Origin of the sequence: Pseudoalteromonas sp. NCIMB 1079 (assembly GCF_040567695.1) — a bacterium.
GTDB classification, from domain to species: domain Bacteria; phylum Pseudomonadota; class Gammaproteobacteria; order Enterobacterales; family Alteromonadaceae; genus Pseudoalteromonas; species Pseudoalteromonas distincta.
Genome location: NZ_JBEWZA010000001.1, coordinates 3,171,929 through 3,287,271, shown reverse-complemented (window position 1 = coordinate 3,287,271; position 115,343 = coordinate 3,171,929). Strand labels below are relative to the sequence as shown.

Below are 115,343 nucleotides of genomic sequence, written 5' to 3'. Positions count from 1 at the left end.
ATTGATTGTCGGGAGTAACAATGCTTGAAAATCGTTGATTTAATCGCTCCTTTAACTCTAAACGATTTGGTAAGTCAGTTAGGTGATCATAGTGAGCTTGTCGCCAAATTGTTTCATCGGCTTGTTTTTTCTCAGTGAGGTCTGTAAATATCGCGATTCGACGAATAGGTGCGTTGTTTGTATCATAAACCGTATCGATTGTGAGCCACTCAGAGTAAAGCTGCCCGTTCTTTTTACGGTTAATAACCTCGCCTTGCCAGCGGCCTGTTTGCTGTAATTCAGACCACATTTTATTGTAAAAATTCTTATCATGTTTTCCTGATGAAAGAATTGAAGAGGAGCGCCCAATAACTTCTTCTTTACTATATAAAGTCGTTTTGCAAAACGCAGGGTTTACATCAAATATTATACCCGCTGGATCGGTGATTATCATGCCTTCACTACTGTTGTTATACACTAGCAAGGCAAGGTGGAGTGCTTCTTCATTTATTTTTCGTTGTGTTATATCCCTTAGCACAACAACGTATTCATTTTTACTTTGCATTGCACTAATACGTGCTTCAAAGCTACGTTTAGGATCTGATTTTTCGAGTGTAAATTCTAAATTACTCGAAACATCAAGCTTAGATAACTGCGATAACAAAAGCTGCACATTGTTGTGAGAAAGTATTGATGATAAATGAGGTGCTGCAGTGCTGTTTGGGTTTACTTGAGGCTTAAATTGCCCCGTTATGTTGAGAATATCGCCATGGATGTTAATTCTAACGTAACTGTCGGGTAGAGTATTAAGCAAGCTGGTAAGCTCATCGTGCTTGTTTTTTAAATTAGCCTCGGCTGTTAACCTGGTTTGCGCCATTGATTTAAAGCGCTGATAGAGAGTATTTAGCTCTGGATTATTTGGCTGTATTTTTTGTGACGGCATTTCGCCCTTAGCCAACACGTTTGTTGCATTTGTTAGATTATTAATTGGGTCGATAATGCTGGTTTTAAGCAGCTTACGTGCAATTAAACATAGCACTAGCAGTGATAAAATAAACACACCAATCGCTATAAAAAAATTATTATTTATTTGCTTTAAAGCATGTGTAATAGGAAGTGCAATATGTATATTTAAGCTGTTATTACTCGGATCTTTATAAATAATAGAGTGGTGAAGCATTCGATCTTCACCCTTAATAGATTTTATTTTTGTTGATGCCTCATTATCAATCGAAGAATCAGTTGCTAATAAAGTCTTTGCAATATTATCGCCAAGGGCTGCAGTTGTTGGTGGGTAACGCGCTAAAATTTTTCCATTAGAATCAGCGATTGCAGCAATAGAGCCAGGTGGCAGTTCAATATTATTAAAAGCATTGTTCCACCAGTCAAGCGCAACAACGATAACTACAACGCCCTGAATTACATTTTTTTTATTAATGATAGGTAACGCAAAGCTAAGGGTGTTTTTTTGCAAGTTTCTATCGTGCTGAAAATAACCTACTGACAATTGGTTACTTTTTAAGGCATTTTGAAAATACGCACGATCTGCAATACTTATTGTTTTGGTTAATCCGCTTGTTGTACACATAACAATGCCATTTGGATCTATAATCCCGATATTGGCAATATGGGCATAAATAGCTCTAAATTGATTAAAATAATTAGGGCATGACGTAGCTAGATTTTCTTTCTTACTTTCCTCTTTAGCCAAATAACGCGCTAAACGGTCAATATCATCGACTAAGTGCTTTTGCTGTAAAATTAATTGCTTAGCAATGTTTTCTACTTTTTTTTCACTTTGCTCAATAGAGTGGTGGCGTTCAAGCAGCAGAGTAAAAATAATTACAGCGGTGCCCGGAATACTTAGCAATATAAGCAAACGATAAAGCTGATGTTTGAGAGAATAAGTAAAAATAACCATTCCTTAGTTTCGTATTTTGCAATAACAATTGTAGCCAAATTCACTCCAAATAACCATAGTAATTATAAGGTTGAAAATGTAACCAATGAATCAATGTCGTTCTATTTTATAGAACCTTAAGCTCGATTTAAAGACATAGTTATTTTGTTTAATGAATGATTTAATAGCCTCATAAACTTATTCTTTAGAGTGAATTAAAAAATGAAAATATCAAAAATACTTACAGCTTATGCAACTCAAGATGGCGATGGCGTGAGCATTAGCCGTATACCTGGGTTTGATGGTAAATATTTAGATCCGTTTTTGATGATTGATGAACTTAAGTCAGACGACAAAAAAGATTATATGGGAGGCTTTCCAGAGCATCCGCACCGAGGAATTGAAACGTTTACTTATATTCTAAAAGGTGGCTTTGAACATCGTGACCAAATGGGTAACAAAGAAGCAATTAAAGCAGGCGATGTGCAATGGATGAGCACAGGGCGCGGCGTCATGCACAGTGAAATGCCACTCGCTGATGCTATAGATGGTCTGCATGGCTTTCAAATTTGGATAAACATGCCAAGCGCAGAAAAAATGCGTGATTCACGTTATCAAGATACGACTAAAAACCCAGCTCCTAGTTTTACAAATACGCAAGGCGTGACGTTAAAAGCACTTGCGGGATCGTGGCAGTTCGAAAGTGAAACGCTTGCAAGCGAGCTGCAAAGTTTAGCTGCTAATGCGGCGCTCGCTGATATTACATTACCTGCTGGTAAAAGCACTTATTTAGAGCCTCTTAGCCAACAAAAAGTAATGCTTTATATTCATAGCGGCTCACTAATAATGAGCGACAATCAAGCAATACCAGCGGGTAAGTTACTTATTTTAGAACCAGGCAGTGATATTAATATTAGCTCTGAGCACGGCGCTGGTGTTTTGGTTTTAGCAGGCGATCTACTTAATCAGCCAATTGCTCATATGGGGCCGTTTGTAATGACGACGCAAGCAGAAGTACAGCAAGCAGTACGTGATTATCAAAACGGTGAGTTTGGCAAAATATAACGGTATTTTTAGGAGAGTTTTATGGGATTATTAGTTAACGGCCAATGGCAAGATAAATGGTACGACACAGATTCAAGTAACGGTAAGTTTGAACGCGAAACGGCGCAGTTACGTCACTGGGTAACTGTTGATGGTAGCGCTGGAATAACGGGCGAGGCCGGATTTAAAGCACAAGCGAACAGGTATCATTTATATGTGTCACTTGCGTGTCCTTGGGCGCATCGAACGCTTATATTTAGAGCGTTAAAAGGGTTGCAAGATTTAATTACGGTGTCGGTTGTTAGCCCTGATATGCTTGATAGTGGTTGGGCTTTTGATACGCAAAACCACAGTACTGGTGATGCTTTATTTAATAGTAACTACTTACATCAAGTGTATATAAAAAATAATCCTAAGTATTCCGGGCGAGTTACCGTACCCGTATTGTGGGATAAAAAGCTAAATAAAATTGTCAGTAATGAGTCTGCCGATATTATACGTATGTTCAATAGTGCATTTAATGAATTAACAGGTAATAACGATGATTACTACCCAGAGGCACTACGACCAAAAATTGATGAATTAAATGCGTTGATTTATCAAAATATAAATAATGGTGTTTATCGTACGGGATTCGCAACAACTCAAGATGCATACGAAGAGGCGTTTAACGATTTATTCAAAGCACTCGATAAAGTAGAAGGGATACTGAGCAAGCAGCGTTATTTAACAGGTAATAGGCTCACCGAGGCAGATTGGCGATTATTCACTACACTCATTCGGTTTGATAGTGTGTACGTTGGCCATTTTAAATGTAATTTACGCACAATTGAAAGCTATCCTGCATTAAGTGGATACCTTAGGGAGCTATATCAAGTTAAAGGAGTGGCTGAAACAGTTGATTTTTATCATATTAAGCGTCATTACTATTTTAGTCACACAATGATCAACCCAACACAAGTTGTGCCAAGTGGTCCAAGTATTGATTACTTATCTGATCACGGTAGAAATGTTTAGCGCTTAAGCTATTAAGTTCACTAGCCAGCCGTATTTTCTTACGAAGCTGGTTTCGCTTTTACCCGCTTGTACTGCTGCACCTGCGATAAAGGCACTTGAAAGCCCAACTTTGGTTACGGCAAAACGCTTTAGTCTATATTGGAACGCTGCATGATGTTGGCGTTTCAATTCACTGCGCGTATCCATTTGCTTACTTAGAGCATCAACGTTTTCATTAGGTGCTTTAATTAAGTAGTTAACTAACATACTAATTTCCTTGTAGGTTAAATAGCTGCTTTAAACTTTTAAGCGTTTTACTAAAGCCAATTTTATTGCTTAAGTAAACTGTATTTTTCCAAAGCCATATTAAACAAGCAACTTGTAGCAAAGTAGCTGTTGCAATACTTAGCCATACCGACCCAAAAACATCGTATACACCGTATCCAACAGCACCTAGAAATCCTGCCCACAACAAAACCAAACCACTGGCAAAGCATCCTAAAAATATAGTGATCAATGCAAGCGATCTAAGCGATAACCGCCATTCAGCTTTAGCAAGCTGGTGGGTGATCTTTCCTTGAGTTTGGTAATCATCCTTGAGCTGCTTAGAATACTCTAAAAGCATTGCAACATGATCTTGCCAATCGTCCTTTTGGCTATGTTGCTCAGTAGTTTGGTCTTGCGCATTACCATCCTTGGTTGCTGTTGTTTGTGGGTTATTCATCACTAATTACTTACGACGAAGTAGTGATGTGATTAGCATACCCGCAGCAAAAGCAATACCCGCGGTTGCTAATGGATTTTCAGAAGCAAAAGCACGAGTTTTTGCAGTACATTCGCTTAGTTTTTCACGTGCGATAAGTTGTTTTTCGCTCAATGCATCTGCTGAGCTAGAAGCTCCTTTACGCACACTGCTTTCAGCTGTTGCAGCTTTGCTAGAAAGTGCATCTACAGCATCGTGCGCCGCTGATGTTGCTTTCTCTGTAAGAGGAGACTCAGTATTTGTTAGTTTAACGTCAGGCTTAACATCTGAAGTTGTATTTGGTTTCGTATTCGTTGCAGTAGCCATAATCAATCCTTAATAAGTTAAAAATTTAAATAGTGATTTAGATGATGCAATGATTAAACCAAACTTGTCATTTATTTTAACTGACTGAATTTGATAGGTTTTGTTTGTGGTTTTTAATTTTTGATAATTAGTATTTTAAAATAAACAGTAACTATTACTACACGGCTAGGTAAATTTTACAAAGAGGATAAAAACGCCTTAAAAATTGTAAATATTCATTGGTTATTCAGTAAGCAAAGCATGTAAACAGAAAGTTATAAAAGCAAAGCTGATATTTTTCTTTACCTCAATCCCACTTTTTCCCACGTAATTCAAACGCTTCGCTTGAGCCCTTATTTTTTCTAGCTTTGGGACTCACTAAAGCTGGTCAGCTTACTTGACAAAATGGCTTGTCAAGCCCTAAACTGGAGCACTGTGGTAAAAAGTGGTTTTTAGTGGATCACACTGGATAAAAATAAACAAAAGTTGAATAAAACAATTTTAAAGTAGGTTTTTTATGTTTCGTGGCGCGAGTTCACTGAGTTTGGATGATAAGGGGCGTTTTGCGGTACCGACAAAGTACCGAGAATCTCTGTTGTCTGAAGATCAGGGGACAGTTATTTGTACCGTCGCATTAAATGAACCGTGTTTATGGTTATATCCATTGGCTGAGTGGCTCGAAATAGAAAGCCGTTTAGCGAAAATATCTAATATGAATCCACGAGCTCGACGAATGCAACGTATGTTGCTAGGTAACGCTACAGAGTATCAACTTGATAAAAATGGTCGAATTTTGCTTGCGCCGTCATTACGTGCCCATGCATCTCTTGGCAAAAAAATCATGCTGGTTGGTTTGATGAATAAGTTTGAAATTTGGGACGAGGCGCGTTGGCACGAGCAAATGCAGCAAGATACTGAGCTTGAAAGGCTTGGTGATTTTGAACCTAACCAAGATTTAGATAATTTTACACTCTAACGGCACAAAAAAAGGCACACAATAGCTAATGACAGCGCAATTTGAACACGTATCCGTATTAATGGATGAGACCATCGATGCTCTTGCAATTAAGCCAGACGGTATATACATGGATGGTACATTTGGACGTGGTGGCCACTCTGGGCAAATTTTAGCACGCCTTGGTGATGAAGGTCGCCTGCAAGCAATTGACCAAGATCCACAAGCAATACAATCAGCTGAAAAATTTGCTGATGACCCACGTTTTGCAATTGCACACACTCGCTTTTCAAACTTATACGAAGTAGCACAGCAAAACGATCTAATTGGTAAAGTCGATGGCATTTTATTAGACATTGGTGTCTCGTCGCCACAACTTGATGACGCTGCGCGTGGCTTTAGTTTCATGAAAGATGGGCCACTTGATATGCGCATGGACCCAACAACAGGTCGCAGTGCAGCACAGTGGTTAGCAGAGGCTGAGTTGGATGATATTACCCACGTAATTAAAAAATTGGGCGAAGAAAAGTTTGGTAAACGCATTGCACACAAAGTACTTGAAGTTCGTGAGCACACGCCAATCACAACTACCAAGCAGCTTGCTGACCTTGTTGATGAAGCTGTACCGGTAAAAGATAAGTTTAAACACCCAGCTACCCGTACTTTTCAGGCTATTCGTATTTACATTAATAGTGAGCTTGAAGAAATTCAAACTGCGCTTCAGTCTGCAGTTAAAGTGCTAAAGCCAGGCGGACGTTTAGTGGTGATTTCGTTTCATTCTTTAGAAGACCGTATTGTAAAACAGTTTATTAGAAAACAGAGTAAGGGAGAAGCATTACCCAGAGGTCTGCCTTTAACTGATGCACAAATAAATAAAAATCTGACGTTAAAAGCAGTGGGTAAAGCTATTAAGCCAAGTGCTGCAGAAGTAGAGCGTAATCCACGTTCTCGTAGTTCTGTACTTAGGATTGCACAGAGGTTGGGATGAGTAAAAAAGCGAGCTATCGGCAACCTAATTTATTCTTTGAAATATTAAAAGGCCTAGGAGCTAATAAGCTAACCTCGGCCTTGTTGGTTGTGATATTCGCTTCTAGTTTAGCTGTTGTGCAAACAACCCACTTAGCTCGTGGCCAACTTATACAGCAAGATCAATTATTACAAGAACGCGATGAGCTCGATTTAGAGTGGCGCTACTTACTTGTTGAAGAAGAATTTTATTCGCAACATGCACGCATTGAAGAAGTAGCTACATCACAATTGAAAATGAAAAGACCTACGAGTCAAGATGAGCAGGTAATAATAGTACAATGAGAAATAGAGGCAAAAAACCAGTCACTAATTTAATCACATGGCGCTTTATGCTGGTGTGTGCAGTTGTGTTTATGGTGTTTGTAACACTCGTATCTCGCGCTGCTTATTTACAAGTAATAGAACCTGATAAAGCACGTTCAGAAAGTGACAAACGTACCGTGCGCGTTGAAAAACTACATGTGCAACGCGGGATGATTTTTGACCGTAATGGTAAAGAGTTAGCGGTAAGTGTGCCTGTTGTAAGTGTATATGCTGATCCTAAAGCATTGCACAAGTCGCTAGTCTCTAAAGTAATTAAACAAGCACGTAAAAGCGGCGAAGATCATTTATCTTTAGCTGAAAATACCGCTGAGCTTGATAAGCGTACTGCACTTTATTATAAAAACGATTTACGCTGGCGTGAGCTTGCTGATGTATTGCGCATTGATCCTAAGAAGATTAACTCTCGACTATTAAACGATCCCTCGCGTCGCTTTGTTTATTTAAAGCGCCAAGTTACTCCTGCTGTAGCAAATTATATTGGCGATTTACGCCTACCAGGTATTCATTTACTAGATGAATCTAAACGCTATTACCCCGCCGGTGAGGTTACCGCGCATGTTATTGGTTTTACTAATATAGACGGTAAAGGCATTGAAGGTATTGAAAAGCTATACGAAAACGCTTTAACGGGCGAGGAAGGCCGCCGCACTATACGTAAAGACGCACAAGGGCGTGAAGTAGAAGTGCTTGACGAGCGTGAGCGCGTAGAGCCAGAAAGTATAGAACTAAGTATTGACCAACGAATTCAAGCTATTGCCTACAAAGCTGTAAAATCAGCTGTACTGACTTACAAAGCCACATCGGGCTCAGCTATGGTAGTTGATGTTAAAACCGGTGAAGTGCTGGCAATGGTAAATAGCCCTTCGTTTAATCCAAATAACTTAAGCGATGCTGCACCTCATAAGCGTCGTAATCGCGCAATTACAGATTTGTTTGAACCAGGCTCAACTGTTAAGCCTCTAGCCATTTTGGCTGGGCTAGACTACGGCGCCATTCAGGCAGATGACACGATTGATACCTACCCAGGTTGGATGCGTTTAGGTGGTAGTTTAGTTAGAGATACTCGTAATCATGGCGAACTAACACTGCGCGAAATACTAAAGTACTCCTCAAATATGGGGGTTGCGAAGGTTACTCAGTTAGTGCCTAAAGATTACCTTGTTGGCTTATATCAAAAAGTAGGCTTTGGCAGTGACACCGGTACTGGAATGGTAGGTGAAAGCAGTGGTTTGTTTTATCCAAATCGTCGCTGGTCAGACTTTGAAATTGCAACTTTATCATTTGGTTATGCAATTTCGGTAAGTACTGCGCAAATGGCGCGCTTTTATACCATGTTAGGCGCTGGTGGAGTTAATCGACCACTGACTATTTTAAAGCAAGATAATATACCTGAAGGCGAACGTATTTTTAAACAAAAAGACGTAGAAGCCGTAGTCCACATGATGGAAAGTGTATTTGAAAAAGACGGTACTGCTCGCAACATAAAAGTTGATGGGTATCGTGCTGCCGGTAAAACAGGTACATCTAAAAAAGCCGTAGCAGGTGGTTATGGTGATGAATATGTAGGTTACTTTGCAGGTGTAGCACCTGCAAGTAATCCTCGTTTAGCCGTGGTAGTTATGATTAATGAACCAGGTGGTGATGTGTACTATGGAGGTGCCACCGCTGGCCCTGCATTTGCAGAAATCATCTCTAACGCATTAAGAATATTAAACGTAGCGCCTGACAAGGAAGAGGTTGCGTACGTACAAGGTAAAGATAACGATGCGTGATTTAAAGGATATTTTAAAATACATCGAAATAGATGCGCCCTCGCAACTGGTTAAGCATTTACGCCTTGATAGCCGTGAAGTAACGCCAGGTGATGTATTTGTTGCTATTAAAGGCCATACACTTGATGGCGGACAATTTATTAGTAAAGCAATTGAAAATGGCGCAATAGCTATCATTGCTGACAGATTATGTGAATTTGAAAGCAATTTTGAGCCACTGTATTTAGTCTCAGAGCTTGATAAAAAGCTTCCAGAATTAGCTAGTCGCTTTTATAGCCAACCAAGTCAGACTCTTGATTTAATTGGTGTGACAGGTACAAATGGTAAATCGACCACCACAGCAATGATTGCCCACTTAGCACAATTTTGTAGTACTGAGTCGGCTATTATAGGTACTTTAGGTTATGGCCATCCTGATAACTTAATTCCACTGATAAACACAACGCCTTCAACAGTTGATTTACAGCATATTTTGAGCGATTTAAATTCGCAGCATAAAAAGCTGGTAGCCATGGAAGTATCATCTCATGGGTTAGTGCAACAACGTGTTGCTAAATGTCAGTTTAAAGCGGCTGTGTTTACTAATCTTTCGCGCGATCACTTAGATTACCATTGTGACATGGCAAGTTACGGTGATGCGAAATTAATGCTTTTCCGTGATTTTGAACCGCAAGTTGTAGTGCTCAATCAAGATGACTTTCAAGCTGAGCAATGGCTTGAAAAGTATGATTTTAATAACCTAATTTGTTATGGCCGCAAAAACTTAGCTCCTAAGAATGCCCGATACGTTTATTTTTCTGATGTTGAATATTCAAGTGAAGGTATTTCGGCGCAGTTGTCGACAAGTTGGGGTAATATTTCAATTAAATCGCCTCTGTTTGGCGAATTCAACTTATATAACTTAACGGCAGCGCTCGCTACATTACTAGGGCTAGGTTATCCGCTTGAGCAACTAGTTGCTGGTTGTGCGCAGTTACAGCCAGTAGCTGGGCGAATGCAAGCATTTAGCCAAGCAGGCATGCCGACGTGTGTTGTTGATTACGCCCATACACCCGATGCACTTGCACTTGCATTACAAGCATTGCAGCTGCATGTGCCAGGTGGTGTAAGTTGTGTATTTGGTTGCGGTGGTGACAGAGACAAAGGAAAGCGCGCATTAATGGCGCAAGCTGCTGAGCAAAACGCTAATAAAGTTATTATTACCAGTGATAACCCTCGAACAGAAAATCCTGATGACATTATTGCCGATGTAGCTAGCGGTTTAACCCATCCTGAAAAAGCGCATTTAGAAGCAGATAGAGCCACAGCAATTAGCTACGCCATTGAAAATGCAACGGCAGATGACGTTATTTTGATTGCAGGTAAAGGCCACGAAGATTATCAAATTATAGGCGATAAGCGCATCGACTTTTGCGATCGCCGCTATGTACAAGAACAACTAAAAAAAGCAGTAAGAGGGATAACACAATGATCCCAATGGATTTTGATTGGTTAGCTAATGTGCTAACAACTGATTATCAAGGTGATAATCAACACGTGCTAAATATAAATACTGATACTCGCACAGTGTGCGATGGCGAAGTGTTTTTAGCACTGAAAGGGCCAAATTTTGATGGCCATAAATTTATAGCTGAGGCTAAACAAAAAGGCGCTATAGGCGTTATTGTTCAGCACAAAGTTGATGTAGATATTCCACAATTTATAGTAAGCGATACACGTATTGCACTAGGTACAATTGGCACCGCTGTTATGGCCCAAGTGGCGCCTAAAACAATTGCAATTACAGGGAGTGTAGGCAAAACCACCGTAAAAGAAATGTGTGCGGCAATTTTGTCGGTTCACGGTGATGTATTAGCTACTAAAGGTAATTTTAACAACGATATTGGCGTCCCTCTTACGTTATTGCGCTTAGAGCCTCAACATCGTTTTGCTGTTATTGAGCTAGGTGCAAATCACTTAGGTGAAATTGCTTACACAACGGCAATGACAAAACCAGATGTGGCCGTTGTATGTAATGTTGCAGCAGCTCACTTAGAAGGTTTTGGTAGCTTAATGGGCGTTGCAAAAGCTAAAGGTGAGATTTTTGATGGCCTAAAAGATGACGGCGTTGCCATTGTTAATTGCGATAGTGAATTTAGCCAGTATTGGTTAGATAAACTTGAAGGGCGTAATGTTAAACGCTTTTCTACAACCGAAAAACTAGACATTTGGGCAGAGAACATCACGCTTGATGCCAATGCACGTGCAAGCTTTACGCTTTGCGCTAAAAACAAGCAAGTGCCTGTTACTTTGGCACTACCTGGTAAGCATAATATTAGTAATGCACTTATCGCTGCGGCGCTGACCAGTGAATTTGATGTAACCCTTGAAGAAATAGCCAATGCACTTGCCACAATGGGTGATGTAAAAGGGCGCGTTAATTTAATTGAAGTGTCTGATTTACTTACCGTGGTTGATGACACCTATAATGCCAATGTTAAGTCGGTAAAGGCTGCGATTGACTTGTTAAGTGATATGCAAGGTCACCGCATTTTAGCACTCGGAGATATGGGTGAGCTTGGTGAAGATGCACGTAAGTACCATCAAGAAGTTGGCGAGTATGCACTTGAACAAGGGATTGATGAGTTATTTACATTAGGCGTGTTAAGTAAATACGCAAGTGATGTGTTTGAACTCCCTAATCGTCACTTTTCGAGCCGCGAACAGATGCAGCAAAAAATTCAAGAAAGCATTAATAAAGTGAATAAAAAAACAACAATAGTAGTGAAAGGATCGCGCAGTTCTCGCATGGAATTATTAGTAACCGATTTAGTTAATGGCCAGCAACAAGCCATCAATGGAGTATCATAATGTTAGTTTGGCTGGCAGAGTATTTAACACAGTATTTTAGTGGTTTTCATGTTTTTTCGTATTTAACGCTACGTGCCATTTTAGGTATTTTAACTGCGCTAATTATGTCTCTTTATTTAGGGCCTAAGTTAATTCGTGGTTTGCAGCGTATGCAAATAGGTCAAACAGTTCGCGACGATGGTCCGCAATCGCATTTGTCTAAGTCGGGTACACCGACAATGGGTGGCTTACTTATTTTGGCGGCTATTTTTACAAGCACGCTACTTTGGGCCGATTTATCAAATAAATATGTATGGGCAACACTGTTTGTAATTGGCTCGTTAGGTATTGTCGGCTTTGTTGATGATTACCGTAAAGTTATTCGTAAAGACCCAAAAGGTTTAATTGCTAAGTGGAAGTACTTTTGGCAATCGGTCATTGCATTAGTTGTAGCTACTGCTTTGTACTTTACCAGTGCACAAGCATCTGAGACATCACTTGTTGTTCCATTTTTTAAAGACGTGTTACCGCAATTAGGTTTGTTTTATATCGTGCTTACGTATTTTGCCATAGTAGGTACATCAAACGCGGTAAACCTGACCGATGGCTTAGATGGTTTGGCGATTGTGCCAATTATTTTGGTGGCTGCGGCATTGGCAATTATTGCTTATTTAACAGGTAATATTAACTTTTCGGCTTACTTACATATTCCACATTTACCGCTAGCGAGTGAGCTTGTCGTTGTGTGTACTGCCATTGTGGGCGCAGGGCTTGGCTTTTTATGGTTTAACACTTACCCAGCACAAGTATTTATGGGCGATGTTGGCTCATTAGCACTTGGTGGTGCATTAGGTATTATTGCTGTTTTAGTACGCCAAGAATTACTGCTTATTATTATGGGCGGTGTATTTGTAATGGAAGCACTATCGGTAATATTACAAGTGGGTTCGTATAAATTGCGCGGACAACGCATTTTTAGAATGGCGCCGATTCACCATCATTATGAATTAAAAGGTTGGCCAGAGCCTCGCGTTATTGTGCGCTTTTGGATTATTTCTGTTGTGCTAGTGCTTGCTGGCTTAGCTACTTTAAAGATTCGATAAATGCAGTATTTAAACGAGATAAAAAACAAACAAATAACAGTGCTCGGACTCGGTGTAACCGGTCTGGGCATTGTGCGTTTTCTATTATCTCATGGCCTCGCCCCCAAGGTCGTTGATAGCCGAGCAACCCCACCGGGGATTGATTGGTTAAAAGAGCATGCGCCAAATCTAGATACCCACTTTGGTAATTTAGATGACGCTGAGCTTTGTTCAAGCAATATGATTATTATAAGCCCTGGGCTTAGCTTAAAAATACCAGCTATTGCAAATGCAATTAACGCAGGTGTTGAAGTGATTGGCGACGTTGAGTTATTTGCACGTATTAATACAAAACCGGTTGTTGCTGTTACGGGCTCTAACGGTAAATCAACCGTGGTTACGCTCGCTTATGAAGTATTAAAAGAAGCCGGCTATAAAGTTGCTTTGGGTGGGAATATTGGCACAGCGGTGCTTGATTTACTCAACGATGATTTTGATGTGTATGTACTTGAGTTATCTAGTTTTCAGTTAGATACCACAACGAGTTTAAAACCTGTGAGTGCAACGGTATTAAATGTGTCAGAAGATCACCTTGACCGATACGACAGTTACCAAGCTTATATAGACTCAAAGCTAAGTATTTATGACGGTGCAGAGCTTATTGTTGTCAATGCCGACGATATTCAAACACATCCAGTTGAGCGCGGTACAACCCCCCTAATCAGCTTTGGTGCTCAGCAAGGTGATTACCATTTAGCGCAGCATAATGGCGAAACTCATTTTATGCTTAAAGACGATGCCTTTTTACCTGTTGATACGCTTGCGGTAGTGGGTAAGCACAATTATTTAAATACGCTTGCAGTAATGGCGCTTTTAAGTCCGTTTGAAGTAAGTAAAGATCAATATAAGAACGCGTTAGGTCAATTTAATGGGTTGGCTCATCGCTGCCAATTTGTAGCTGAGCTTAACGGTGTAAAGTATTTTAACGATTCAAAGGCAACGAATGTTGGAGCGACCATTGCTGCAATAGATAGCTTGGCTAGTGATGGTGAAAACCTGATTGTTATTGCAGGTGGCGATGCTAAAGGCGCTGATTTAAACGCACTTAAACCCTACATAGAACAGCATGTAAAAGCATTAATTTGTTTTGGTAAAGATGCAAGTGACTTAGCTGCGATTACCAATAAGAGCTATTTAACTAACAACATGGAAGAAGCCGTTGCTTTGGCCAACGTACTTAGTAGTACAGGCAATATTGTTTTGTTAGCACCTGCATGTGCCAGCATTGATATGTATAACAACTATATGCAACGTGGTGATGACTTTATTCAATGTGTTATGGCAGGGCAACTATGATTGCTTTTGCCGATATAAGAGATGCATTAACACCAAAACCTTCAGGTCAGTTGTATGATGTACCGCTGCTGTACTGCGTAATTATGTTAATTGGTGTTGGTTTTATCATGGTAACCAGCGCTTCAATGCCGACCGCTGAGCGGTTATTTGATGACCCATACCATATTACTATTCGCCACAGCATGTTTTTGGCAATGTCTTTTGTGCTTTTTTGGATAAGTGTTTGTGTGCCAATGGATTGGTGGAAACGATCCAACCCTTATTTATTAATACTAGGCATGGTGCTGTTAATAGCGGTATTGATTGTTGGGCGTGAAGTGAATGGTGCTAAACGATGGATACCTATTGGACCTGTTGGTTTTCAGGTGGCTGAGGCCGCTAAATTATACTTTTTTAGTTATATTGCGGGTTATTTGGTAAGAAAACGCGAAGAAGTACAAGAAAATATTAAAGGCTTTGCAAAGCCAATAGCTGTATTTGCAGTGTATGCGCTGCTTATTTTGCTGCAACCTGATTTAGGCACAGTGGTTGTTATGTTTGTAACAACGGTTGGTTTACTGTTTTTAGCTGGCGCTAAATTATGGCAGTTCTTTGTACTTATTCTAACTGGCGTCGGTTTAGTTGTATTACTGATTATTGTTGAACCATATCGAATGGCGCGTGTTGTTGGCTTTTTAGACCCTTGGGATGATCCTTTTGGTAAAGGTTATCAGTTGGTTCAATCGCTAATGGCTTATAGCCAAGGTGGTTGGTTTGGCCAAGGCTTAGGTAACAGTGTACAAAAACTGCAATATTTACCTGAAGCGCATAACGATTTTATTTTTGCTGTAATAGGTGAAGAACTTGGTTTAATAGGCGTTGTGAGTATTTTAATGGTATTAGCTACTTTAGTATTTAGAGCGTTATTAATAGGCCAACAAGCGCTTAAGTGTGGCAAAGAATACGAAGGCTATTTTTCGTTTGCCATTGGTATTTGGTTTGCATTTCAAACCATGGTGAATGTAGGTGCGAGCGCGGGTATTTTGCCAACTAAGGGTTTAACCCTGCCATTTATTTCTTATGGTGGTTCAAGCTTGTTAATTATGACCATTGCCACGGGCATCTTATTGCGCGTAGATTTTGAAACCAAAATGGCAACCAAGCAAGCCACCTCAGGTGGAGGTAAGCGATGAGTAAAAAATTAGTAGTAGTGGCTGGTGGAACTGGCGGACACATTTTTCCTGGTATTGCAGTGGCTGATTATTTAAAACAGCAGGGCTGGCAAGTTAGCTGGATTGGCACACCAGATCGAATGGAAGCAAGCGTTGTACCTAAGCATAATATAGATATTGATTTTATTAATGTAAAAGGTGTTCGTGGTAACGGATTAAAACGTCTTATTAAAGCCCCATTCATGGTAGTTAATGCAGTATTGCAAGCGCGTAAGGTATTGAAAGAACAGCGCCCTGATGTAGTACTTGCAATGGGCGGTTATGTTACGGGACCCACGGGAATTGCCGCAAAGAGTTTAGGTATTCCGTTAGTTATTCACGAGCAAAACGCTGTAGCGGGTATGAGCAATAAACTGCTAGCTAAGGTGGCTACACGTGTATTAGCAGCATTTCCAAGTGCTTTTGCACAGGGTCAAGCCGAGCTAGTAGGTAACCCAGTTCGCCAAAGCGTTATGAATATAGCCAAACGCGATGTATCAAGTCCTATTAATATTTTAGTGGTAGGGGGCTCGCTCGGTGCACAAGTGCTTAATCAAACATTACCAGAAGCATTTAAAGTACTAAATAATACAGCTCCTATAAGCGTATGGCATCAAACAGGTAAAGGTCATTTATCTACTGTAGAAACAGCTTATAAAATGCATGGCTTTGCGGATGGTAATACAAAAATAGCTGAATTTATTGATGATATGGACGCGGCGTATAGCTGGGCTGATATTGTTGTTTGCCGCGCTGGTGCATTAACTGTTAGCGAAATTGCAGCAGCAGGTAAAATGGCTGTTTTTGTCCCCTTTCCACATGCCGTGGATGACCATCAAACAGCAAACGCACAATATTTAGTGATGGCTAATGGCGCATTATTAATGCCACAAGGGCAGTTTAATAAACAATCAATTGTTGAACTATTAAGCCCATATTTAGCCCAACCTTCATTAATTACTGAAATGGCTACAAATGCAAAAAAACAAGCCATTTTAGATGCCACAGCAAGCGTAGCAACGCACTGTGAGCAAGTAACAAATAAGAGAAAATAAGTGAAAGAAACGTCAGTACAAGAAAAACACACGCGCCCAGCAATGCGCCGAATAGAAACCATTCACTTTATTGGTATTGGTGGAGCCGGTATGGGCGGTATTGCTGAAGTACTCGCTTTTGAAGGCTACCGTATTACAGGTTCTGACATTGCTCATAGCGCTATGACAGATCGCTTAATTAAAGCCGGTGCTGAGGTATTTATTGGCCATCATGAAAATAACGTGAAAGATGCCAATGTAGTGGTTGTTTCAAGCGCGATTGATGAAACAAACCCTGAAATTATTGCAGCTAAGGCCGCAAGAATCCCTGTTGTGCGCCGCGCAGAAATGCTCGCAGAACTAATGCGTTTTCGCCACGGTATAGCAATTGCGGGTACGCATGGTAAAACAACGACAACAAGCCTAATTGCAAGTATTTATGGACAAGCAGGGCTCGATCCAACTTTTATTATTGGTGGCTTGTTAAATAGCGCAGGTAGTAACGCAAAAGTAGGTAAAAGTGATTTTTTAATAGCAGAAGCTGATGAAAGCGATGCGTCGTTTTTACACTTACAGCCAATGGTCTCGGTGATCACAAATATTGAAGAAGATCACATGGATACTTACGGCGGCAGTCTTGAAAAAATGAAAGACACGTATGTCGATTTTATTCATAACTTGCCGTTTTATGGTTTAGCTGTTGTATGTATTGATTCTGAAGTTGCTGCAGAGCTTATCCCTCGCTTTGGTCGCCCAGTTATCACGTATGGCGAATCGAAGGATGCTGATTATCGCATGAGCGACTTTAGCCAATCAGCTAATACGTGCACATTTACAGTAACTAACAAGCAAGGTGAGTGTTTAACTGCCACGTTAAATATGCCAGGTAGACACAATGCACTTAATGCAACCGCTGCGATTGCTGTTGCAAAAGATCAAAACATTGCGAATCATGCAATTTTAGAAGCGCTGCATAAGTTTGAAGGCATTGGTCGTCGTTTTCAGCATTATGGTGAATTTGAAAACGAGCGGGGCAATGTGATGTTAGTTGATGATTACGGGCATCACCCTTCAGAAGTTGCAGCAACAATTGCAGCAGTACGTGAAGGTTGGCCTGATAAGCGTTTAGTAATGGTTTATCAACCTCATAGGTTTTCTCGTACACGCGACTTATACGAAGATTTTGTAAAAGTACTTGCTGATGTAGATCAGTTGCTATTACTTGATGTGTATAGCGCTGGTGAAGATCCTATTGTGGGGGCAGACAGCAAAAGCTTATGTCGTAGCCTTCGCCAACGTGGCAAAGAGCCGCTGCACGTAGCAACAAATGCTGAGCTTGCAGGTGTTTTGGCCGCAAATTTACAAAACAATGATTTAGTATTAACCCAAGGCGCTGGTAATATAGGCCAGTTAGTTAAAACATTAGCTGCAACGGGTATGTCGATAGAAAAACTTAAGCAAGGTGAAGTATGACTCAGGTAAACACACAATTTGGTAAAGTAGCGGTACTGCTAGGTGGTAACTCAGCAGAGCGTGAAGTGTCTTTACGATCGGGTCAGGCTGTTTTAAATGCGCTGCAAAATAGTGGTATTGATGCAATTGCATTTGACCCACAAAGTCGTTCTTTGTGGGAGTTAAAAGAATTAAATGTAGATCGCGTTTTTATTGCTTTGCATGGCCGTGGTGGCGAAGACGGCACAGTGCAGGGAGCACTTGAATTTATGAACTTGCCTTACACGGGCAGTAATGTACTAGGTTCAGCACTTGCTATGGATAAAGTACGTTGTAAGCACTTATTTAAATCAGCGGGTTTAAGCACTGCACCTTATACCGTAGTTGATGCTAAAAAAGGTTTTGATGCTAAAGCCATTATGGATGAATTTAAAAAGGTAATGGTTAAGCCATCGCATGAAGGTTCAAGCATAGGTATGGCGCAAGCAAGTACAACACAAGAGCTTGAAGATGCACTAGCTAATGCATTTAAGTTTGATAACCAAGTACTTGTAGAGCAGTGGATCACTGGTCGTGAGTTTACAATTACGGTGCTTGGCGAGGATGTACAACCAGTCATTGAGATGACGACACCTAATGGCTTTTACGATTACCAAGCTAAGTATCAATCAAATACAACCCAGTATCATTGCCCTGCAGATTTATCAGAGCAAGATACTAAGTACTTACAAGCCATATCGCTAGATGCGTTTGATTTAGTGGGTGCAAGTGGTTGGGGTCGTGTTGATGCTATGCAAGACGAGCAAGGGAATTTTTACCTGCTTGAAGTAAATACAGTACCAGGCATGACTGAAAAGTCACTAGTACCGATGGCTGCAAAAGCGAACGGGGCAACTTTTGAACAATTAGTTGTTCGCATTTTAGAGCAAACGCTTTAATATGCATCCCCTTTTAGAAAAAGCTCAACAACTAAAACAGCAACTTAACTTTAATTGGTCGCTGATTTTTGGAGTGAGTTTTTTTCTGGTTGTGGTTATAGGCTTAGTACAAATAACCACCGGTGTATCTGATTGGTTAGTTGAAAATAAAGATGCTCAAATTAAGCACCTTACAGTGCAAGGGCATCCCAAATACACAGATGAAACGGCAATTATAAAAGCAATTAAAAAAGCCGATTTAAGTAGTTTTTTTGAACTTGATGTTAAGCACGTGCAGCAGCTAGTTCAAGACTTGCCTTGGGTTGCTACCGCTTCGGTACGTAAACAATGGCCTGATACTATACAGGTGTATGTAGTTGAACATGAAGTAGTTGCCCACTGGAATAGCGACTTGTTGCTCAACCAAAGTGGCCAAGCATTTCAAGCCAGCAGCGATAAGTTAGATGATAACTTACCGCAGTTATATGGCCCAGAAGGTAGCGAAGAAGAGGCGTGGGTTGCTTTTAAGCAATTTGATGAAATGCTCAGAGTTAATGGTTTAACATTAACAAGTTTGGCATTATCGGAGCGTTTTTCGTGGCAACTTTGGCTAGATAACGGGATTCGCTTAAATTTAGGACGTAAAGATAAAGCCAAGCGTGTACAACGTTTTATAGACGTTTATCCACGAATGGAACAACGTGCAGATGCACAAGTAGATACAATCGATTTACGGTATGATACCGGCCTTGCAGTAAGCTTTAAGCCAATGCAAGAAGAACAATTACAAAATAAGAGTAAGGCATGACTAAGTCAGCAGAAAGAAACCTAGTAATAGGATTAGACGTTGGCACCTCGAAAGTGGTTGCCACGGTAGGTGAAATCACCGCAGATAACAAGCTCAGCATTGTTGGTGTGGGCAGCCAAGTATCTCATGGTATGGATAAAGGCGGCGTTAACGATTTAAACTTAGTGTCTGAGTCTATTCGACGAGCAATAGACGAGGCCGAGTTAATGGCTGATTGTCGTATAAGCTCTGTGTATTTGGGTATTTCTGGCAAACATATACAGTGTCAAAACGAAAGTGGTGTGGTGGCAATCAATAACACCGAAGTCACTGACGAAGATATTGAAAACGTAATACATATTGCGCGTTCTGTGCCTATTTCAGCAGAGCGTAAAATGCTGCATGCATTGCCGCAAGAATACAGCATTGATATGCAAGAGGGCATTAAAAACCCACTAGGCATGAGCGGCGTTCGTATGGAAGCGCGTGCACATATCATTACGTGCTCAAACGATATGGCAAAAAATATCGAAAAATGTGTAGAACGCTGTGGTCTTGAAGTCGATCAACTTATCTTTACTGCACTTGCGTCATGTTATTCTGTACTAACAGATGACGAAAAAGAGCTAGGTGTTGCAGTACTTGATATTGGTGGCGGTACTATGGATATCACCATTTATATCAATGGCGCACTTCGTCACTCTGCGGTTATACCTGTAGCGGGTAACCAAGTTACTGGTGATATTGCAAAAATATTTCGCACACCTATATCACATGCAGAGTCACTCAAAGTACAATACGCATGTGCTAGTAGCCAAATGGCAAGTAGCGAAGACACAATTGAAGTACCAAGTGTAGGCGGACGACCAGCAAGGTTAATGTCGCGCCATACATTATCTGAGGTGGTAGAGCCTCGTTTTAGAGAATTATTTGAGCTTGCGATGGAAGAAATTCGTCGTTCAGGCTTAGAAGACCAAATTGCGGCAGGTCTCGTTATAACAGGCGGAACTGCTAAAATGACTGGCGCTATGGAAGTGGCAGAAGACATCTTCCAAATGCCAGTAAGAATAGGCAAACCAATCGGGATGGTTGGTTTGACAGACTATGTAGATGATCCTTCGTACGCAACCGCTGTTGGTTTGTTACAATACGGGCGTACCATGCAATCGATGAATGCACAAAAGTCGAAAGCAGAGGATAACAATAATTGGTGGAACCGCATTACTAAATGGTTCCAAGGCGAGTTTTAAGACTCAAGTCGGAGAGTAAACATGTTTGATATAATGGAACAACACAGCGAAGAAGCTGTAATAAAAGTAATCGGCGTGGGCGGTGGTGGCGGTAACGCTGTTGAGCACATGGTAAAACAACAAATAGAAGGCGTGCGTTTTATAGCCGCTAATACGGATGCGCAAGCATTACGTAACTCTGCTGCCGATATTACAGTTCAACTAGGCACACAAATAACCTCTGGGTTGGGTGCGGGCGCAAACCCTGAAGTAGGCCGTAAGTCGGCTGAAGAAGATGCAGATACAATTCGTGCCAGCCTTGAAGGCGCCGATATGGTATTTATTGCAGCCGGTATGGGCGGTGGTACAGGTACTGGTGCTGCACCGGTAGTTGCTAAAATTGCTAAAGAACTCGGTATTTTAACCGTTGCAGTTGTAACACGTCCTTTTGATTTTGAAGGTAAAAAACGTGCAGCAGCCGCTGAACAAGGCATTAATGAATTGTCAGAAATTGTAGATTCACTTATTACAATTCCTAACAATAAATTGCTTAAAGTTTTAGGGAAAGGGACTACACTTCTAGATGCCTTCGCTAAAGCTAATGACGTATTATTTGGTGCGGTACAAGGTATAGCAGAGCTAATTACACGTTCTGGTTTAATTAACGTGGATTTCGCCGATGTTAGAACAGTAATGTCTGCAATGGGTACTGCAATGATGGGAACGGCGTCTGCGTCAGGTCCTGATCGTGCACAAGAAGCTGCAGAAGCCGCTATCTCAAGCCCACTACTAGAAGACGTTGATTTAACAGGTGCTAAAGGTATCTTAGTTAATATTACCGCTGGTATGGACATTGCGATTGAAGAATTTGAAATTGTTGGTAATCACGTTAAAGCACTTGCGTCAGAAAACGCAACGGTTGTTGTTGGTGCGGTAATCGACCCAGAAATGACTGATGAGCTACGTGTAACGGTTGTTGCAACTGGTTTAGGCGGTGATCGTCGTCCACAGTTTGGTATTGTTGATAACGGCTTTAAAAAAGCATCAGGTTCTGATGTTGCAAGCACATCAAACCAAACGAGCAGTATGTACGTACCAAGCTTTGCAAGCCAAGATACAAACACTGAAGAAAATACGACTAAAGAGCAAGCGCAAAGTAAAGAAAAAGCGCCTTCAACGAGTTCAAGCAGTTCAAGTTCTTCAGCGCAAAATAGTAAAAAAGCAGATAAATCAGAAGGTGGTGATTATTTTGATATTCCCGCTTTTTTACGTAAGCAGGCAGATTAACATTTAATAATACTTTTGTTTGAAATATATACAAATGTTGAAAGGCAAAAGGATTTATGTTAAAATCCGCCGTCTAACTGTAACTGATTTAAAAGTGAGCATACCTATGATTAAACAGCGTACGATTGCACAAGTAGTCAAAGCCATAGGAATTGGACTTCATAAAGGTGAGAAGGTCACAATAACTCTCCGACCTGCGAGCGCAAATACTGGGATTGTATTTCGTCGTGTCGACCTTGATCCGGTTGTTGATTTTGAAACAACACCTGAAGCCGTTGGTGATACGCAGTTGTGTACCTGTTTAATTAACAAAGATGGTGTTCGCTTATCAACTACTGAGCATCTTATTGCAGCTGTTGCTGCAATGGGCATTGATAATCTAATTGTAGAATTGGACAGCTCAGAAGTGCCGATTATGGATGGTAGTGCATTACCATTTATATATCTGTTACAAAAAGGCGGAATTGAAGAACAAAACGTTGCTAAACGCTTTATCCGTATTAAAGAAAAAGTACGCATTGAAGAAGATGGCAAGTGGGCTGAAGTTGAACCATATGATGGTTTTCATATCGACTTTGAGATTGCATTTAACCACCCAGCTATCAATGAAAGTCGCCAACGTATTGGGTTGGATATAACAACGCAAAGCTTTATTGAAGAAATTAGCCGTGCGCGTACTTTTGGATTTATGAAAGATATTGAATACATGCATGCAAACAACCTAGCGCTAGGTGGTAGCATGGATAGTGCTGTGGTACTTGATGAATTCAAAGTTTTAAATCCTAATGGCTTACGTTATAGCGATGAGTTTGTTAAGCACAAGATATTAGACTGTGTTGGTGACATGTTTATGACAGGTCATAATCTTTTAGGTAAAGTAACTGCATTTAAATCGGGTCATGATTTAAATAATAAATTACTTCGTAAAATTATGGCTACAGAGTCAGCATGGGAGTGGGCAACATTTGAAACGCCTGTGACGATGCCTGCACCCGGTCTTGAGTTAGCTCCAGCCTAAAAGCAGCAAATGAACAGCTCGCAAACAGTTATAAAAAATGACGCTAATTAGCGTCATTTTTTTTGCGTAAAATTTACTCTATTATAACTCTAAAAGATCTTGTAACTGATTTAAATGAGTTACTGTATAAGTTGGCTTTATTCCTTCGGCTAATTGCTCACCAGGGTGTTGTAACCAGCAAGTATCAATACCTGCATTGTTGCCGCCAAGTATGTCGCTTGCAGCAGTATCACCCACCATAAGTATCTCGCTTTTATCAGGGTTACCCATTAGCTCAAATGTGTGCTCAAAAATCGCTTTATTTGGTTTTGCTATACCCACAAGTTCAGATATTACTAACCATTCAAACATATCTTTTAAGCCAGTATGCTCAAGGCGTACGGTTTGTAAGCGGGCAAATCCGTTAGTAATAATACCTAATCTAGCATTTGGCTTAAGTTTATTTAAAAGCTCAATAGCACCAGGTAATGGCTCGCAAATTTGCGCCATAGAATCTAAAAAAGCATCGTTTAGCTCTTTTGCTGGCACATTAAGTTTTGAAGCCCACTCATTAAAGCGTGTTACTTGTAAGTAATCTGCGCTAATAGTGCCATTTTGATAATCAACCCACAGCTGCTTATTGGTTTTTTGATAATGAATATAATCGTCTTGGCTAAAATCTACGTTGTAAGCTTTAAACATGCGAGTCATGCCCGCTAAAATATCAAACCTAAATAAGGTTTCGTCTGCATCAAACAATACATAGTTGTACTTCATTAAACTTCCTAAATTAATTTGTTTGGCCGTATAGCTCAGGGTGTAAAAAAGGCGCCATAGCTAAAGTGAGTGCTTGTGTATAGGTACTTTCGCGCGTGGCATGATTGTTGGTAAGTAGACCAATAGCGCCACCTTTTTGTTTAACGTTGGTGGTATTAAATGCTTTGTCCATTACATCGCCAAGTTCTTCACCTTTAAGTAATGCATTATAAAGTACTTGGGGTAGAGGAAGGTTGCTGCTACGCCCTACAACTTGATTTAAGGCATTATCAATAACAACGTAAGCAAAGGTTGCTGCACCATAGCTAAATTGCTCTGCACCGCCTTCCATTGCAACGTAATAGTGAGCTTGGTGGTGCTCTTTACAATAATTAACACGGTTTTGTGCGCCAACACGTGTTTCTTCTTCGCCAATAGGTTGATCTGGCACATTGGATGGAGCATCAACACCTTGGCAATCAATTTCATGTTTAGGGAAATACATTGCAAAAATATGTTTAGCCGCGTTAATTTTGACAGGGTTTTTAGAACCCACAATAATTTTTAATGAGTACAACACAATGTCCCTTATTGTTACTAAAATCAGCAGTGTACGTGAGAGAGCTCAATCTTAGAAGAGGAGTTAAATAGGTATATCCAAAGGTGCTAAGTTTTCCAGTGCACGCTTTTTCAAAATAATATCTTTAATAAGTGGAGTAAGAACCAGCTCCATAGCTAAGCCCATTTTGCCCCCTGGTACTACAAGCGTATTAATACGAGACATAAAACTGCCTTCGATCATCCGTAAATAATAAGGAAAATCAACATCATCAATACCCCTAAAGCGAATAACTACAAAGCTTTCATCAAGAGATGGAATATCTTTGGCGCTAAATGGGTTTGATGTATCAACGGTCGGCACGCGTTGAAAATTAATATGGGTACGAGAAAACTGAGGGGTTATATGATTAATATAATCATCCATACTGCGTACAATAGAGCCCATAACCGCTTCGCGAGAGTGGCCTCGTTCGGATGTGTCGCGTATTAATTTTTGAATCCACTCAAGGTTAATAATTGGAACCATGCCTATTAATAAATCGACATGCTTTGCAACGTCTACATCTTGATCAACTACACCACCGTGTAACCCTTCATAAAACAAAATGTCAGTATTATGGTCAAGATCTTGCCAAGGTGTAAATGTACCTGGTAATTGATTATACGGAACGGCTTCATCAAAGGTATGTAAGTAGCGGCGTAACTTTCCTTGACCTGTTTCGCTATAGTTTTCAAACAACGTTTTTAAAGCGCCAAAGTCATTGGCCTCTCGGCCAAAGTAACTAATATGTTTACCTTCTTGTTGTGCTTCTCGAACTTTTTTATCCATTTCGGGGCGAGTGTAACGATGAAAGCTATCTCCTTCGACAAAAGCCGCTTGAATATTAAGGCTACGGAAAATATGTTTAATTGCATTCGTTGTGGTGGTTGTACCCGCACCAGATGAACCCGTAATCGCAATAATAGGATTTTTAGCTGACATGTTAATTCTCTTTTTAGGGCCAGGTTTTATAACCAGACTAAACTTAACATTATTTTAAGTCGTTTGGGTATCTTAAGAGTTGACTGACTTAGCTCAAGTGACGCCATCAGCAAATAACGTTATCATGAGGTGCTTAAAATTAAAACGAGAGAAAGCATGAAACTTATTAAACCATTACTTGGATTATTTTCTATAGCAGCGCTGAGCCCAATAGTGGTGCAGGCTAGCATGCCAAAAAGCCAAGTATTACTTGCTGATTTAAATACACCTTTCGGGGTACAAGTTAGTATAGTGAGCGATAAAAATAGTTATAACAACCAACCGCACTTAACAAGTACAGGTTTATACTTTACTCATGAAGTAATTAATAAAGGGCAAAGCCAAACTGATATTGCTTATTACGATTTAACATCAAAAAAAGTTACCAATATAACTAACTCTCCTGTAAGCGAATATTCGCCAACGGTTATGCCAAGTGGTGATGCGATATCAGCGATTGTTGTAGAAGCTGACGGTAAGCAAAAATTGTGGCATTACCCACTCAAAAATGAAGATGCGCCAAGTCGTATTTTTGATTGGATTGAACCTGTTGGATACCATGCATGGGGTGTCCAAAATGATTTAGTGATGTTTATTTTAGGAAAGCCTCACACTCTTCAATATACTTCTGTTGCACAAGCGAAGGGGGAAATAGCTGCCAGTAATATTGGCCGAACGCTTATTTATAACAACTCAATGGCTGCATTTTTATTTAGTTACACTAAAAACGAGCAACACATTTTAGCGAGTTTTAATCCACAAGATAAACAAGTTGAAGACCTATTAAGGTTACCGGCTCAAGTTCAAGATTTTATTTTAAAGGATAATGCGACCATTGCTTATGCTATTAAAAACCGCGTTTATCAGCGTAAACTTGATGGAAGTGATGAAGTATCGCAATGGCTTAATTTAAGCACCTACTGCGAAACAAATATAACAAGAATGAGTTACAACAATGAAAAACTCGCTTTTGTATGTGATATAACAAAGTAAAGCAGACAAATAAATTCAGATTTTATTGTGTGTATGCGTTAATCTAATACGCAAATTAACTAATAGGGATTACACGTGGCTTATAGTGCAGACGAGCTGACAGAACAGCTCATTAAATTACAGTGCAGAAGTAATTTTAAGATTAAAAATATTGCAGAGTACATGTTAGTAAACTCTAAAGAAGCATTTTATACCCACAGCGAAAGCGGCAAGGGTAAAATAGTAATTCGCCCTGCATTTGAAGTATTTAGTGATGATTTTAATGATATAGATGGCGTAACACGTGCGCAAGGGTACTTCCATAGCAGTGAGATGACACGCTTTCCTACGCGCATTTTTAAAAGCGCTCAACCTATTCACTACGGTGTTGCGTTTAAAATAAACTCTGAGCAAGCAGCCAAAGATTTTATAGCCAAGCTAACTATGATTATTGGCAACTAATTTTATATAAAAAGTAAAAAGCCGCTGAATTTATATTCAGCGGCTTTTGTATTTTTATAGCTCAATAAACCTAATAATTACTTACTTTTTAAAAAGCTATTAACCGATTCAAGTTCACGTGTTTTAAGCGCGATACAATCGTTTGTGCTTTCTTCAAGCTTACTTAATGTACGAGCGTAACCAGCTACATCAGCTACTTTTTCGTTAAAGAAGGTTTTTGTTGTCGCTAAGCTTTCTGCATCACAGCTTGCAGTTGTAAAGTACGGCAAGTTAGGAATAAAGAAAGGCGGTAAGCTTGCTGTTACTTTATCGTAGTTACTGTAAACCCAATCAATAAATAACGCTTGGCGCTCATCTGTGTAACTTTGACCTGACAAAATAGTACGCATGTCAGATGCCGTTACTTCATCCGTTAAGCTATAAGCTAATACCGCTTTTTGTAACTCAGGTTTACCAAAAAAGCCCATAGCTGCAAGCATGTTTGTGCGTACTTGCGGATCTTTAGTCGTTTTAAACGTTGTCATGAATTGATCAAGCAGCGCTTTGTCACCATGAAAAGCAGCAAGAGTTAAGTACGTACCCGCTAAGTATGGGTCTACTTTTTGTGGATCATTTAAATAAACCTGCGTTTGTTCTTTGGCTTTATTGATGACGTTTTGATCTTCACCATCAAAACCTAAGCGTGATACAACGGCTGCACGAAGTTGTGCAATAGCACCATCTTCACCCGCTTTTGCTTCTAAACCATATTTTTTAGCAGCAGGCGTTACTGCACCGCGAATAAATTCAGGCCATAGGTCTTTATTGCTATCGTCTTTAAAAGTGCGCTGTTGCGACACTAAGTAACCTAGTGCGGTATTTGCTACGCGAGGGTGGCTATCGCTTACGAACACTTCAAGTGTTTGCATTAACTTAGCAGCAGATATAACACCAGCATCAAGTAGCGCATCAGTAGCAGATAGTAACGCTAAGCGTTCACGGTCACTCAGTACGCTTGGCGCCTTTTTAACAAGTGCGCTAAATTGTGCATCATCCATTACCCAGCGGTAGTAGCCTAATGCACCTTGGTCAGGATAAATCCACTCTGGTTCAAAGTCTAAATCTAGTGTTTGGCTTTGTTTATTAAGTAATACGTTTGCTGTTTTTACTTTATCGCCAGCACCATATTTAATTGCAACAGGTACATTCCATAGCTGCTCTGGCGCATCAACGCCTGCGTTTACAAAGCGGCTTTGTGAAATAGTTACTTTGCTACCTTGTTGAGTTACTTTAACTAGTGGGAAAGAAGATTGCTCAATAAACGATTTTAAAACACTCGCTACGTCTTTATTTGATGCTTTACCAAGTGCTTCCCATAAGTCGGCCGCTTCTGCATTTTTATATGAAAACTCTTTTAAATAACTTTGAATACCTTTTTGAAATGCATCTTCGCCAATCCAGTTTTCAACCATAGCAAGTACTGAGCTGCCTTTACTGTAAGCAAGACCTAAACCGTCCATAATGTCGGCTTCGGTTTTAATTGGCTTACGAATAGGCTTGGTGCTTAGGCGTGCATCAAGTGCCATTACGTTGTTTTGTGGCAGGTCTAAGTGCGATTCAAACTCAGGGTTAAGCTGCTTAGTAATTTTTGCAGCCATCCAGCTAGCAAACGCTTCGTTTAACCATAAGTCGTTCCACCATTTCATGGTTACTAAATTACCGTACCATTGGTGAGCAAGTTCATGAGCAATAATTGATACATTACGCTGTTTTTTACTGCGTGTTGCTGCAGCTAAATCAACTAATAAAATATCTTCTCGGTAGGTTACTAAGCCTGAGTTTTCCATTGCGCCAAATGGAAACTCTGGTACCGCTACTGAGTCTAATTTTTTGTAAACGTAAGGAATACCAAAATACGCTTCAAGTGCGCCCAGTACTTTTGGCATGTTTTCTTTTGCGTATTGGGCTAAGTGAATTTTACCTTGAGGGGTAATTACACGACCAGGAATTGGCATGCCTTTAATATCTAATTCTTCAAATGGGCCAACAGCCATCGCGACTAAGTATGAAGGAATTGGCGGCGTTTTATCAAAAAAGTGTGTGGTCATATCGCCATCAACCGTTGTTTTTAGTTCTGGCGTATTTGAATATACTTTTTGTGATGTAGGTGCAGTAATCGTTAACTGAAATGGAATTTTGTAACTTGGCTCATCAAAAACAGGAAATGCACGGCGTGCATCACTCATTTCAAATTGAGTAAATAAATAAGGTGTGCCTTGGTCTAACGTTTTGTATAAACCAACGCTTTGACGATTATATGGCGCTGAAAAATCAACTTTAAGGGTATATTTACCTGGTTGGATTTGCTCATCACAGCTAAATTTAACTTTACCTGTTTTAAGCATTTCGTTGTTTAAGTCACAGTTTTCGTCGCCAAGCAGTTGCGCCATTTTAACAGCGTAAGCTACGCCATTTAATTCAATGTATTTTGTTGGTTTTAGTACTTCTAGGGAAATCTCAGTTATCCCTGTGAATGTATCTTGGCTCGGATCGAGTGTTAACGATACCTGTTGAGAACTTGGTTTTGCGAGTTTTTCAATAACGAATTCGTTAGCGTTTGCAGCACCCATTGCCAAAGCAACGCTCACTGTTAAGAGGCTTTTAAGAAACATAGTGATCCCTAGATTGTTGTTGTTAGAAACTACCCTAAATAGGCTTTTTTATGCTCATATTATTAGGGGGTTAGATATCCTAACAGTTTTTTTTAATAGAGTAATTGATTATAACGGTGACTTTAAGGGGAAATAGTAACAAAGTTTGTCAGTGGCTTTCGCGTGTTATAAAACGCTGCCAATGCAGGTGTGAGTTAATTATACGTATTTTTTGGATCACGTTATTTAATAAAAGCACGTCCTTAAATTCATTGTGTGGGTATTCGTTAAATCCCATGAGGTAATTAAAGGCGTCTTTAGAGTTGGCTTGCAGAGCATGGATACGCACTTGTTGCTCAAAGTTAAGACGAAGGCTGCTTATTGCTGTTTTCATACCGAGTTGATCAACGTTTGGTATATCACACTTTTGTAAATAGCCGGCTCGCTCACCTTCACCTGAAAACCAAATACGGACTTTTTCACTGTATCTGCCAGTTTTAGCGGGTAAGTCGAACATTAATCGTTGTTGATTTTGTGATTTCATGAATGCTAAATATTCATTAAACCCGGCATCTATAAGTGCCTGATGCACAGGAACTAAGCGAGGTTTTATCTTACCGTGAGTATGAAAATTAAAACATAAGACATCTTTTTCAAGAGACAGATCATCAAGCGTTAAGTAACCAATCTCATCGCTATAAGCACCGCTATAATATGCAATTAGAGGAAGCCAAAAATGCCAGTGTTTTGGTTGCTCACGTGCAACTTTAAAATCACCGTATATATATCCATTATAAAGAGTGTGCAGTTCCATGGCTGAAAAGGGCCGGCGACCAAGATGGGTTTTCAACGTAATACCTTGAAAATAATGATGTGTTTTATTTTATACCCAACTAGCAGTAGATGCTAGTCGGGTTTTATCCGCTCTTAAAATAAAGCGTATAAAGTATTACTCACTTAAAGCGCGAGCTAAACCAGTAGGTTCAATCTCTGTACATACTTGGTCATCATTCCAGTTAATGCCAACAAGTGCGTTATCTTCATTTAAATCTTCAACCCATGCATCTAAAAATTCATCAAGATTTATTTCTACAGGGCTGTAGTCTTTCCACTCTTCTTTACATTGCGCTTTAGCTGCTTCTTCACTTTCCCAAAGCAGTAGTACGTCAGTTTCGTCAAATTGGTTAGAATCGCACACTACAAAGCCATTATCTTCTGCACCAAGTGCCCAAATTACTTCGCTAACACGTACTTTTTCTACAAAGTTAACTAGTTGTGATTCAATTTCGATATCGCTCATGTGTTTACCTTTTTAAATTAGTGACGAGGATTAGTATCTATTGCTGCTTGACGCTTGCCATATTGCTTATGAAAAGCAACAAGCTCTGAATACTGACTAAAGTCAGTTAATTCACGAAAGCAAATCCAATCAAGCAGGCAGTATAAACTGATGTTGAGGTATTCACAGCTTTTAAATTCTTCATCGCTTAAATGGGTATTTAAAAAGCTTAATGTTTGTTCAATTCGTTCGTTTTGCAAATTAAAAAAGAGTTTATCGCTTTTGGTGTCAAATCCAGAGCGTTCACATAGCAGCATTTCTACTAGCGAATCGTTACAGGCATTTATAGTCGTAAGTAAGTGCTCTTGCGGCCACGTTAGTTTTGGTTGTCCTGTTTTTTCAAGTAAATAGCGCAATATAGAATTAGAGTCACTAAGTGTTAAGTCGCCATCTACCAGAATGGGAATCTTTCGAGCTGGATTTTTACTGGCCATAGTAGGGCGATCTTGCTCAGAAAATATATCAAGACTCACAAGCTCTAGTTTACAGTTGTTTTGTTGTGCCCAAATTCTAATTCGGCGCACGTAAGGTGAAGGTACAGAACCAATTAATTGCATAATTACTCCATAAAAAAGCCGCATAAGCGGCTTTTATAAAACGTTACTTACGATACAGTTAAATTTATTCTGAACGGCTAGTAACTTCAAGTAAATGATAACCAAATTGAGTTTGCACAGGGCCTTGTACTTGGTTAATTGGAGCTGAAAACACAACTTTATCAAACTCTGGAACCATCATACCAGGACCAAACTCACCAAGAGCACCGCCATCTTGACCTGATGGGCAGTTTGAATGCGCTTTGGCTAATTCAGCAAAGTCTTCGCCTTGCTCAATTTTTGTTTTTAAGTCTAAGCATTGTGCTTCACTGTCTACAAGTATATGTCGTGCGCTTGCTACTGTCATAAAATCTCCCGAGTATAGTGTGGTGTTTTTTTAACCGAATTAAAATATCATTCTAGTTAGTTTCAACTAATTGTACCAGTATAAACTTATTTATCAGAAAGCACAGTTTCAATTGCAGCAATCATTTGTTCTGAATCAGGTGCTGCTTTGCTGTTAAACCGTAAAACCGTCTCACGATCAGCAGACACTAAATACTTATAAAAGTTCCAATTTGGAGAGCTAGTTTGCTCATTCAAATATTTAAAAATTGGATTCGCTTTACTACCACGCACTTCGCTTGTAGCAAACATAGGGAAGGTTACACCATAATTTACAAAGCATACTTTTGCAGTTTCTTTTTCACTATCCTCTTCTTGAAAAAAATCATCAGAAGGGAACCCTAATACGACTAAACCTTGTTCTTTGTATCGCTGATATAGCGCTTCAAGGCCTTTAAATTGGGGTGTAAAACCGCAGTTGCTTGCCGTGTTTACTATTAATAAAGGCTTATTTTTAAATTGGCATAAATTAATAGATTCTTTTGAGCGCAGCTTTCGAATATCGACATTGGTAAAATCTTGACAGTCTTGGGTAGAGGTTTGGTTTATAGTTGATGATGTTTCAGCGTGGAGTGGGGCATTAATAAATAAAGCCATTAATCCTATTATAATTTTTTTTAGCATTACATTACCTAAACTTTTCAATTGTTTGATTGGATAATCATACGCTAATATGAAACAAATTGATCAACCTTTGAATGACCTATGACAACCCGTTTAGCAACTATTGATGATCTTAGTGAAATTGTAGCCATTTATAACGAAACCATTGCAGGGCGAATGGTAACTGCAGATACGCAAGAAGTGAGCGTTGACGAAAAGCGTGACTGGTTTAATAGCCATAACGATAAAAGGCCTATTTATGTTTACTGCGAAAATAACCAAGTACTTGCTTGGGTAAGTTATAAATCGTTTTATGGGCGTCCTGCTTACGATGGCACAGTAGAGATGAGCATTTACATTACCCGTAAAGCACAAGGTAAAGGGCTTGGTAAAAAGCTAATGATATTTGCTCAAACACAAGCTAAGCAATTAAATATTAAAGTATTGCTTGGTTTTATTTTTAGTCATAATTTACCCAGTGTTAAATTGTTTAAGCATTTTGATTTTGCAATATGGGGCGAGCTACCAAGCGTTGCCATAATGGATGATAAGGCGTATAGCCTTACTATTTTTGGAAAACATCTGGAATAAATTATTTTTCATAATGTTGTAATATTTTTTTACAAAATAAGACGAAGGGTTTATGCCAATTAAATAAAAATAGACTACGCTGTTGGGATATTAAGTTTATTAATTTAAAGTATGGCTTGATGATTCGAAAAATATTAATTATTGATAGTAGTAGTGTCATCGCGATGCGTGTGAAAGTGCTTTTAGAATTAATAGGGTGTGAGGTCGAATTAATTCATTTCAGCATGCTAGACATGTATACCAATATAGGCGATTACGACTTAGTTGTTGTTGCCCATGGTGTGCCTGTTGATTCTATAAAACCGCTTGTAAGCGAAGTAGCGCAAGAGCGCTTTATGCTGCTTGCGCCAAAAGCACAAAGCGGTGAACAACTAACTGCGTTTAGCGAGCTAAATCATATTGCGCCTGACGCAACCGTGGTCTACCCATTTTTTTCTAATAAAGAAATTACTTCTCTTTTAGAGAGCCTATTAGAATTAGGCTCTAACCATATTTTGCAATTACCTACTATTTTACTTGTCGATCATGTTCCTGAACGTCTCGAAAAAATGAAAAATAGCTTAATCGGTGCTCATATCGAGACTCATACTGCAACAACCTCCGCAGAAGCTTTAGAAATTAGTAAAGAAAAGCAAATAGATATACTGATAAGCGATTTTATTTTAGATGACGGAACAGGTTTAGGAATTTTTTCAAATTTAAAAGTAACCCAACCACATTGCCGTTGCTTATTATTTACCTCACGTCCCGATCAAGTTTCAATGATTGAAGCAATTCGTCAAGGCGTAGAAGATGTACTTATTAAACCTTTAAACGATAGCTCACTATTACAATCAATACATAAATTATGGCAAACAGAGTTATTAAAACGTCATAACGCAGAGCTTGTAGAAAGGCTACAAGATACGGTTGATGCCCTAATTGAAAAAGACAGCCTACTTCAGGTTATTTATAAACATACGCCCGATGCAATTATGTTATTTGAAAAGTGCGGTAGAGTGATAGAAGCTAATGATGCTTGCTTGAGACTATTTAACTTACCGTTTAATGAACTCGAAGGTAAATCAGTATTTGATTTTTTAGATGATGATTCAATTTTAGGTATTAAAGATAAGATTTCGACATTAAATAGTAATCGACAATTTAGCTGCGATTTACGTTTATCTAAAACAGCAGGAGGTTATATACCCTTAGTTGGCTCTTTTAATGAGATAGATCACCATGGCGAAATAGCACTTGCGGTCATATTTAAAAATGTAACCCATCTTAAGCAAAAAGAGGATTTATTACTTGAAGCAAAAGATGTTCTTGAAGAGCAAGTAAGAGCACGTACTTCACAACTCGAGCATGCTAAAAATGTGGCTGAGGCTGCAAACTTAAGTAAATCAGAATTTTTAGCAAACATGTCGCATGAACTTAGAACACCTATGCACTCTATTTTAAGCTTTTCTCGTTTTGGTTTAAGTAAATTAGAAGCTGGAGATTTTGCAAAAGAAAAACTCATTAAGTATTTATCGCGAATAGAGAGTAGTGGTGAGCGTTTACTGTCGTTACTAAATAATTTACTCGACCTATCTAAGCTAGATGTAGGTAAGTTTCCATTTAACCCTCGTCCCTATAATTTAGCTAATATTATTAAAACAAGTATTGATGATGTGTCTGGTACTGCAATGGAAAAAGAAATTGAGATTATATTTACCGCACAGCCATTACCTGTAATTGCACAATGTGATGAAGAGCAAATAAACCAGTTACTTCGAAACGTACTAGGTAACGCACTTAAATTTAGCGAACCTAAAAGTAAAATACGGGTAAATTTAGAGTCAGATAATAAGCTTGCTACTATAGAAGTTACCGATAATGGGGTCGGTATACCAGAAGATGAGTTGGAGCATATTTTTACTAAGTTTGTGCAAAGCAGTAAAACAAATAGTGGTGCTGGTGGCACAGGGTTAGGCCTTGCATTGTGTAGAGAGTTTGTATCTTTACACCAAGGTGAAATCACTGCACGTAACAACGAAAATGGTGGTGCAACTATATCTATACAAGTGCCATTAGAAATAAACTTAGACGAGCATTTAGCTGAAGAACAGTTAATACAACACACTAATTAATTGTTTTTTGGCATACCAAGTAACTTTTTAAAGAGTTTGAATGGATGATAAATTATGGCCTTAACTAAAATACTTGCCGTTGATGACGAACCCTTTAACCTAGAAATTATAGAGGAAATTTTAGAGGAGCTTGATTTTGAATTACAAGTAGCAACAAGTGGTCCTGAGTGTTTAAACATGGTTGAAGGTTATATGCCTCAGGTTATATTACTCGACGTAAGTATGCCGCAAATGAACGGCTATGAAGTATGTAAAGCACTTAAAGCAAATCCAAATACCGCACACATTATTGTTATGTTTGTGTCTGCTCGCGGTACTGTTGAAGAACGCATGGAAGGCTATTCTGTTGGCGCAGAAGATTATATTGTAAAACCTTTTGGCCATGACGAACTTAAATCTAAGCTTAAAAATTTAAATCAAGTACTCGTTGAAAAGCAAAGCCTAGAAAAGCAAGTTGAAGATGCAACATCAACTGCATTTAATGCAATGGCCAATAGCAGTGAAATGGGGCAAATAGTTAACTACGTTGAAAACATAGGCTTTATTAACGATCCTCAAGAGCTAGGTAAAGCGCTTGTAGATTGTCTGCAGTCTTTTGATTTACAAAGCAATGTAGAATTTAGAGAAAATAATGAAATTAGCCACTTTGCGCTAAACGGCGTGTGTTCACCTATTGTGGTGGAGCTATTTGAAATGCTGAAAAACAAAGGGCGCTTACATGAGTTTTCGCACCGAATTTTAGTTAACTATGAATTGATTAGCTTACTCATTTTAAATATGCCCGATCATGACCCTGATAAGCATGGTCGTATACGCGACCACGTATGTTTTATTGTCAGTGTTACCGAGCAGCAGCTACGCGCCATCATGACCAAGAAAATGCTTGAATCACAACGAGCGAAACTTAATGCCGTAGCAAGTACTGTTCATAGTAAGTTTCATAGCTTAATTAGCTTGTTGAATGAAAACCGTCAAAACAACGAAAAAGTGTTTAAACAGTTACAAGAAGAGCTCGAAGAACGTATCCCATCAATGGGACTGGATGAAGATCAGGAGGTGTTTATTTATAAAAAAGTAGATGAAACTATCCAAAACTCAGTAGCAAGAGAAGAGTCTGTTAAACAAGTCAAAGCAGCCTTTACAGAGATAGAACAAGATCTATCGTTACTTTTGAAAAACTAGTTACTTCGCAATATAAAGGTTTACTTAAGCGGTGCTATGCATCCCTTGGTAAGCCTTTTTCTACAATTCTAATTAACCTAGCTGTTTTACGAATTTGTAATCGTTGTTTATCGTTTTGCTGAGCAAGTGCCCATTCAATATGCTCTAAAACAAGTTCGCTGCATATTTGGCTTTTATCTTGTAGGGCATTAATAATAGCGGGGCTGAATTCTGCATTACCTAAACCAACTGCTAAATTACGTAACCAACGTTCGTGACCAATGCGACGAATAGGGCTGCCTTCGGTGTTTTTTAAAAATGTAGGCTCATCCCAAGCAAACAGCTCAAGTAAATCTTTATCTTTTAATTGAGTGCGAGGATGAAAGTCATTTTCGTCAGTTATTTGTCCATAACGATTCCAAGGACATACCAACTGGCAATCATCACAACCATAAACACGATTGCCTAATAAAGTTCGGTACTGCTCTGGTATTGGCCCTTGGTGTTCTATGGTTAAATACGATATACATTTACGTGCATCAACAACGTAGGGCTCTACAATTGCACCTGTTGGGCAAAGAGTAATACAAGCAACGCATTTACCGCAGCCTTCAAAGGTGTTTTCTGCATCAATTGGTAGAGGTAAATCAATAAATAGCTCGCCTAAAAAAAACCACGACCCAGCTTCTTGGTTAATTAATAACGAATGCTTACCACGCCACCCTAAACCGGCTTTTTCGGCAAGTTGACGCTCAAGTACAGGGGCTGAATCTACAAAGGGTCTAAAGCCATACTCGCCAATTTCTTGCTCTATTTTTTGGCCGAGTTTTTTTAAACGATTACGCATTAATTTATGGTAATCACGACCTAATGCATAGCGGCTTATATATGCTTTTTCTTTATTTTTTAAGGTTTTTGCAAAGCCAGCATCGGGAGGCAGATAATTCATTTTTACGGATATAACACGTTGTGTACCAGGCACTAATTCAGCAGGGCGGGCGCGTTTCATACCGTGGGCAGCCATATAATCCATCGAGCCGTGGTAGCCTGCATCAAGCCAACGTTGCAATTGGGCTTCGTGCTTAGATAAGTCAATATCAGTAATGCCCACTTCGCTAAAGCCAAGCTCTTGCCCCCAGGTTTTTATTTGCAGGGCTAATTTTTCATAGTCTGGGGTAGGGTAGCTCACACGCTTTACACACTTAAATTAATAGCTGCGTAATTTACCATATTTCTCTGAGCCCGAAAACGCTTCTTAGTGCACAAAGCGCTTTAACTGTTGTTGGGTTTGTAAGCTTAGCTGTTGAGATTGCTCGCTATCGGCTAATGCCGTATCTATTTGTTGTTTAGCTTGCTCCCCTAAAGTTACGATTTGCTCTACCGATTGGTGAGTCGTACTTTGGGTGCCCTCAAGCAAATGTACAGCACTGGCTATTTGTTGCAGCTGCTGCTGGTTGTGCTCAAACTCACTAAGCATTTTAGTAAAGCCATCACAGGTTGCACTAATTGAACTTTGTGCGTTATTAGAGTGAGTCATTAATTGCTCTGACTCTTTATTTGTCTCGTTTACCAAATCATTCATCTGATTTATAAAGTCGCTAATCTGTCTAGTTGCGCCACTTACCTTTATTGAAAGCGTGCGTACTTCGTCTGCAACTACGGCAAATCCTCTGCCAGCTTCACCCGCTCTAGCTGCTTCTATTGCGGCGTTGAGGGCTAACAAATTAGTTTGATCAGAAAACTCTTCAACCATTTTTAAAATACTACGAATGTTTTCACTGTTCTCTTTTAGTCCCGCAATTGTATTTGAAAAGCTACCTAGCATATTAGTAATAAGTTTTACCTGCTCTACTAAAGCAGCGAGTTCTGACGCAGATAGCTTTACAAAGTTAAGGTGTTCATTATTAACGTTATGTACGCTATCTGTATTATTTACTATGTCTTGTAAGCTTTGGGTTATTTGCATACTGGCATTAATAATACTGTGGCTTAATTGTATTTGTTGCTCACTTGATTGCTCAGTATTTTTCATTGACTGTGTCACTTGTGTATTACTGTGTGCGCTGGCTTGAGCGCTGTTGTATGTTGTGCTGAGTAACTCACTTAAATGGGCAGTAAACATATTGTACTGCGTGCTTAAATCTTTAAATTCGTCATATGAAAAGTGGGGAAGCTTTGCTGCTAAATTTGCATCTTGTTGGTTTATTTTTATCAAAGTATCGCGCATAGCACTAACAGGGCGAACAATTAAAAAACGCATATAAAAAAGAGTAAAAATAAAACCAGATATAATAACAAGCGTAAGCAGCCAAAATAGCCCTGTACTTTGCTGTTGTTCACTTAAGCTCTGATGCAGCCAAAATAACGTAATTGCTTGGAACAATAATACAAAACTTAAATTACCGACTATTTTACGCGTTAACGTAAAAAAGAATGTTTGCTCTATATAGTTATAAATTTTCATAAAAACACTCATTATGCTTAAACCCTACGATTTTTATTTTAGTTAGGGAGATGTAAGTTAGCTTTTTTGTAACGACAACAAGTAAGCTTTGGTTCGCGCTGGGTAATTTGTAAAAATTCCGTCTATGCCATACTCAAGCATTAGCGCTATATCTTGTTCTCTATCGACCGTATAAGCATAAATCTTTAGGCCTCTTTTTTTTGCATCATCTGCAAAAGCCTTATTTATAAAGGTTTTATCTGCATGCACGCTATAAGCGTTTAAGTCACTTGCAAACTTTGCATAGTTAATTGGAATAGAAGAAGTAAGGGCGCCTATTTTAAGCCATGGTAGCCTATTTTTAAGCCACTGTAGTTGATGATGATCAAACGATGATACTAAAATATTGGCTTTCGATATTTTGTTAGCTTTAATGTTTCTCTCAAGTTGAACTGCAAACCTCTCCAGTTCAAACGTATGTTTAAGCTCAATATTCAATAAATATTTATTATTATTCCAATCAAACAACTGTTGAAGAGTAGGAATTTTTTCGCCATTTCCAGCATCAAGTTTAGAGAGTTCATGTGCCGTAAAGTTACTCACCCTACCTTTACCGCTGGTGGTTCTATCGAGCCATGAGTCGTGTATTAACATGTAATCATCTAAGGAACTTTGAATATCTACTTCAATACCATCAACACCTACTTTTAACGCTTCTAAAATAGCGCTTTCGGTGTTTTCAGGAAAATCGCCACTGGCACCACGGTGTGCAAATACTTTCATTGTCGAGCCTTTTTAGTGATTGACCACGTTTCAAAACAAGCGGCACTAACAATAAGTGCTCCACCAACTAACGTCATAACAGTAGGACGTTCATGAATAATTACTATAGCCAGTATGGTGCCATAAAGTGGTTGTAAGCAAGAAATTAACCCAGCGGTTGCCGCTGATAAATGCTTTAAACTTGCTGCAAATAATGAGTGAGGTGTAGCCGTAAAAATAATACCCGCTATAGCAATTAAAATCAGATCATGATCACTAACCTCATACACAGGCACTTCAATAAATGCGCACAGCATAATACTTGCCACTAAGGTTTGATAAAACATCGTTTGCGGCCCGCCATATTGGCTAAAGTAGCGCTTATGAGTAATGTTTCTGATTGAAAAAAACAATGCCGATATTACACCTGTCATTATACCCAGGGTTACATCGTCGCCTAAGTTTGCATTTGGGACTAATAGGTAAATACCTAAAACAACTACCACCGCACTTATTATATCTTTTGCTTTTGGCCTGCTTTTATTAAATAAGGGCTCTAAAAACACTGTCATTACAGGGTAGCTAAAAAACGCCAGCATCCCAATTGTTATACCGGCCATTTGCATACCAGCAAAATAGGTTACCCAGTGAATACCCACCGCAACTCCTAAAAATAATGCAATAAGGTAGTCTTTAGGCTTGTTTAGTTTAATTTGTTTTTTTTGAAAATAAAGCATGGCTAAAATAGCCATTCCTGCAATTGCAGTTCTGTAAACGGTAATATCTAAAGCATTTAAACCAATAAGTTTGGCAAATAGAGCGGTCCCGCCAAAAAGTAATACCGCTATGTGTAAATAAATTAAACTTTGTTGCTGAGGCTGCATTTAGTTTCCTTGTTGTACTTTTTGAATATATTAACATTGCTTAAAAATTCTTAAGATGAATTTTTTACCGCATGACAAAAGTCATTAAAGTTGATGACACTTCACACTCTTATTATTTTTGTACGCGGGCATAGTTACCTTACTCAACAGGAGGTAATTATGAATTCTTTAATTTTAATCAGCTTAACTATTAATGAAGTGCTAGAGGCGTTAAGTTTTACTATTACGTACGCAGATTGCTTTATGCTGGTATGCATTTTTATGTTATTTATATTTATTAATAAAAATAGTGCTATAAGTAAAAATAATATGCCAGAGGTATTAGTATGAGCTCGTTAAGCAGCTTTTCTCAACAAAGCGATAAAGGTTTTTGGAAATATGGACATTTAATTTTTACCGGCTTTTATTTACTCCCGCTAATAATTAATTTTTCGAGCTTTACAGTTAACCAAATTGTTATGTCTTTAGCCTTCTATATTGCTTTTATTCTTTTGTATGTAAAAGCAATAAACTGTAAAAGCGCAGGGGTGACTAAGTTATTTGTAGCCATGCTCTTAATTTGTTTTTGCGCTACTTTTTACACCACAGGTACGCCTACTTTATTTGGTTTCGTAGCCTATATAGCAGGCTACTCTTACAGCTCCCGTCAAAGGATTTATGCTGCGATCGCAATTATATTCACGGTTTTATTAAGCACATATATTGGAGATATAGGTAAGGTTCAATACTTTTTAGGCGTTGCTTTGATTCTATGCGCCACATTATTTAGTTACGGTATTGCAGCAAAAAGAGAAAGCTTATACAAAAAGCGCGAACAAGAAAGCGCTAACCAACTAGAGCAATTAGCAGCTATTGCAGAGCGAGAACGAATAGCTCGCGACTTGCATGATATTTTAGGTCATTCACTTTCATCTATTGCTTTAAAAGCTGAGCTTGCTAATAAATTAAACCAAGGAGAGCGCTACGCTCAAGCAAATAGCGAAATTGCACAAGTGGCCGATTTGGCAAGGCAGTTGCTTAGCGATGTAAGAAGCGCCGTAAGTGATTTAAAACAGCTTAATCTTGTCAGCCAAGTAGCACAGTTAAAGCAAAGGTTAATAGAGCAAGGATTTAACGTTTCATTTAATGTGGTTTTAAATGCTCTGCCCGCTAAAGTAGAGGGTATAGCAGGCCTTATAATTAAAGAGGCAGTTACTAACTTATTACGCCATAGCAACACAAAAAATTGCGAAATAAATATAGAACAAACAGCGCAGCAGTTACTTATAACCGTAATTGACCATGGTCCGTGCAGTACATTGAATTCGGGCAATGGCCTAAATGGTATTAAAGAGCGAGCAGAGCAACTCAATGGCAGTGCAGTATTTGCCTGTGGCGATAATTTTACTTTAAAAGTAGTGCTTCCAATTACAGCTAAGGATTTATAATGATCAGAGTATATTTAGTGGAAGATCAGGCGCTTGTACGCGACGCAGTAGCAGCATTGTTAGGGCTTGATTTTAATATTGAGATTATTGGTCAAGCAAGTAACGGGCAAGATGCACTTAATGCAATTGAGGCGCTTGATAGTGATTTGCATCCCGATATAATTTTAACCGATATAGAAATGCCAACCATGAATGGTATAGAGCTTAGCGAAAAAATAGCCGCTAAATTTCCTGCTATAAAAATGGTTATTATGACTACATTTTCTCGTGCGGGTTATATTAGGCGAGCGCTTACGACTGGCGTAAAAGGTTTTATTTTAAAAGAAGCACCAAGTGAAGAGTTAATAAATGCGCTTAAAAAAGTAATGCAGGGACAAAAGGTAATTGACCCAGAGCTTGCTATTAATGCATTAGACGACGCAGATCCACTTACCGACAAAGAACGTAAAGCCCTTAAACTTGCAAGCGATGGCCTTAAAACAAGCGACATAGCCAAGCAGTTATTTATTAGCGAAGGGACTACGCGTAACTACCTATCGGATGCCATTGCAAAATTAAACGCCACTAACCGCATAGATGCTGCGCGTATAGCTAAACAAAAAGGGTGGCTTTAATTAGCGGGTTTATAAATTATAAGCAAAGTATTACTATGATATATAAAAGTAACGAACAGCGCTTAAAATTAGCTTAAAAAGCGCTAAAAGAGGTTTTAATGGCAAATTTAATAGAACTAACAACTAAAAATAATATCGCTATACTCACCATGAATACCGCTGAAAACCGCCACAACCCAGCGTTTTTGGCTGAGTTTAATTTACACCTAGACCACATTGAAGCAGAACAAAATATTAAGTCAGTTATTTTAACGTCTTCAAGTGATAAAAACTGGTCATTGGGTATCGACCTCCAATGGATGTCTAATCCAAGTATTTTACCTGCAGCAATTTCAGACTTTATGATTCAAATAAGTGACTTATTTAAACGCATAGTTACTTTTCCTATGCCTATTATTGCTGCGTTAAACGGGCATACCTATGGTAATGGTTCTGTACTTGCGTGTGCGTGCGACTTTAGATTTATGAAATCAGACAAAGGCTTTTTTTGTTTTCCTGAAGTGGATGTAATGGTGCCATTTTTTCCGTCGATGTTTCCTATAATTAATAAGGCTATTTCGCAAACCTTCTTTAATCGTCTAGCTATGTCAGGAGAGCGGGTTGGTGCACAGCAGTTGCTAGAGAACAAAGTAGTTGAAGCTGTGTTTGCAAATAACGACGAACTACAAGCGGGTGTACTTGAGTTTGCCCAGCAGTTTAATAAAAATCGTTGGATTTACGCTCAAAATAAAACACAAATGAATAAGCAGATTTTACTTACGATGAAAGAAGAAGACCCAAGCTTTATTGATAATATAAGTAAACTGCTGTGGAAAAACCTACAAAAAAAATAGTATAGGTTTTAGCATTGCTACGAGATGACTAAACACTTTGCAGTTAAGGGATCGTTAAGCCCCATTGCGCTAGATTTTTAAACTATACAGCAAGGTAAACAGCAAGGTAAAAGTGCTTTCTTAAAAGTTTAATAGCTTTTACCTGTCTCATTATAACTATATGGGTTAAAATACCTACATAACCAACTAACAAGATAGTGAATGTCAAACCAAGATCCAAATCTCAGTCGAGAACAAGAAAAGTACGAAAACCCAGTCCCTAGTCGTGAGTTTATACTTACTCACCTTCAAGAGCGTTCAAAGCCTGCTAACTACGCGCAATTATGTGAAGAACTAGCAGTAAACGATGACGAACGCCAAATAGCATTTAAACGCCGCCTTCGCGCTATGGAGCGTGACGGACAGCTGTATTTCAATAAATTTAAATGCTACGCCCTAATTGACGAAGCCGGTTTAACCAAAGGCAAAGTAATAGGCCACAGAGACGGTTTCGGCTTTTTAGAAGTTGAAGGCGAGAGTAAAGATTGGTTTATTGCTAAGCACCAAATGAATATGGTGTTACATGGCGACATTGTACTAGCTAAAGGCACTAAACGTGGTTCTGGCTCAAAATGCGATGCACGTATTATAAAAGTGCTTACTAACGAGCGCGCGCCAATTGTTGGCCGTTACTTTGTTGAGCACGGTGTTGCTGTTGTAGTCGCTGAAGACCCGCGCATAACGCAAGATATAATGATTTTACCAGGCAACGAAAACGGTGCACGCCATAACCAAATGGTGCAGGTTAAAATTACGCAAAATCCAAGCCGTAACATGAACGCGGTAGGTAAAGTTATAGATGTACTTGGTGAGCATTTAGCCCCAGGTATGGAAATTGAAGTTGCACTGCGCAATCACGATATTCCACATGTATGGCCAGAAGAAGTTGAAGCACAAGTTGCTCACCTAGGTGAATTTGTTGAAGAAGCTGACAAACAAGGTCGTGTAGATTTACGTGATTTACCACTTGTAACTATTGATGGCGAAGATGCACGCGACTTTGATGACGCCGTATATTGTGAACCTAAAAAATCAGGTGGCTGGCGCTTATGGGTTGCCATTGCTGATGTATCGCATTACGTAGGAATGAACACGCAGCTTAACAAAGAAGCAATTTTGCGTGGTAACTCAGTGTATTTTCCTGAGCAAGTTATTCCGATGCTACCAAAAGTGCTTTCTAACGGATTATGTTCGCTTAACCCAAAAGTAGATCGCTTATGTATGGTTGCCGAAATGACCGTGTCGAGCGCGGGTAAACTTTCGGGTTATAAGTTTTACGAAGCGATAATGAACTCGCATGCACGTTTAACTTACACCAAAGTAAATGCCATTTTACAAAACGACGAAAAACTACGCGAAGAATACTCAGCCGTTGTGCCACATTTAACTGATTTACAGCAAATGTACATGGCACTTAAAGCTGCACGCCAAGACCGTGGTGCCATAGAGTTTGAAACCCTAGAAACACGTTTTGTATTTAACGCTCAGCGTAAAATAGAATCAATAGTGCCTGTTATTCGTAACGACGCGCACAAACTCATTGAAGAATGTATGATTTTAGCCAACGTATCAGCGGCTAAAATTCTTGAAAAGCATGAAGCAAGCGCGCTTTATCGTGTGCATGACGAACCAGACCAAGAAAAACTAGGTAACTTTACTAAGTTTTTAGGCGAGTTAGGTATTGAAAGCACATTAAGCGACGAGCCAACACCAAAAGAAATAACGCAAGTATTAGCGCGACTAGGTGACCGCCCAGAAGCTGAACTTATTCAAACTATGTTACTGCGTTCAATGAAACAAGCTGTATATCAGCCAGATAACATTGGTCACTTTGGTTTAGCGTTATCGGCTTACGCGCATTTTACATCGCCAATACGCCGTTACCCAGATTTAGTAGTGCATCGTGCTATTAAAGCAGTAATAAAAGCACAAGGTCAGCAAACGTCTGGCGAATATGCTTACACCGACGATGAAGTTGATCAACTAGGTGAGCAGTGTTCTACAACAGAGCGCCGCGCCGATGATGCAACTCGCGAAGTAGCTGATTGGCTTAAATGTGAGTTTATGCAAGACCATGTAGGTGAAGAGTTTGATGGTGTTATTTCATCGGTTACCAATTTTGGTTTGTTTATTCGTTTAGACGATTTACAAATTGATGGGCTTATACACGTTACTAATTTAGGCGACGAGTTTTTTGCGCATGATGCTGCAAAACACACCCTAATAGGTGAGCACTCTCACAAAGTTTATCGCCTTGGCGATAAAGTAACAGTTAAAGTTGCGTCGGTTAGTTTAGACGATCGCCGTATAAACTTAACGCTTAAAGGCGATGTTGCACAAGACAGATACTCACGTCGTCGTGCACCAAAAAAAGGTTCAGGTAAGTCTGAGCATGCGCCAGCAAGTGTGCGTTCGCAATTAAAAGCAGGCAAAGTACCAGGTAAAAAGTCGCACAGCGATGACAAACCAAAAGGTAAAAAAAAGCCAGCAAATAAAGATAAAGGCAAGCCTGCAAATAAGTCTGCAACAAAACCTGCAGATAAAAAAGCAGCAGACTCTGCCGTAAAGAAAAAACCAAAGAAGAAGGCCGTTAAAAAGCCTAAAAGAGCAGGCAAAAATGCCCGCAAACGTACTAGCCCAGGAGCAGACAATACGTGAGTAATGAATTAATTTTTGGCTTTCATTCTGTTGAAGCAATTTTAGAAAGCGAACCAGAGCGCTTTGTAGAAATTTACGCCCTTAAAGGTCGTGACGACAAACGCTCAACTCCGATTATTGATGAAGCACGTAAATTTGGTATTTCAGTACAGTTTATGCAGCGTAAAGCCCTTGATAGCAAATCAAAAGGTGAGCAGCATCAAGGTATTATTGCTAACGTAAAAGCAGCGCCAACGTTTAATGAAAAAGATCTTGATGCGATAATCGCTCGTGAAGACACACCGTTTTTACTTGTGCTTGATGGTATTACCGATCCGCATAACTTAGGCGCATGCCTACGTAGTGCAGACGCGGCAGGTGTTCACGCTGTGATTGTACCTAAAGATAAATCGGCTAAGCTTAACGGTACTGCACGTAAAGTGGCCTGTGGTGCAGCCGAAACAGTACCGCTTATTCAAGTGACTAACCTTGCACGTACGCTTCGCGAAATTAAAGATGCAGGCGTATGGGTTGTAGGAACCGCTGGCGAAACTGATAATCACGTATTTGATGCAAGCTTAACAGGGCCAATGGCTATTGTTATGGGCGCAGAAGGCGAGGGCATGCGACGCTTAACGCGTGAGCATTGCGATATGCTCGTTAAAATCCCAATGGCGGGTACTGTTTCAAGCTTAAACGTATCGGTAGCCACGGGTATTTGTTTGTTTGAAGTATTACGCCAACGTAACGCAAATAACTAATATATAAAACGATAAGTTTTATGTATTAAAAAGCCGAGATTGAAATTCAATCTCGGCTTTTTTGTTTGCCCAGCGAAGCTGGCAAACCCGATAGGCTGAAAGATGCCTTATTACCCTGACTAAGGGGAAGATAATCTGAATGGCAAGGGCGTCACTGGCCAACGGTGGGGTCTGAAGGAAGCCATAAGAAGTTAGAGGTACACAACTAACCGTAACCTGTTTCGGCAGTATTGGTGGGTCAGCGTGCAAAATAGCGCAACGCCCTATACTTAGTCAGACCAATACTGTGCTTGAGGGTGGGATTTCTAACAGGGAGCCAGTGCAGTAACTGGGGAAGCCTGGCATCTAAACTTAGTGTAAATAAGTGGCCTAAACTCAAGGGGAAACCCAAGGTTTAACGTCGGTGTGAGGTGGCAGATGAACCCGTAGTAGTGAGTAAGGCTAGGCCGATGAAAGCCAGTAATGGTGTGGAGGACAAAACCAAGCCGACTATCAACAGAATGTTTGATAGGGTCAATTTTAATCAAAAGTTTTAATTGATTGCGAAGGGGGGAAGTATTCTTTAAGTGTATGAAAATCAGGAGTATCGACGTATAGGCTCACATGTATTTCGACGGAAATAGGCAATAGATGACGGCTAAGCAGGAATGTGGACGCTGAGAACTGAAGGCCGAGCATGGGAGTAATGAGCGACCACTTAGGCAGATTGCCATTCGGCTAGCACACCTAATGTCCTCATGAAGAACACCACTATACATCAATGTGAAACGACAGACATACCGTAAGCAAAGGCAATTGATGACAGTTTACTACAGCTTGTATGGGCAATTATTAGATATTAATAACCTGTACAAGGGATTCAAAAAAGTGAAAGCAGCGAAAGGAGCGGCCGGAATAGATAGGCAGTCCATAGCCGCGTTCGCCTTGAATTTAGAAGAAAACTTGAAACAACTGCAAGGTGAACTGCAAAGCAAGCAGTATCGCGCACAGCCAGTCAAACGGATAGAAATACCGAAAGATGATGGTGGTGTGAGACTGCTGGGAATTCCAACAGTTCGCGACCGCATAGTACAACAAACACTATTGAACATTCTCCAACCGCTCTTCGACATCGACTTTCACCCATCAAGTTATGGGTACAGGCCGAAACGAAGTTGTCATGACGCCATCAGCAAAGCCACGGTATTTATTCGTAAATATCACCGTGAGTGGGTGGTTGATATGGATCTGTCGAAGTGTTTTGACCTACTCGATCACGACTTGATCATAAGCAGCGTCAAACGCAAAGTGACAGACGGTAGCATCTTAAAACTGCTCAAACAGTTTTTAAAAAGCGGAGTAATGATAGGCAATAATTGGGAAGCGAGTGAGCTAGGAAGTCCACAAGGTGGTGTTATCAGTCCACTGTTGGCGAATATCTACCTAGATGCATTTGATCAAGAAATGAAAAAGCGAAATCACAGAATAGTGAGGTACGCCGACGACATATTGATCTTATGCTGCACAGAAAAAGCAGCCAAGAATGCACTCACAGTAGCGACTCAGATACTCGAAAAAGGCTTAAAGTTAACAGTCAACCAAAAGAAAACGCACATAGCGCATAGTAGTGAAGGCGTAAAATTTTTGGGAGTGGAGATAGGCAGTAATTGGACGCGTATCCAAGCCACAAAACTCAAAGGCTTTAAACAAAGAGTTAAACGATTAACAAAGCGAAATAGTGGCATGAACTTAATTGAAGTAATAAAAAGACTCAATCCAGTGGTGCGCGGCTTTGTAAATTATTTCAGTATAGCCAATTGTAAACGAGTGCTAAATTTGTTGGCAAGGTGGGTGAGACGACGATTAAGGGCAATTCAGTTAAGGTTGTGGAAAAACCCAGCGAGGTTGCATAAGCGACTAAAACAATTAGGGAAAAAGCCGCCATTTAAGTTCATCAAAATGAACTCATGGCGAAACTCTCTAAGTCCATTATCGAATGTAGCGATGCCAAACCAATGGTTTGAGGAGCAAGGTTTATATTCAATGGAAAAAGTAAGTACAGGATGGCTTGCTCAATCGGCGTTTAGAAAATAAGCCGAAGGGATAGAAGAATACAGGAGCCGTATACGAGGCCCGTACGTACGGTTCTGTGAGAGGGATGAGGCAAAAGCCTCACCCTACTCGATGTGTCTGTAATTTACGCTTTTAATTTTATATCAATTGATACTCTATTATAGCGATAGGAAAATAACTCTATAGCAAGACAAAAATAACGAAATATAGTTGTTCTTATATGAGTTATTTTTAACGCAGCTAGAGAGCTATTTAACTCGTTAGAATGAGTAAGTGTAGCCCATCTGTACAGTCCTCGGCTTACCTGGTTGAATGCCACCGTTTGAACGGTTAGCAACGTATGTTTTATCAAACAAGTTATCAACGCTTAGGTATACTTTTTGATTTTCATCGATTAAGTATTTAGCAGCTAAATCCCATACTACGCGGCTATCAATTGCGTTTAAGCCCGACTCAGTTAAGTTAGCATGCGCATCAGATACGTAACGTATTTGGCTGTTAACTACAAACGCAGAAAACTCAGCACCTAACGATAACGCTACTTGGTTTTCTGGTACGTAAGGTATTGCATCGCCTTTTTCTACCGCGCCCCAAATTTCTGAATCAAAATCGTTTTTAAACTCAGAGTCTGTGTAGGTGTACGTTAATTTAACTGGGAACATAGCTGTATCAGTTGCAAACGTACGTGCTGCACTAAATTCAAAGCCCGCTACTTCTACTTCACCGTAGTTGTATTGGTCGCCAATGTTGTCGTCGCTACAACCAACCGCTGCAGTACAGTTACCGTGCATGTTGTCGTAGTCTGAGTAAAATGCAATTACTTCACCGCTAAAGCCATCCATATTAAAGCGAGAGCCAAACTCAATGTTTACACTTTCTTCTTCTTCTTGGTCAGCATTACCAGGTGCAGCTGGTGCATAACCTTTTTGAATGCCCGCAAGTAGCGTTACGTTTTCGTTAAGCGTGTATGTAGCACCTAGTGACGGCACTAAAATTTCAGTGTCGTTCGACACATCTTTAGTTAAACCGTTGCTGCGTGTTGGATCTGATTTAGACCACTCTTCACGCGTAATAGTAATGTCTTCATAACGAAGACCAGCACTTACTACTAATGCGTCAATTGTCCACTCGTCTTGAATAAACAAGGTGCTTGCTTCTGCACTATCTACGCGGTTGCTATCAGAGCCCGGAACGCCTTGCTCTGTAAGCGTTAAGCTTAGGTCTTGATTAAGTGTGTATTTGTCTTCCCATTGAAAACGATCCATTTCGTCTTCGTGGTAACGTACGCCAACAGTCACATAGTGATCGCCTGCCGGAATATGTAATTCAGACTGAATACCTTTAGCTTGGTAATCGCGGTTATTAGCTTTAACGCCAATACCTTCAATGCCTTCGCTTGTTGGGTTTGCTTCAAAATCGCTGTACTGCTCAAGAGTACTTAAACCTACGCTGCTGGCTTTATACCAGTTACGGTGAAAATCGTTTAAGTAAGCCGTAGCTAAAAACTCATAGCCATCACCAAAACGGTACGCGTAGTTAAGTTGGTATGCGTTGTGGCGCGTATTCATTTCATCGTTTTGCGATGCAGCATAACGACGGTAAGGACTTTCTTGATAGTCTTCGTCAGTTAAGCCCATGTATGTTTCGTCTGATGTTTCGTCAGAGTACTTAATTTTTAGCTCAAGATTATGCGCATCGTTTTGTCCAAACGTATGGCCAAACTTTAATAGTAAATCTGTTTTTTCAAAGCCGGTGTTGTCATTGCCTACTGGCAGCTCTTTAAAGCCGTCTGCGCCGTAAGTAAATACTTCAATTAAACCTGCTGTGTTATTTTTTTCTTTACCAAAGTAAGCATGGCCTTTGTAGTAACCGTCGCTACCAAGGGCTGCATCTACCATACCTTTTGAGCTATTTGGCTCAGTTGGTAAGCTGCGCGAAAGTAAGTTTAAAACACCACCCGTAGTACGCGGGCCGTACTTAACTGAGGCTGCGCCTTTTAATACTTCAATAGATTCCATACGACCCATAGTAGGGAAGTAGTATGCAGAAGGTGCTGAATATTGTGCTGGTGCAACTAATACACCGTCTTCCATTACTGATATTTTATCGTTACGGCCAGTACCTGTACCGCGCATACCAATATTAGGACGAAGGCCATAACCGTCTTCTTCTTGCACGTAAACGCCCGGAACAGACGCTAAAACGCGAGAAATATCGGTAAACTGGAATTTTTGAAGCTCTTCTTCAGAAATAAACGTAGCTGAACCAGGAATATCGTTAATTGCTTGCTGAGAGCCAATAACAGTGATTTGTTCAAAGCGTTGTTCTTTATTGCTGGTGTCTTTTGCTATTGCAGTAGCACTAAAAGACAAAGCAACCGCAGTTGCCAAAGTAGATACTAAAAACTTAGGGTTCATTGTGTTCCTAATCATGTCAATTATCTTAATTGGCGTAATTTGAACACGTTAACGAATACGAATCAGTGTTAATAACTATTTAATTATTCAGTTTAATGGAACTAAAAACACCTGCTTATGCAACTTTGTTAACTAAATTGTTTCTTTTGTATTAGTTTGTAATTGCTTTACTCGTTATAAAGTTTTGATTAGCTATAACCTAAACGTAGCGCTATAAACTCCGCGAGCTTATCTACTGCATGATCCGACTCACCCGAACTTTTAACCAAACTAATACCAATATTACCAAGAGCCGGTAAATGTTTGGTTTGAACCTGATAGTTAAGCTCACTTGGTACTGTACTTTTGGCAAGTACCGTAATACCTAAGCCTTCTTTTAATGCAGCAATAAGGCCGGTTAAATCGGCGTTGCTATAAACTATTCGGTATTTAATGCCTGCACTTTTTAATGCATCAGTAGCACGGCGACGATAAATACATCCCTCTGGTGCGGTAACTAGTGTAACCACCTCATTATGCGCAAGTGAAAGGTCGCCCACCCACACTAGTTCGTCTTGCATAAAAATAGGAAACTTATCAGAGTTGAGTCGCTCATTTAGCGCAAGTACTAAATCAAACTGATCTTGGCGAGAAGCCGAAAGCAAATGCTTACTTAAACGCGACTTAACCTCTAACGACACCTCAGGGTAGAGCGCCACAAAGTCGCCAATAATAGAAGGTAGTATGCGCGCTGCAAATTCGCTCGGAATACCCAAGCGCACTTTACCTGCAATGTTTTCTGAGGTGAACTGCTGCAAAATAGCATCGTTGTGTTGCATCATTTGTTTTGCCATAGGTAATAATAGCTCGCCGTACTGGTTTAATACTTGGCGCTGCCCTTGTTTTTTAAATAGTTTATAGCCAAGCACGTCTTCTAAGCGCTTTATTTGCAAACTTACAGCAGGTTGCGACAGGCCAAGTAAATCGCCTGCTTTAGCAAAGCCACCTATTTCAACTACCATTACAAAAGTACGTAAACCGTCTGTTGATATGTTTTTCATATTTAAAATTACAATTTATATGGCTATATATATAAGTATTATTTATCAATTGATAAATAATTACAATTTGTTGTTGATAGGCGTGGGCAATATACTTTTGTAATCAAAAATACACAGGTGTTTGTTATGACTTTTAACCCAATAATGTTTGCCCGCCACAGCAACGCAAGTAGTGCGGTTACTAACGCTTTGCAAACTAACAACAATCACGTTGTAATGGATTTTAGCGGCACCGAAACCAGTGTATTTTTAAGCACTATTTTAGGCCTTGATTTAACTAAGCTTACCGCCAGTGGTTTAGGCTTAAAAGGCACGCTTGATGGCGACTATAATTCTGACTACAGTTTTGCTGTTTATTACTTTAGCGAAACCGCCTTTAGATTCGTACTACCACACAACGCAAGCCTTCAACTACAAGCGCTTATAAACGAGCAGCAATTACGTTTTGATATTGATTATGTAGTACGCACCGATCTGGCAAGCTTTATTTTAAGTGGCGACAACGCATTTGATACCCTAGTTAATGCTTTTAAATTAACACCAGGTTTGCGCCTTTCTGACGCGCAACTTTGCTACGGTGCACAAAGCGGTGATGTATTTATTACCGCCATTGATAAAAACGACGAACAACACTTTGTATTAGTAGCTAAACAACAAAAATTACAAAAATGGCAAAGCTACATGCAAGCGCAAGGCTTTGCACTTATGCATAGTGAAGCCGCATAACGAATAAAAACAACAGGCGAGCATTACAATGTTTACCTGTTTTTATATCTATTTAAGCCACGCCCTAAACAGGGTTAATTTAAACGTGAAGGAATGTTATGACTTCTAAAACTGTACTACATGCTAAGCACCTAGAAGCGGGCGCAAAAATGGTTGATTTTCATGGCTGGGAAATGCCAATCAACTACGGCTCACAAATAGAAGAACACAATAGCGTACGTACCGACGCAGGTATGTTTGACGTATCACACATGACTATTGTTGATATTGAAGGGCCTCAAGCAAAAGCATTTTTACGTAAGCTAGTAGCTAACGATGTTGCAAAATTAACCGTACCAGGCAAAGCGCTTTACACAGGCATGCTTAACGAGCAAGGCGGTGTAATAGACGACTTAATTATTTATTTCTTTAGTGAAACGTTTTACCGCCTAATTGTTAACTCAGCAACGCGCGAAAAAGACCTAGCGCATTTAGCTAACGTATCGAGCGACTTTGACGTAACTGTTACAGAGCGCCCAGAGTTTGCAATGATTGCAGTGCAAGGGCCTAACGCTAAAGCAAAAACAGCCACACTTTTAAATGCTGAGCAACAAGCCGCTGTTGAAGGTATGAAGCCGTTTTTTGGCGTTCAAGTAGGTGATTTATTTATTGCCACAACGGGTTATACTGGCGAAGACGGTTACGAAATAGTAGTACCGAACGACCAAGCAGCCGATTTATGGCAACAACTTCTAGATGCAGGTGTTAAGCCTGCTGGTTTAGGTGCACGCGACACGTTACGTTTAGAAGCAGGTATGAACCTTTACGGTCTAGATATGGACGAAAGTGTATCACCACTTGCAGCTAACATGGCATGGACCATTGCATGGGAACCAGAAGATCGCGACTTTATTGGTCGTGACGTACTTGTTAAGCAACGCGCAGAAAAAAGCACTGATAAACTTGTTGGCTTAGTGTTTGAAGAAAAAGGCGTTTTGCGTAGCGGTTCTAAAGTAATTGTTGATGGTGGTGAAGGTATTATTACCTCAGGTACTTTCTCACCAACACTTGGTTTTAGTGTAGCCCTTGCACGTGTACCACGTTCAACAGGCGATACAGCTCAAGTAGAAATGCGTAAAAAATTAGTAAACGTTAAAGTAGTAAAGCCTAGCTTTGTACGTAACGGTAAATCAATAATTTAAATAATTTGGTTATACCAATCACAATCATTATTGTGATTGGTATCCTCCCAATATAAACCAAAGGACAAATAAAATGAGCAACATTCCTAGCGAGTTAAAATACGCACCTTCACACGAGTGGGTTCGTAACGAGGGCGACGGTACATTTACTGTTGGTATTTCTGAGCATGCACAAGAACTTCTTGGCGACATGGTATTTGTTGAATTACCAGAAGTTGGCGACGAAGTAGACGCTGGCGAAGACTGTGCAGTAGCAGAATCGGTTAAAGCAGCATCAGACATTTACGCACCGATCAGTGGCGAAATTGTTGCTATTAATGAAGAACTTGAAGACTCACCTGAAACAGTAAACAACGACGCTTACGGCGACGGTTGGTTATTCCGTATTAAAGCATCTGACGAGTCTGAGCTAGACAACTTATTAGACGCTGAAGGTTACTCGCACACTATCGACGAAGAATAATTATTCTTTGTAGATAACTAAAAGCCCCGCGTGTTTTGTTTAGATATCGGGGCTTTTATGATTTTATAGCTCACTTTCCCATACATAGTAAGCCGTTAAATTATAAAAATTTTAAGTTATTGCTGTTTACCCATCAGCAGTAGCCACACTTTTTAGATCATAGGAATCTGGATTCATGTCAAACGCCAAATCTCTTGAAGAACTAGAGCAAAAGCAAGATTTTATTCGCCGCCATATTGGGCCAAGCCCAGCACAAGTAAGCGATATGCTAAGTGCTTTAGAAGTATCGAGTGTGCAAGAGCTCATTGACCAAACTGTACCTGCTAGCATTCGTTTAGAGCAACCGTTAACAGTTGGACAAAGCCGTACTGAAGTTGAAACACTAAGCTACCTAAAATCAGTAGCAAGCAAAAATAAAGTTTTCAAATCGTACATTGGCCAAGGCTACCACCCAACTAACGTACCGCACGTAATTTTACGTAACGTACTAGAAAATCCAGGTTGGTATACAGCGTACACACCGTATCAGCCAGAGATTGCACAAGGGCGTTTAGAATCATTATTAAACTTCCAAACTATGACCCTAGATTTAACCGGTCTTGATTTAGCAAGCGCATCACTACTTGACGAATCAACAGCGGCTGCAGAGGCTATGGGCCTTGCAAAACGCGTATCAAAAGCTAAAAAAGCCAATGCATTTTTTATTGCCGACGACGTACACACACAAACAATCGACGTAGTAAGCACCCGTGCTGAGCAGTTTGGTTTTGAAGTAATTGTAGGTAAAGCCACCGATGCCGTAAACCACGATATTTTTGGTGCACTGTTCCAATACCCAACTACATCAGGCGAAGTGGTAGATATAACTGACCTAATTGCTGGCGTACAAAGCAAAAAGGCCATTGCCTGTGTTGCTGCCGACATAATGAGTTTATTACTATTAAAAGCACCGGGTAAACTAGGCGCAGACGTAGTACTTGGTTCGGCTCAACGTTTTGGCGTACCTATGGGTTACGGCGGTCCACACGCTGCATTTTTTGCAACACGTGACGCATACAAACGTTCATTACCAGGTCGTATTATTGGTGTATCTAAAGACCGTTTAGGTAACGACGCACTACGTATGGCAATGCAAACGCGCGAACAACACATTCGCCGCGACAAGGCCAACTCAAACATTTGTACAGCACAAGTATTACTTGCCAACATGGCAGCGTTTTACGCGGTGTACCACGGCCCACAAGGCTTAAAAACTATCGCGCAGCGTATACATCGCTTTGCTGATATTTTAGCAAGTGGTCTTAAAGCTAAAGGCATCGCACTTAAGCACAGCACTTGGTTTGATACACTAACAGTAGTAAGCGACAGCAAAGACGACGTAATAGCGCGTGCAATTGCAAAAGGCGTAAACTTTGCAACAAATCACGAAGGCGAGTACTCAATTTCGGTATCAGAGACAACAACACGTGCCGATGTAGCTGAGTTATTCGATATTATTTTAGGCGAAGGCCATGGCCTAAGTGTTGACGCTATTGCAGCCGACGTTGAAGTAAATGGCAGTGAGTCAATTCCTGCAAGTTTAGTACGTGATGACGAAGTACTAACGCATCCAAACTTTAACAGCTACCACAGCGAAACAGACATGCTTCGCTACATTAAGCGACTAGAAAGCAAAGACTTATCGCTTAATCACTCAATGATCTCGTTAGGCTCATGTACCATGAAACTAAACGCGACCGCAGAGATGATCCCAATTACGTGGCCTGAGTTTGCAAACCTTCACCCATTCTGCCCGCTAGATCAAGCAGAAGGTTACCAAATAATGATTGGCGAGCTACACGATTGGCTAGTAAATATTACCGGTTACGATGCAGTATCACTTCAGCCAAACTCTGGCGCACAAGGTGAATACGCAGGCTTAATCGCGATTCGTAAATACCACGAGTCACGAGGGGATGCACACCGTAATGTATGTTTAATCCCAAGCTCTGCGCACGGTACTAACCCTGCATCAGCGCAAATGGCGAGCATGAAAATTGTGGTAGTTAACTGCGACAAAAACGGTAACGTAGACATGGCTGATTTAAAAGCGAAAGCTGAAGAAGTGTCTGAAAACTTATCGTGCATCATGATCACATACCCGTCTACGCATGGCGTATACGAAGAAACAATTCGCGAAATTTGTGACATTATTCATGAGCACGGCGGCCAAGTTTACATGGACGGCGCAAACATGAACGCGCAAGTTGGTGTAACAAGCCCAGGCTTTATTGGCTCAGACGTATCGCACTTAAACTTGCATAAAACGTTTTGTATTCCACACGGCGGCGGTGGTCCAGGTGTTGGCCCAATTGGTGTTAAATCGCACCTTGCGCCATTTATGCCAAACCACAGCGTAATTAACGTATCAGGTACTAACATTGGTAACGGTGCGGTATCGGCAGCGCCTTACGGCTCAGCCGCTATTTTACCTATTTCATGGGCTTACATCACCATGATGGGTTCAGAGGGCTTAAAACAAGCTACTGAAATGGCCATTGTGAACGCTAACTACTTAACGCATGAGCTAAGCAAGCACTTCCCAATTTTATACCGTGGTCGTAACAACCGTGTTGCTCACGAATGTATTGTTGACCTACGCCCGCTTAAAGAGCAATCAGGCATTACTGAAATGGACGTAGCTAAGCGCTTGCAAGATTACGGCTTCCATTCACCAACTATGTCGTTCCCAGTAGCTGGCACATTAATGATTGAGCCAACTGAGTCTGAATCAAAAGGTGAGATTGACCGCTTTATCGAAGCAATGGTGTCAATTAAAGGCGAAATCGAAAAAGTAATCTCTGGCGAATGGTCAATCGAAAACAACCCGCTAGTGTTTGCACCGCATACACAAGGCGATGTGTTAGGTAACGAATGGGACCGCGCGTACGACCGTTTTTACGCTGCATTCCCAGTGCCTGCAGTGGCTAAAAACAAGTTCTGGCCAACCGTTACACGTATAGATGACGTATACGGCGACCGAAACTTAGTATGTTCATGCCCAGCGGTTGAGACATATAGAGATTGATAATTTTTATTGTTAATGATAAATAAGTTTGCGAACGTGAATAAATAAGTTTGCGAATGGATAAAAGGTGAGCCTAGTGGCTCACCTTTTCTATTTTTTTTTGAGGATATGAATTAATTCTTTAAGCGTTATTATCTAATATAATTAAAAGTTATTTGATTACCATCAATAGTTTTTACTGCTAATGGAAAACCAATTTCATATGTAGTATCGTTTTTAACTGTTTGAACTACATAATCAGTAATGTCCTCTTGTAATGTATTGCCTGTGGTCATGGCTTTTTGAGCGACATTTTTTGCCTGTGGACCATAGGTATTAACCATTCCTAAGATGCCAATATCGTTTGCTTGTACCAAATCCTTTTGGCAATAAGCTTCAACCCCACCTCCTGGGATATTTCTAATTCTAAATGAGTATGTGTAAAGGTGATCAACTCTTTTTATCGGGCATGTAAGACCAAGCATAATTTCAGTGCGCATTGCATCCAAGGCTTGTTGGTCTATGACGTGTTTCATTTTCGATTCGAGTGCCTTATTTATGGAATGCTCCACAACATCTGAGACAAACTCGGCAGATAACAAATTTTGATAATCTCGATCTGGGATAAAGATATCTTCATCATAAATGCTAGATCTACCATTTGATATCAAATTGTTTGGATCGCAGCTTTTTCTAACAACACATTCAAACTTCTCACCTGATTTATAGTCAATTCTTAGCTTTCCTAAATGACCTGTAATACAGTTGATTATGTGCTGCGCTGTTAGAGTACTGCCCGCAAAGGCGATTAAACATTTGTGAGAGTTAAATACTTTTATATAGTCGTGAAAGTTTTCACCAATAAAATGAGGTTCCCAAACATGAATCGGAACTTCTATTATTTTTCTAAACTCAGAGACTAAAGGCTTTCTTCCTGTTGCCGTTACAGTACTAATAATACTGTCAGCGACCATAAAAATACCTGAACACCTATCTGGCACATAAGTACTGGGTGTTCCCCAAGAGAGACTGCTTTGTCTGTATCCTGCTACTACTAATGTCATTGTATTATGCTACCCACTTATTATTATTTGCAGAAAAATCTACAACCAAGCTATAAATCTTGTCACACTTCTCTTTAAATTCAATTCGACCATAGCTCTCAGGCAAGTCTTTATCTAACACTTCTTCAATTGCATTCTTAACCTGAAGTTGTGTTTGACCGTCTTTCCACCAATCTTGAACCAATACCTTCGGATGCCCATCAAGTAGCCTTAGAATCAGGTGCTTAGCTGCAAGTTTAACCTTTTGTTCCTCAGCTCTTGTAATTTTGTCTTTTTTGAGTAAATCAAAAAGTTCGAGTTCATCTTCGGTCAAACCTTCACGCATATGACGCTCATCTTCTTCCTTCATGCTTTCGGTAAACTTCATCAAGTCATCAAAATAGTTTTCTGTTGATGAGCCGCCAGCGTTATACTGCTCTACGATTTGTTGTAGTTTTTCGGCGAAATCAGTTCGGGTATGATTTTGCTCCATCATTTTGCGAAGCTTATCTTCAATAAATGCCTTGAGCTCGGCAATCTCTACGTTTTTATATTTAGCTTCCTTGAAGTCTTCCTTTAGCTTTTCAAAGTTAATTTTGGAAAGATCCCAAGTTTTACCTTTTTGAACTATTTGATAATTGGCTTTGTGTTCTTTAACCGCAAACTTTTCAGTATTGTCTACAACAACACTCTCATCAAGCAAATCAGAAACTTTCCGAGTTAAGTCATCAATGTCTACTTGCTCAACATGCGCATCAACAATACCTCTTAAATATTGGATAACTGCAATAAGAGGGCGGCGACCTTGTTTCAAAATTTCTGGTTTACATGCCTCGAACAGTGAAGAAACGGTATTATCGTAAACATAAAAGTTTTTTCTCCACTGATCCTTGCTCAACAAGGTATCTGCAAATTCTTCAAATAATTCTATGTTTTGAAATATATCTTCATTATCAGCAATTGCTTTGAGGTTTATATTTCTTTCTTTACACCAATTATCAGCCTGAGTGATTGCATCATCTAATAATCTGAATAGCTCAGATTTTTCTTGCACTGAAGGTGTTTCACCTTCTTTTTCACCTTCACCTTCACCAACAATGTCTCCTTGTCCATAGTCTTTTAGTGCCTCTTTCATGTTGCGGAAAACATTGTAGTAATCGACAATTTCGCCATTTTTCTTTTCGATGAACTTCCCGCTGTATCCTTTTATTTTATGAGATGCCACCCGATTCGCTCTCGCGATAGTTTGCATTAAAGTGTGTCCCTTCATGGGCTTGTCTAAATAAAGCGTTGATATAGTAGGGGCATCAAAGCCTGTTAGCCACATGGCACAAACAAAAACTATTTGAAGAGGGTGTTCTGGATCTTTAAAATTATATTCAACATCGTGACCGTGTTTATCTAATTGCTCTAATCGAGCTATATGCGGCTTGATATCTAAGTTCGCTTTTTCGAATCTTTCTTGATCTGCTTTCGGATCACTAATAACAACTGCCATTTCGACAGAGCGCATAAAATCAACAATTTTCTTGAAACGAGCTTTCTCAATGTCACTTGTAGACTTTTTAACAAGACCTCGAAGACGCTTAATTTCTTCTTTCCAGTGATGCTGAACCTTGTCATACATTTTCACAGCTGTGAACTTGTCTAACGCGACTACCATACCTTTACCAAGGTATCCGCGCCTTGGAAAATGATAGACGATGTCTTTGGCGAGGGTTTCAAGGCGATCATCACGAACTACAACCTGCATCTCCTTGGAAAATTTCTTTTCTAGCTTTTGCTGTTGCGCTTCATCTAAGTTTTCGTCTTCCAACAACTCATAAAATTCATCGCTTAAATCATCATTTTGAATCAACATTTCAGGTACGCGCTTTTCGTAATAAAGCGGCACCGTTGCTCCGTCATCAGCAGCGTCTTGAAAGGTGTACTCAGAAACGTAATCACCAAACCACTCTTCAGTCTTACCAATGACCGATCGATCTTTATACTTTTTACCTAAAAGAGGTGTACCAGAGAATGCTAAGAAGTGTGCTCCTTTTAAGCCTTCCCGCATATTTTCCGCTAATGATTTATATTGAGTTCGGTGTGCTTCATCTACAATAACTATTACTTCCCGTTTTTCCTTTTTCGGGTCAAACAATTGTGGATATTGCTTACCTTTGTCGTAACGGAATTTTTGAATCAGTGTAAATATGACTTTTTTATTTTTACCCAGATAATCTCTTAACTCTAAAGAATTCGCAGGTTGAGCCGCATCTTTTTTATTAATGACTTCTGAATGCAAAAAGTTACGGTATATTTGATCGTCAAGGTCGGTTCTATCAGTAACCACTACAAAGCTGAAATTGCCCGTTACCTTTCTGAATATCTTCCTGACGTAAAACACCATTGAGAAGCTCTTACCTGAGCCTTGAGTGTGCCAGAAAATACCAAGTTTACCGTCTAGCTCCTCACGCCTTAAAAACCTAGAGTACGCTTGGTTAACCCCCATAAACTGGTGATTCTGAGCAATAATCTTGTTAGTTTCTTTATGAAACAATACAAAATTCTCAATGTAATCCAACAATTTTTCTGGTGCTAACAAACCATTAATGACACGTTCAACACTTATCCCTTCGTCTTTAATTTGTTGACGGTTAATTTTTTCTTTCTCATTATCAACACGTAACCAATTAAAAAAATGTTCCCAACCAGCCGTAAAACTGCCTATCTTAGACTCAATTGCATTAGATAAAACGCAAAACGCATTACAATGAAAAAGCTGTGGAATGTCATGCTTATAGTTTTTTAAGTTGTCATCGTAAGCAGAGCGCAATTTTACATTAGAGTTTTTAAGTTCAATAAAGACAAGAGGTAGTCCATTGATATATAAGATAATATCAGGTCTACGGTAACCAGCCTTAGGTGCTTGAACAGATGATTTTATCCAAAGTTGTGTAACCGCAAGATATTTATTAGAGCTGTCTTTAGGTGACGATTGGTTAAAGTCGATTAAGCGAACGGTCTCTTTTTGCTTTCTCCCATTAGCATCATCAAACTCAACAGGCACACCATCGCGAATAAATGTGTCTAGTTCACGGTTAGCCGCTACCGGGTTCATAGCCGCTCTGCGATCAGTTATTTTTTCAATAACTTGTTCATCAATAACTTTTTCAGGAATATCAGGGTTTATAGTAAGGCAAGCTTCACGCAAATGATCAGAAAATATTACATCACGTTTATCTGTTCGGCCCGAACCATCTTTTAAGTCGTCAGGTTGAGCTGTAAAACAATTTAATGAATCAATGCCGTAAACATGTTGAAGCCGTTGAACCAATGCTTGTTCAATATCATCTTCACTAATGATGTTTTTAACCTTTCCTTTAACCATAATATTCCTTGCTTATTAAAGATCCAATTTATCTTTAGAAGTCGAAAAAATAACATCCAAGTCATCTACCTTTAACTTTCCTGACAATATCCTTGATAAAAGAGCATTCTTTTGAATCTCTATTTTATTGATTACTGCTTGTACATCGTCAATTTGATCAATAACAGGCCTGATAATCTTTGAAAATGACAGCACTAGCTCCTTTTCAGGAATTAGTACTTTAATTTGCTTTAAGCCACTATTTGTTAATGACTCTTGAGTTGCACCTGTACAGTACACATCTTTTGTATCGTGAAAATTTCTACTAGAAATTAGACTATATAAAAATGGATACCATGTTTCCTTTGCCTCAAGCCCTACAAAACCGCTGGATAGAATAGCGTTGTTAATTAGAGCCTTATCTTCATTTGAGACGGATAGAATTTTATATGTATTTTTCATACGAGCAAACCAAACTGAATTTTCAGTAGGTTGATATTGAGCACGACTCGGCCTGTTTGAGTATGAAACCAATGCAGTAGGAGATAAAAGGGTTATTTCATCTACCTGTGCTGTGGCATAGTATTTTTTATCACCTTCAAATTGATCAACATTTGGCTTAATTAATTTGAAATTAGATTCGTCTAAAATTGACTTTATCGACCATGTCTCTGGAATGCCTTTGTCAAACTTTGCTTCTTGAAAACCCGGAAAACGAAAACGAACAAACCACTCTTTAAAAGTTTCTTGAACAACTTTTGACAACAAACTTATACGAGATTTGTTAACTTCAATTAACTCATCATAAGCAGATAATATTCCTGTAACTTTACGCTGAATATCTATAGGTGGAGCTGGAAACGTGATTAATTTAACAATATCTTGGTTTAAAGACGGCATAGTTGCGCCAAATGAACAGAGTGCAATCATCCAATCTTGATGGGTCTTAGTTCGAAGATAATACGATACAAATCTATTATCTACTCTGTCACTATTTAACCTTAGCCTTAGACAGTCAGAACCTTGTATCCAACCTTCCCCAATACCGTCAATGTATGCATGTCTTTCTACTGCACCTTTCCTCCCAAATACGATATCTCCTTTCTCTAGTTGGTGGACAGATAATTGCTCTACCATTTTTTCACCCAGATACTCTAAGTCTTTCGTTCTAATATTACCAAAACCAACATTTCTAACATTGATTACTGGTACTCCGGACTCAGTATAATCTGAAGCTTTAAGTTGAGTTCCAAAAGGTCCTGTCTGTAGTTTAGCTTCGCCACTCTTAACAAGTTCTTCAATTTTAATGGATTTATATTTCATATATTTACCCAACGATAGCTTGTACATTTTGGTTGATAATTTTTGCTAAATTATTTGAGTGCTCATTTAATTCAAGTAGTTCATCATTAATTTCACTTAACTCGTTTAAAAATTCTTCTTCAGTTTTTCCATCATCGTCAATAACAACTCCTACATATCTACCTGCATTTAATGAATAATCTTGCTCTTCGAGATCTTTAGGGGATGCTAGCTTACATAAACCAATTACATCCTCATATTCTGCTTTAGGAAACCTTTCTTGCAGCCAGTTAATATGTTTAAAGAACAGCTCAGCACTTTTTACCTCTTTATGCAGTTGTTCAAGTGCTACCTTTAATTTCTTAGTTTGACGATCCGTATTACCACGCTTCCCTTTATTTTTGGCTGCTTTTGATTTTTCCTTTTCTTGCCTGCGTAGCGTTTTATCAAGTTGTTTAAGGCCTAGATGAAGTGCGTCAAAAAAAGGCTCAAAGTATTTCTGTAATAAATGTTGAGCCTCATTAATTATATTAACTTGATCTTTATCTGAAAATTTTTCGTTAACTGAAGCTTGATAACTCTTATATCTTTTCTGAAGTTGATTTAGCTCTTTCCACTGTTTAACTAAATCACCAACAGCGACTTTCCCTAATTCATCATCTAATACCTCAAGTAATTGCTCACTGATTGGTTCAACATGCGTTTTGTTTTCAGCGAGCTGCTTCATACCTTTTTCGAAATAGGTATCAATCAAATGAACATACTCTCTACGTTTACCCTTATGCAGTTTACTAATTATAGCTAGGTTATTAATCTGCTCAGGGCTAAATTCTCTATGTGCTCTATCAATTTGGGTAAATACATTACGAGCATCGATAAATAAGATATTATCGTCTTGTTTATCTTTATCAAAAAACCACAGTGTTGCAGGTAACGTTACCGTATAGAACATATTTGATGGCAAGGTTAACATGCCATAAATCATATTGTTTTCGATAAGCGTTTGACGAATATCAGCTTCTGAATGGCGTGCATCGGATGCTGAATTTGCCATTACCAGTGCAGCTCTACCTTTTTCTTTGAGAGAAGTTGCGAATAAATTAATCCAAAGATAATTGCCGTTAGGAACGGTATCTTTACCTTCGTCCTTTTTCTTAGCTTTCGTTTTTTTCTTTGGAATGCCGTATTCATTAAAACGAATATCATCTTCTACATCGGCAACTGGCACGTCATCTACATTGAAGGGTGGGTTAGCTAATACATAATCAAATTTTTGGTAGGAATCGAAAGGATTTTCTTTATAACTATTTGCTTGCTGAATTTCCCCACGTAAGCCATTAACCGCTATGTTCATTTTGGCTAATTTTACTGTGTCTAACGTTTTTTCTTGCCCATATACGAATAGTTTGTTTTCATCATGTTTTTCGCCAAGTAGCTCAAGCTCTTTATTGTGATCCTCAATAAATTGCTGAGATTGGACAAACATACCTGCTGAACCACAGGCTGGGTCGTAAACCGTGCCTTTGTATGGCTCAATCACTTCAACCATCAAACGTACAACAGAAGTTGGTGTATAGAACACACCGCCGCCTTGCCCCTCTGCAAGAGCAAATTTACCAAGGAAGAATTCGTAAATTTTTCCAAGGATATCGCCAGTAGCATCTCGTGGTATATCTGAGAATGTTTTAAGTAACTGAGCTGGCAATGTTCGATCTGTGCGAGTTAAAGCAAAGTATTCGTCTTTTGGCAAAATACCGTCGAGTTCTTTTTTATGCTCTTCGACGAGTTCCATTGCTCTTTTTATTGCTTTCGCCATATCTTCTTCTTCGGGGCGATTAAGCAAATAATCGTAACGGGCATGTTCTGGTAGATAGAAACCACATTTTTCAATTGCCACTTCTGACAAAGGCTTTTCTCTGCGGCTACCTTTTAATTTGGCGTGTTCTGCTACAATTTCATTTTCGACTTTTGAGTATTTATTATCGGCAAACTTAAGAAAAATAAGCCCTAGTACAGGCGTAGCATATTCATTTGATTTAAGGTCGCTGTTGGCTCTTAAGTTGTCTGCCGCAGACCATAAACTTTTTTCTAATTTTTTTAGCTGTTCAGTATTCATTTATTTTAATTCTCAAAAAATTCTTCGTCAATTTTCTTCAGGTGTAATACCTGTTCGTCTCTGCTGCCAATATTGTATCGAAGCATGAGTTTGGCTAATTCTTTACCGCTGATAAGTACAATGCGCATTCCTAAATCTTTAGCAGTTTGCACTGCGGATGGTGTGAAATCAGATGTGGTAATGAATATACCTTTTTGCGCTTTCTTTAAATTGAGCGCCCCAAAAAAATCTCGGATATCACCAGAGCCGACGTTATTGCCTTCTGCATAGCGTTTAGCTTGAATATAAATTTGGTCAACGCCAAGCGGGTCTTGATCTATTACTCCATCTACACCATTGTCGCCAGCCTTACCTAAAGCATGGGCTGCACCTTCGCCTGTACCGCCATATCCCATTGCGATGAGAAGCTCAATTAATAGGTCTTCAAAAAAAGCTGGGGTGACTTTACGTGTTCTAGATAAAAGGTCCGATGTAAGGGCGTCATTAATCGCTTTGTAAGCGTTTCTTAATGCTTCATCTGGCGTGATGTCTTCTATATTATCATTACTTTGGGGATTTATTGAGGCAGTTATTACTGGGGCCTCATTTTTTTGTTCAGAAAAGACGACAAATTCATCAAATTGTTTTAAATAGTTTTTGTCTATTACCGTTGCTTCATTTTCGAGTGCTTTTATACCTCGTGTAGTAATTACAAAGTGCGCACGTCTTGTAACTTCTAGAAGTCCAGCCTTTGTAAGGTATGTGCGTGCCCAGCCAACTCGATTATCGAGAATAGGCTGCCTCCCACTTGGGAGTGTCTCAGTTTTTTCTTCGTCAGTAAGGTTAAACTGTTCAGCTAGTTCGTTAATTACATCCCTTAGCTTAACTTCTCTTCCATGGGCTCTATGTGCAACCTCTAAAAATGGGCGCATAAATTGCTGGTAATTAGGTATCACTAGCAGTCCTTTGTGTTGTTAATACAATGGCCGACAATACTGCGCACTGTAACTTTTATACTATCTAGGTACAGTATTGTAATTTAGCTAAAAGCTCAATATTTATGTGTTATATAGCGTATAAATAGAACTGAATTTTAGCTACAAGCACTCATTTTCAATATTCCTCGCTAATTGAATCAACAAGCTATGCTGCTTAGGGTTATCTATTGCTTCAATCGCTGAGCTATTCAGGTCGCCAAAGTATGACCCTAACCAAAGTACAATATCCCAGTCGAAATAGTATTTACTTACCTGTTCAATAATAGGTTCTAAAATAGCTTTAACGCGTCGATTATAGATATCAAACTGAAAAGCAGGGTAGCCCTCATAGCCTGCGAAATTTGGTGCTGTTACAAAAAAGGCCTTATTTTCATCGACTAAGTTTTTTAAATCTTGTTCAGTAAACGGCTTGCTAGGGGTCGAGAGTAAATCAATGACTTGAGCCGCCGATAAAAGAGCGTGATGCGATAAGAATAAGTTGATTTGATTGTAATAAATACGGTGTTGCTCAGTAGGCGCATTTGTAAGTTTATTAAGTTTGAGTACTTCAGTAAAAAACTTAATGTACTGCTGAGCTCGCGAGAAATCGTTCATTTTAATGCTCCTAAAAAGCGCTTTATATGTTGTTTTTTATTAGTACGAATAAAAAAATCGAGTTCCTTTTCGAGCTTATCCAGCCCCTCTGGTGATTCAAGTAGATCAATTAGCGTTGTCATTTTGTTAACTTTTTGCTTTTTTATAAAAAAATAAAAATATTTTTTTTGAGAAAAAAGTCTACTTTTAATCAGTTTTTCGAATAGTTTTAGCTTCGATTCAGTTATTACCATTTGGTTTCCCCTTCCGATTTATTATTGATTAACTACTGCTTACATTGTTGTTATTTGTCGTTTTTTTAAGCTTTTATTGAGTCAAAAAAACTATGCTTTGTAAGAATGAGTTTGGTTGACAAACTTAAAATACGTGTTATTAAGTTGCTGATTTATATGTGTTAATTTTTATTTTAGACTGTTTTTTGTACTTGACACTATTTTTTTGTGTATATAGATTTAAATACATATCAAGAGAAGGTTACGGGTATGAAAAATTATGAAGATATTAAAGACGGCAATAGTGGCTTAACTGCGAAAGAAAAAAAATCACCACGTATAACAGCTCTGACGTGTAGGAAGCTAGAAGAGTGGAAGAAAAGGTGCGAAGAAAAAGGTTATTTAGTCCCTTACTTCCCAACTAAAGCAGTTTCATCTGTTGGATTAGCCACAAAGCATGCCCCTTCAGAAAAATCCATAGTGCCACTAGAGGCATTATCTAAATTAGAAAGTGGTTTTTTAAAAGCCCTGCTATTTTTACCAAATGTGAAAAAAATAGCGATGCAAATACCTTTAGATGATATTGATAAAACAGTCGAAATTGCCAAGAAAAAAGGCATTAGACATCCTGCCTATAAACCTAAAGGAAATATTTCGAAAGAGCATGCTGTATATCAGTATACTCCAATGACTACAGACGTTTTAATGAGGTACACCGATGCTAATAATATCGAAGTGTGGCATGCAATCTCATTAAAATGTTTGAATCGCAATGGTAGGTTAGGTGCCACAGATAAAAAAATTGAGCGGATAAACGATAAACATGAAATAGAACGCCAATATTGGTTAGATAAAGGAGTTAGCTGGAGCTTAATTACAAGCGAGCATTATTTATTAGGATATTACTTTCAAGAAAATTTAGCACAAGCTTATATATTGGGACGCAGAGAGCATCCAAAGCAAAAGCTTAATGAATCGCCCCGAGTTCATCGGAGACCAGTTTGTTTAAGTCAGGCCACTTTACCTGACTCGTTTAAATTATCATAGTAGTCTGTTTCATATTGAGCTGGTGAAATATACCCAATTGAAGATAATAAGCGTTGATTATTAAACCAATTGACCCACTCTAACGTTGCGTATTCAACAGCATCAACATTCTTCCACGGGCCATTTCTGCGAATAATCTCTGTTTTAAATAATCCATTTATTGTTTCAGCCAATGCATTGTCATAAGAGTCACCCACACTGCCTACAGACGCTTGAATTCCAGCTTCAGCAAGTCGCTCAGTGTATCGTATAGACAAATATTGGCTGCCTCTGTCGCTGTGGTGAATTAACCCTTCGGGGTTGCCACGATGCCAAATAGCTTGCTCTAACGCATCAAGAATAAGCTCTGTGTGCATTGTCGTTGATACACGCCAACCTACAATGTATCGTGAAAAAACATCTATCACGAAAGCGACATAAACAAACCCACTCCATGTGGCAACATAGGTGATGTCAGCTACCCAAAGTTGATTTGGCTGCTCAGCAGTAAATTGACGATTAACTAAATCAAGTGGCTTATCTTGTTGCTCGTCAGGTATCGTTGTCTTATGTGCTTTACCCCGACGAACACCTTGAATTCCCATAACTCGCATCAATCGTTCGACTGTACAGCGGGCGACTTGATGGTCGTCAAGCTGTAGCTGCTTCCATATTTTTCTTGCACCATAAACTGACATATTATCCTCCCACACTTCGCGAATGAGTATTATCAGCTCAGCATCACGCTTTTTGCGGTTAGACAGTCGCTCAGGCTCTCTTTGTATCTGTTTATGAGAATAATACGTTGATGGTGCAATCGGCAATTCCTTGCAAATTGACTCGACACCGTAATGCTCTCTGCAAGCATCAATAAAATCCACTATTACTTCTGTTTGCGGTCGAGCTCCGCTTGGGCGAAAAAAGCGGCAGCTTGCCTCAGGATATCATTCGTTCGCTTGAGCTCTTTATTCTCGCGCTCTAAGATGGCAAGGCGTTCTTCAGTTGATGGCGTATTAGAAGAGGGTTTAGACGGTTGAGCTTGAGACTTCTTGACCCATGCTCTAAGTGTTTCTGGGGTACATCCCAGTTTATCTGAAATCGATACTAGCGCAGCCCAAAGAGAAGGGTATTCATGCTGTTGTGTGGTAACAAGCCTAATTGCACGTTCACGAAATTCTGATGTATAGCGATTTGATTTTTTCATAGTTCCAGTTTCTCAAGTTATTGAGTCTCTGGCAAACACGGGGCGATTCATAATAAGGTTAAAAAAGAAATTGTTATTATTTTTGAGGGTAGTGAGTATATAACTTTGCTCAAGTTATGCGAATTAGTTTCACAGACCACTAAAATTGAAACTAGCTTAGTAAGGGTTATATTTTGGTACCTTATTTGGCATAACGAAATCAGTGTTGACTTATATAGGGAGATTGGTAGTTACCACATTCTTTACCCTAAAAAGGGGGATGTATGGTCTTAAAATATCTTAAAAACCAGGTGCTCAAATATCCAGTAAAGAACGCTCATTTAAGTGTAAAGAATAATAAATGTAATGCAGTTAAAAAAGATATTAGATTTACGATCGTTGAATATCCATTTCTGAATAATCCAGAATGCATATTACTTTCCTTACAAGATAGAAATAAAATAAAAAAGCCATTTATGCATCAATTAAGTAAACCACTCCTTGGTTTTAGTATTGAAGAGTATGAATGTATCGAAAATGATTTTATTTCAGGAGAGCGCCAGCAATGGTATTCGGATCTATTTTTAGCGTCGAAAATGACTAGAAAAAAGAATACAGAAAAACGTGAGAGAGCTAAAAAGTTAAAAGAGCGATTAAATAAAAAAATGGATATGATTTTTGACTTTTTATCAATTCCTGATGCATTAGAGTTATATGTAAAAGGAACTTATCCAAGTCAAAATTTAAGAAAAATTTCCGAGAAATATAGTGTAAATTTATCTACTGTTTATAGAGCATTAAATACTTACTTTGCCTTTGGTCGTTGTAAGGATGCGCTTATTCCAAATAATCATAGAATAGGTAAAGGACGTGAAATTCCTAAAAATTTACACGAGGCTAAGACAAAGTATCCTTGTGGCTTAGGACGACCTAGGTTTGATGGGAGGTTGAATCAACGTGTTATAACTCAACTTGAACACGATGTTATGGAGAGTTTTGCTAAAAAACTATCCCTTTCTAGCCCTAATAAATTACATCAGCTATTCACTCTTTTTTGCATAGATTTACAAGACAGGTTAAAAAAAGATAATCCTTATCTGGATTGGGATAGTTACAGAGTTACACGTAACCAATTCCTCCAATTGTTTAATAAGTATGTAAGTAATAAGCAATTATCCATTGCAAATAAGGGCGTTAAGAATTACAAAAATAATCAAAGAGCTCTTACTTCAAGTGCACGCCACAATATTCCTTTTCCTACCGCAAGATATGAAATTGACTCAACAACTTTAGATTTATATCTACAATCTTTATTTACCAGTAGTTTGCGAGTTATTGTTTACATAATATAGATCCATCTTAAATATCCTTAATTTTAATATATACAAAGTCACTTCAAATAAGCTTATTTGAAAGTGTAGAACTTAAATTAAAAATATCTAGTATGCTTTTTAGGTATGAAGTTATTGAGGGGGTAAATACTTTTTTATAAAAGAGAGGTGTTTAATATCTAGATAAAACTCATAGCCGCTTAGATATGGGCTACGTTTTATGTGTATAGCATTATTGGTTAACTCAATATCTTGGTAAATCATTAATTCAAGAAGCTTCTTAGAGATATAATCAAACCTAGAGCCTAAGCCAAATAAGGCTGCTCCATAATGAATAACAGCCGCAATGTCATCTGAAATAGCTATATCGGGTTTTACTGACCAGCCAGCAAAACTATATTCTTTAAGTCGAGATTGCATCACTTCGTTAATCTTACATGCTGCACTAGCTGGCGTAGCTGTGGATTCTCCTAAAGGGATATAGAACCATTTGGTTCCCGTACGATAGGCTTTCAGCCCTAAACTTAAAGCAGTCTGTCTAGTTGAAATCGTGTGTATAACATGGGTTTTATCTCGTACTCGCTGCGTGAATTCATAAGTATAGGGAACGGAGGATTGGTAATTTAAAGTCAATTCAAATGCAGTATCACCCCCTTTGTAAATAACAAAAATTTCTCCCCACCATGTTATCGTAATGGTGTACTTCATTGATTTAAGCTCTTTGAACAGCCCATACAAAAAAGGGGCTATCCATATCCAGTCTTCGGTACTTATATCAACCCCATTTTTCGGTGAGCGATGGTAATCAAATATAACTCGGCGCTTTTTGGCTTGCTTTAGCTTTGAAATCAAGGATTGGATATTCATCCCTCTTTCCTAATATCAATGCTAATTGATTGATAGCGTTTACCCACTTTACCTGCCTTAGTAATACCCACACCACTAAATGTAACTACTTTATTATGATAACTACAATGCTCAAAACGTAAGCTGACTTTATTCCCCGTCTCAGCACTAATATGTGTTAACCAATCACCGTAACCGATACCAAACAAGCGCTTTACTAATCGCCTTAGAAGTTGCTCTATATAAAGTTCCAGCTTTTCCAGCCTTGCTTCTAAATGATTAATCTCCTCGTTAATACTTAGCAAAGTGGAATCACAACCGGCGGATAAGCTATTTATACAACTATTATCCAGTTCGTGTATTGAGTTCCCTACTTCGTCTAAACGCCAAATTAAATTAGATAATTCTTCTAGTTCAACTTCCTTTACTTCAAGCTCTTTGACCATAGATAAAGCCAACGTATAGCGTTTTTTGTCTAGCTCAACCTTTTTAAGTGTACAACCGTCTATTAAAATATCAGTTGTAGCTATATAAGGAGTGATAAAGTAAGGCTCTTTATTAGGTGGCACTAACCCCGAAAAAGCAATCTTGTAGGGTGTTACATGTAAGTACGATACTGTGTTGTGCCCATACCTTTTTGTAAGTTCAAAAAACCAATTAATACCCGTTACTTTTAATACCACTTCTTCTAGCTCATTGCTTGAAAGTACCTGCCGCGCGCGTTCGATTTGAGCCATTAAATCATCGCTATATTCAATTAAACATAAACTAGGCGTTGTTAGTCGATGATGCATATAGAGGCTACTCTTATTTAGCTCGCTAACTTGAATACAAATGATTTGGTGGCTCATCAATCTCACACCTCTATTAATTATTTTGAACGATAGGATGCTGGAGGTAGGTGCAGATATAGCCATTGGGTATCGTATTTATAAAGCCACATATAACAAGCTGGGTACATAGCTTTAATTTCGGCACGTGTAGAAAAGGAGTGCTTTTTAAGGGCTGAACGCATCTCAATACGATACTTGTCTCTTTTACCCAGTGCCCTTAAGTATTGTCGCCACTCTGAAAGCTGATAATGCTCACCACATATTTTCTCAACAGAGCTAACAGATACTTGCTCTTCGCGTGCTATTGCATCTCTAGCATCACCTTTTACTAAACGCATTAAAATTCGCTTTTCTATATCAGCTGAAATAAATTGCGTCCGTTTTAAATAAGCTATATTTTCTTGTTTAGCTAGCTTAATCACATAACCTATGGAGCAGCGGACACGCCTAGCTATTTCAGTAAAATTTAATTCACCTTCTTGTAGTAATAATAGACACTGTTTCTCACGTTTTTTATCTTTATCTGTTGGTTTCAATAACTGTAAATGCTCTTGCGCCGCTATGTCAGGCTGTTGCTCCAAGGCAAAGCGAAATAATATAAGTTTAAGCGGATGACATGCATAGTAAGGCTTGCGAATAAAATTTCTTACTACGTGTTCAGTAAAAACATCGTTATTAAACAGTCGCACGGTTACGTTAGATATAGCGGCTAGTAAATATTGCATACTGATACTGTCATTACTCATAAACCCTTTTTGTCTAATCAGGGCATTCAAATTATTTTTGTCCAATAACAAATCATTACGCTTCTGACATTTAGCCGACTCATTAACTTCCAACACATAAGTAGTGAAAAACCGCTGTAAATCACTCGCTGGCACATCAGAAGATGATATTGCTTGCGGAGGCAAGCTGTACACTCTTGATGAAGGCGGTGTACCGACAAGTAACGTATTGTGTATATGGCAACTTTGTATGCCTGTGAACTGGTGTGACAGGTGCCAATAAGCAACACCATACTTCTCTTTATCAGCTTCAATGCACGATAAACAGTACTTATCCTTACTCAATGCTTTCAAACCCGATTGGGAGATTTTAGCGTAATTGCCTAATCGATAAGATGGACCCGTGAGCATAACTTCTTTAAGCTTTTTAGGCTCATTACCCGCTAAAGAAAATAAGGGGTAGTAAGTATGCTCATTAAGTAATAGTTCTACTGGGAAGTTCGTTTGCGCAGAAAAATGCGCTAAGTGAGTGGCTAGCTTTTGGTCTAAACTTAGCCCATATTGTTCAAACCAAAGCAAACTCGCTGAACGATGATTATAACTACCAGAGTAAACTCTAAGCCGTGCCAAAAATGAATATATTGTCTCATCAGGTAGCAACGGCAGTATATTCATTAGCTTTAACTCAGTAGCCCATCACAGTTAAGTGAATATTTTTTAAAATGCTCAGTGCGATAGCTAGCTATATTTTCACCCGTATATTCTTCAGCAAATTTAATTAAAAGCAAAAATATCATAGGGTGTGTCTGCTTCGCTTTAGGAAATAAAATATGTTGAATTTTAAATTTCTTAAGTTCAGCACTATAACGCTTAGTAGGCTCCAATTTGTTAAATGATTCTCTTAGAAATAAACCCCATTGGTTAATTAACCTAGATGAAAACACAACGCCCCTTGACGTATATTTTGCCTCAAATAGTTCATATAAAGTTTCGCGAACTGAGGCGACCCATGCCCTAGTGTTTGGTAAGGGCTGAGTTAATAAATATTTAGATTGCTTATCCAACCAAACATGTAAGGGAGTTATAACTACCCTAGGTAATTTACACGCATTATTAGAAGATATAATGGGATTATCGATTAAGGTTTTTTTATGCTCCCATACGGCATGTTCTAATGCTGAAGAATGTTTTGAGCAAGTGTAAATTGTCGGTATTTGATGCTCACTGTACCAGTACGACAAGCCTATTGATTTCCTATCATCTTCAGCACACATTCTACAAAATTTAAGAGGTTTAAATACTTTTAAAAGCTGCTCACCTTCAAATAGGTTATTACTTGCCTTGTGACCATTTATAATCGCTGTATTGTAAAGGTTAAGCTCACCGGGTTTAATAAAGCCTTGCCAATAATTAGCACTAAAATGATCAATTAATACTGCGCGGTTTATAGGCCCGTTGTTATTTTCAATACTTGTTGGCACCAATATCTTTATGCAAGGAATAATGGAGCGTGGATAGATATTATCGGGTATTGTTGAAGCCTTTATATCAGATATAAGCATTTCGTTAGGTAAGCTTAAATACTTTCCTAAATAGCGTAATCTCATTATATAGGCGGGAAAATATTCATTAGGTTGAATAGGAAAGAAGTTACCTAAATCTTTAATAGCAGTCATTTGGGCACCTTACTCTACATAAATTGATCTAAATCTAGAGGTTTATACGGCTCTTCTTTATCTTTTGTACGCTTACTCCTTTTGATATTTTTTAAAGCTTCATATGTATGATTCGAGTTAGTCTTGGCTCTAGAGACTCCTTTTAGGCCAACCTTAAAATCTGTATTACTATTTTTAAGTGCCTTAATAGAAGCTTTTAATATAGCTTCCGTAGGCTTATTAGCCTGACCGTTTTCTACAAGCTCTGATACTTTGCAAGCGAGATGAATTAATTCATTCATACAACCAAAAGCAAAATCATCTATCAGATCAAACTGCTTTTTTGTTAGAGGCTTTTTCGCTGAATTGAAAATAAAATTAGTAAATAACGTTTGTATAGCTACTTTCCATTCCTCAGAGTCTGATTCAAAATAATGAAGCTCATGATATATAGCTTCTTTAAAACGCCTCAACGTGGCTTGACTTTGCATTAGAGCTTGAACTAATTGAGGAGTACCAATAAGCAGAATAGGGACATTAAATCGATTATAAATTTGCTGTAAAAAAGAGCTGTTAATAGAGTCTCTATTCGATTGTGATTTCTGATCAAACCACTGACTCTCATCAAGTACAATAATCCCTATTGAATATTGAATACTGAATCGCCCCGTGTTTGCCAGAGACTCAATAACTTGAGAAACTGGAACTATGAAAAAATCAAATCGCTATACATCAGAATTTCGTGAACGTGCAATTAGGCTTGTTACCACACAACAGCATGAATACCCTTCTCTTTGGGCTGCGCTAGTATCGATTTCAGATAAACTGGGATGTACCCCAGAAACACTTAGAGCATGGGTCAAGAAGTCTCAAGCTCAACCGTCTAAACCCTCTTCTAATACGCCATCAACTGAAGAACGCCTTGCCATCTTAGAGCGCGAGAATAAAGAGCTCAAGCGAACGAATGATATCCTGAGGCAAGCTGCCGCTTTTTTCGCCCAAGCGGAGCTCGACCGCAAACAGAAGTAATAGTGGATTTTATTGATGCTTGCAGAGAGCATTACGGTGTCGAGTCAATTTGCAAGGAATTGCCGATTGCACCATCAACGTATTATTCTCATAAACAGATACAAAGAGAGCCTGAGCGACTGTCTAACCGCAAAAAGCGTGATGCTGAGCTGATAATACTCATTCGCGAAGTGTGGGAGGATAATATGTCAGTTTATGGTGCAAGAAAAATATGGAAGCAGCTACAGCTTGACGACCATCAAGTCGCCCGCTGTACAGTCGAACGATTGATGCGAGTTATGGGAATTCAAGGTGTTCGTCGGGGTAAAGCACATAAGACAACGATACCTGACGAGCAACAAGATAAGCCACTTGATTTAGTTAATCGTCAATTTACTGCTGAGCAGCCAAATCAACTTTGGGTAGCTGACATCACCTATGTTGCCACATGGAGTGGGTTTGTTTATGTCGCTTTCGTGATAGATGTTTTTTCACGATACATTGTAGGTTGGCGTGTATCAACGACAATGCACACAGAGCTTATTCTTGATGCGTTAGAGCAAGCTATTTGGCATCGTGGCAACCCCGAAGGGTTAATTCACCACAGCGACAGAGGCAGCCAATATTTGTCTATACGATACACTGAGCGACTTGCTGAAGCTGGAATTCAAGCGTCTGTAGGCAGTGTGGGTGACTCTTATGACAATGCATTGGCTGAAACAATAAATGGATTATTTAAAACAGAGATTATTCGCAGAAATGGCCCGTGGAAGAATGTTGATGCTGTTGAATACGCAACGTTAGAGTGGGTCAATTGGTTTAATAATCAACGCTTATTATCTTCAATTGGGTATATTTCACCAGCTCAATATGAAACAGACTACTATGATAATTTAAACGAGTCAGGTAAAGTGGCCTGACTTAAACAAACTGGTCTCCGATGAACTCGGGGCGATTCATACAAAGTAAACGTATTACACTGCAATATTTGTGGATACTCTCACGTTCACTCAGCTTTGCTAAATTACAAGTTCCTGCAACTCTATCGATTTCCTCAATAATTAACCTAAGGGTTGCTTTCCTTGTTGCTTCACACGTTATCATTATCCAAGGGATTTGAATTAAAGGTGTATTCGTTACGCTGCTCGAACTTTGGTGGTTAACTTTTTGTGGAAATAAACGTAAAGACTCCCTGACTAATTTTGTTTTACCAACACCAGATTCCCCGAATAAACATCCACCGAACTCAACTTTATTCGTGATGTGACCACTAGCTTTATCTTCCTCATTAAAAAGAGCTTTATTTACATCCTTAAAATATTCCGAGCTATTAATATTTTTATACCTATACCCCTCCATTATCATTGTTTTTATAGCTTTATAAACTTTCCAAGCATCTTCAGTTGGAACGTAAAAATGCTCTTTTATTTGACTTGATATATAGCAATGATGAGATAGTTCGGTATTTTTAGCCTTACTCATAGCCTCATAAAATTTAGACTTACTTTCAATTCTAGGTAAAGCATTAATTAATGGGTTAAACATCTTCAATCATCTCCTTCAAGTAGTGAGGAATTACCGCCCATCAATGTGGCAGAAACCATTTGCGCATTACATAGAATTTCTTCAATTAAATCGGGCTTGGTATTGTCATCTAGATGTTTTGATATTGATTTATTATTTGTCTTTTTAACGTTTTCTAAATCTTTCGTTCTGTTTGACTCAGATTCTTTGATAAATTTTGCGAGACATACTTTGTAATCTTGACGTTTATTTCTAAGCTGGCGATCAAATACTAAATCTTGATTCATTAAACTTTCGATATCATCACCATACAAACTAGCAAATCGTTTACTCCTATCTGCTAACCTAAGCTCAACGCATTCTCCTCCCGTGATCGGCCCGCAGTACCAAACATGATCAACCCAATTAGGTAATACCATTACCTCAATCTCACAAACACCATCCCCATCATCATTACACGCAACCTCTCGATATTTGTTAAGGTCATGGTTACTAGTTTCATAATTCAGAGACATAGAACCACTACCTTTGATAGGTCTTTTTATCTTAAACGATTGCTTTACAAGACTTACTTTACATCGCGGCAATAATGCCATCATAATCTCTTGGTTAGACCTAACTACCCCTCCATTAGCTTTTGTATTTAAGTTGTAGTTAAAAATAGCTTGAGGTGTTGGCTCTACATTATTAATACAATCTTCTAAATCTCGCTTCTCAATAGCATTTCTAGAGTGGTTTTGAAAAATAAAATGAGCTATTAAAATTTTATATAGATCAGTCATTGTAAGTAGCGCCTTTTGAGAGGCATGCTGTGTACTCTTAGGCTTATCTTTATCTATCCTAGCCGACGTAAATTCTGTAATAGACTCTTGCATCGATTTAAAGCCTCCCTCTACAGTGCCTTTGTTACTCCCCATGTAAGATTCTGTAAAAGAGACCCCTAATACTCCTAATTGTGACTCAACTAACTCAGTGACTTTTTTATCTTTAAATTCGGTTCCACGATCAAATAAAACTTCACTGCATATATGGTGGCAAGGCCAGTTTTTTTCTTCAATTTTAACTCCATGCAATGCAGCAAAAATTACTTTATTAGTAAATGCATTATTGAGTGCCATTAGGAGTGACTCTTCCGTATTCCCATCTAAGGTCAGATAAAACCCGACCACACACCCACTATAGGGTAAGCGTCTAGCGAACCACACCTAGCATCGATGTTCTGATTATCTAAAAATACCTGCTCAATGATAAATTCGGAGCAGGTGATGAAAACTTACAGAACAAGCGCACAGTGGCAGCAGCTTTTGCTGAAACGCAGTACGTTTAGTGGTACTAATATTGAATTCTGCCAACACCATAATGTCGCTATTACGACTTATTATAAACAACGTGCTTTACTGGCAAAAGACCAGCCTAATTCTACCTTGCCAGTGCACACGCAGTGCCTTACATCATCACGTTTTGTCCAGGTAAAACAAACTACTGAAGTCTGCGCGCAAACTCGTCAAAATACGCTGCAGTTTGATACGCTAACCGGCCAACTCACGTTTCCTATCGATTTAGCGACGGCCGATATCGTTGCCATTATTAAAGGGCTAACGGTATGAGGATGTTCGTTGATGTACCCACCGTCTATTTATGTGCCGATGCCGTTGATTTTCGAAAATCAATTAATGGTCTGGCGGCGTTGGTGGAAGCAGAGCTTGAACTACCCGTGCTCAGTGGTGCGCTATTTGTGTTTTGTAATAAAGGCCGTGACAAACTCAAACTGCTTTACTGGGATAACACCGGTTTTGCACTGTGGTATAAGCGATTAGATAAGCATAAGTTCAAATGGCCCAAACTCATGTCACCCACCATGACCTTAAGCGAGCAGCAATTACACTGGTTATTATCGGGTTATGATGTGATTGGACACAGTAAAATTGATGTCGCAGGTAAGCAAATGCTTTAATATTTGCGATCGATTGATGATCATCAAAGTGAGTTCAGTTAGCACTGCAAAGCCTTTGATGATGCCTTAAAATAGGCGTCATGAAAAATGAACTCGCCCTTAAACAGCGCATTGCTGAACTTGAAAAACTGTTAGCGCAGAAGGATGCCCAGATTGCGGCATTGGAAGAGCGCTGGAGCTTGGCCCAACAAAAACAATTCGGCAAAAGTGCTGAAGGCTTTGCCGGGCAAGGCGAGTTATTCAATGAAGTGGAAGAAATTGTTGAGGAAGTTGAGGCAGAGCAACAATCCATTAGCTATACCCGTAAAAAGCCGGTGCGTAAGCCACTGCCAAAAGACTTACCTCGTGAGCAGGTTATTCACGACATCATCGACAAAACCTGTGATTGCTGTGGCGGTGAGCTACATAAAATGGGTGAAGATAAGTCAGAAAAGCTTGAGTTCATACCCGCTAAAATCAAAGTGATTGAGCATATTAGGCCTAAATACGCCTGCCGTCACTGTGATAAATCCTCAACTCAGACACAGATTAAACAAGCCTCAATGCCTGCCATGCCCATCAACAAAGGCATTGCAACCAGCAGTTTGCTCAGTCAGCTTATCACCAGTAAATACCAATACGGGTTACCGCTGTATCGCCAGGAAGCGATGTTTAAGCAATACGGTATTGAACTCAGTCGACAGACCATGAGCAGCTGGATAGACAAATCAGCCACACTCTTCGCGCCATTAGTTGAACGGCTTAAAGCCGAGCTGTTAAGGCAACCCACGCTGTTTGCCGATGAAACGCCATTAAAGGTGGTGAAATCGGACAAAGTAAACAGTTACATGTGGGTGTATTGCTCGGGTCGAGATTCACCAGACCCGAATAATCCCATCCCTAATATCGTACTTTACGACTTCCACAATAGTCGCGCGGCCGCCTGCGTGGTCAATTATCTTGATGGATATCAAGGGTACTTGCACGTGGATGGCTATCAAGCCTATGCCAGAACAGAGGCAACCTTAATTGGCTGCTGGGCGCATGCTCGTCGTAAATTTATCGACGCGAAAAAGCTACAAGGTAAAAACAAAACCGGCAAAGCGGATGTGGTATTGAGCCTTATCCAAAAACTGTACGGCGTTGAGTCACGCATCAAAGATAAAAGTGTGGATGACAAATATACGGCAAGACAAGAGGTTAGCCTGCCTATTCTTAGCAAGCTAAAAATATGGCTTGAGCAGGATCAGCCAAATTTAGTGGGGAACAGCAAACTGATAGAGGCAGCTAATTACCTGGCAAATCAATGGCACAAGCTCATACGCTATGTTGATGATGGCCGACTTAGCATCGATAATAATAGAGCAGAACGCGCGGTAAAACCGTTTGTGATAGGCCGAAAGAATTGGTTATTTAGCCAAACGGCTAACGGTGCCCATGCTAGTGCTACCCTTTACAGCATTGTGGAAACCGCCAAGATAAATGGTCTAATCCCATTTAATTACATCTGTGCTTGCCTTGATTAACTGTGCCAGCCTGAGCCCGATATCGACAGCTTGTTACCCTGGAATTTTAAAACATAGGTGTAGTTCGCTAGACGCTCACGTAGTTCTCGTATAATTACAAGTTGTTCTAAAAAATCAGCAGGGTCAGGTCTTTCTTTTTGCCATTTGTGATTAAGGAAAAATGCAAAACCTGCCCTAGTAACCCCATTTAAAAAAGGGCAATATTATTGCCCTTTTTATGCGCTTAAACTAGTAGTTATAAACTATAGCGCTACTAAGCTTTGCTCTAGCATTGCCTTTATTTGTTTTACTATTTTAGCTTCTGTTTCAGGTTCGAACTGTTGTATACGTGGGGTGTGAATATGCCCTGTAGGTATACTTGAATTAAGGGCATCGCGCAGGCGAATACTTCGGTACGATATTTCGTTAGACAGGTAACCACCACCGCCGCCATTTACCGCAATACTATTTTTAAGCTCACCGTACGAATCTGCTTTATAGGTTTTTTCAAGCGTGGTGACTTCGTGATTGTCGATAACTTTATAAGGCCCTTTGGCGTTTTGCATGTAAGTTACAGGCAAGCTAAATTTTACAAACTCGTTGCCCGGTAGCGGTCGGCCATTAAGTTTTGGTATTACTGGGCTTGTTTGCGTTCCACCATACACAATATTGGCATTGTCTGGGGCGGTTACACTGCGACGTTTACCCGGAAAGTGCTCTAAGTCAAATTCTGTTCTGCCCATACTTACGGTGACTACCATGTCTACATTATTAAGTGCGTAGTAGGGGGCAAGTAGCGACTCTATTATACCTTCATCAAAGTCTTCGTAGCGTACAGGCACCATAACGGTGTTAATTTCTGCGCTTATGCCGTTGTAATTAATAACTTGGCCGTCGAGTAATAACGCCGCAACACCTGAGGGGTTACTTTGGTTTATGTTTTTATCGAGTAAAAAAGGGTCAAAGCCTGTTAGTAATATTTTTTTAGTACTGCCTGATGAAAAAGCAAGATCGGTACGTCCTCTGCTGCCGTCCTCAAGCATTGTTAGTAAAGTATTTAGTTGAGCCTGCGTAATTGAAAATTTAGGTGAAGTTGTGCGTATTACTTTACTTGAAAGCAGGCGAGCCCAGTAGAGCTCTCGGTCGTCGTAGTTACTGGTTTTTATTATGCGTTGCTTGGCGTTTTCCCACAGTTCAAAGCTAAAGTTTTGTACTAATGCTTTTGCACTTTTAAAGTCGTTTAATTCTTTAAATTGTTGCTCAAAACTTGATACTTGTGAGGTAAATGCATTTAAAACATTTGGCATTGCCGATTGGGCTTTGTTGATACGCTGTTCTTCAACAGTTAAAGGATTACTTAAAGCAGCGAATGAAGAGGCAATTAAGCTGGTCGCTAATAATACTTTGATCATAATATTCCTAATATAAGGCTATTTTTTATGTGTAATTTACTATCCTATTATTACTAACTTAGGGCAACCGATTAACGTTGAATCGACTGAAATTTGCTTTTGCCGTGCATTAGTATTGTTTAACGGCCAATTAGTATCATCGGCTAATAAAAATCCCTGAGTCAAAAATTGATCTTTATAGGTTCTACTTTAAGTTCTAATAAAAGTAAAAAGCCGTTACAGCAATGCAACGGCTTTTCATTATGGTTTTATGCGCTTCGACGATACGAGCGAAAGGCTTTATAACCCTTTTAAAACCCCGCTTTAATCATCAGGCCCTTTTAAGGTAAACACTAAATGTTTACGCATATCTTTTAAAATAACGCCTTTTTTAAGCATTGCGCCGCTTAAACGCTTTTGCCATTTTAATATATCAGGCTCTGCGGCTGCTAAGGCTTGCTCGTTTTCAAACTGAAAACAAAGCAATAAAGAACTTGGAAATAAGTGATATTCCACATCAAACCAGCATTGCAACATACCAGGGAGCTCAGCGCGGCCTTGTTCTTCTAATTTTTCGGCAGTATTAAGTACAAGTGCTTGCTGTTTTACTTGCACTGCAGAGAGTTTTTTCATTATTAAAATCCAAGTTAGCGGCTAAAAAATGCAGCCGGAATGCGGGCATTATACGCAAGCTTGTGGGCAGGCAACAACTTTGAAAGGGGGTTAATGCTTAATAGAGTGTATCTGTTTAAAATATGGAGTACATGTTGGAAGACGCCTTTGGCTTTTCCAACCTACGTAGGTCTTATAAGCAGCGCAGCCGTACCATCCGACATTTTAAATTTCATCGCAGGGCCCCATTTTGATATTAATTTTAACGTGTTTTAACTCTATGGTTAAATAACCTTGTTTAAGGTTTTTTTAAGTTGCTTACGACAACACAGGAGTAGCTGTCGCAAGCCGCCTTTTAAGCCTCTCCGTATTACGTTTAATACTTATAAGAGGTATCAATAGGGACGGTTTATTTAGATCGGCGCTTGTCTAGCATATAGCGTACGGCCATTCTTGCAGCACCCGCACCAATACCTGAGACTACTGCCCATGTAACGGCCTCTTTAAGATCTGTTTCTTCGCTTGGTCTATCTTTTGGTGCTGGTTCGTTGGTAACCTTTTCCCACGATTTTTGTAAAGTTTTCCTTGTTAACATACCTGCGGATGCAGCGGCCAGACCTATACCTATTGTCGTAATTAGCTGTTTATTACTCATATTATCCTCGATTATTTAGTTGTAACTTGAGTTATTAATAGGTAACTCTTTAAGTAAGAACAGTATTAACAGCAATTTATATACCGATAGGCTTAAAATAGGTATTACGAGAAACACAAAGCATTTATATCTACCCGCAATAATACCAATCAATTTGAAGCATTAGCCTGATGCTAACTTAGTTGAGGAGTGGTGGTTATAGAGCAACCAATACCGTGGCATTAGTTAGAATATTAAGCTAAAGATTACTCTACTGTTGTTAGGGTATTTCTTAAGTTAGTCACTCAGTACCTAGTAAGGCGTCAATATAGGCGAGCTCTTCGCTAAAAATGCCATTCAAAAAAGCGTTTTGCTCAATTATTACAGCGTCATTAGGTTGGGCTTTGTATTCTTGTTGGCATCTTGTAAGCTCGCTGGCTAGCCATTGGCAGGCGTTGCTAGCTGTGTTTATTGCCGTTTTTAAAAATGATGACCATTTTATTTTTTGTAAATTAAAGCGATAAAGCATAACTGCAATAGCCCCATAAGCTTGTTGCTCAAGCGAAGGTACATCTTCACTATTTACTGAAAGGCGACTTAAAAGCTTGGTATTAATTAGCGATTGTTGAAGTGCAGCTTGCTGTGATTGACTTAAAAAGTTGTTTTCGTAATCCATGGCCGGCCTATATCTGCTAATAGCAGGGCAATATAAAAAGGAGATTTAGCACAGTATTTTACGATTTATGCGCACCGAAAAATTAGCCGTAGTGATAACAAAATTAGGCTGACTCTTTACTGAATTAATAAAACACAATTGTAACTGGGTAGGGGGTTGAAGAGGGTAAGCGTCTTTTTTAACCTTTAAAGCGTATGAAAAAATAATGCTCTTTTGGTGTTTTTAATTTTATTGTTAAGCACGGTAATAACCATAAACAAGAGAGTAATAAAAACCTCCCTTTATTTCGTAAGGCGTTTTTTTGTAGATAGGAGTTTTTTACAAAATTTGGCAATTTTTACTCTAACAATGAAAGGGTTAGTTATGGGTTTTGTTTTATCTTATTGATTTTAAATAATAAATTTATTGGTTTGGGTTTTGCTTAGTAGTAAGTGTATTTTCTTAAATAAATAAAGGAGTTATTATGAGTACCGTTATTACAGGGTTATTCGAAAGTGCATCACAAGCAACACTCGCAATTTATAGATTAGAAGCTTTAGGTATTAATGAAGCTAACATAAGCATTGTAGCCAATGACTCATACGCAAAGGAAGATTTTGCTGTAGACGAAGGTACAAAAGCGGCTGAAGGTGGCCTTGTAGGCGCGGCTTCAGGTGGTATTCTTGCTGCAATTATTGGCGGTTTTACTGCAGTAGGTACTGTAGCAACCGGTGGTACGGGCTTATTAGTTGCCGGACCATTAGTCGCAGCATTTGCTGCTGGTGGCGCAGGCGCCGCAGTAGGTGGTACTTTAGGTGCTGCAATTGGTGCATTTATTCCTGAGCACGAAATTAAGTATTATGAAGATGCCATTGAAAAGGGCTCTATATTAATTGGTGTTAAGTACGATAGTGACAATAAAAACGCTATTGAAGAAATACTTAACAATGCAGGCGCAAGTAACGTTTCTACGGCTTAACGCTAACTAATTAATTTCATAATTAATTATAAAGGTGAAACTTAGTTTCACCTTTTTTGTTTGCCCAGCGAAGCTGGCAAACCCGATAGGCTGAAAGATGCCTTATCACCCTGACTAAGGGGAAGATAATCTGAATGGCAAGGGCATCACTGGCCAACGGTGGGGTCTGAAGGAAGCCATAAGAAGTTAGAGGTACACAACTAACCGTAACCTGTTTCGGCAGTATTGGTGGGTCAGCGTGCAAAATAGCGCAACGCCCTATACTTAGTCAGACCAATACTGTGCTTGAGGGTGGGATTTCTAACAGGGAGCCAGTGCAGTAACTGGGGAAGCCTGGCATCTAAACTTAATGAGAGTAAGTGGCCTAAATACAAGGTGAAAGCCAAGATTTAGTGTCGGTGTGAGGTGGCAGATGAACCCGTAGTAGTGAGTAAGGCTAGGCCGATGAAAGCCAGTAATGGTGTGGAGGGGAAAACCAAGCCGACCATCAACATTATGTTTGATGGGGTCAATTTTAGCCAAAAGCTTTAATTGATTGCGAAGGGGGGAAGTATTCTTTAAGCGTATGAAAGACGAAGACTTTTGTTTATTGGCTCACAAGTATTTCGACGGAAATAGGCAAGAGATGACGGCTAAGCAGGAATGTGGACGCTGAGAACTGAAGGCCGAGCATGGGAGTAATGAGCGACCACTTAGGCAGATTGCCATTCGGCTAGCACACCTAATGTCCTCATGAAGAACACCACTATACATCAATGTGAAACGACAGACATACCGTAAGCAAAGGCGATTGATGACAGTTTACTACAGCTTGTATGGGCAATTATTAGATATTAATAACCTGTACAAGGGATTCAAAAAAGTGAAAGCAGCGAAAGGAGCGGCCGGAATAGATAGGCAGTCCATAGCCGCGTTCGCCTTGAATTTAGAAGAAAACTTGAAACAACTGCAAGGTGAACTGCAAAGCAAGCAGTATCGCGCACAGCCAGTCAAACGGATAGAAATACCGAAAGATGATGGTGGTGTGAGACTGCTGGGAATTCCAACAGTTCGCGACCGCATAGTACAACAAACACTATTGAACATTCTCCAACCGCTCTTCGACATCGACTTTCACCCATCAAGTTATGGGTACAGGCCGAAACGAAGTTGTCATGACGCCATCAGCAAAGCCACGGTATTTATTCGTAAATATCACCGTGAGTGGGTGGTTGATATGGATCTGTCGAAGTGTTTTGACCTGCTTGATCATGCTTTGATAATTAGCAGTGTTAGACGCAAAGTGACGGACAGTAGTATTTTAAAGCTGATTAATCAGTTCTTAAAAAGCGGGGTAATGATAGGCGAACACTGGGAGGCTAGTACGATAGGAAGCCCACAAGGTGGCGTAATTAGCCCGTTATTGGCGAATATCTACCTAGATGCTTTCGATCAAGAAATGAAAAAGCGTAATCACCGAATAGTGAGGTATGCAGATGATATCTTGATTTTGTGCAGCACAGAAAAAGCAGCGCAAGAAGCACTTAAGGCATCCACCCAAATACTAGAGCGAGACTTGAAATTAACCGTGAACCAAAAGAAAACCCATATTGCTCATAGCAGCAAAGGTGTGAAGTTTTTGGGAGTAGAGATCGGTAGCCAGTGGACACGGATACAAGCATCAAAACTCATCGTGTTTAAACAAAAAGTGAAGCAATTAACAAAACGTAACGGCGGCATAAATTTAGCAGAAGTAATAAAGCGGCTAAATCCAGTTGTGCGCGGTTTTGTAAATTATTTTAGTATAGCCAATTGTAAGCGAGAGCTAAAAGCCTTGGCAGGTTGGATCAGACGAAGACTAAGGGCAATACAGCTGAGGTTGTGGAAGAAGCCATCAAGGCTACATCGACGACTAAAGCAGTTAGGGAAAAAGCCACCGTTTAAGTTCATAAAGATGAACTCGTGGCGTAACTCACTAAGCCCTTTATCTTGTGTATCGATGCCAAACCAATGGTTTGAGGAGCTTGGTTTATATCCAATAGAAAAAGTGAATACGGGATGGCTTGCTTTATCAGCGTTTAGGAAATAAGTTGATAAAATGTGAAGGGTACAGGAGCCGTATACGAGGTCCGTACGTACGGTTCTGTGAGAGGGATGAGGCATAAGCCTCACCCTACTCGATTTTCGTTTTTTTAACTTGGCTTTTTGAGCTGGATCGTTGGTAATCTCCTTTTATGAGTTTTGTAAAGTTGCCATTTTGTTTGTAAATATGCCTTGGTTTTTGCTCAATCTTTGGCTGAAAGTCAGTTTTGTTAGTTAATTAGCTACTTATTTAAGTTTAATAAAAACTATAAATTTACTTTTTAATCAATAAATTATTCATAAATTAATGCTTTCGCGTAGGGCTGGTATATACATTGAAACTACTTGTTTAATAGTCGCTTAATTTAGCGTTATTGTTTTATTAATTTGATACTAAACGAGGAGATGATGATGAGTTGTTTACAGTTTGATTCAAACGCTAAAAGATCTTTAACCCGCGCTTTAAAACCCACTTTTGCAATACTCCTTACCGGTGTGTTACTACAAAATAGCGCACTGGCTAATGTAAAAGTTCAAATGCACCAAGTTACTAAATCAGGCCAAGGGCAATCACTAGGTACTATTACACTAACAGAAAATGATAACGGTGTTGTTTTTTCACCAAGTTTAAAAGGTTTAACACCGGGGCTGCATGGTTTTCATGTTCACCAATTTGCAAGTTGTGAACCCAAGAAAAAAGGCGAGAAAGTTGTGCCGGGGGGCGCCGCTGGTGGGCATTTCGATCCAAAAGCTAGTGAGCATCATGATGCTCCTTGGGGGGATGGCCATTTAGGCGATTTACCGGCGTTGTATGTAAATGAAAGTGGCCAAGCTAAATCGCCTGTTTCAGCACCAAGGCTCACGCTTGAAAAACTTAAACAACACGCAGTAATGATTCACGAAGGAAGTGATAACTATGCAGATAAACCAAAGCCATTGGGTGGCGGTGGCAAACGTGTTGCTTGTGGTGTAATTGAGTAAATATAAGGAGAAAGTTATGCCATATAAAAATCGTGATGAATTACCTGAGTCGGTAAAAAGTAACTTACCTAAACATGCTCAAGAGATATATCAAGAGGCGTTTAATAGTGCGTGGGATACCTATGAAGACCCAAGCGATAGAAAAAACGATGATGACCGCGAAACAACAGCGCATAAAGTAGCTTGGTCGGCGGTTAAAAATAGTTATAGCAAAAATGAGAATGGAAATTGGGTAAAGTCGAGTAACTAAACTAACAACAAAGCTTAAGCATTAAAAAGCCGCCATAGCTGATATAGCGGCTTTAATATAGACGTTTTATAGTTGCGCTGTTTATACAATACTTTGCAGTCTGTTTGAGTAAAAACTGGTAAGCAAAACCATAAGTACTGCTTTAAACACGAATGTGAGTTTGGTTTAAATTTGCGTTATTATTTAATTGTATTAGCCAATCAGAGAACACTTTGAATTATTTAGCTCATCTTTATTTAGCGCAGCCCACAGCCGATTCTCACTTTGGGAACCTGTTGGGTGACTTTGGTGGAAAAAGACATGTAAAGCACTTACCAAACACAGTTAAAAATGGCCTCGATAACCATTATTTAGTTGATAAATTTACCGACTCTCACCGCGCAGTTAAACACGCTAAACAATACTTTTCACCCGAGCGTAAACGCTTTGCTGGTGTGGCTATTGATGTGGTGTTTGATCACTTTTTAATTGTGCATTGGCAACGGTTTAGCAAGCAGCCTTTAAGTGACTTTAAGTACACCAGCTATCAGCTTTTAAATAACCGTATACCTGCTATGCCAGCGCGAATGCAGCATGTTGTAACAAGCATGACTAAAAACGATTGGTTTAAAGAATACGAAACCATAGATGGAATAGGGCTAGCACTTGATAATATTGCCAAGCGTATTCGCTTTACGAACACTTTTGCGGGCGCGGCTGATGATATAACGCGTAACTACAATGAATTAGAAGCCGTGTTTTTAGCGTTCTTCCCGGAGCTAATTAAGCATGTGAATGAGTTTGACCTTGAAAGCACCTCAAAAAATGGCATAAAGCGCATTATTTAAAGTTTTCATCAATTGTTAATCTTTTGTGATAAGTTAAGGTGAAAAAAACGCTACTCTAATACAAATTAATTTTTGAGTGTTTTTAATGAATCGTAATTACTTGGTTATTGTGGGCTTTGCTGTTTTAGCGGCATTTCAATCCAGTGCTGTATTGGCTTTCGACTTCGACTTAAAATCGGTACGAACCACTATTTCAAATCCAAGCACTAGCCACGCGCTAATATACGATGACTTGGCGGGGAGTAATCAAAAAACACTGTTTTCGTTAGAGCCCATAAATAACCAGCGTGTGGGTGTGTTTTTTGATATTAACGACATTGAAATTGGCTACTCAGCCGATATTTTTGAAGATGATATTGAAACAAAAACACAAGATATACTGCTCTCGTATAGAAAATTTAAAAATTCTAAAATCACATTTAACTATCAAACGCTTGAAGGGCTGCAAAGCAAGGCTAGCAATTTAAGCGGCAATCAAACGGATCAAATTTTCTCGCAAAATACACGTTCAACCAAGTTTGAGCTATCTGGCCAACACAACTTTTATACCTTCAATAATAAAGAGTCTTTGTTTGGGCATTTTTTTCTTAATAGGCCAAAGCTAAGTAACAAATTTGATATGTCGTTAAGTATTGTTGGCGCTTGGTCTTTCAAGCATGTATCTCTTGAGAACAAAGATAATATTGTGTTTCAGGCTGATTTTTTAAATTCACCTGTGCCACAGATCACTAAATTAATTTCTAATTCTTATGGGGCGAGTATTGGCTCGCTTTTATCATTTTCGTTACCGCATAATGTTCACGTATTTGCTGAATACAAAGTAAGTAAAGGGTATATTCAAAACACAACCCCTGGGCTGGGGTTAAAAGATTCGGGCGCCGAAAAAGTTGAAGCATACGGCGGTGGAATTTCTTGGACTTCTGACAATAAAAAACTTATGGTCGTACTACGCGCGTGGGAGCAAACAGGCCGGCATATAAATACTTCTTTTGGTGATTTGTCAGTAATTAAGTTTTTTTAGTATTGATCACCGAAATAGTAAATTTACCAGGAATACTATGAGTAAGAATAACGCAGTACCTCAGGCTTATGTGAAGCAAGAGGAAGGTTACCGAATTAAAGCCTTAAGATTGTACCCTTGGGTATGTGGGCGTTGTGCCCGCGAGTTTGAGTACTCTAATTTACGTGAGTTAACGGTGCATCATATAGATCATAACCACAGTAATAATCCAGAGGATGGCAGTAACTGGGAGTTATTGTGTATTTATTGCCACGACAATGAGCACAATAAATACCACGAACATATTATGTATGGCGGGTCGACTACAGAGCGAAAAGTTGAGGCTGCAACGCATTCTCCATTTGCCGATTTAAAAGCGATGCTTAATAAATCAAAGTAGCTACTATGATTTCAACTGTTTGGATAAAAACAAGGTTGTTACATCAGCTACTTTAATAAGTGACAGTTTATCTGCATGGCTCCATGAAATTTTTGAGCCAACACTTTCACAACAAATAACACCTAGCGGTTTGTTATCAATAAAGTAGATGTAATCAAGCAAGGAGTAAATGTTTGATGGTTCAAAATAAACCTTGGTTAAGTTTTTAGTGATTTCGTGGTTTCTCGCATCTGATGCGTCTAATACTTTATGCTCTAAAATATAGTCAAAGTATGCAGGAAAATCTTCAGCTTTTAAAACTGCATTACTTACTATCTCATTTTTTTCATCAAGGCAAATTAAGCTATTAATGGCAGTATAGTCGTGATTAAACAACCATAGACTGACTCTGTCGGCATTTGAAATTAACTTTTTTAGCTCATTGCATATCTGTTTTAGCTTACGTTCACTCGTAATGTTTGGGTTACTAACTTTAACTGCTAAATTTTTGAGATTTGAGTTTTTTGGATTATAAACATTGAGCAAGCTATTTAAATGATCTTTATTAAATGGCTTCGTTAAATAGCCATCCATACCAATATTCAAATAGTGTTCAATATCTGGTTTCATGGTGTTGGCTGTCATGGCAATAATTGGCGTTGTTTTATCTGTTTGTTGCTCTCTAATTATCTTAGTGGCTTGCACTCCATCCATCACTGGCATTTGAATGTCCATAAAAATTAAATCAACATGGTTGGTAAAAAAGTAATCAACGCATTCTTTGCCATTTTCGGTAAATATTACTTTCGCATTATGAGCTTGTAGCATTTTACTTACGACAACTTGATTTACTTTATTGTCTTCGGCAACCAAAATAGTGCACCCTTGTAAATCGGTTATTTCTTTATTTGGTTTTAATAATTCATCGAGTTCTGATGTTTCAAAGCTTTGTTGGTAAATAAATACAGAACCTTTATCTTCTTTACTCGTGAAGTTGATTTTGCCATTCATTAAATCACTTAGCTTGGTGCAAATGGAGAGGCCAAGGCCCGTGCCCCCGTACTTTCTAGATGTAGATGAATCTGCCTGATGAAACTCTTGAAATAAATTTTGCTGTGCAGCTTTACTAATACCAATACCCGTATCGATTATTTCAAATACAATATTTTGCGTGTTTAAGAGGTTCTCCTTTACAGTGACTTTAAACTCTACCTGGCCTTGTTGTGTAAATTTAATCGCATTTGAGCATAAGTTATTTAAAATTTGAGAAACTCTGACAGGGTCGCCTTTTAGGGTTGTAGCGATATTTTTATCTATAGATGGAATAAATTTTATGCCTTTATCTGTGGCTTGTTTCATTAGTGGATTAATTACATTGTTAATGACTTCGCTCAAGTTAAAGTTAATATTCTCAATATTTAATTTACCCGCTTCAATTTTTGAAAAGTCTAAAATGTCATTTACAATATTTGAGAGTATATTCGCGGAGCTTAAAATACTTTTTAGGGCGTTATCTTTTTCTATATTTGAAGTTTCTGCTAGTCCAAACTCAGCTAAATTTAAAATGCCGTGCAGCGGGGTTCTTAGCTCGTGCGACATATTTGCTAAAAATCGACCTTTTAGAGTGTTAGCTGTATCAGCTTCTTTTTTTAGTTCTTCAAGATTTTTATTATGTATTTGTTGTTGTTTTAATGCAGTGGCCAGCTTTCTGTTGTTTAACCTGAGCTCAAGTTGTGCAATAACTTCTTTGCCAAGTATTTTCAGTGCGTTAATTTGTGTTTGAGTTAGCTTTTTTGGCTGGTCGCTGATAACACATAATGTACCAATTGTGCTGCCACTAGGTGTAACTAGCGGTGTGCCCGCATAAAACCGAATGTTTGGATCGCTGGTTACTAGGGGGTTATCATAAAAACGTTCATCAAGTAGAGCGTTTTGTATTTCAAATACTTGGTCTTGCAGTATTGTATGAGAGCAAAATGCGATATCTCTTTCGGTGGAGTCTACATCGATACCATACTTTGATTTAAACCACTGCCTTCGTGGATCAACTAAGCTTATAAGTGATATGGGGGCTTCACAAATATCAGAAGCAAGTTGAGTTAAATCATCAAATACTTTTTCGGCTTCAGTATCTAATATTTCATACTCGTAAAGTGCCTTTAATCTAGATTCTTCGTCAGCTGGTATTTGTGCTTTTATCATAGTATTGCTCAATATTTATATAGATTCACTATAAGAGTAATTTAGTGATAATGACAACTTTAACATGTAGAACCGGCTAAAAAAAAGACATTGCATTTTGCTACTCTATTATTATTTTTTGAAATGTTTTTTCTATTGTGACTAATATTGGTTTTTAAACTCTTATTTTAAAATCTGCTCTAAATATTTAAAAGTAACTTTGCTAAGATTTTTAGCTAGGTAAGCTTTTATTAAAAAGGCCGAATCCCATTTAATGGTTCGGCCTTTTAAAGCTTTAGGTTAATAACATTAAGAGTTATTTTTTCTTTTCGCTTGGTGCTGGTTGGCCATAATTAGGTGAACGAGGTCCATATAATAAGCCGTTGTAAACATCTGAAGAAAGTAAGCGTGTTGAAGTCATTGCTGCGATTTCAAAGCCTTTATCGGTTACCGTTTCAGCAATTTGATTGATTGCTGCAATAACAAGCATACCTACAAGGCCACCACCGCCATTACTTTGTTGTTCAGCTGAAGAGGCTCTTGCTTTGCCTTGCCATAATTGCTCGCCAGTGCGTAAATCAACTAATGAGGCTGATACAGTTACAGCTGTTTCGCTAGAAATTACAACATAGCTAGTGCCGTATTCTTCAATAGTGATGTAAAGCGCAGAGTCTGCACCAAAAATTTCATGTAATTTATTCGCCGGTACTTGGTGTACGTCGCTTGCAACAGTGAGGCCATTACCTTTAAAGGTTTGATCAACTAAAGCAACAGGAAAAACATAAAAACCCGACTCAGCTATAGGCGCGACCATTTGAGTCATCACACTGTATCGTGCAATTACTTCAGGTGTATTATTTAGCGGAGGTAAAATAATAACTGAGTGAGGGTCTGCTTGTTTAAATGCTGTGTAGTCATGTGCTGGTGGAGGTGAAACACAACCAGCGAGTAATGCGACTAATGCGATCGCTGTGTATGATTTTAAATTAAGCATATTAAGCGCCTTTCGCAGATTTTAGAAGGAAGTCGATGTAATGAACTGATTCTGGGAAAAGTGATTTCTCAGTTTCGAAGTGAGTAGTGCCTAATGAAGGATTACCCGTTTCAAAGTACAGCATACCTAGGTGAGCATGTAAGCCAGGTGCAACATTCTTACTTTTGTTTGCGGCATCGGCAATAATTTGCTCAAGCATACTAATTTGCTCTTCGGCTGTTACGTCATCTGCTTTTAAATAGGCGTATACGGCAGTGCTATAGTCGCCGTAATAGTAAATAGGTTCTTTCGTTGAGTTACAACCCGTTAGGGCTATACAAACAAATGCTAAGGTAATTAGCTTTTTCATTATTTATTGCCCCATTGGCCAGCTTCAAGACCAGTAACTAACTTGTTAACGACTTCGCGAATAGCTAGGTCAAGTACTTTGCCATTTAATGTGGCATCGTATGAAGCTGTGCTACCAAAACCAATAACTTCACGTTCTGATAGGCTGTATTCACCAGCACCTTGCACTGAATAAATAACTTCTGATGTAGTAACATCAACAACATTAAGCGTTACTTTAGCATAAGCAATTTGCGATTTACCTTTACCCAATAAACCAAAAAGCTGGCGATCGCCAATGGCTTTACGGCCAAACTCTGTTACATCACCAGTTACAACAAATTTAGCACCGCTAAGAACTTGTTTTGTACCTGTTAACTTTGCCTCTTCCGCAAGGGCTGCCATATTGTCGCGATCAAGCACACTAAAGCGATTTGTTTGTTGTAAGTGGCTCATTAGTGTTGTTTTTGCTTGGCTACCTAAACGGTCTTGGCCTGATGCAAATATACCATTTTGAAAGCTCGAACGGTTTACAAACTGACCTACGACTAGTTTGCTTTTTGTACCTGAGTAGGTTGTGTTATAGCTAGCAACAGTTGGTGTTTCTATTACTTTTGATGATGTTGTAGCACACCCAGCTAAAGACGAAGCTGTAATTGCAGCGATTACAATTGTTTTAATGTGGCTTTGGTTAATTCGCATAAATTTTTGTCCATATAGATAATTGCAGAAGTTTTTATTGATAGGCGCTTGATTTTTATACTTATAAGTCAATTACTTATTTCAAGAGTCCATTCAACTTACTTTATAGACAAAAGTTGATGTAAATACAATGTTATTTATGTTTTATACAGATACACACAATGAAAAAGAATAAATTCTTTGTAATAACAATGCTAATTCATTAGTTTTTAAATTATTGAAAGCCTTTTTCTATAGTTGATATACAAGGAGATTTATTGCGCGCTGAGTTGTTAATTAGTAATTTTATTCAATTAACTGTAATTTTTAAAACCAATCGGCTGCAACTTGTAGTGGGGAAGGATCGCCTTTTTTAGATACCTAAAACACTAAGGCTTGCTTTGTTGGCGATATTTTTTTAGCGCGAGGCAGGGTTAAGTCAGCTAATGATAATTGCTGCTTGGTCTGCATGTCATTTTGCTCGTAGCCAATAACAACAAAGTCGTGTTTTAACTTATGGCCTGCGTTTTCGCCGCTGTGTATATGTGTTTCTATGCCAAAGCCTAACAGAGCTACATGGGCTATTAAGTTTTGGTCAGTATTATCTTCGATATTAACAGTATCGTATTCGAGATTAATTTTACTGTTGTTTGTAGTCGCTTTTAAATTACCTAAATAACGGGCTTTAGCTACAGGAATAGCTTGTTTATAAAACCAACCTTGCCACCCGTTGCCGTTAACCATAAATCCTGGAGTAGCTACAATCCTACTTTTACCGAGTGCCTTATACGTGCGTTGTCTTTTACTAAACACAGCAGAGGAAAACGGGTCTTTCCAACCCAAATAATCCCAATAAGTAACATGAAAATTAATAGGGATTAAATCAGTCCATAGTTTTTCATCATCTGTAAACGTTGAAATCCAGCGCTCTGCTGGTGGGCAGCTACTGCAACCTTGCGACGTGTAAAGCTCTAAAAAGGTAGTCGGATTAGCTGTACTGGAAATAGTTACTTGCTCAGCAGCTTGGCTTTGAAAGCAAAAAATTATTAACCCAAAAAATGCGATAAGGAATGGACGATATAATGTTTTAGAAAGCATGCTGTGGCTCATAAAGGCTAATATTCACCTTAGCATAAGTGATTTTTAAGATTGAAGTATCACGCAATACTCACAATTAAATCACGTTTTAACTGTATATTTTACTTGGTTAAAACTTAATTTGAACACCCGCTCAAGTTGTGTTTTAATCGTTGCTCAATTATTGAGGAACTTTACATGATTAAATTTTATTTTCACCATACTCCTAACCCAATGAAGGTTGCACTCTTTTTAGAAGAAACAGCCTTACCGTTTGAACTTGTTCCTCTTGATACTTTAAAAGGTGAGCAACATACACCTGAATTTAAAGCAATTAATCCAAACGCTAAAGCGCCAGCAATTGTTGATGGTGAAACTCGTGTGTTCGATTCGAATGCTATTTTAATGTACCTTTCTGAAAAATATGGAAAGCTAGAAGGCAAGGGCGATGATCGCGCTGAAATGCTGTCGTGGTTAATGTTTATCGCATCGGGTTTAGGTCCGTATTCAGGGCAAAGTGTTCACTTTAGACACATGGCGCCAGAAGGGCTTGATTACGCGGTTAATCGCTATTTACGTGAAGCGCAGCGCCATTACGAAGTACTTGATACTCACCTTGAAGGTCGTGACTTTATAGTGGGTGATACGTATACCATTGCTGATGTATCTGCATGGGGCTGGATTGATAAAGCACCGGTTGTATTAGGTGAAGAGGGTTTAGCACCGTACCCAAATCTTAAGCGTTGGTTTGAAAGCATTGATAGCCGCCCAGCGGTTGCACGTGCACGCGCAATTGGTACTGATATAGCCTTTAAAAAAGAGTTTGATGAAGATGCTAAAAAAGCGTTTTTTCCTTCAAACTATCCAAAAGTATAAAAAGTAATTAATACTAAACAGCAGATCAGTTAGCTGATCTGCTGTTTAGTATTTTATGGCTGTGTTAGCACCTCTTTATTTTCGTCTGACTCAAACAAGCTAACTTCTTGTGTATGCTGGCTTACGCTATTTCTTTTTAGGGCGATGTATAGGTCTGAGTGAATATATATACCTTCTTTTCCTGACTTCATTCCTGCAATTTCAAACCATGAAAGGAGTTGGCGTTTTCTACCTGCAAGTTCAAGCCTTATATTGCGCTTTTTAAATATAACGTCGAGATCGGCAAGCATGGCCATTACACTTAAATCTAAATGAGTAAAGCAGGGCACAGCGTCAATTATTACACATTGTGTATCGTCTTTTTGCCTTGCATATTGCTCAAGTAATCTGCGTTTAAAGTAGCTGGCATTAAAGTAAGTTAAAGGTGAATTAAAGCGATAGATAAACACGCCTTGCACTGCTTTTGCTTTATCTGTGGCGTCTAAACTTCTTACTACACCGTTAACATCTACGCCGAGTATATTGTCGGTTGGACGCATAACAGTGCGAATAAATTGAAATAACCCTAGTAATACAGCAAGTGTGATCCCTGGTATAACGCCAATAAATAACACAGCAAGTAAGGTGGCTGAGGCGAGATAAAATGCCTGTTTGTCTTTTCGTTTTAATTGCCAAACAGCTTTTAAATCGAGTAAATGGACAGAGGCAATAATAAGTACAATACCTAGCGCTGCGCTTGGAATAAATTCAAGTGGGGCTGTTAAAAATACAGCTATGAGCGCAATAATGGCCGCTGCAATTATTGATACTAACTGCGTTTTACCACCTGTTGCATCGTTAACAGCGGTGCGTGAGTCGGCGCCACTGACTGCAAAACCTTGCGAAAGAGCTGACGCTATATTGGCAATACCCAACGCTCTAAATTCTTTATCGGCGTCTATGTCGTAGCCATTTTTAGCAGCAAAGCTGCGGGCAGTTAGCATCATACTAACAAAGCTCACGATGGCTAAGTTAAGTGCGGGTACCACCAGCTCACGAATAATCCCTAAATCAAAAACAGGGGTATTAAAAACGGGAAGCCCGCCAGTTACGGTGCCAATGGTTTTTATATCAAATTGTTTTAAATCAAAAATCCATACCAAAAGTGCACCAAAAGCAATAGCAAACATAGATGCAGGCCACGTGGGCTTTATCCGTTTCATGGCAAAATAGACCGCCAGTGTAAACAAAGCCATTAATAAGGTGGGAACGTGTGTTTGCGCTAGATATGTGGGCACACCACCGAGGCGTTCAAGTAAGTAGCGCTCATCAAAAGTAAAACCAAATACTTTAGAAAATTGACCCACAATAATAGTGATAGCTACGCCGTTTAGTAAGCCCATTAAAATAGGTTTAGATAAAAAGTCAGCTAATACACCTAACTTAAATTTACTGGCTATAAAGCACCAAAAGCCGGTCATGGCGGTCATGGTGACAACAAGTTGCCAATGCTTAAAGCTGTCACCTGCAGCAAGAGGTGTTACTACAGCGGCAATAACGGCGCAGGTTGCGGCATCAGGGCCGACTATTAATTGTTTTGAAGTGCCGAAAAGTGCATATAGCATCATTGGCAGTATGCAAGAGTATAACCCTACGGCGGCGTTAACACCGGTTAGTTGTGCGTAAGCAATGGCAACAGGTAAAGCCACTGCAGCTACTGATAGCGCCGCCCTTACATCATCAGCAAACCATTGGCGTTCATAGTGCAGCAATGTATTTAAACCGGGCATAAAATTATATAAACGCGACAGCACCTTAGTTTTCCTGCTAATAGTTACAACGTTTTGATAGTAAATTTAATATTCAAATAAGTATAGCTAGGACGACGGTTATTTTAATAAATTGCAGGTGATTATTTATCAAGATATTAAATTTATAATTTGGCAAAAAAGTGAAAATTGAATTTTCCTGAGGTGTCTTTTAATCAGCTTATGTGCGTAGTATTAATGTACTGATATTGAGCACCTCAAGAAATCACTAAATCTAAAATCTAGTTTTAAATTTTTTAAGATTATTTAGCACCACATGCCGGATATAACTCAAGCACCTCTGTTACTACTTGTCCAAATAAGGCTTGTTCTTGCTGTGTTAAATCTATAGCAGGAATAAATGGCATTGTGTCTGTTAATTCCGAGGTAATGATTTGATAAAAGGTCATCGCTGTAAGGACATTCCCAGCATAGGATGCATGATTACCGTCGGCACTATGAAGGTTTATACTAGGCATTATTTCTAATACTCGATTCCATACAAAGCCAACAGGCGCTATGCAGCTAGGTTGTTTTTGACTGATTGCTAAATGGAGGTCGTAAACCTGCTTTGCTTCTGCGGGATCCCCTTTTTGAGGATGCTCTGGAAATAAAATAGGTGTAATTTTATGCTCTTTTGCGTTCGAGATTAATCGCTCAGTTGCACTTGTAGGGTAGTCAGTCGAACCTGATTGTGAGTACTTTTGGCCTTGAAAAATTGCATGACTCCAGTTATCACTTTTTAATTTATCGACATTTGCATCTACTGCGACTATTTCATCTAAAAATCGACCACTAACAGTCGTTATTTTGACTAAAGTGCTAGGTAACTGGTTTGTAATAATTATTTCTAATAAGCCCCCTAACTGTGAACTATGGCTATTACCATAGATAATTATTTTGTAGTCACTTAAGGGACTGTTATTAATAACCGCTTTTGATTGTGGTATTTCAATGCTTTCAGCCTCTTTTGTTTTACTTCCCCCAGAGCCGCATGCTGTTAATAATAGTAATGATAATGTGATTGATATTGTTGTTATGTATTTTAGAGACATTGTTAATCCTTTTTTAGTACCAATTATAAGTACAGCTTTAGAGTACTAGACATTTTATAACCAAGCTGCAAGGTTGCTGGTTTTTAGTGCAATGTATGGTGCTTAGTTTGTGCGCTAAAAGTGAAGTGCGGGAGGTTGGTATTGTTTAAGCGGTATCTAAATTTTAGTTTGGAGTATTATTCAATGATAATTTTATTGCTTTAAATAAATATTTAGTTATAAAAATTGTGCGATGTTTTAACACAAGTGCCACTTTTTTGTAGACGTAAAAAAGCCTGCATAAAAGCAGGCTTTAGTTTCTAGGGAAAATTAAAATTTAGCGCGAATACCAAAGCTGTAACGGCGATCCGCTTCAGTGTACTTCCAAGCACCACCTAGTTCAGATAGGTAAATAGAAGGCTCACCCGTTAAGTTGGTCGCATTACCTACTAAGGTCACGTTTTCGTTAATATCCCAGCTTGCAGAGAAGTCTAACTGACCTCTGTCGTCACGGTAGTTATTACCGTAAACAGTACCTTCTGCTGAAATACTGCCGTCTGAGTTAATATTTTCTACACGTTTCTCGTTTTCAGTATCTAAGAAACTGTCACGGTAGTTATAAGCTAGACGAGTAGAGAAACCTTCGTACTCCCAAAATACTTGTAAGTTATACGTATTTTTAGAAATATCTAATAACGGGTTACCGTTTGGTTGCTCGCTGTCTGCGTATGTGTAGTTTGCGTTAATGCCTAAGCCAGAAAATGCACCAGGTAGGTCTGTAAAGAACTGTTGATAACCAACTTCAAAGCCTTGTACTGAGCCGTTTTCACCGTTTACATTTTTAACAGTATCGATACCCGTTAGTCCTGCGTCACGTAAGCCTGCTACATGGTTAAAGCCATCAGCATCTACTGGGAAGTCAGTTGCATCCGAGTAAACTAGGTTATCTTGTGAAACACCTGCAACGTCAAGCTGACATACTTGGTTCCATTGAGTTACGTTTTGGCCTGTTGAAGTGCTTGATGCAGCTACACAGCTACTTTCGTTACTTAAGAAAGATTCAACATCTTTATAAAATACTGCGAAAGAAATTACGTTACCTTGGTCAAAGTAATGCTCTACAGATAAGTCGTATTGCGTTGCACGATATGGTTCTAAATCAATAGAGCCTTGCGTTGCACCTGTAATGTCGTTATTAACGTCAAATGCAGGGCTTAGTTCGCTAAAGTCAGCGCAGCGCATAACTTTTGCAGCAGCAAAGCGGAATAATGTTTCGTCTGAGTAGTTATACGTTACGTTTAAGCTTGGTAAAAAGTCGCTGTAGTCATTGTCGCCAGTTACTTTTTCGCCATTAAGAAATACGCTTGATTCTAAATCTGTAGTTACATAACGACCACCCACAATTGCAGTGATGTTATCAAAGTCTAAGTAGGCTGATATATACACGGCAGCTGTATCTTCAACTACGTTACGGTATGCGCTTTCTTGGAACTCTTGGTTATCTGAAAGACTACCTGTTGACGCTAAGTTAGTACCTGCAAGTAACTGCTGAAGTTGAGCGTAAGTATTGGCCGGGTTAGATAAACCGTTGTAGCTTAAAAAGGTTAGTAGGTCATTTTGTCCCGAATGACCTAGTTGGTCAAATGAGTTGTCGTGGCTAACTGTTGTAAAGCTATTTGAAAAAGCAGCGTTGTAGTCATCAACCCATAAAGTGGCTAACGAACCGTCTGAGTCGTTAAATGCATTTTTATAAATGTCTTTAATTTCTACTTTGTATTGCTCATATTCGTAATCGCGGTTAGTAACACGTACACCCGCTTTTACTTTAGATACCCAGCTTAAGCTGCTGAGTGGCTCAAACATTTCAACATCAAAACGAATAGCTGTTTCGTCATTGTCTGTTCTTCTATCTTCACTTTTAAACGTACGAAGTGCTAAGTTTTGTGGGTCAGTAAATGCATTAGGATCTGAATGAATGATGCTTGGTAATTTATTACCGTCCTGAGAGAATGCACCATCATATAAATGATTTGTTAGCTGAGTTCCGCCACTTGCTTCAAATGTTGATTTTTCGATTGGGCGAAGTGTAAATTCAGAATCAGGTCTTACGCTTTCTGATGATGCTACCGCAATTTCACCAGAGATTTTGATGCTGTCAGTAAGGTTCCACTCTGCACCAAGTGCATTTGAAAACGAGTCAGTTTCACGAAAGTCACTGTATGTTTTAGGAATACCAAATTCGTTTGTTAACGTGTAATTGTTTACGCCGTTAGCATCTTGAGTTGTATTTGCATCTGTTGATAACGAACCTGCGACACCTAAAATAGAGTTACCAGCTTGTTCACCTGAGCGCTTTGTGCCGCTTAAATCAAGATACACCATGCCATTACCAGATTGTGGTGCCCATTGAAGAGATAAATTTACAGCAGTTCGTTTACGTTGTTCTACATATTGTTCAACACTGTGCTCGTCTCTTACGATAGCGTTGCCACTAGGTGTATTACCTTCTTGGCCATTAATTTCTATATCTTGAGGTTTAACACGGCTAGATGTTTCATCTTGGCGAATTTCGCGATCTTGGAATGAAAACATAGCAATGGCACCAAAGGTACCCATTTCATCAAAGTCCCAGTTGTTACCAATTGAACCACTAAAAATAGGAGCTACATTTTCTGTTTTATCAGCGTATTCGCCATCTAATGAAACTGCGCCAGTTAGTTTATCTAACTCTAATGGGCGAACTGTCTTTAAACTAACTGTTCCGCCTAATGCACCCTCAATCATATCGGCAGTAGGAGACTTAACTACTTCTACTGTTTTCAAGAAGCTTGATGGGTAATCTTGCAAGCTAATGCCGTCACGAGAGTCACCAATCGTAGAGCGACCATTTAATTCAACACGATTTTGAGGTAAGCCACGAATCGAAACACTGTCACCCACACCAAAATCGGTATTAATAGATACCCCAGTAATACGTTGCAACGCTTCTGCAATATTATTATCTGGTAACTTACCAATGTCTTCAGCAACAATTGCATCTACAATACGTCCGTCAGTACGCTTAAGCATAGCGGCGGCTTTCATACTGCCTAGCATGCCTTTTACTTCAATAACTTCAATGTCTGCAGCTGCCGTTTCTGAAGCTGCGGGAGCCTCTTGCGCTGCAATATTTGAAGAAGCCATTAGTAAAAGGGCTGCGGCACTGATTGCTGTAGAGCTACTTCTTTTATGCTTATTAATTAATGTTGAAGTAATTTGATTGAGTTTCATGTATCTCTCCCGTTTGGGTACGACTTGCGTCATTGTGTGTGTTTTTTCACCTGGTTCGGTTAACCAATTTAACTATTTCTTTCCTGTAGTGTGTCATACAGGTGGTATGATTGAAATTAATCCAATTCAACTTTATTTACAACCTTTGTTTACCAAAATTTCACAATGTGTATTACAAAAGCCTCTTTTATTTTGCTTATATTTAATAAATTTAAAGGCTTATAGTGTGTTTTTATTTTTTGTATTTTGAATGAATTTTATTGAAGTATCTTTACCAAAGGCATTTTTATATATTATTTGTACTATTTAATACATTTGTTAGTACTATTTAATACATTTGTTAGTACTATTTTTAAATTTTATGCCGTACTTTTATACGTGTTTAGTTTACTTTTTAAGTGATATTGACTTGGAAGAGCGACCATTAAAAGTTCTAAATGATTTATAAATTTGCGAAATAGTGGAGAGGTTAAAATAATTAAAAATCATTTTGGTAATACCAATTTTCTATTGTTTTTATATTGATTTTGTACTAGCTGGGGTGGGGGCGATACACTAGGTAGCGATAAATAGATTTTTACGCAAAAAAAAGCCCAGCATAATAATGCTGGGCTTTCTTACTTTAGATGTATTAGCTCTGTAATTCGCCTGTAGATGATTCTAAATGTGCTCGTATGAACCACTGAAATTGCTCTAAATCGGCTAGTTGGCTGGTGATCATATCTTCAGACACCGGATCTAGTTCAGAAAGAGTCTCGATTGCTTTGCGGTGATCGGCATTAACGCCGTTATATACTTTATCAAGCGCAGCCAAATGCTCGGTGACTAGGCCTTTGCCTACAGAGTATTCGTCCCAAGTACGGCGATCTACAATTGATTTTGGTGTGCCAACAGGTACTGCACCGAGTGTCGCAATTCGCTCTGCAATTGTATCTGTCATTTCGCGTACAATGTCTACTTGCGGGTCTATCATTTCATGTACGCCAATAAAGTTAGGTCCCACTACGTTCCAGTGAATATGCTTTAAAGTAAGCTGTAAATCTATCAATGCAACCATGCGGTTATCTAGCGTAGCTATTGTTTTTTGAGCTGATTCGTAACTCATACCTGGCGCGGTAAATTTAGTTGTTTTGTTTGATTCGTTATTGTTACTCATAATTTCTCCTACTTAACTAATGTGTTGCTCATATAATGTGTTGCTCATATAATGTGTTGCGTGATGAGCGTGACTTAAACTTAATAAAGCAACTGCTATGCCGTAAGTTGATTTATTTAAAAAGTAATTTAAAAACATGTGGTTATATTTTAAATTAAGGTTTTTAAGGCTGCAGAGGAGATTGGGTTTTTGAAAAGCCTGCATATATTTGTAAAATATGCAGACTTCGATTTAGTTACTCTTAGATGTATTTAAACGTTGGCTATATATTCGTGCGCTTTTAAAACATCGAGCGGCACTATTTCTAATGATTTTTTATTTGTAGCCTCAAGTACCACTGGTGGCGCAACGTTTGCTGAAATAGCATGAAGCCATCTTACTGCACACAAGCACCATTTATCACCGACTTTTAAACCTTCAAAATCGTAAAGAGGGTTCGGGCTTATTAAATCGTTACCTTGTGATTTTGAAAATTGTAAAAACTCATCAGTCATAATTGCACACACACTGTGATTGCCAAGATCTGATTCTGGTACATAACAAAACCCTTCACGTGTGTAGCCACCATTACCGCAACATAGTTTTAAGCGTGTGCCGAGTACATTAAATTGATTCGCCATGAAATACCTTAATTAGTGGTGTTTAATAAATTTACTCTATCAGGAGTAACTCGCTTGAGATAGCTATAAAACTTAAAAGAGGGAAGGGCTACACAAACTTAAGCCCGCAGCAAATTGCGGGCTTAGTATTGTTTATTATTTAATACGCAGCGCCATACAATCGCTATGGCCGTTTATGATCATGCTTTTATCAACACGCACGCCACCACCGGAGTATTTACCGGCGGCTGTAAAACTACATATTTGTACAAAGTAATCATCTACTTTAGGCAATGCAAATAGCTGTTGGTATATTTGGTCTTGCTCGGCAAAGTGCCCCATTGTCTTTTCTATAACTTGCTGCTGTTCATCAACAAGTTGAATATTAGCGCCACAGCGTCCCACTATTGGTTTAACTACATATCCGGTTTGTAATAACTCGTCGTTAAGCTCAAACGCGGTATTAAGTAAATATTTATGATTAGGGAATAAGCTCCACAGTATTGGCAAAATAGCCTTGTTACTAGGAATTAATGTCCACAGCGGTTCAAACACCATGACATTTTTACGCAGTAATACATCGACTAAGCGTGGCGTTTCACCAGCTTTGAATTGTGGTTCAAAGTTATCACCTAATGATTGGTTGGCTTCGCATTCTTCACGAATTTGATCAAGTGCGGTTTCCCACGACCAGGTTTTCCATACGTAACTCAGTTGTGCGCCATCAGTATCTACTATGTTGCCTGACTCATTCCAGCGAAGTGTGCTTAAGCCAATTACTAGCTTACATTCAAAGCCTGCGGCTTCAATAGCTTCTTTCATAAATAATGCGTGGTAATGTTCTTCTGGTTCATCATCTTGCAGAATATGAACAAGACCTTTTACCTCACTTTTACGCCATGCTTTTACGAGATCTTTAAATAAATTTTGGCCTGCATCTACACCTGTTTTAACACTAAAGTGTTTTGCCCACTTTCCCTGAACTTTGCCGCTTTCCATGTAACACGATGCCGAATCGCAATTGTATTCGTAAACTTTTAAACCTGCTGCTGTTAAGGCAAAGTCAAACCGACTGGTAATTAATTGGTTTAAGCGGTTATCCCACGATTGGCGAATTTTATTAAGTACAACATCGGGTAAATTAAACTTTTTTAATAACTCAGGGTGCTGCAGTACATAGTCGGTTGCATGCATAAATAAACCATGCAGCTCATTTGTTGCATGCTCAATGCTTTGCTGCGCCGTTTGAGATATTGCAAAGTAATTATGCTGATCTTCATCTACGGATGTAAGTTTATGGCCTTGCATCATTTCTACGTAGGCAGCTTCATCGTCATTCGCAATATTTAACCATGACTTGTTTGCTTGGCCTGTATCGCTGCTTTATGGGCTTCTATAGTAAATAAGTCAGTGTTTAGCTCAAACGTTGGCTCAGCATATTCTGTTTCATCAGTTTGTGTCATCCAACCTAAAATAGTAGCGTCGCTGTAAGAGCACTCAATCCAATAGTCGCCATCTTTAGTTACTTTTGCTTTTAGTTCACGGCACCAGTTTTGATTTGTTGGCCATATTTGATGCCCTACATTTTGCTCAGCAAGACGTATTTTATCTTCATGCACTTCAACAATGACAGCAACATGGCCTGTTTCTTCAAACTCGCCGCCTTCTTCCCATATAAGTAAACTACCTACTTGAGGGTGATGTTTAGCACCATTTTTAAACGCGTTTAGTGACAATCTGTTTTGGCTATTTACATCGCGCACTGAACGCAACTCAAAAATATCGTAAGCCATAGCTATGTCATCAAAAATATAACCATGATTGAGGTACATCCATCTTCGGGCAAATTCAACGCATTGCCATTTATAGCCCATGTAAATGCCGTCTAGGTAACTACGATAGGCACTACGATTAGGATAAATGCTTTCATCAGCCGTATCATAATCAGATGAGTAAACAGCAACATTACCAGGTGCATAACCTAATAAAGTACCAAAATCACTAGCAGGAGCAGAAGATTTCATAAACAAAGATGTTCAAAATAAGGTGTGATAATTTGCTGACTATATGAGCCAAACTGCGTTATAGCAAGATATTACTGAGTATAATCTTTAATTAAAAATTGGCGCTAAATAGGGCTTAAAATTATATTTTATCAATCCATAGTTTTAAAAGTAGTAGTTAAGAAATCCATCCTTCAAAGTGCTTATACATATAAAACTAAACCTATATCCGTACTTTGGTTAACTTTTTATTAAACTGTTGCGCTTGGTATAGCAAAACTAGCTAAAAGTTTTTAAAACAGGAAAAACAATGGAAGACATAATAAACAACATTGATATTAATCAATATTTACCCGCTGCAATTACGTGGGCAACCAACATATTACTAGCAATTGCAATTTTACTTGCGGGCTTATGGTTAGCGGGCAAAGTACGCAATTTAATTATTGGCTTGTGTCATAAATACACTCATCTTGACGATACGCTTTTTCGCTTTTTAGGCAGCATGGCTCGCTACATCATATTAGCGTTCGTTATTATTGCTGTGTTAAATCGCTTTGGTGTACAAACAGCCTCTATTATTGCTTTACTCGGTGCTGCGGGACTTGCTATAGGCTTAGCATAACAAGGTGCAATGTCGAACCTTGCAGCGGGCGTTATGTTGCTAATATTTAGACCTTATAAAGTGAATGACTTTATTGAGGCTGCAGGGCGTTTTGGTAAAGTAACAGAAGTAGATATGTTTACTACTATTTTACAAACGTTCGATAACCAACAGGTTATTATTCCAAATAGTCAAATTTGGGGCGCGCAAATTATAAACCATTCACATCATCCAATTTGTGGTGTGGATATGCATTTTGGTGTTGCTTACGGTGAAGATACAGCGGCTGTGCGTAAAGTTATAGATGCGTACTTGCAGCGCACCCACACATACTAAAGGATCCAGCGCCTTTTGTTGAAGTAGAAACACTTAACAACAGTTCAGTAGACTTTTTAGTAAGACCTTTTTGTAAGGGCGAGCATTACTTCGATATTCTTTACACGGTGCCAGAGTTAATTAAAAAAGCACTTGATGAAAACAACATCGAAATACCTTTCCCGCATCGTAAAGTTATTTTAGTTAACGAAAGCAAAGATTAACTAAATTTATAACGGTTTAAACGCAAGAGCACTTTTAAGTGCTCTTTTTTTGTGTGAAAAAGTTACATACCTGTGTAACCTTTTCTTTTATAAATCACCTCAAATACTACATTTTTATCTGTACAGCCCTTTTTTACTAGGTTAGATGGCTGGTCTTTATTTTGCATTTGCATAGTCGCTTTTAGCTTTAAAGCTCATAAAAACTATTGACCCATTAAATCAAACTGTATGAAGGACTAAACATGGCTGAATCATTTAAATACTCAGGTAATAAAGGGCATGGCGGTGAATTGCATCAAAAAGCGTCGGATGAACACCCTACCATGACCACCGCGCAGGGCTGCCCTGTAAGTGACGATCAAAACTCATTACGTGCAGGAAAGCGTGGCCCAGGATTATTAGAAGATCACATAATGCGCGAGAAGATCTTTCACTTTGATCACGAGCGCATTCCTGAGCGTGTAGTGCACGCTAGAGGCTATGGTGCACACGGATATTTTGAAACTTACGACACGCTTGAAGATTTAACCTGTGCAGATATTTTTCAGCGAAAAGGTGAAAAAACCCCAGTATTTACTCGTTTCTCTACAGTTGCAGGTAATAAAGGGTCTCCAGATTTAGCACGTGATGTACGTGGTTTTGCGGTAAAATTTTATACCCAAGAAGGAAACTGGGATTTAGTGGGTAACAATATACCGGTATTCTTTATTCAGGATGCGATGAAGTTTCCAGACTTAGTTCATTCAGCTAAAGCCGAGCCAGATCGTGGTTTTCCGCAAGCGCAAACAGCACATGATAACTTTTGGGATTTTGTGAGCTTATCGCCTGAGTCAATGCACATGGTTATGTGGGCAATGTCTGATAGAGCTATTCCGCGCTCTTTACGCTTTATGGAAGGTTTTGGCGTTCATACCTTTAAATTTATTAATGCCAAAGGTGATGAAAAATACGTTAAGTTTCACTGGAAACCAAAAGGCGGCATGCAATCAGTTGTGTGGAACGAGGCGCTTAAATTAAATGGCGCAGACCCTGATTTTCATCGCAGAGATATGTGGAAATCTATTGGCAACGGCGACTTCCCAGAGTGGGAGCTAGGTGTACAGGTGTTTGATCAGCAATTTGCTGATGAATTTGAATTTGATGTATTCGATGCCACCAAGCTTATACCTGAAGAGCAAGTACCAGTGCAAATTGTTGGCCGTATGGTGCTTGACCGTGTTGTAGACAACTTTTTTGCAGAAACAGAGCAAGTAGCATTTTGTACTCAAAACATTGTACCAGGGCTCGATTTTACACCCGACCCGCTACTGCAAGGTCGTAACTTTTCATACTTAGATACTCAAACTAAGCGTTTAGGTGGTCCTAACTTTACGCATATCCCGATCAATGCGCCTAAATGCCCAATGCGTCATTTTCAGCAAGATGGCCACATGGCAATGCATAATCCAAAAGGGCGTGTTAATTACGAACCAAACTCATGGAGCGGCGACGAAAACAACCCACGCGAATGCCCAGTACACGGCTTTAAAAGCTCAAAGGAACCTGAAGTAAGCGGCGGTGATAAACTGCGTTATCGCTCAGAAACATTCAACGATCATTACAGTCAAGCTCGTCAGTTTTATTTAAGCCAAACAGAGGTAGAGCAGGCGCATATTCAATCTGCGTACGTGTTTGAGCTTTCTAAAGTTGAGCATTTACCAATACGAGAGCGTTTGGTATCGCACTTGTTAAATATTGACGAAACCCTCGCAAATAAAGTTGCCGAAGGACTTGGCTTGCAAGAAATGCCAGACCCAGCTGAAGCGGCTATGCCAACACGTAAAGACTTACCTGTATCTGATGCGTTAAGTATTTTGAAAAATGCGCCCAACACCTTCAAAGGCCGTAAATTAGGTATTTTAGTAAGTGATGGCTTTAATGCAGACATCTTTGAATCGGTTACCAATGCACTTAAAAGTGAAGGCGCAAACTTTGAAATTATTGCCCCACAAGTTGGCGGTGCTAAATGCAGTAAAGGTAAGCACTTTAAAGCTGATCAGGTTATTAATGGTGGTCCATCGGTTTTATACGATGCGGTACTTGTACTCACCACTGAAGAGGGAGCCGAAAAACTAGCTGCTATTGCAGAAGCTAAAGACTTTGTAAGCGATGCGTATGCACATATGAAATACATAGGCTACACACAAGAGGCTAAGCTTTTATTTAAAGCCGCAGGGCTCGATGACAAAGCAGATGATGGTTGGATTGATTTAGAGGCACACTCTGCCGATAAATTTATAAATACATTACGTAATTTAAGATATTGGAAACGTTAGTAAGCTCAATAATTAAAAAACCACAGCATGTAATTGTTGTGGTTTTTTTAGCTCACCTAGTTAAGGTATTAGTTCAAGCCAACAATAAAATTGGATATATTATGAAGCTTAATGGCGCTTGTCACTGTGGCAAAGTGGTATTTACGGTCAACTCAAAACACCCTTATCCTTATAATTTATGCTATTGCTCTGTATGTCGTAAAACCGCAGGGGGCGGCGGGTTTGTTATTAATTTGAACGCACAATACAGCACGCTTGAGGTTACAGGGCGTGAACACATAACTATTTATCATGCAAAAATAGGCGATAAAATCAGCCCTGCAGAGCGTCATTTTTGTAAGCATTGTAGTGCTAACTTGTGGTTATACGATGCACGTTGGCCTGAGCAAGTTCACCCCTTTGCAGGTGCAATAGATAGTGAGTTACCCATACCGCCAGAGCGCACTCATTTAATGCTTGGTAGTAAAGCAAATTGGGTAAATGCGCCCATTAATGAAAGTGACAAGCAGTTTGAAGAATACCCTGATGAAAGTATTGCTGCTTGGCATAAGCGTTTAAACCTCGAAAAGTAACGCAATTTTTTGTATGAGCTAAGCTTAAATTTAGGGGTAATTAAACGCATATTTAGTTAATTAAATATTAAAAATCACCGCGTAAGTAAAGGAGAATATTATGGCAGTCTCAGCAATACCAAAAGGGTTTCATTCAGTTACACCTTATCTAATTATGAATGACGCACAAAAAGCGATAGATTTTTATTGTGATGCATTTAGTGCTGAACACGTAATGCAGATGCCTTTACCTGATGGTGGAATAGCACATGCAGAAATAATAATTGGTGATTCGCATATTATGCTTTCAGATAATGGTTCTGAAGAGCATTTAAAAAACCCAAAAGAGCTCGGTGGTACAGCGCTAAGCCTTATGCTTTATGTTGAAGATGTTGATACCGTATTTAAAAAAGCAATTGAGCTTGGTGCAACAGAAATAAGACCCGTACATGATCAGTTTTATGGTGATAGGGCCGGCACGCTACAAGACCCATTTGGTCATATATGGATCATTGGTACACATAAAGAAGATGTTAGTAACGAAGAGTTAAATAATCGAATTGGGAATATAACAAATCAAGAGCAAGACGCATAACTCGCATGCTAATTAGATTTATGTAGCTTTCTAATTACGTTGATGGCTTCAATGGAAGGCTTGTGGCTTGTGGCTTTTGCTTCAGCTTAACTAGGTTTTGCCTTGTTATCGACACGGTTTTCTTACCTAAAAGTAGCTCACTTAGTAAAGCGAATTGGTATAGATTACTAGTTAAATTTTAGGCATAAAAAAACCTCAGCCAATAATTAGCTGAGGTTCAAAAGTGGTACCAGCGGCCGGACTCGAACCGGCACTCCTTTCGGAAGGGGATTTTGAATCCCCCATGTCTACCAATTTCATCACGCTGGCATAATTTTTCTTTAATCTTTTAAGCATAAAAAGATAAAGAAAAACCACTTAAAATAAAAAGGATACTTATATACCTCTTATTCTGTATCCGCATTATACAAACAAAAGAGGGGGCGGCAAGCCTTTTCTTTTATTTGCATAAACAACTGATTGATAATTAATCGTTTATAGCAAGGAGACTCCACCGGTAAATTTTTTAAGTCTTTTTGGGCCGATATATAAAGCGAATATTTTGGGTTATGAGTGCTATTAAATTGTTATGCGATTGAATAAATGAGCAATTGAACTATTGATAATAGTTAGCCGTATTACAATAATTATTCCTGATTTATGCCGATTTTGCGCTTGATTCAGGTATTATTTGTACAACAAGGTTTTTAAGACATTAATTATGACCCAATTAAGTGCCAAACAGAACATTCAATCGATTGTTAAAGCTATTAAGGCAGAAGAAGCATTACTTCGTCAACAGCACCCATTACTTGCACATCAAAATACCTTAGGGTTAATTATTTTATTGCTATCATTTAGCGCGTTAATTGGTGTTGGTGCTTTATATTATTTAGCCCTAGTACCTGCTTGGGTATGTATAGTACTTGCGGCTATTGCTGCGTCTATTTCCCATGAGTTAGAGCACGACCTTATACATAAACAATACTTTAGCAATCAGCCTTTCATGCATAACTTTATGATGTTAGCAGTATGGTTAATGCGGCCAAATACTATTAGCCCATGGTACCGACGTAAAATGCATTTACACCATCACAAAACCTCAGGCACACAACAAGACCTAGAAGAACGCTTGGTGGGAAACGGTATTAAAAATCCATTTTTACGTGCGCTAGTTATTGTAGATGGGTTATTAGGGCTAATTATTTCTACTAAACGTTTTAGAAAAGAAATTAATGGCTTTAGTTTTTCGAGTGTTTTTAATGCGGGATTTCCGATAGCGACTGCGTATTTTGCTGTTTTATATAGCGTTATTGTATTTCATATCGTTGATTTATTTATACCACTTTCGCTAAATTCACCTAGTTGGTTGTTAAGTACAATGGATGTGTTTGAATTTTTAATGGTTGTGCTCATTGTGCCTAATATTATTCGCTCAAGCTCGCTTAATTTTGTTACCTCAAGCATGCATTACTATGGTGGCGTTAATAACATGCTTGAACAAACTCATGTGCTAACGAGTCGTTTATTCATGCCGTTTCACTTATTTTGTTTTAACTTTGGTAAAACGCATACCATCCATCATTTTGTGCCAAATCAGCCGTTTTATTTACGCCAAATGCTAAGTAAAAAAATACTTAAAGTAATGGCGCAGCACAACGTGCGCTTTAACGATTTTGACAGCATTAAAAATGCTAACGCGTATAAATAATTACCCCCAACATAAGGGGAGGTTCTGCATTGCTATTCTTATTATATAGTTTGAATAGCAATTATGTGCCAAGCCCATTACCCGTGAATTTACTCTACCCATCGCAACGTTTATTAAGCCCGACTGTCCGTGCGTTGGTGGACTATTTAGTGGCATTTTTAAATCAACAAAAGCAAAAGTGGTAGGCTTAATTAGCGCTAAACCTTTAAACTAAAAATAGATAAAACCAGTGAAAAGTGAAGTGGCCCTTCATAGTTGAGCATCTAGCTTAAATGGGATTGATTATTGTAGAGCCTTCAGTAATAGTGGTTATAGAGCAAACTAATTATGTTCTCAATAATACATAAGGGCTCGTGCTCATCAATATTATAAAACCAATAAATATAATAAGGACAAACAGGATGAAAAAATCACTAATTTCAATAGCGTTGGGCTTTGCTGCCCTTAGTGCGTTTAATGCCAATGCAAACATTGATCAGCAAGTTAAAAAGATAGAGCAGCAGGTTATTGATTGGCGACGTGATTTTCATCAAAACCCTGAGCTTGGAAATCGCGAAACCCGCACAGCAGGTATTGTCGCTAAGTACTTAAAGTCGCTGGGTATGGAAGTACAAACAGGGATTGCTTATACAGGTGTTGTGGGGCTATTAAAAGGCGCAAAGCCTGGCCCGACAGTAATGCTACGCGCAGATATGGACGTGCTGCCAGTTACTGAAAAAGCAGATGTTGATTTTAAATCAACTAAAACCACCAATTACCGTGGTGTAGATGTAGGCATAATGCATGCTTGTGGGCACGACACGCACGTGGCTATGCTAATGGGCGCTGCACAAGTGCTTGCAAACATGAAAGATGAGCTACACGGTAATATTATGTTTGTATTTCAGCCTGCAAAAGAAGGCGCACCTGAGGGGGAAGAGGGGGGGCTGAGTTAATGCTTAAAGAAGGCATATTTAAACAATACAAACCAGAGGCTGCTTTTGGGTTACACATAACATCTAGTTTGCACAGCGGTAAAATTGGCTATAGAAGTGGCCCTGCAATGGCCAGTGCAGACCGGTTTGAAATAACAGTACATGGCAAGCAGGCACACGGTTCTGCACCGTGGACTGGGGTTGACCCCATTGCCGCAGCTGCGCAAATAGTAACAGGCGTAAATCATATTGTTAGTCGCCAAATCAACATTACCAAAGAGCCTGCTATTGTCTCGTTTGGTAAGATAGCGGGTGGGGTACGTAATAATATTATTCCTGAAGAAGTCGAAATGGTAGGTACAATTCGTAATTTTGATATGGATAACCGAGCACAAATATTTGAAAAAATAAAAACCACAGCCACGCACATTGCTAAATCGTCAGGTGCTACTGCAGAGGTACACATTCACGAAGGTTATCCGGTAACGATTAATAACCCAAAGTTAACTGCGCAAATGTTACCTAGCCTTAAAAAAGCAGCAGGTAATGAAAACGTAGTTGAAATGGGAAAATAACCGGCGCAGAAGACTTTTCGTTTTACGCATTAGAAGTGCCGAGTGTATTTGTATTTTTAGGCGGCACACCAAGTGAGCAAGATTTAAATACAGTGGCTAGTAATCACTCACCTTATTTTTATGCCGACGAATCATCGTTTAAAGTAGGCACTAAGGCGCTTAGCCTGTTAGCTGTTGATTATTTGAACGCACATAAAAGATAGCTTAAACACACCACGTTACGCTATTAGCTTAACGTGGTATTGCTGTTTTATTTAAAACATCGGATCATGTTTTTAGCACTTGTTCAACGTTGAAAATCACTCTCAAAAATTAAAAATCTAACCGAACATACAAATGAACCGGCGAGCAGTTTTTTTATATTTTAAAAATAATGAATCGATATTTCCGGTCTTATATCTCGACTCAATCTTCATAAGCATTAAGGATTTAAATAATGGAAATTACTGGAAGCTGTTACTGTGGTGAAATTAAATACCAAGCAAAGTCTCAAAATAACAACGCACTTGTTTGCCATTGTAGCGATTGCCAACGTATGTCGAGCGGCCCATTTAGAGCAGTCATAATTGCAGAGCCAAATTCGGTCGTGTTTACCCAAAGTGAGCCAAAAGAGTTTGTTAAAACAGCGCAAAGTGGTAACAAGCGTGCGCAAGGTTTTTGTGGCACATGTGGTACAACACTTTATGCAACTAACGAAGCTAAAGCTGACCGTGTATATGGCTTGCGTATTGGTGCGGTTGATCAGCGTGATCAGTTTACGCCAACAGCACAAATTTGGGCTAAATCAACATTGAGCTGGTTGAGCGGCTTACACGAAGTACCTGCGTTTGATACAACCCCACAAAACTAGTTAGTTGGGGTTATCAGTATTACTTTTTAGTAAGCGGTTTGAAATTTATTAAACCAAATAACTGTCTACTTATAAGTCAGTCATTTGGAGAATAATATGTGTAGTTCA

At 39.1% G+C, this 115,343-nt stretch carries 102 protein-coding genes, 1 tRNA gene, 3 pseudogenes and 2 other annotated features (2 of these 108 running past the window's edge); of the genes and pseudogenes, 56 read left to right on the top strand and 50 right to left on the bottom strand.

All coding sequences use genetic code 11. From position 1 onward, the window contains the following. Window positions 1–1,900 carry the 5' portion of a bifunctional diguanylate cyclase/phosphodiesterase gene (locus ABX891_RS15285; protein WP_024596386.1) on the bottom strand. The gene continues 1,205 nt to the left of window position 1, outside the view, so only the first 1,900 of its 3,105 coding nucleotides appear in the window; the start codon lies at window positions 1,898–1,900; its stop codon lies beyond the left edge, outside the window. 201 nt (window positions 1,901–2,101) lie between these two features. On the opposite strand from ABX891_RS15285, the gene ABX891_RS15280 reads away from it, so the two are divergent. Both ABX891_RS15280 and ABX891_RS15275 read left to right on the top strand, forming a co-directional pair. Then, window positions 2,102–2,944 (top strand): pirin family protein, encoded by an 843-nt coding sequence (locus ABX891_RS15280; RefSeq protein WP_354629839.1) that lies wholly within the window; start codon window positions 2,102–2,104, stop codon window positions 2,942–2,944. A gap of 21 nt (window positions 2,945–2,965) precedes the next feature. Beyond that, complete coding sequence (locus tag ABX891_RS15275) at window positions 2,966–3,940, top strand: glutathione S-transferase family protein (protein ID WP_309168366.1); 975 nt, start codon at window positions 2,966–2,968, stop codon at window positions 3,938–3,940. Window positions 3,941–3,943: 3 nt separating this feature from the next. Here ABX891_RS15275 and ABX891_RS15270 read toward each other — a convergent pair whose 3' ends face one another. Genes ABX891_RS15270 through ABX891_RS15260 form a run of 3 tightly spaced genes read right to left on the bottom strand, consistent with a single transcriptional unit; the run spans window position 3,944 to window position 4,988 of the window. Next, window positions 3,944–4,186 (bottom strand): hypothetical protein, encoded by a 243-nt coding sequence (locus ABX891_RS15270; RefSeq protein ID WP_024596383.1) that lies wholly within the window; start codon window positions 4,184–4,186, stop codon window positions 3,944–3,946. Between the two features lies 1 nt (window position 4,187). Continuing rightward, a complete protein-coding gene (locus ABX891_RS15265) occupies window positions 4,188–4,643 on the bottom strand; it encodes a threonine/serine exporter family protein (protein WP_024596382.1) in 456 nt (151 codons plus the stop codon). Window positions 4,644–4,649: 6 nt separating this feature from the next. Next, on the bottom strand, window positions 4,650–4,988 hold the full coding sequence (locus tag ABX891_RS15260) for a hypothetical protein (RefSeq protein WP_002957982.1): 339 nt from the start codon (window positions 4,986–4,988) through the stop codon (window positions 4,650–4,652). A gap of 496 nt (window positions 4,989–5,484) precedes the next feature. Here ABX891_RS15260 and mraZ point away from each other — a divergent pair, with 496 nt between their 5' ends. From mraZ to lpxC, 16 genes are all read left to right on the top strand, one after another. Next, a complete protein-coding gene (mraZ, locus tag ABX891_RS15255) occupies window positions 5,485–5,943 on the top strand; it encodes a division/cell wall cluster transcriptional repressor MraZ (RefSeq protein WP_007582904.1) in 459 nt (152 codons plus the stop codon). A 28-nt stretch (window positions 5,944–5,971) separates the two neighbouring features. Further along, window positions 5,972–6,910 (top strand): 16S rRNA (cytosine(1402)-N(4))-methyltransferase RsmH, encoded by a 939-nt coding sequence (gene rsmH, locus ABX891_RS15250; RefSeq protein WP_354629838.1) that lies wholly within the window; start codon window positions 5,972–5,974, stop codon window positions 6,908–6,910. Next, complete coding sequence (ftsL, locus tag ABX891_RS15245) at window positions 6,907–7,233, top strand: cell division protein FtsL (RefSeq protein ID WP_002957986.1); 327 nt, start codon at window positions 6,907–6,909, stop codon at window positions 7,231–7,233. Before rsmH ends, ftsL begins: the two co-directional genes overlap by 4 nt. Next, window positions 7,230–9,047, top strand: coding sequence for a peptidoglycan glycosyltransferase FtsI (locus ABX891_RS15240; RefSeq protein ID WP_002957987.1), 1,818 nt, complete (start codon window positions 7,230–7,232; stop codon window positions 9,045–9,047). The genes ftsL and ABX891_RS15240 overlap by 4 nt, the downstream gene beginning before the upstream one ends. Next, window positions 9,040–10,518, top strand: coding sequence for a UDP-N-acetylmuramoyl-L-alanyl-D-glutamate--2,6-diaminopimelate ligase (murE, locus tag ABX891_RS15235; protein WP_354629837.1), 1,479 nt, complete (start codon window positions 9,040–9,042; stop codon window positions 10,516–10,518). The genes ABX891_RS15240 and murE overlap by 8 nt, the downstream gene beginning before the upstream one ends. Next, window positions 10,515–11,897, top strand: a complete 1,383-nt coding sequence (locus tag ABX891_RS15230) for a UDP-N-acetylmuramoyl-tripeptide--D-alanyl-D-alanine ligase (protein ID WP_024596379.1) — start codon at window positions 10,515–10,517, stop codon at window positions 11,895–11,897. The genes murE and ABX891_RS15230 overlap by 4 nt, the downstream gene beginning before the upstream one ends. Continuing rightward, window positions 11,897–12,979, top strand: a complete 1,083-nt coding sequence (mraY, locus tag ABX891_RS15225) for a phospho-N-acetylmuramoyl-pentapeptide-transferase (RefSeq protein WP_002957990.1) — start codon at window positions 11,897–11,899, stop codon at window positions 12,977–12,979. Before ABX891_RS15230 ends, mraY begins: the two co-directional genes overlap by 1 nt. Next, window positions 12,980–14,314: a UDP-N-acetylmuramoyl-L-alanine--D-glutamate ligase gene (murD, locus tag ABX891_RS15220; protein ID WP_024596378.1), complete on the top strand. Its 1,335-nt coding sequence runs from the start codon at window positions 12,980–12,982 to the stop codon at window positions 14,312–14,314. Continuing rightward, window positions 14,311–15,486 (top strand): cell division protein FtsW, encoded by a 1,176-nt coding sequence (ftsW, locus tag ABX891_RS15215; RefSeq protein WP_024596377.1) that lies wholly within the window; start codon window positions 14,311–14,313, stop codon window positions 15,484–15,486. The genes murD and ftsW overlap by 4 nt, the downstream gene beginning before the upstream one ends. After that, entirely contained in the window at window positions 15,483–16,559 is a 1,077-nt protein-coding gene (gene murG, locus ABX891_RS15210) for an undecaprenyldiphospho-muramoylpentapeptide beta-N-acetylglucosaminyltransferase (RefSeq protein ID WP_024596376.1), read from the top strand. The genes ftsW and murG overlap by 4 nt, the downstream gene beginning before the upstream one ends. Next, complete coding sequence (murC, locus tag ABX891_RS15205) at window positions 16,560–18,011, top strand: UDP-N-acetylmuramate--L-alanine ligase (RefSeq protein ID WP_024596375.1); 1,452 nt, start codon at window positions 16,560–16,562, stop codon at window positions 18,009–18,011. Beyond that, window positions 18,008–18,928: a D-alanine--D-alanine ligase gene (locus tag ABX891_RS15200; RefSeq protein ID WP_024596374.1), complete on the top strand. Its 921-nt coding sequence runs from the start codon at window positions 18,008–18,010 to the stop codon at window positions 18,926–18,928. The genes murC and ABX891_RS15200 overlap by 4 nt, the downstream gene beginning before the upstream one ends. Before the next feature lies 1 nt (window position 18,929). Continuing rightward, a complete protein-coding gene (locus tag ABX891_RS15195) occupies window positions 18,930–19,715 on the top strand; it encodes a cell division protein FtsQ/DivIB (RefSeq protein WP_002957996.1) in 786 nt (261 codons plus the stop codon). Then, window positions 19,712–20,944 (top strand): cell division protein FtsA, encoded by a 1,233-nt coding sequence (gene ftsA / locus ABX891_RS15190; RefSeq protein ID WP_007582937.1) that lies wholly within the window; start codon window positions 19,712–19,714, stop codon window positions 20,942–20,944. Before ABX891_RS15195 ends, ftsA begins: the two co-directional genes overlap by 4 nt. A 21-nt stretch (window positions 20,945–20,965) precedes the next feature. Further along, window positions 20,966–22,210 carry a cell division protein FtsZ gene (gene ftsZ / locus ABX891_RS15185; protein WP_002957998.1) on the top strand — a complete coding sequence of 415 codons (1,245 nt, stop codon included), beginning with the start codon at window positions 20,966–20,968 and terminating at the stop codon, window positions 22,208–22,210. Window positions 22,211–22,316: 106 nt separating this feature from the next. Continuing rightward, window positions 22,317–23,228: a UDP-3-O-acyl-N-acetylglucosamine deacetylase gene (gene lpxC, locus ABX891_RS15180; protein ID WP_002957999.1), complete on the top strand. Its 912-nt coding sequence runs from the start codon at window positions 22,317–22,319 to the stop codon at window positions 23,226–23,228. A gap of 81 nt (window positions 23,229–23,309) precedes the next feature. Here the strand turns inward: lpxC and yjjG are convergent, their stop codons facing one another. From yjjG to ABX891_RS15165, 3 genes are all read right to left on the bottom strand, one after another. Continuing rightward, a complete protein-coding gene (gene yjjG, locus ABX891_RS15175) occupies window positions 23,310–23,984 on the bottom strand; it encodes a pyrimidine 5'-nucleotidase (protein WP_024595173.1) in 675 nt (224 codons plus the stop codon). Window positions 23,985–23,997: 13 nt separating this feature from the next. After that, a complete protein-coding gene (yjjX, locus tag ABX891_RS15170) occupies window positions 23,998–24,543 on the bottom strand; it encodes an inosine/xanthosine triphosphatase (RefSeq protein WP_139015375.1) in 546 nt (181 codons plus the stop codon). Between the two features lie 63 nt (window positions 24,544–24,606). Continuing rightward, window positions 24,607–25,506 carry a phosphoribulokinase gene (locus ABX891_RS15165; protein WP_002958002.1) on the bottom strand — a complete coding sequence of 300 codons (900 nt, stop codon included), beginning with the start codon at window positions 25,504–25,506 and terminating at the stop codon, window positions 24,607–24,609. Between the two features lie 156 nt (window positions 25,507–25,662). Here ABX891_RS15165 and ABX891_RS15160 point away from each other — a divergent pair, with 156 nt between their 5' ends. Beyond that, entirely contained in the window at window positions 25,663–26,538 is an 876-nt protein-coding gene (locus ABX891_RS15160; protein WP_024595175.1) for a TolB-like translocation protein, read from the top strand. A gap of 75 nt (window positions 26,539–26,613) precedes the next feature. Then, complete coding sequence (locus ABX891_RS15155) at window positions 26,614–26,979, top strand: hypothetical protein (protein WP_007376965.1); 366 nt, start codon at window positions 26,614–26,616, stop codon at window positions 26,977–26,979. Window positions 26,980–27,056: 77 nt separating this feature from the next. On the opposite strand, the gene ABX891_RS15150 is transcribed toward ABX891_RS15155, so the two are convergent. The 6 genes from ABX891_RS15150 to ABX891_RS15125 all read right to left on the bottom strand — a co-directional run bounded on the left by ABX891_RS15150 (window position 27,057) and on the right by ABX891_RS15125 (window position 32,513). Further along, window positions 27,057–29,630 (bottom strand): M1 family metallopeptidase, encoded by a 2,574-nt coding sequence (locus tag ABX891_RS15150; protein WP_350587559.1) that lies wholly within the window; start codon window positions 29,628–29,630, stop codon window positions 27,057–27,059. 148 nt (window positions 29,631–29,778) lie between these two features. Next, window positions 29,779–30,459 carry a site-specific integrase gene (locus ABX891_RS15145; RefSeq protein WP_024605975.1) on the bottom strand — a complete coding sequence of 227 codons (681 nt, stop codon included), beginning with the start codon at window positions 30,457–30,459 and terminating at the stop codon, window positions 29,779–29,781. A gap of 99 nt (window positions 30,460–30,558) precedes the next feature. After that, entirely contained in the window at window positions 30,559–30,909 is a 351-nt protein-coding gene (locus tag ABX891_RS15140) for a DUF2750 domain-containing protein (RefSeq protein ID WP_002958007.1), read from the bottom strand. Between the two features lie 17 nt (window positions 30,910–30,926). Then, entirely contained in the window at window positions 30,927–31,505 is a 579-nt protein-coding gene (locus ABX891_RS15135; protein WP_024605976.1) for a glutathione S-transferase family protein, read from the bottom strand. 64 nt (window positions 31,506–31,569) lie between these two features. Next, window positions 31,570–31,851 (bottom strand): peptidylprolyl isomerase, encoded by a 282-nt coding sequence (locus ABX891_RS15130; RefSeq protein WP_002958009.1) that lies wholly within the window; start codon window positions 31,849–31,851, stop codon window positions 31,570–31,572. 86 nt (window positions 31,852–31,937) lie between these two features. Next, window positions 31,938–32,513 (bottom strand): glutathione peroxidase, encoded by a 576-nt coding sequence (locus tag ABX891_RS15125; RefSeq protein ID WP_002958010.1) that lies wholly within the window; start codon window positions 32,511–32,513, stop codon window positions 31,938–31,940. An 81-nt stretch (window positions 32,514–32,594) separates the two neighbouring features. Between ABX891_RS15125 and ABX891_RS15120 the strand changes: the two genes are divergently transcribed. From ABX891_RS15120 to ABX891_RS15110, 3 genes are all read left to right on the top strand, one after another. Then, a complete protein-coding gene (locus ABX891_RS15120; protein WP_354629836.1) occupies window positions 32,595–33,083 on the top strand; it encodes a GNAT family N-acetyltransferase in 489 nt (162 codons plus the stop codon). A gap of 119 nt (window positions 33,084–33,202) precedes the next feature. Then, a complete protein-coding gene (locus tag ABX891_RS15115; RefSeq protein ID WP_024594636.1) occupies window positions 33,203–35,197 on the top strand; it encodes a hybrid sensor histidine kinase/response regulator in 1,995 nt (664 codons plus the stop codon). Window positions 35,198–35,251: 54 nt separating this feature from the next. Next, window positions 35,252–36,379 carry a response regulator gene (locus ABX891_RS15110; RefSeq protein WP_002958014.1) on the top strand — a complete coding sequence of 376 codons (1,128 nt, stop codon included), beginning with the start codon at window positions 35,252–35,254 and terminating at the stop codon, window positions 36,377–36,379. Between the two features lie 34 nt (window positions 36,380–36,413). On the opposite strand, the gene queG is transcribed toward ABX891_RS15110, so the two are convergent. The 4 genes from queG to ABX891_RS15090 all read right to left on the bottom strand — a co-directional run bounded on the left by queG (window position 36,414) and on the right by ABX891_RS15090 (window position 40,447). Continuing rightward, window positions 36,414–37,547: a tRNA epoxyqueuosine(34) reductase QueG gene (queG, locus tag ABX891_RS15105; protein WP_354629835.1), complete on the bottom strand. Its 1,134-nt coding sequence runs from the start codon at window positions 37,545–37,547 to the stop codon at window positions 36,414–36,416. Window positions 37,548–37,613: 66 nt separating this feature from the next. Next, entirely contained in the window at window positions 37,614–38,834 is a 1,221-nt protein-coding gene (locus tag ABX891_RS15100; RefSeq protein ID WP_354629834.1) for a methyl-accepting chemotaxis protein, read from the bottom strand. Between the two features lie 45 nt (window positions 38,835–38,879). Further along, a complete protein-coding gene (locus ABX891_RS15095) occupies window positions 38,880–39,584 on the bottom strand; it encodes a glycerophosphodiester phosphodiesterase (protein ID WP_354629833.1) in 705 nt (234 codons plus the stop codon). Further along, complete coding sequence (locus ABX891_RS15090) at window positions 39,581–40,447, bottom strand: DMT family transporter (RefSeq protein ID WP_182194720.1); 867 nt, start codon at window positions 40,445–40,447, stop codon at window positions 39,581–39,583. The genes ABX891_RS15095 and ABX891_RS15090 overlap by 4 nt, the downstream gene beginning before the upstream one ends. A gap of 159 nt (window positions 40,448–40,606) precedes the next feature. Between ABX891_RS15090 and ABX891_RS15085 the strand changes: the two genes are divergently transcribed. The 7 genes from ABX891_RS15085 (at window position 40,607) to ltrA (ABX891_RS15055) (ending at window position 48,831) form a co-directional block, all read left to right on the top strand. Further along, window positions 40,607–40,777: a hypothetical protein gene (locus tag ABX891_RS15085; RefSeq protein ID WP_164487629.1), complete on the top strand. Its 171-nt coding sequence runs from the start codon at window positions 40,607–40,609 to the stop codon at window positions 40,775–40,777. Continuing rightward, a complete protein-coding gene (locus ABX891_RS15080) occupies window positions 40,774–41,874 on the top strand; it encodes a sensor histidine kinase (protein ID WP_354629832.1) in 1,101 nt (366 codons plus the stop codon). Before ABX891_RS15085 ends, ABX891_RS15080 begins: the two co-directional genes overlap by 4 nt. Beyond that, on the top strand, window positions 41,874–42,488 hold the full coding sequence (locus ABX891_RS15075) for a response regulator transcription factor (protein ID WP_024599310.1): 615 nt from the start codon (window positions 41,874–41,876) through the stop codon (window positions 42,486–42,488). The genes ABX891_RS15080 and ABX891_RS15075 overlap by 1 nt, the downstream gene beginning before the upstream one ends. A gap of 98 nt (window positions 42,489–42,586) precedes the next feature. Beyond that, window positions 42,587–43,321, top strand: coding sequence for an enoyl-CoA hydratase/isomerase family protein (locus ABX891_RS15070; protein ID WP_354629831.1), 735 nt, complete (start codon window positions 42,587–42,589; stop codon window positions 43,319–43,321). A gap of 201 nt (window positions 43,322–43,522) precedes the next feature. Then, complete coding sequence (rnr, locus tag ABX891_RS15065) at window positions 43,523–46,018, top strand: ribonuclease R (protein WP_354629830.1); 2,496 nt, start codon at window positions 43,523–43,525, stop codon at window positions 46,016–46,018. Further along, window positions 46,015–46,758 carry a 23S rRNA (guanosine(2251)-2'-O)-methyltransferase RlmB gene (gene rlmB / locus ABX891_RS15060; RefSeq protein ID WP_002958023.1) on the top strand — a complete coding sequence of 248 codons (744 nt, stop codon included), beginning with the start codon at window positions 46,015–46,017 and terminating at the stop codon, window positions 46,756–46,758. The genes rnr and rlmB overlap by 4 nt, the downstream gene beginning before the upstream one ends. 798 nt (window positions 46,759–47,556) lie before the next feature. Further along, entirely contained in the window at window positions 47,557–48,831 is a 1,275-nt protein-coding gene (ltrA, locus tag ABX891_RS15055; protein WP_354628940.1) for a group II intron reverse transcriptase/maturase, read from the top strand. Window positions 48,832–49,070: 239 nt separating this feature from the next. Here ltrA (ABX891_RS15055) and ABX891_RS15050 read toward each other — a convergent pair whose 3' ends face one another. Next, entirely contained in the window at window positions 49,071–51,227 is a 2,157-nt protein-coding gene (locus ABX891_RS15050; protein WP_354629829.1) for a TonB-dependent receptor family protein, read from the bottom strand. 188 nt (window positions 51,228–51,415) lie between these two features. Next, window positions 51,416–52,267 carry a LysR family transcriptional regulator gene (locus ABX891_RS15045; RefSeq protein ID WP_354629828.1) on the bottom strand — a complete coding sequence of 284 codons (852 nt, stop codon included), beginning with the start codon at window positions 52,265–52,267 and terminating at the stop codon, window positions 51,416–51,418. A gap of 126 nt (window positions 52,268–52,393) precedes the next feature. Between ABX891_RS15045 and ABX891_RS15040 the strand changes: the two genes are divergently transcribed. The 4 genes from ABX891_RS15040 to gcvP all read left to right on the top strand — a co-directional run bounded on the left by ABX891_RS15040 (window position 52,394) and on the right by gcvP (window position 57,704). Next, on the top strand, window positions 52,394–52,993 hold the full coding sequence (locus ABX891_RS15040; RefSeq protein WP_058154172.1) for a hypothetical protein: 600 nt from the start codon (window positions 52,394–52,396) through the stop codon (window positions 52,991–52,993). 98 nt (window positions 52,994–53,091) lie between these two features. Continuing rightward, entirely contained in the window at window positions 53,092–54,174 is a 1,083-nt protein-coding gene (gene gcvT, locus ABX891_RS15035; RefSeq protein WP_354629827.1) for a glycine cleavage system aminomethyltransferase GcvT, read from the top strand. A 73-nt stretch (window positions 54,175–54,247) separates the two neighbouring features. Beyond that, window positions 54,248–54,637 (top strand): glycine cleavage system protein GcvH, encoded by a 390-nt coding sequence (gene gcvH, locus ABX891_RS15030; RefSeq protein WP_002958029.1) that lies wholly within the window; start codon window positions 54,248–54,250, stop codon window positions 54,635–54,637. 175 nt (window positions 54,638–54,812) lie between these two features. Then, window positions 54,813–57,704 carry an aminomethyl-transferring glycine dehydrogenase gene (gcvP, locus tag ABX891_RS15025; RefSeq protein WP_354629826.1) on the top strand — a complete coding sequence of 964 codons (2,892 nt, stop codon included), beginning with the start codon at window positions 54,813–54,815 and terminating at the stop codon, window positions 57,702–57,704. A gap of 131 nt (window positions 57,705–57,835) precedes the next feature. Here gcvP and ABX891_RS15020 read toward each other — a convergent pair whose 3' ends face one another. From ABX891_RS15020 to ABX891_RS14990, 7 genes are all read right to left on the bottom strand, one after another. After that, complete coding sequence (locus ABX891_RS15020; protein ID WP_354629825.1) at window positions 57,836–58,747, bottom strand: hypothetical protein; 912 nt, start codon at window positions 58,745–58,747, stop codon at window positions 57,836–57,838. A gap of 4 nt (window positions 58,748–58,751) precedes the next feature. Then, entirely contained in the window at window positions 58,752–62,099 is a 3,348-nt protein-coding gene (locus tag ABX891_RS15015; protein ID WP_354629824.1) for a type I restriction endonuclease subunit R, read from the bottom strand. 15 nt (window positions 62,100–62,114) lie between these two features. Then, entirely contained in the window at window positions 62,115–63,401 is a 1,287-nt protein-coding gene (locus ABX891_RS15010; protein WP_354629823.1) for a restriction endonuclease subunit S, read from the bottom strand. 4 nt (window positions 63,402–63,405) lie between these two features. Further along, the gene (locus ABX891_RS15005) at window positions 63,406–65,496 is read right to left on the bottom strand and encodes a type I restriction-modification system subunit M (RefSeq protein WP_354629822.1); all 2,091 of its coding nucleotides are present in this window, start codon (window positions 65,494–65,496) and stop codon (window positions 63,406–63,408) included. Window positions 65,497–65,501: 5 nt separating this feature from the next. Next, window positions 65,502–66,431 (bottom strand): restriction endonuclease, encoded by a 930-nt coding sequence (locus tag ABX891_RS15000; RefSeq protein ID WP_354629821.1) that lies wholly within the window; start codon window positions 66,429–66,431, stop codon window positions 65,502–65,504. Window positions 66,432–66,572: 141 nt separating this feature from the next. Then, entirely contained in the window at window positions 66,573–67,067 is a 495-nt protein-coding gene (locus ABX891_RS14995) for a hypothetical protein (RefSeq protein ID WP_354629820.1), read from the bottom strand. Continuing rightward, on the bottom strand, window positions 67,064–67,189 hold the full coding sequence (locus ABX891_RS14990; RefSeq protein ID WP_341615546.1) for a hypothetical protein: 126 nt from the start codon (window positions 67,187–67,189) through the stop codon (window positions 67,064–67,066). Before ABX891_RS14990 ends, ABX891_RS14995 begins: the two co-directional genes overlap by 4 nt. A 360-nt stretch (window positions 67,190–67,549) precedes the next feature. On the opposite strand from ABX891_RS14990, the gene ABX891_RS14985 reads away from it, so the two are divergent. After that, entirely contained in the window at window positions 67,550–68,326 is a 777-nt protein-coding gene (locus ABX891_RS14985) for a TnsA endonuclease N-terminal domain-containing protein (protein ID WP_354629819.1), read from the top strand. Here the strand turns inward: ABX891_RS14985 and ABX891_RS14980 are convergent. After that, window positions 68,290–69,509 (bottom strand): IS3 family transposase gene (locus tag ABX891_RS14980; RefSeq protein ID WP_244181043.1). Its coding sequence is split into 2 segments (ribosomal slippage): window positions 68,290–69,221 and window positions 69,221–69,509, totalling 1,221 coding nucleotides; the frame shifts between segments, so codons are not numbered across the junction. The two genes, ABX891_RS14985 and ABX891_RS14980, sit on opposite strands and share 37 nt — an antisense overlap. Then, window positions 69,115–69,231: a sequence feature (AL1L pseudoknot), on the bottom strand. (Overlaps the previous gene by 117 nt.) 263 nt (window positions 69,510–69,772) lie before the next feature. On the opposite strand from ABX891_RS14980, the gene ABX891_RS14975 reads away from it, so the two are divergent. Beyond that, window positions 69,773–70,840 carry a hypothetical protein gene (locus ABX891_RS14975; RefSeq protein WP_354629818.1) on the top strand — a complete coding sequence of 356 codons (1,068 nt, stop codon included), beginning with the start codon at window positions 69,773–69,775 and terminating at the stop codon, window positions 70,838–70,840. 111 nt (window positions 70,841–70,951) lie between these two features. Here the strand turns inward: ABX891_RS14975 and ABX891_RS14970 are convergent, their stop codons facing one another. Genes ABX891_RS14970 through ABX891_RS14950 form a run of 5 tightly spaced genes read right to left on the bottom strand, consistent with a single transcriptional unit; the run spans window position 70,952 to window position 75,369 of the window. Continuing rightward, window positions 70,952–71,686, bottom strand: a complete 735-nt coding sequence (locus tag ABX891_RS14970) for a hypothetical protein (RefSeq protein ID WP_354629817.1) — start codon at window positions 71,684–71,686, stop codon at window positions 70,952–70,954. Further along, window positions 71,683–72,516, bottom strand: a complete 834-nt coding sequence (locus tag ABX891_RS14965) for a hypothetical protein (protein WP_354629816.1) — start codon at window positions 72,514–72,516, stop codon at window positions 71,683–71,685. Before ABX891_RS14965 ends, ABX891_RS14970 begins: the two co-directional genes overlap by 4 nt. 20 nt (window positions 72,517–72,536) lie before the next feature. Further along, the gene (locus tag ABX891_RS14960; protein WP_354629815.1) at window positions 72,537–73,898 is read right to left on the bottom strand and encodes a TnsD family Tn7-like transposition protein; all 1,362 of its coding nucleotides are present in this window, start codon (window positions 73,896–73,898) and stop codon (window positions 72,537–72,539) included. Window positions 73,899–73,903: 5 nt separating this feature from the next. Continuing rightward, window positions 73,904–74,899, bottom strand: coding sequence for a hypothetical protein (locus tag ABX891_RS14955; RefSeq protein ID WP_354629814.1), 996 nt, complete (start codon window positions 74,897–74,899; stop codon window positions 73,904–73,906). A gap of 14 nt (window positions 74,900–74,913) precedes the next feature. Continuing rightward, window positions 74,914–75,369 (bottom strand): hypothetical protein, encoded by a 456-nt coding sequence (locus tag ABX891_RS14950; RefSeq protein ID WP_502936052.1) that lies wholly within the window; start codon window positions 75,367–75,369, stop codon window positions 74,914–74,916. A 217-nt stretch (window positions 75,370–75,586) separates the two neighbouring features. On the opposite strand from ABX891_RS14950, the gene ABX891_RS14945 reads away from it, so the two are divergent. Further along, a protein-coding gene (locus ABX891_RS14945) for an IS3 family transposase (protein WP_089368776.1) occupies window positions 75,587–76,806 on the top strand; the annotation gives its coding sequence in 2 pieces (ribosomal slippage) (window positions 75,587–75,866 and window positions 75,866–76,806; 1,221 coding nt in all). Continuing rightward, window positions 75,865–75,981: a sequence feature (AL1L pseudoknot), on the top strand. It overlaps the preceding gene by 117 nt. A 1-nt stretch (window position 76,807) precedes the next feature. Here the strand turns inward: ABX891_RS14945 and ABX891_RS14940 are convergent. Both ABX891_RS14940 and ABX891_RS14935 read right to left on the bottom strand, forming a co-directional pair. Further along, a complete protein-coding gene (locus ABX891_RS14940; protein WP_354629813.1) occupies window positions 76,808–77,431 on the bottom strand; it encodes a hypothetical protein in 624 nt (207 codons plus the stop codon). 2 nt (window positions 77,432–77,433) lie between these two features. Next, window positions 77,434–78,579 (bottom strand): TnsB C-terminal domain-containing protein, encoded by a 1,146-nt coding sequence (locus ABX891_RS14935; RefSeq protein WP_502936051.1) that lies wholly within the window; start codon window positions 78,577–78,579, stop codon window positions 77,434–77,436. 96 nt (window positions 78,580–78,675) lie between these two features. Here ABX891_RS14935 and ABX891_RS14930 point away from each other — a divergent pair, with 96 nt between their 5' ends. The 3 genes from ABX891_RS14930 to tnpC all read left to right on the top strand — a co-directional run bounded on the left by ABX891_RS14930 (window position 78,676) and on the right by tnpC (window position 80,869). Continuing rightward, window positions 78,676–79,017, top strand: a complete 342-nt coding sequence (locus ABX891_RS14930) for a hypothetical protein (RefSeq protein ID WP_008467385.1) — start codon at window positions 78,676–78,678, stop codon at window positions 79,015–79,017. Then, window positions 79,014–79,364, top strand: a complete 351-nt coding sequence (tnpB, locus tag ABX891_RS14925) for an IS66 family insertion sequence element accessory protein TnpB (RefSeq protein ID WP_010554756.1) — start codon at window positions 79,014–79,016, stop codon at window positions 79,362–79,364. The genes ABX891_RS14930 and tnpB overlap by 4 nt, the downstream gene beginning before the upstream one ends. A gap of 80 nt (window positions 79,365–79,444) precedes the next feature. After that, window positions 79,445–80,869 carry an IS66 family transposase gene (gene tnpC / locus ABX891_RS14920; RefSeq protein WP_354629811.1) on the top strand — a complete coding sequence of 475 codons (1,425 nt, stop codon included), beginning with the start codon at window positions 79,445–79,447 and terminating at the stop codon, window positions 80,867–80,869. 242 nt (window positions 80,870–81,111) lie between these two features. Here tnpC and ABX891_RS14915 read toward each other — a convergent pair whose 3' ends face one another. The 4 genes from ABX891_RS14915 to ABX891_RS14900 all read right to left on the bottom strand — a co-directional run bounded on the left by ABX891_RS14915 (window position 81,112) and on the right by ABX891_RS14900 (window position 84,161). Further along, window positions 81,112–82,260 (bottom strand): PA0049 C-terminal domain-containing protein, encoded by a 1,149-nt coding sequence (locus tag ABX891_RS14915; RefSeq protein ID WP_354629810.1) that lies wholly within the window; start codon window positions 82,258–82,260, stop codon window positions 81,112–81,114. Window positions 82,261–82,563: 303 nt separating this feature from the next. Further along, window positions 82,564–82,872 (bottom strand): hypothetical protein, encoded by a 309-nt coding sequence (locus ABX891_RS14910; protein WP_024604739.1) that lies wholly within the window; start codon window positions 82,870–82,872, stop codon window positions 82,564–82,566. 388 nt (window positions 82,873–83,260) lie between these two features. Next, window positions 83,261–83,506 carry a DUF4235 domain-containing protein gene (locus tag ABX891_RS14905; RefSeq protein ID WP_024604740.1) on the bottom strand — a complete coding sequence of 82 codons (246 nt, stop codon included), beginning with the start codon at window positions 83,504–83,506 and terminating at the stop codon, window positions 83,261–83,263. A 280-nt stretch (window positions 83,507–83,786) separates the two neighbouring features. Beyond that, window positions 83,787–84,161: a hypothetical protein gene (locus ABX891_RS14900; protein ID WP_024604741.1), complete on the bottom strand. Its 375-nt coding sequence runs from the start codon at window positions 84,159–84,161 to the stop codon at window positions 83,787–83,789. Between the two features lie 463 nt (window positions 84,162–84,624). Here ABX891_RS14900 and ABX891_RS14895 point away from each other — a divergent pair, with 463 nt between their 5' ends. From ABX891_RS14895 to ABX891_RS14865, 7 genes are all read left to right on the top strand, one after another. After that, the gene (locus tag ABX891_RS14895; RefSeq protein ID WP_024604742.1) at window positions 84,625–85,119 is read left to right on the top strand and encodes a general stress protein; all 495 of its coding nucleotides are present in this window, start codon (window positions 84,625–84,627) and stop codon (window positions 85,117–85,119) included. A gap of 793 nt (window positions 85,120–85,912) precedes the next feature. Beyond that, window positions 85,913–87,187 (top strand): group II intron reverse transcriptase/maturase, encoded by a 1,275-nt coding sequence (ltrA, locus tag ABX891_RS14890; protein ID WP_309169453.1) that lies wholly within the window; start codon window positions 85,913–85,915, stop codon window positions 87,185–87,187. A gap of 404 nt (window positions 87,188–87,591) precedes the next feature. Continuing rightward, window positions 87,592–88,161 (top strand): superoxide dismutase family protein, encoded by a 570-nt coding sequence (gene sodC / locus ABX891_RS14885; protein ID WP_024604743.1) that lies wholly within the window; start codon window positions 87,592–87,594, stop codon window positions 88,159–88,161. A 16-nt stretch (window positions 88,162–88,177) separates the two neighbouring features. Then, complete coding sequence (locus ABX891_RS14880) at window positions 88,178–88,411, top strand: ChaB family protein (protein ID WP_024604744.1); 234 nt, start codon at window positions 88,178–88,180, stop codon at window positions 88,409–88,411. 212 nt (window positions 88,412–88,623) lie between these two features. Continuing rightward, window positions 88,624–89,238 carry an acyl carrier protein phosphodiesterase gene (locus ABX891_RS14875; RefSeq protein WP_354629809.1) on the top strand — a complete coding sequence of 205 codons (615 nt, stop codon included), beginning with the start codon at window positions 88,624–88,626 and terminating at the stop codon, window positions 89,236–89,238. An 85-nt stretch (window positions 89,239–89,323) separates the two neighbouring features. Next, window positions 89,324–90,259: a hypothetical protein gene (locus tag ABX891_RS14870; RefSeq protein ID WP_354629808.1), complete on the top strand. Its 936-nt coding sequence runs from the start codon at window positions 89,324–89,326 to the stop codon at window positions 90,257–90,259. Between the two features lie 37 nt (window positions 90,260–90,296). Beyond that, window positions 90,297–90,638: a YajD family HNH nuclease gene (locus ABX891_RS14865; RefSeq protein ID WP_024604747.1), complete on the top strand. Its 342-nt coding sequence runs from the start codon at window positions 90,297–90,299 to the stop codon at window positions 90,636–90,638. Between the two features lie 3 nt (window positions 90,639–90,641). Here ABX891_RS14865 and ABX891_RS14860 read toward each other — a convergent pair whose 3' ends face one another. From ABX891_RS14860 to ABX891_RS14840, 5 genes are all read right to left on the bottom strand, one after another. Next, window positions 90,642–92,819, bottom strand: coding sequence for a GAF domain-containing hybrid sensor histidine kinase/response regulator (locus tag ABX891_RS14860; RefSeq protein ID WP_354629807.1), 2,178 nt, complete (start codon window positions 92,817–92,819; stop codon window positions 90,642–90,644). A 295-nt stretch (window positions 92,820–93,114) separates the two neighbouring features. Next, the gene (locus ABX891_RS14855) at window positions 93,115–93,792 is read right to left on the bottom strand and encodes a DUF799 domain-containing protein (RefSeq protein WP_354629806.1); all 678 of its coding nucleotides are present in this window, start codon (window positions 93,790–93,792) and stop codon (window positions 93,115–93,117) included. A 1-nt stretch (window position 93,793) separates the two neighbouring features. Next, the gene (locus tag ABX891_RS14850; protein WP_008165258.1) at window positions 93,794–94,141 is read right to left on the bottom strand and encodes a DUF4810 domain-containing protein; all 348 of its coding nucleotides are present in this window, start codon (window positions 94,139–94,141) and stop codon (window positions 93,794–93,796) included. After that, window positions 94,141–94,821, bottom strand: coding sequence for a CsgG/HfaB family protein (locus ABX891_RS14845; protein ID WP_278382788.1), 681 nt, complete (start codon window positions 94,819–94,821; stop codon window positions 94,141–94,143). The genes ABX891_RS14850 and ABX891_RS14845 overlap by 1 nt, the downstream gene beginning before the upstream one ends. 360 nt (window positions 94,822–95,181) lie before the next feature. Next, window positions 95,182–95,910 carry a DUF1223 domain-containing protein gene (locus ABX891_RS14840; RefSeq protein ID WP_354629805.1) on the bottom strand — a complete coding sequence of 243 codons (729 nt, stop codon included), beginning with the start codon at window positions 95,908–95,910 and terminating at the stop codon, window positions 95,182–95,184. 165 nt (window positions 95,911–96,075) lie between these two features. Between ABX891_RS14840 and ABX891_RS14835 the strand changes: the two genes are divergently transcribed. Next, window positions 96,076–96,753 carry a glutathione S-transferase family protein gene (locus tag ABX891_RS14835; protein ID WP_354629804.1) on the top strand — a complete coding sequence of 226 codons (678 nt, stop codon included), beginning with the start codon at window positions 96,076–96,078 and terminating at the stop codon, window positions 96,751–96,753. Between the two features lie 53 nt (window positions 96,754–96,806). Here ABX891_RS14835 and ABX891_RS14830 read toward each other — a convergent pair whose 3' ends face one another. From ABX891_RS14830 to gss, 6 genes and pseudogenes are all read right to left on the bottom strand, one after another. Further along, window positions 96,807–98,546 carry a SulP family inorganic anion transporter gene (locus ABX891_RS14830; protein ID WP_354629803.1) on the bottom strand — a complete coding sequence of 580 codons (1,740 nt, stop codon included), beginning with the start codon at window positions 98,544–98,546 and terminating at the stop codon, window positions 96,807–96,809. A 257-nt stretch (window positions 98,547–98,803) separates the two neighbouring features. Further along, entirely contained in the window at window positions 98,804–99,595 is a 792-nt protein-coding gene (locus ABX891_RS14825; protein WP_309168386.1) for a hypothetical protein, read from the bottom strand. A 309-nt stretch (window positions 99,596–99,904) separates the two neighbouring features. After that, a complete protein-coding gene (locus tag ABX891_RS14820; RefSeq protein WP_354629802.1) occupies window positions 99,905–102,844 on the bottom strand; it encodes a TonB-dependent receptor in 2,940 nt (979 codons plus the stop codon). Between the two features lie 631 nt (window positions 102,845–103,475). Further along, window positions 103,476–104,000, bottom strand: a complete 525-nt coding sequence (gene dps, locus ABX891_RS14815; protein WP_354629801.1) for a DNA starvation/stationary phase protection protein Dps — start codon at window positions 103,998–104,000, stop codon at window positions 103,476–103,478. 251 nt (window positions 104,001–104,251) lie between these two features. Further along, a complete protein-coding gene (locus ABX891_RS14810; protein ID WP_354629800.1) occupies window positions 104,252–104,620 on the bottom strand; it encodes a DUF2237 family protein in 369 nt (122 codons plus the stop codon). Window positions 104,621–104,755: 135 nt separating this feature from the next. Then, a pseudogene (gene gss / locus ABX891_RS14805) lies at window positions 104,756–106,623 on the bottom strand (bifunctional glutathionylspermidine amidase/synthase). Between the two features lie 289 nt (window positions 106,624–106,912). Here gss and ABX891_RS14800 point away from each other — a divergent pair. The 4 genes and pseudogenes from ABX891_RS14800 to ABX891_RS14785 all read left to right on the top strand — a co-directional run bounded on the left by ABX891_RS14800 (window position 106,913) and on the right by ABX891_RS14785 (window position 111,206). Beyond that, a pseudogene (locus tag ABX891_RS14800) lies at window positions 106,913–107,745 on the top strand (mechanosensitive ion channel family protein). A gap of 242 nt (window positions 107,746–107,987) precedes the next feature. After that, window positions 107,988–110,060 (top strand): catalase, encoded by a 2,073-nt coding sequence (locus ABX891_RS14795; protein ID WP_354629799.1) that lies wholly within the window; start codon window positions 107,988–107,990, stop codon window positions 110,058–110,060. Window positions 110,061–110,161: 101 nt separating this feature from the next. Continuing rightward, complete coding sequence (locus ABX891_RS14790) at window positions 110,162–110,632, top strand: GFA family protein (RefSeq protein ID WP_024595440.1); 471 nt, start codon at window positions 110,162–110,164, stop codon at window positions 110,630–110,632. 100 nt (window positions 110,633–110,732) lie between these two features. Next, a complete protein-coding gene (locus ABX891_RS14785; protein ID WP_024595441.1) occupies window positions 110,733–111,206 on the top strand; it encodes a VOC family protein in 474 nt (157 codons plus the stop codon). Window positions 111,207–111,430: 224 nt separating this feature from the next. Here ABX891_RS14785 and ABX891_RS14780 read toward each other — a convergent pair. Then, window positions 111,431–111,515, bottom strand: a tRNA-Leu gene (locus ABX891_RS14780). Window positions 111,516–111,906: 391 nt separating this feature from the next. Between ABX891_RS14780 and ABX891_RS14775 the strand changes: the two genes are divergently transcribed. The 4 genes and pseudogenes from ABX891_RS14775 to ABX891_RS14760 all read left to right on the top strand — a co-directional run. Then, the gene (locus tag ABX891_RS14775) at window positions 111,907–112,896 is read left to right on the top strand and encodes a fatty acid desaturase (RefSeq protein WP_024595442.1); all 990 of its coding nucleotides are present in this window, start codon (window positions 111,907–111,909) and stop codon (window positions 112,894–112,896) included. Window positions 112,897–113,297: 401 nt separating this feature from the next. After that, a pseudogene (locus tag ABX891_RS14770) lies at window positions 113,298–114,588 on the top strand (amidohydrolase). Between the two features lie 233 nt (window positions 114,589–114,821). Then, window positions 114,822–115,235: a GFA family protein gene (locus ABX891_RS14765; protein ID WP_024595443.1), complete on the top strand. Its 414-nt coding sequence runs from the start codon at window positions 114,822–114,824 to the stop codon at window positions 115,233–115,235. Window positions 115,236–115,331: 96 nt separating this feature from the next. After that, window positions 115,332–115,343 carry the beginning of a hypothetical protein gene (locus ABX891_RS14760; protein ID WP_024595444.1) on the top strand. Its footprint extends 210 nt past the window's final position, so the window shows 12 of its 222 coding nt (coding positions 1–12); the start codon lies at window positions 115,332–115,334; its stop codon lies off the right edge, out of view.

Excerpts from the sequence above, each read along its gene's own strand:
- gcvT (WP_354629827.1), top strand. The coding sequence starts at position 53,092 with ATGACTTCTAAAACTGTACTACATGCTAAGCACCTAGAAGCGGGCGCA.
- ABX891_RS15270 (WP_024596383.1), bottom strand. The coding sequence starts at position 4,186 with ATGTTAGTTAACTACTTAATTAAAGCACCTAATGAAAACGTTGATGCT.
- ftsA (WP_007582937.1), top strand. The coding sequence starts at position 19,712 with ATGACTAAGTCAGCAGAAAGAAACCTAGTAATAGGATTAGACGTTGGC.
- ABX891_RS15150 (WP_350587559.1), bottom strand. The coding sequence starts at position 29,630 with ATGTTTCTTAAAAGCCTCTTAACAGTGAGCGTTGCTTTGGCAATGGGT.
- tnpC (WP_354629811.1), top strand. The coding sequence starts at position 79,445 with ATGAAAAATGAACTCGCCCTTAAACAGCGCATTGCTGAACTTGAAAAA.
- murD (WP_024596378.1), top strand. The coding sequence starts at position 12,980 with ATGCAGTATTTAAACGAGATAAAAAACAAACAAATAACAGTGCTCGGA.
- ABX891_RS15260 (WP_002957982.1), bottom strand. The coding sequence starts at position 4,988 with ATGGCTACTGCAACGAATACGAAACCAAATACAACTTCAGATGTTAAG.
- ABX891_RS14955 (WP_354629814.1), bottom strand. The coding sequence starts at position 74,899 with ATGACTGCTATTAAAGATTTAGGTAACTTCTTTCCTATTCAACCTAAT.
- gcvH (WP_002958029.1), top strand. The coding sequence starts at position 54,248 with ATGAGCAACATTCCTAGCGAGTTAAAATACGCACCTTCACACGAGTGG.
- ABX891_RS15130 (WP_002958009.1), bottom strand. The coding sequence starts at position 31,851 with ATGACAGTAGCAAGCGCACGACATATACTTGTAGACAGTGAAGCACAA.
- murE (WP_354629837.1), top strand. The coding sequence starts at position 9,040 with ATGCGTGATTTAAAGGATATTTTAAAATACATCGAAATAGATGCGCCC.
- ABX891_RS15085 (WP_164487629.1), top strand. The coding sequence starts at position 40,607 with ATGAATTCTTTAATTTTAATCAGCTTAACTATTAATGAAGTGCTAGAG.
- ltrA (WP_309169453.1), top strand. The coding sequence starts at position 85,913 with ATGACAGTTTACTACAGCTTGTATGGGCAATTATTAGATATTAATAAC.
- ABX891_RS15005 (WP_354629822.1), bottom strand. The coding sequence starts at position 65,496 with ATGAATACTGAACAGCTAAAAAAATTAGAAAAAAGTTTATGGTCTGCG.
- ABX891_RS15010 (WP_354629823.1), bottom strand. The coding sequence starts at position 63,401 with ATGAAATATAAATCCATTAAAATTGAAGAACTTGTTAAGAGTGGCGAA.
- ABX891_RS14835 (WP_354629804.1), top strand. The coding sequence starts at position 96,076 with ATGATTAAATTTTATTTTCACCATACTCCTAACCCAATGAAGGTTGCA.
- rnr (WP_354629830.1), top strand. The coding sequence starts at position 43,523 with ATGTCAAACCAAGATCCAAATCTCAGTCGAGAACAAGAAAAGTACGAA.
- ABX891_RS14940 (WP_354629813.1), bottom strand. The coding sequence starts at position 77,431 with ATGTTTAACCCATTAATTAATGCTTTACCTAGAATTGAAAGTAAGTCT.
- ftsL (WP_002957986.1), top strand. The coding sequence starts at position 6,907 with ATGAGTAAAAAAGCGAGCTATCGGCAACCTAATTTATTCTTTGAAATA.
- ABX891_RS14785 (WP_024595441.1), top strand. The coding sequence starts at position 110,733 with ATGGCAGTCTCAGCAATACCAAAAGGGTTTCATTCAGTTACACCTTAT.
- ABX891_RS14950 (WP_502936052.1), bottom strand. The coding sequence starts at position 75,369 with ATGCAAAGTCAAGCCACGTTGAGGCGTTTTAAAGAAGCTATATATCAT.
- ABX891_RS15075 (WP_024599310.1), top strand. The coding sequence starts at position 41,874 with ATGATCAGAGTATATTTAGTGGAAGATCAGGCGCTTGTACGCGACGCA.
- ABX891_RS14915 (WP_354629810.1), bottom strand. The coding sequence starts at position 82,260 with ATGATCAAAGTATTATTAGCGACCAGCTTAATTGCCTCTTCATTCGCT.
- ABX891_RS14810 (WP_354629800.1), bottom strand. The coding sequence starts at position 104,620 with ATGGCGAATCAATTTAATGTACTCGGCACACGCTTAAAACTATGTTGC.
- gcvP (WP_354629826.1), top strand. The coding sequence starts at position 54,813 with ATGTCAAACGCCAAATCTCTTGAAGAACTAGAGCAAAAGCAAGATTTT.
- ABX891_RS14860 (WP_354629807.1), bottom strand. The coding sequence starts at position 92,819 with ATGATAAAAGCACAAATACCAGCTGACGAAGAATCTAGATTAAAGGCA.
- ABX891_RS15110 (WP_002958014.1), top strand. The coding sequence starts at position 35,252 with ATGGCCTTAACTAAAATACTTGCCGTTGATGACGAACCCTTTAACCTA.
- ftsW (WP_024596377.1), top strand. The coding sequence starts at position 14,311 with ATGATTGCTTTTGCCGATATAAGAGATGCATTAACACCAAAACCTTCA.
- ABX891_RS14905 (WP_024604740.1), bottom strand. The coding sequence starts at position 83,506 with ATGAGTAATAAACAGCTAATTACGACAATAGGTATAGGTCTGGCCGCT.
- ABX891_RS15090 (WP_182194720.1), bottom strand. The coding sequence starts at position 40,447 with ATGCAGCCTCAGCAACAAAGTTTAATTTATTTACACATAGCGGTATTA.
- ABX891_RS14845 (WP_278382788.1), bottom strand. The coding sequence starts at position 94,821 with ATGCGAATTAACCAAAGCCACATTAAAACAATTGTAATCGCTGCAATT.
- ABX891_RS14990 (WP_341615546.1), bottom strand. The coding sequence starts at position 67,189 with ATGACAACGCTAATTGATCTACTTGAATCACCAGAGGGGCTGGATAAG.
- rsmH (WP_354629838.1), top strand. The coding sequence starts at position 5,972 with ATGACAGCGCAATTTGAACACGTATCCGTATTAATGGATGAGACCATC.
- ABX891_RS14965 (WP_354629816.1), bottom strand. The coding sequence starts at position 72,516 with ATGAGCCACCAAATCATTTGTATTCAAGTTAGCGAGCTAAATAAGAGT.
- ABX891_RS15100 (WP_354629834.1), bottom strand. The coding sequence starts at position 38,834 with ATGAGTGTTTTTATGAAAATTTATAACTATATAGAGCAAACATTCTTT.
- ABX891_RS15265 (WP_024596382.1), bottom strand. The coding sequence starts at position 4,643 with ATGAATAACCCACAAACAACAGCAACCAAGGATGGTAATGCGCAAGAC.
- ABX891_RS15195 (WP_002957996.1), top strand. The coding sequence starts at position 18,930 with ATGCATCCCCTTTTAGAAAAAGCTCAACAACTAAAACAGCAACTTAAC.
- ABX891_RS14895 (WP_024604742.1), top strand. The coding sequence starts at position 84,625 with ATGAGTACCGTTATTACAGGGTTATTCGAAAGTGCATCACAAGCAACA.
- ABX891_RS15115 (WP_024594636.1), top strand. The coding sequence starts at position 33,203 with ATGATTCGAAAAATATTAATTATTGATAGTAGTAGTGTCATCGCGATG.
- ABX891_RS14795 (WP_354629799.1), top strand. The coding sequence starts at position 107,988 with ATGGCTGAATCATTTAAATACTCAGGTAATAAAGGGCATGGCGGTGAA.
- ABX891_RS15120 (WP_354629836.1), top strand. The coding sequence starts at position 32,595 with ATGACAACCCGTTTAGCAACTATTGATGATCTTAGTGAAATTGTAGCC.
- yjjG (WP_024595173.1), bottom strand. The coding sequence starts at position 23,984 with ATGAAGTACAACTATGTATTGTTTGATGCAGACGAAACCTTATTTAGG.
- ABX891_RS15040 (WP_058154172.1), top strand. The coding sequence starts at position 52,394 with ATGACTTTTAACCCAATAATGTTTGCCCGCCACAGCAACGCAAGTAGT.
- lpxC (WP_002957999.1), top strand. The coding sequence starts at position 22,317 with ATGATTAAACAGCGTACGATTGCACAAGTAGTCAAAGCCATAGGAATT.
- ABX891_RS14765 (WP_024595443.1), top strand. The coding sequence starts at position 114,822 with ATGGAAATTACTGGAAGCTGTTACTGTGGTGAAATTAAATACCAAGCA.
- ABX891_RS15280 (WP_354629839.1), top strand. The coding sequence starts at position 2,102 with ATGAAAATATCAAAAATACTTACAGCTTATGCAACTCAAGATGGCGAT.
- tnpB (WP_010554756.1), top strand. The coding sequence starts at position 79,014 with ATGAGGATGTTCGTTGATGTACCCACCGTCTATTTATGTGCCGATGCC.
- ABX891_RS14985 (WP_354629819.1), top strand. The coding sequence starts at position 67,550 with ATGAAAAATTATGAAGATATTAAAGACGGCAATAGTGGCTTAACTGCG.
- ABX891_RS15160 (WP_024595175.1), top strand. The coding sequence starts at position 25,663 with ATGAAACTTATTAAACCATTACTTGGATTATTTTCTATAGCAGCGCTG.
- ABX891_RS14820 (WP_354629802.1), bottom strand. The coding sequence starts at position 102,844 with ATGAAACTCAATCAAATTACTTCAACATTAATTAATAAGCATAAAAGA.
- ABX891_RS14910 (WP_024604739.1), bottom strand. The coding sequence starts at position 82,872 with ATGAAAAAACTCTCTGCAGTGCAAGTAAAACAGCAAGCACTTGTACTT.
- ABX891_RS15070 (WP_354629831.1), top strand. The coding sequence starts at position 42,587 with ATGGCAAATTTAATAGAACTAACAACTAAAAATAATATCGCTATACTC.
- ABX891_RS14865 (WP_024604747.1), top strand. The coding sequence starts at position 90,297 with ATGAGTAAGAATAACGCAGTACCTCAGGCTTATGTGAAGCAAGAGGAA.
- murG (WP_024596376.1), top strand. The coding sequence starts at position 15,483 with ATGAGTAAAAAATTAGTAGTAGTGGCTGGTGGAACTGGCGGACACATT.
- ABX891_RS15240 (WP_002957987.1), top strand. The coding sequence starts at position 7,230 with ATGAGAAATAGAGGCAAAAAACCAGTCACTAATTTAATCACATGGCGC.
- ABX891_RS15140 (WP_002958007.1), bottom strand. The coding sequence starts at position 30,909 with ATGAGCGATATCGAAATTGAATCACAACTAGTTAACTTTGTAGAAAAA.
- ABX891_RS14870 (WP_354629808.1), top strand. The coding sequence starts at position 89,324 with ATGAATCGTAATTACTTGGTTATTGTGGGCTTTGCTGTTTTAGCGGCA.
- ABX891_RS15045 (WP_354629828.1), bottom strand. The coding sequence starts at position 52,267 with ATGAAAAACATATCAACAGACGGTTTACGTACTTTTGTAATGGTAGTT.
- ABX891_RS15230 (WP_024596379.1), top strand. The coding sequence starts at position 10,515 with ATGATCCCAATGGATTTTGATTGGTTAGCTAATGTGCTAACAACTGAT.
- ABX891_RS14975 (WP_354629818.1), top strand. The coding sequence starts at position 69,773 with ATGGTCTTAAAATATCTTAAAAACCAGGTGCTCAAATATCCAGTAAAG.
- ABX891_RS14930 (WP_008467385.1), top strand. The coding sequence starts at position 78,676 with ATGAAAACTTACAGAACAAGCGCACAGTGGCAGCAGCTTTTGCTGAAA.
- ltrA (WP_354628940.1), top strand. The coding sequence starts at position 47,557 with ATGACAGTTTACTACAGCTTGTATGGGCAATTATTAGATATTAATAAC.
- ABX891_RS14790 (WP_024595440.1), top strand. The coding sequence starts at position 110,162 with ATGAAGCTTAATGGCGCTTGTCACTGTGGCAAAGTGGTATTTACGGTC.
- ABX891_RS14970 (WP_354629817.1), bottom strand. The coding sequence starts at position 71,686 with ATGAATATCCAATCCTTGATTTCAAAGCTAAAGCAAGCCAAAAAGCGC.
- sodC (WP_024604743.1), top strand. The coding sequence starts at position 87,592 with ATGAGTTGTTTACAGTTTGATTCAAACGCTAAAAGATCTTTAACCCGC.
- ABX891_RS15020 (WP_354629825.1), bottom strand. The coding sequence starts at position 58,747 with ATGACATTAGTAGTAGCAGGATACAGACAAAGCAGTCTCTCTTGGGGA.
- dps (WP_354629801.1), bottom strand. The coding sequence starts at position 104,000 with ATGAGTAACAATAACGAATCAAACAAAACAACTAAATTTACCGCGCCA.
- ABX891_RS15080 (WP_354629832.1), top strand. The coding sequence starts at position 40,774 with ATGAGCTCGTTAAGCAGCTTTTCTCAACAAAGCGATAAAGGTTTTTGG.
- ABX891_RS14850 (WP_008165258.1), bottom strand. The coding sequence starts at position 94,141 with ATGAAAAAGCTAATTACCTTAGCATTTGTTTGTATAGCCCTAACGGGT.
- ABX891_RS15135 (WP_024605976.1), bottom strand. The coding sequence starts at position 31,505 with ATGCAATTAATTGGTTCTGTACCTTCACCTTACGTGCGCCGAATTAGA.
- ABX891_RS14900 (WP_024604741.1), bottom strand. The coding sequence starts at position 84,161 with ATGGATTACGAAAACAACTTTTTAAGTCAATCACAGCAAGCTGCACTT.
- ABX891_RS15015 (WP_354629824.1), bottom strand. The coding sequence starts at position 62,099 with ATGGTTAAAGGAAAGGTTAAAAACATCATTAGTGAAGATGATATTGAA.
- mraZ (WP_007582904.1), top strand. The coding sequence starts at position 5,485 with ATGTTTCGTGGCGCGAGTTCACTGAGTTTGGATGATAAGGGGCGTTTT.
- ABX891_RS15165 (WP_002958002.1), bottom strand. The coding sequence starts at position 25,506 with ATGTCAGCTAAAAATCCTATTATTGCGATTACGGGTTCATCTGGTGCG.
- ABX891_RS14880 (WP_024604744.1), top strand. The coding sequence starts at position 88,178 with ATGCCATATAAAAATCGTGATGAATTACCTGAGTCGGTAAAAAGTAAC.
- ABX891_RS14855 (WP_354629806.1), bottom strand. The coding sequence starts at position 93,792 with ATGCTTAATTTAAAATCATACACAGCGATCGCATTAGTCGCATTACTC.
- ABX891_RS15050 (WP_354629829.1), bottom strand. The coding sequence starts at position 51,227 with ATGAACCCTAAGTTTTTAGTATCTACTTTGGCAACTGCGGTTGCTTTG.
- ABX891_RS14995 (WP_354629820.1), bottom strand. The coding sequence starts at position 67,067 with ATGAACGATTTCTCGCGAGCTCAGCAGTACATTAAGTTTTTTACTGAA.
- ABX891_RS15095 (WP_354629833.1), bottom strand. The coding sequence starts at position 39,584 with ATGAAAGTATTTGCACACCGTGGTGCCAGTGGCGATTTTCCTGAAAAC.
- ABX891_RS14840 (WP_354629805.1), bottom strand. The coding sequence starts at position 95,910 with ATGAGCCACAGCATGCTTTCTAAAACATTATATCGTCCATTCCTTATC.
- ABX891_RS14775 (WP_024595442.1), top strand. The coding sequence starts at position 111,907 with ATGACCCAATTAAGTGCCAAACAGAACATTCAATCGATTGTTAAAGCT.
- ABX891_RS15125 (WP_002958010.1), bottom strand. The coding sequence starts at position 32,513 with ATGCTAAAAAAAATTATAATAGGATTAATGGCTTTATTTATTAATGCC.
- ABX891_RS15275 (WP_309168366.1), top strand. The coding sequence starts at position 2,966 with ATGGGATTATTAGTTAACGGCCAATGGCAAGATAAATGGTACGACACA.
- ABX891_RS14960 (WP_354629815.1), bottom strand. The coding sequence starts at position 73,898 with ATGAATATACTGCCGTTGCTACCTGATGAGACAATATATTCATTTTTG.
- ABX891_RS14825 (WP_309168386.1), bottom strand. The coding sequence starts at position 99,595 with ATGTCTCTAAAATACATAACAACAATATCAATCACATTATCATTACTA.
- ftsZ (WP_002957998.1), top strand. The coding sequence starts at position 20,966 with ATGTTTGATATAATGGAACAACACAGCGAAGAAGCTGTAATAAAAGTA.
- mraY (WP_002957990.1), top strand. The coding sequence starts at position 11,897 with ATGTTAGTTTGGCTGGCAGAGTATTTAACACAGTATTTTAGTGGTTTT.
- ABX891_RS15200 (WP_024596374.1), top strand. The coding sequence starts at position 18,008 with ATGACTCAGGTAAACACACAATTTGGTAAAGTAGCGGTACTGCTAGGT.